Origin of the sequence: Saccharopolyspora ipomoeae, assembly GCF_029952525.1 — a bacterium.
Classification (GTDB): domain Bacteria; phylum Actinomycetota; class Actinomycetes; order Mycobacteriales; family Pseudonocardiaceae; genus Saccharopolyspora; species Saccharopolyspora ipomoeae.
Window position 1 is genome coordinate 56452 of the sequence record NZ_JASAOF010000016.1, and the last position, 86167, is coordinate 142618.

General features: G+C 70.3%; 74 protein-coding genes (1 of these 74 cut by a window edge). 36 read left to right on the forward strand and 38 right to left on the reverse strand.

Annotated elements, in window-relative coordinates:
• The 6 genes from QFW96_RS21810 to QFW96_RS21835 form a co-directional block, all read right to left on the reverse strand.
• Positions 1–216: the start of an amino acid ABC transporter permease gene (locus QFW96_RS21810; protein ID WP_281457627.1), read on the reverse strand. 582 nt of this gene lie to the left of the window's left edge; 216 of the gene's 798 nt are visible here — the first part of the coding sequence; it begins with the start codon at positions 214–216; its stop codon lies off the left edge, out of view.
• Positions 217–358: 142 nt separating this feature from the next.
• Positions 359–1144, reverse strand: a complete 786-nt coding sequence (locus QFW96_RS21815; protein ID WP_281457628.1) for a transporter substrate-binding domain-containing protein — start codon at positions 1142–1144, stop codon at positions 359–361.
• A 560-nt stretch (positions 1145–1704) separates the two neighbouring features.
• Positions 1705–3888, reverse strand: a complete 2184-nt coding sequence (locus QFW96_RS21820; protein WP_281457559.1) for a VanW family protein — start codon at positions 3886–3888, stop codon at positions 1705–1707.
• 73 nt (positions 3889–3961) lie between these two features.
• Entirely contained in the window at positions 3962–4282 is a 321-nt protein-coding gene (locus tag QFW96_RS21825) for a GroES family chaperonin (protein ID WP_093419732.1), read from the reverse strand.
• Between the two features lie 196 nt (positions 4283–4478).
• Complete coding sequence (locus QFW96_RS21830; protein WP_281457629.1) at positions 4479–6293, reverse strand: NHL domain-containing thioredoxin family protein; 1815 nt, start codon at positions 6291–6293, stop codon at positions 4479–4481.
• 173 nt (positions 6294–6466) lie between these two features.
• Positions 6467–7378, reverse strand: a complete 912-nt coding sequence (locus tag QFW96_RS21835) for a LysR family transcriptional regulator (protein WP_281457560.1) — start codon at positions 7376–7378, stop codon at positions 6467–6469.
• 73 nt (positions 7379–7451) lie between these two features.
• Between QFW96_RS21835 and QFW96_RS21840 the strand changes: the two genes are divergently transcribed.
• Together QFW96_RS21840 and QFW96_RS21845 are read left to right on the forward strand one after the other, a co-directional pair.
• Entirely contained in the window at positions 7452–8951 is a 1500-nt protein-coding gene (locus QFW96_RS21840) for an MFS transporter (RefSeq protein WP_343231398.1), read from the forward strand.
• Entirely contained in the window at positions 8890–9591 is a 702-nt protein-coding gene (locus tag QFW96_RS21845) for a phosphotransferase family protein (RefSeq protein WP_343231399.1), read from the forward strand. The genes QFW96_RS21840 and QFW96_RS21845 overlap by 62 nt, the downstream gene beginning before the upstream one ends.
• A gap of 604 nt (positions 9592–10195) precedes the next feature.
• On the opposite strand, the gene QFW96_RS21850 is transcribed toward QFW96_RS21845, so the two are convergent.
• Both QFW96_RS21850 and QFW96_RS21855 read right to left on the reverse strand, forming a co-directional pair.
• The gene (locus tag QFW96_RS21850) at positions 10196–11386 is read right to left on the reverse strand and encodes an AAA family ATPase (protein WP_281457562.1); all 1191 of its coding nucleotides are present in this window, start codon (positions 11384–11386) and stop codon (positions 10196–10198) included.
• 381 nt (positions 11387–11767) lie between these two features.
• The gene (locus QFW96_RS21855) at positions 11768–13045 is read right to left on the reverse strand and encodes an acetyl-CoA C-acetyltransferase (RefSeq protein WP_281457563.1); all 1278 of its coding nucleotides are present in this window, start codon (positions 13043–13045) and stop codon (positions 11768–11770) included.
• A gap of 126 nt (positions 13046–13171) precedes the next feature.
• Here QFW96_RS21855 and QFW96_RS21860 point away from each other — a divergent pair, with 126 nt between their 5' ends.
• A complete protein-coding gene (locus tag QFW96_RS21860; protein ID WP_281457564.1) occupies positions 13172–14503 on the forward strand; it encodes a 3-oxoacyl-ACP reductase in 1332 nt (443 codons plus the stop codon).
• A 14-nt stretch (positions 14504–14517) separates the two neighbouring features.
• Positions 14518–15354 (forward strand): MaoC/PaaZ C-terminal domain-containing protein, encoded by an 837-nt coding sequence (locus tag QFW96_RS21865; RefSeq protein WP_281457565.1) that lies wholly within the window; start codon positions 14518–14520, stop codon positions 15352–15354.
• A 65-nt stretch (positions 15355–15419) separates the two neighbouring features.
• Here the strand turns inward: QFW96_RS21865 and QFW96_RS21870 are convergent, their stop codons facing one another.
• Complete coding sequence (locus QFW96_RS21870) at positions 15420–16091, reverse strand: TetR/AcrR family transcriptional regulator (RefSeq protein WP_281457566.1); 672 nt, start codon at positions 16089–16091, stop codon at positions 15420–15422.
• A gap of 110 nt (positions 16092–16201) precedes the next feature.
• Here QFW96_RS21870 and QFW96_RS21875 point away from each other — a divergent pair, with 110 nt between their 5' ends.
• From QFW96_RS21875 to QFW96_RS21885, 3 genes are all read left to right on the forward strand, one after another.
• Entirely contained in the window at positions 16202–16765 is a 564-nt protein-coding gene (locus QFW96_RS21875) for an SCP2 sterol-binding domain-containing protein (protein WP_281457567.1), read from the forward strand.
• 472 nt (positions 16766–17237) lie between these two features.
• The gene (locus QFW96_RS21880; protein ID WP_406688381.1) at positions 17238–17522 is read left to right on the forward strand and encodes a hypothetical protein; all 285 of its coding nucleotides are present in this window, start codon (positions 17238–17240) and stop codon (positions 17520–17522) included.
• 94 nt (positions 17523–17616) lie between these two features.
• Positions 17617–18087 (forward strand): pyridoxamine 5'-phosphate oxidase family protein, encoded by a 471-nt coding sequence (locus QFW96_RS21885; RefSeq protein WP_281457569.1) that lies wholly within the window; start codon positions 17617–17619, stop codon positions 18085–18087.
• 43 nt (positions 18088–18130) lie between these two features.
• On the opposite strand, the gene QFW96_RS21890 is transcribed toward QFW96_RS21885, so the two are convergent.
• The 3 genes from QFW96_RS21890 to pdhA are packed head-to-tail and all read right to left on the reverse strand — an operon-like array spanning position 18131 to position 21754.
• Positions 18131–19498: a dihydrolipoamide acetyltransferase family protein gene (locus QFW96_RS21890; RefSeq protein ID WP_281457570.1), complete on the reverse strand. Its 1368-nt coding sequence runs from the start codon at positions 19496–19498 to the stop codon at positions 18131–18133.
• A gap of 13 nt (positions 19499–19511) precedes the next feature.
• Positions 19512–20528, reverse strand: coding sequence for an alpha-ketoacid dehydrogenase subunit beta (locus QFW96_RS21895; protein WP_281457571.1), 1017 nt, complete (start codon positions 20526–20528; stop codon positions 19512–19514).
• The gene (pdhA, locus tag QFW96_RS21900; RefSeq protein ID WP_281457572.1) at positions 20528–21754 is read right to left on the reverse strand and encodes a pyruvate dehydrogenase (acetyl-transferring) E1 component subunit alpha; all 1227 of its coding nucleotides are present in this window, start codon (positions 21752–21754) and stop codon (positions 20528–20530) included. The genes QFW96_RS21895 and pdhA overlap by 1 nt, the downstream gene beginning before the upstream one ends.
• 413 nt (positions 21755–22167) lie before the next feature.
• Here pdhA and QFW96_RS21905 point away from each other — a divergent pair, with 413 nt between their 5' ends.
• Together QFW96_RS21905 and QFW96_RS21910 are read left to right on the forward strand one after the other, a co-directional pair.
• On the forward strand, positions 22168–22809 hold the full coding sequence (locus tag QFW96_RS21905) for a GOLPH3/VPS74 family protein (RefSeq protein ID WP_281457573.1): 642 nt from the start codon (positions 22168–22170) through the stop codon (positions 22807–22809).
• A gap of 54 nt (positions 22810–22863) precedes the next feature.
• A complete protein-coding gene (locus tag QFW96_RS21910) occupies positions 22864–24279 on the forward strand; it encodes a M20/M25/M40 family metallo-hydrolase (protein ID WP_281457574.1) in 1416 nt (471 codons plus the stop codon).
• Positions 24280–24316: 37 nt separating this feature from the next.
• On the opposite strand, the gene QFW96_RS21915 is transcribed toward QFW96_RS21910, so the two are convergent.
• The 5 genes from QFW96_RS21915 to QFW96_RS21935 all read right to left on the reverse strand — a co-directional run bounded on the left by QFW96_RS21915 (position 24317) and on the right by QFW96_RS21935 (position 30548).
• Positions 24317–24514 (reverse strand): PspC domain-containing protein, encoded by a 198-nt coding sequence (locus QFW96_RS21915; RefSeq protein ID WP_281457575.1) that lies wholly within the window; start codon positions 24512–24514, stop codon positions 24317–24319.
• A 217-nt stretch (positions 24515–24731) separates the two neighbouring features.
• Positions 24732–25196: a hypothetical protein gene (locus QFW96_RS21920; RefSeq protein WP_281457576.1), complete on the reverse strand. Its 465-nt coding sequence runs from the start codon at positions 25194–25196 to the stop codon at positions 24732–24734.
• Positions 25197–25226: 30 nt separating this feature from the next.
• Positions 25227–26801, reverse strand: coding sequence for a glycosyltransferase family 87 protein (locus QFW96_RS21925; RefSeq protein ID WP_281457630.1), 1575 nt, complete (start codon positions 26799–26801; stop codon positions 25227–25229).
• Between the two features lie 174 nt (positions 26802–26975).
• Positions 26976–30041, reverse strand: a complete 3066-nt coding sequence (locus tag QFW96_RS21930; RefSeq protein WP_281457577.1) for a transglycosylase domain-containing protein — start codon at positions 30039–30041, stop codon at positions 26976–26978.
• A 102-nt stretch (positions 30042–30143) separates the two neighbouring features.
• The gene (locus tag QFW96_RS21935; protein WP_217649757.1) at positions 30144–30548 is read right to left on the reverse strand and encodes a DUF5318 domain-containing protein; all 405 of its coding nucleotides are present in this window, start codon (positions 30546–30548) and stop codon (positions 30144–30146) included.
• A 212-nt stretch (positions 30549–30760) separates the two neighbouring features.
• On the opposite strand from QFW96_RS21935, the gene QFW96_RS21940 reads away from it, so the two are divergent.
• Together QFW96_RS21940 and QFW96_RS21945 are read left to right on the forward strand one after the other, a co-directional pair.
• Positions 30761–31426 (forward strand): PadR family transcriptional regulator, encoded by a 666-nt coding sequence (locus QFW96_RS21940; RefSeq protein ID WP_281457578.1) that lies wholly within the window; start codon positions 30761–30763, stop codon positions 31424–31426.
• Positions 31423–32544 carry an inositol-3-phosphate synthase gene (locus tag QFW96_RS21945; RefSeq protein WP_406688371.1) on the forward strand — a complete coding sequence of 374 codons (1122 nt, stop codon included), beginning with the start codon at positions 31423–31425 and terminating at the stop codon, positions 32542–32544. Before QFW96_RS21940 ends, QFW96_RS21945 begins: the two co-directional genes overlap by 4 nt.
• 274 nt (positions 32545–32818) lie before the next feature.
• Here the strand turns inward: QFW96_RS21945 and QFW96_RS21950 are convergent, their stop codons facing one another.
• Entirely contained in the window at positions 32819–33676 is an 858-nt protein-coding gene (locus QFW96_RS21950) for a sensor domain-containing diguanylate cyclase (protein WP_281457579.1), read from the reverse strand.
• Positions 33677–34005: 329 nt separating this feature from the next.
• Between QFW96_RS21950 and QFW96_RS21955 the strand changes: the two genes are divergently transcribed.
• Positions 34006–35304, forward strand: a complete 1299-nt coding sequence (locus QFW96_RS21955) for a glycosyltransferase 87 family protein (protein WP_281457580.1) — start codon at positions 34006–34008, stop codon at positions 35302–35304.
• A gap of 50 nt (positions 35305–35354) precedes the next feature.
• Here the strand turns inward: QFW96_RS21955 and QFW96_RS21960 are convergent, their stop codons facing one another.
• Together QFW96_RS21960 and QFW96_RS21965 are read right to left on the reverse strand one after the other, a co-directional pair.
• Complete coding sequence (locus QFW96_RS21960) at positions 35355–36455, reverse strand: hypothetical protein (protein WP_281457581.1); 1101 nt, start codon at positions 36453–36455, stop codon at positions 35355–35357.
• A 161-nt stretch (positions 36456–36616) separates the two neighbouring features.
• Positions 36617–37387: a hypothetical protein gene (locus QFW96_RS21965; protein ID WP_281457582.1), complete on the reverse strand. Its 771-nt coding sequence runs from the start codon at positions 37385–37387 to the stop codon at positions 36617–36619.
• A gap of 353 nt (positions 37388–37740) precedes the next feature.
• Here QFW96_RS21965 and QFW96_RS21970 point away from each other — a divergent pair, with 353 nt between their 5' ends.
• On the forward strand, positions 37741–38916 hold the full coding sequence (locus QFW96_RS21970) for an AI-2E family transporter (protein WP_281457583.1): 1176 nt from the start codon (positions 37741–37743) through the stop codon (positions 38914–38916).
• Between the two features lie 203 nt (positions 38917–39119).
• Here the strand turns inward: QFW96_RS21970 and QFW96_RS21975 are convergent, their stop codons facing one another.
• Positions 39120–40316 carry a GGDEF domain-containing protein gene (locus QFW96_RS21975; RefSeq protein ID WP_281457584.1) on the reverse strand — a complete coding sequence of 399 codons (1197 nt, stop codon included), beginning with the start codon at positions 40314–40316 and terminating at the stop codon, positions 39120–39122.
• A gap of 208 nt (positions 40317–40524) precedes the next feature.
• Between QFW96_RS21975 and macS the strand changes: the two genes are divergently transcribed.
• The gene (macS, locus tag QFW96_RS21980) at positions 40525–41718 is read left to right on the forward strand and encodes a MacS family sensor histidine kinase (RefSeq protein WP_281457585.1); all 1194 of its coding nucleotides are present in this window, start codon (positions 40525–40527) and stop codon (positions 41716–41718) included.
• The gene (locus tag QFW96_RS21985; protein ID WP_281457586.1) at positions 41715–42395 is read left to right on the forward strand and encodes a response regulator; all 681 of its coding nucleotides are present in this window, start codon (positions 41715–41717) and stop codon (positions 42393–42395) included. The genes macS and QFW96_RS21985 overlap by 4 nt, the downstream gene beginning before the upstream one ends.
• A gap of 33 nt (positions 42396–42428) precedes the next feature.
• Here the strand turns inward: QFW96_RS21985 and ptsP are convergent, their stop codons facing one another.
• Positions 42429–44078: a phosphoenolpyruvate--protein phosphotransferase gene (ptsP, locus tag QFW96_RS21990; protein WP_281457587.1), complete on the reverse strand. Its 1650-nt coding sequence runs from the start codon at positions 44076–44078 to the stop codon at positions 42429–42431.
• 255 nt (positions 44079–44333) lie between these two features.
• On the opposite strand from ptsP, the gene QFW96_RS21995 reads away from it, so the two are divergent.
• Complete coding sequence (locus QFW96_RS21995; protein ID WP_281457588.1) at positions 44334–44639, forward strand: hypothetical protein; 306 nt, start codon at positions 44334–44336, stop codon at positions 44637–44639.
• A 271-nt stretch (positions 44640–44910) separates the two neighbouring features.
• Here QFW96_RS21995 and QFW96_RS22000 read toward each other — a convergent pair whose 3' ends face one another.
• Positions 44911–45177 carry a glutaredoxin domain-containing protein gene (locus QFW96_RS22000; RefSeq protein ID WP_281457589.1) on the reverse strand — a complete coding sequence of 89 codons (267 nt, stop codon included), beginning with the start codon at positions 45175–45177 and terminating at the stop codon, positions 44911–44913.
• 176 nt (positions 45178–45353) lie between these two features.
• Between QFW96_RS22000 and QFW96_RS22005 the strand changes: the two genes are divergently transcribed.
• Positions 45354–46073 (forward strand): TetR/AcrR family transcriptional regulator, encoded by a 720-nt coding sequence (locus QFW96_RS22005; protein WP_281457590.1) that lies wholly within the window; start codon positions 45354–45356, stop codon positions 46071–46073.
• 7 nt (positions 46074–46080) lie between these two features.
• On the opposite strand, the gene QFW96_RS22010 is transcribed toward QFW96_RS22005, so the two are convergent.
• Positions 46081–46458: a hypothetical protein gene (locus tag QFW96_RS22010; RefSeq protein WP_281457591.1), complete on the reverse strand. Its 378-nt coding sequence runs from the start codon at positions 46456–46458 to the stop codon at positions 46081–46083.
• Between the two features lie 680 nt (positions 46459–47138).
• Between QFW96_RS22010 and QFW96_RS22015 the strand changes: the two genes are divergently transcribed.
• The 4 genes from QFW96_RS22015 to QFW96_RS22030 are packed head-to-tail and all read left to right on the forward strand — an operon-like array spanning position 47139 to position 50373.
• On the forward strand, positions 47139–48338 hold the full coding sequence (locus QFW96_RS22015) for an ATP-binding protein (RefSeq protein ID WP_281457592.1): 1200 nt from the start codon (positions 47139–47141) through the stop codon (positions 48336–48338).
• Positions 48335–48736 carry a roadblock/LC7 domain-containing protein gene (locus QFW96_RS22020; RefSeq protein ID WP_281457593.1) on the forward strand — a complete coding sequence of 134 codons (402 nt, stop codon included), beginning with the start codon at positions 48335–48337 and terminating at the stop codon, positions 48734–48736. The genes QFW96_RS22015 and QFW96_RS22020 overlap by 4 nt, the downstream gene beginning before the upstream one ends.
• Entirely contained in the window at positions 48733–49083 is a 351-nt protein-coding gene (locus tag QFW96_RS22025) for a DUF742 domain-containing protein (RefSeq protein ID WP_281457594.1), read from the forward strand. The genes QFW96_RS22020 and QFW96_RS22025 overlap by 4 nt, the downstream gene beginning before the upstream one ends.
• Before the next feature lie 9 nt (positions 49084–49092).
• Positions 49093–50373: a cytochrome P450 gene (locus tag QFW96_RS22030; RefSeq protein WP_281457595.1), complete on the forward strand. Its 1281-nt coding sequence runs from the start codon at positions 49093–49095 to the stop codon at positions 50371–50373.
• Between the two features lies 1 nt (position 50374).
• On the opposite strand, the gene QFW96_RS22035 is transcribed toward QFW96_RS22030, so the two are convergent.
• The 3 genes from QFW96_RS22035 to leuS form a co-directional block, all read right to left on the reverse strand.
• The gene (locus tag QFW96_RS22035) at positions 50375–51322 is read right to left on the reverse strand and encodes a hypothetical protein (protein WP_281457596.1); all 948 of its coding nucleotides are present in this window, start codon (positions 51320–51322) and stop codon (positions 50375–50377) included.
• Positions 51323–51419: 97 nt separating this feature from the next.
• On the reverse strand, positions 51420–53393 hold the full coding sequence (locus QFW96_RS22040) for an acyl-CoA dehydrogenase family protein (protein WP_281457597.1): 1974 nt from the start codon (positions 53391–53393) through the stop codon (positions 51420–51422).
• Between the two features lie 293 nt (positions 53394–53686).
• A complete protein-coding gene (gene leuS / locus QFW96_RS22045) occupies positions 53687–56572 on the reverse strand; it encodes a leucine--tRNA ligase (RefSeq protein WP_281457598.1) in 2886 nt (961 codons plus the stop codon).
• A gap of 278 nt (positions 56573–56850) precedes the next feature.
• Between leuS and QFW96_RS22050 the strand changes: the two genes are divergently transcribed.
• Positions 56851–57252, forward strand: a complete 402-nt coding sequence (locus QFW96_RS22050) for an SdpI family protein (RefSeq protein ID WP_281457599.1) — start codon at positions 56851–56853, stop codon at positions 57250–57252.
• 265 nt (positions 57253–57517) lie between these two features.
• On the opposite strand, the gene QFW96_RS22055 is transcribed toward QFW96_RS22050, so the two are convergent.
• Both QFW96_RS22055 and QFW96_RS22060 read right to left on the reverse strand, forming a co-directional pair.
• Complete coding sequence (locus QFW96_RS22055) at positions 57518–58090, reverse strand: YqgE/AlgH family protein (protein ID WP_281457600.1); 573 nt, start codon at positions 58088–58090, stop codon at positions 57518–57520.
• Between the two features lie 181 nt (positions 58091–58271).
• Complete coding sequence (locus QFW96_RS22060; protein ID WP_281457601.1) at positions 58272–59756, reverse strand: CCA tRNA nucleotidyltransferase; 1485 nt, start codon at positions 59754–59756, stop codon at positions 58272–58274.
• A 114-nt stretch (positions 59757–59870) separates the two neighbouring features.
• Between QFW96_RS22060 and QFW96_RS22065 the strand changes: the two genes are divergently transcribed.
• The 9 genes from QFW96_RS22065 to QFW96_RS22105 all read left to right on the forward strand — a co-directional run bounded on the left by QFW96_RS22065 (position 59871) and on the right by QFW96_RS22105 (position 70776).
• Positions 59871–60449, forward strand: a complete 579-nt coding sequence (locus tag QFW96_RS22065; RefSeq protein WP_281457602.1) for an NUDIX hydrolase — start codon at positions 59871–59873, stop codon at positions 60447–60449.
• Positions 60446–62671, forward strand: coding sequence for a DUF6049 family protein (locus QFW96_RS22070; protein WP_281457603.1), 2226 nt, complete (start codon positions 60446–60448; stop codon positions 62669–62671). The genes QFW96_RS22065 and QFW96_RS22070 overlap by 4 nt, the downstream gene beginning before the upstream one ends.
• A gap of 60 nt (positions 62672–62731) precedes the next feature.
• Positions 62732–64549: a murein biosynthesis integral membrane protein MurJ gene (murJ, locus tag QFW96_RS22075; protein ID WP_281457604.1), complete on the forward strand. Its 1818-nt coding sequence runs from the start codon at positions 62732–62734 to the stop codon at positions 64547–64549.
• A gap of 84 nt (positions 64550–64633) precedes the next feature.
• Positions 64634–66196, forward strand: a complete 1563-nt coding sequence (locus tag QFW96_RS22080; RefSeq protein ID WP_281457605.1) for a protein kinase family protein — start codon at positions 64634–64636, stop codon at positions 66194–66196.
• Between the two features lie 133 nt (positions 66197–66329).
• The gene (gene sigM, locus QFW96_RS22085; RefSeq protein ID WP_281457606.1) at positions 66330–66935 is read left to right on the forward strand and encodes an RNA polymerase sigma factor SigM; all 606 of its coding nucleotides are present in this window, start codon (positions 66330–66332) and stop codon (positions 66933–66935) included.
• Positions 66932–67780 carry a hypothetical protein gene (locus QFW96_RS22090; protein ID WP_281457607.1) on the forward strand — a complete coding sequence of 283 codons (849 nt, stop codon included), beginning with the start codon at positions 66932–66934 and terminating at the stop codon, positions 67778–67780. The genes sigM and QFW96_RS22090 overlap by 4 nt, the downstream gene beginning before the upstream one ends.
• A gap of 172 nt (positions 67781–67952) precedes the next feature.
• Positions 67953–68933 (forward strand): thioredoxin-disulfide reductase, encoded by a 981-nt coding sequence (gene trxB / locus QFW96_RS22095; protein WP_281457608.1) that lies wholly within the window; start codon positions 67953–67955, stop codon positions 68931–68933.
• Positions 68934–68987: 54 nt separating this feature from the next.
• A complete protein-coding gene (gene trxA, locus QFW96_RS22100; RefSeq protein WP_281457609.1) occupies positions 68988–69314 on the forward strand; it encodes a thioredoxin in 327 nt (108 codons plus the stop codon).
• Between the two features lie 313 nt (positions 69315–69627).
• Positions 69628–70776 carry an N-acetylmuramoyl-L-alanine amidase gene (locus QFW96_RS22105; protein WP_281457610.1) on the forward strand — a complete coding sequence of 383 codons (1149 nt, stop codon included), beginning with the start codon at positions 69628–69630 and terminating at the stop codon, positions 70774–70776.
• A 128-nt stretch (positions 70777–70904) separates the two neighbouring features.
• Here the strand turns inward: QFW96_RS22105 and QFW96_RS22110 are convergent, their stop codons facing one another.
• Complete coding sequence (locus tag QFW96_RS22110) at positions 70905–71528, reverse strand: GNAT family N-acetyltransferase (protein WP_281457611.1); 624 nt, start codon at positions 71526–71528, stop codon at positions 70905–70907.
• A 334-nt stretch (positions 71529–71862) separates the two neighbouring features.
• Between QFW96_RS22110 and QFW96_RS22115 the strand changes: the two genes are divergently transcribed.
• Positions 71863–73200 (forward strand): aminotransferase-like domain-containing protein, encoded by a 1338-nt coding sequence (locus tag QFW96_RS22115; protein WP_281457612.1) that lies wholly within the window; start codon positions 71863–71865, stop codon positions 73198–73200.
• 78 nt (positions 73201–73278) lie between these two features.
• Positions 73279–74229, forward strand: coding sequence for a D-alanine--D-alanine ligase family protein (locus QFW96_RS22120; RefSeq protein ID WP_281457613.1), 951 nt, complete (start codon positions 73279–73281; stop codon positions 74227–74229).
• 136 nt (positions 74230–74365) lie between these two features.
• Here the strand turns inward: QFW96_RS22120 and QFW96_RS22125 are convergent, their stop codons facing one another.
• From QFW96_RS22125 to rpmH, 8 genes are all read right to left on the reverse strand, one after another.
• Positions 74366–75376 (reverse strand): ParB/RepB/Spo0J family partition protein, encoded by a 1011-nt coding sequence (locus tag QFW96_RS22125; protein WP_281457614.1) that lies wholly within the window; start codon positions 75374–75376, stop codon positions 74366–74368.
• On the reverse strand, positions 75373–76302 hold the full coding sequence (locus tag QFW96_RS22130; protein WP_281457632.1) for a ParA family protein: 930 nt from the start codon (positions 76300–76302) through the stop codon (positions 75373–75375). Before QFW96_RS22130 ends, QFW96_RS22125 begins: the two co-directional genes overlap by 4 nt.
• Before the next feature lie 62 nt (positions 76303–76364).
• Positions 76365–77060, reverse strand: a complete 696-nt coding sequence (gene rsmG, locus QFW96_RS22135; RefSeq protein ID WP_281457615.1) for a 16S rRNA (guanine(527)-N(7))-methyltransferase RsmG — start codon at positions 77058–77060, stop codon at positions 76365–76367.
• Positions 77061–77550: 490 nt separating this feature from the next.
• Positions 77551–78117: a Jag family protein gene (locus QFW96_RS22140; RefSeq protein WP_281457616.1), complete on the reverse strand. Its 567-nt coding sequence runs from the start codon at positions 78115–78117 to the stop codon at positions 77551–77553.
• A 33-nt stretch (positions 78118–78150) separates the two neighbouring features.
• On the reverse strand, positions 78151–79098 hold the full coding sequence (gene yidC, locus QFW96_RS22145) for a membrane protein insertase YidC (RefSeq protein ID WP_281457617.1): 948 nt from the start codon (positions 79096–79098) through the stop codon (positions 78151–78153).
• 5 nt (positions 79099–79103) lie between these two features.
• A complete protein-coding gene (gene yidD / locus QFW96_RS22150) occupies positions 79104–79433 on the reverse strand; it encodes a membrane protein insertion efficiency factor YidD (protein WP_281457618.1) in 330 nt (109 codons plus the stop codon).
• 17 nt (positions 79434–79450) lie between these two features.
• Entirely contained in the window at positions 79451–79879 is a 429-nt protein-coding gene (gene rnpA, locus QFW96_RS22155; protein WP_281457619.1) for a ribonuclease P protein component, read from the reverse strand.
• A 12-nt stretch (positions 79880–79891) separates the two neighbouring features.
• Entirely contained in the window at positions 79892–80035 is a 144-nt protein-coding gene (gene rpmH, locus QFW96_RS22160) for a 50S ribosomal protein L34 (protein ID WP_125092573.1), read from the reverse strand.
• A 663-nt stretch (positions 80036–80698) separates the two neighbouring features.
• On the opposite strand from rpmH, the gene dnaA reads away from it, so the two are divergent.
• The 3 genes from dnaA (at position 80699) to gnd (ending at position 86098) form a co-directional block, all read left to right on the forward strand.
• Entirely contained in the window at positions 80699–82612 is a 1914-nt protein-coding gene (gene dnaA / locus QFW96_RS22165; RefSeq protein WP_281457620.1) for a chromosomal replication initiator protein DnaA, read from the forward strand.
• 1283 nt (positions 82613–83895) lie between these two features.
• Positions 83896–85023: a DNA polymerase III subunit beta gene (gene dnaN / locus QFW96_RS22170; protein WP_281457621.1), complete on the forward strand. Its 1128-nt coding sequence runs from the start codon at positions 83896–83898 to the stop codon at positions 85021–85023.
• Positions 85024–85210: 187 nt separating this feature from the next.
• Positions 85211–86098: a phosphogluconate dehydrogenase (NAD(+)-dependent, decarboxylating) gene (gene gnd / locus QFW96_RS22175; RefSeq protein ID WP_281457622.1), complete on the forward strand. Its 888-nt coding sequence runs from the start codon at positions 85211–85213 to the stop codon at positions 86096–86098.
• Positions 86099–86167 lie beyond the last annotated feature (69 nt).

Genomic DNA, 86167 nt, shown 5'->3' on the forward strand with positions numbered 1-86167 from the left:
CGCGAGGCCGAACCCGAAGCCCACCGCGGTGTAGAGGACGGTGTTGAGCAGCGCGGTCGTGATCACGTCGGGGAACTGGGCCCGGGCGACCTCGACGTTGAAGAACGCCCGGCCGATCTGGCCCCAGTCCGCGACGAAGACCAGCGCCACGACGGCCACGATCAGCACCGCGTACTGGATGCCGAGGTTGAGCCGTGCCCGCTGTCGTCGGCCCATGCCTGCCTTGGGCCGCTCGATCTCGGTTGTCATCGACTTCTCTCCATGTATCCGGCGGGAACCGCGACGGTGTTCGCGGCCCCGAGCACCGCTCGGGGCCGGCGTGGTCGACGCCGGCCCCGATCAGGCACGAATCAGCGGGTCACTCCGGCTTCTTGCCGAACCACTTCTCGTAGATGCGGTCGTACTCACCGGACTGCTTGGCCTTGGCCAGCGACTCGTTGACCTTGGTCAGCAGCGCGGTGTTGCCCTTGCGGACGCCGATGCCGTACTTGTCGCCGGTCACGAACTCCTTGGTGACCTCGACGTCCTGGTTGTTCTTGGCGAAGCTGTAGAGCACGCCGTTGTCGTTGATCGCGGCGTCGACCCGGTTGATCTGAACCCCGTTCTGCTGCAGGGCCAGGTCGTCGAAGTCCACGACCTCGTAGCCGAACTCGGCCTTGTGCGCCTCGGCGTAGTCCTTGCCGGTGGTGCCGACCTGCACGCCCAGCTTCTTGCCGCGCAGCTGGGAGAGGTCGGTGATGCCGGAGCCCTTCTTGACCATCAGCGCCTGCTCGGCGTCGAAGTACGGGTCGGAGAAGTCGAGGTTCTGCTTGCGGGAGTCGGTGATCGTCATCGCGGCGGCCGCGACGTCGCACTGCCCGCTGTTGAGCGACTCACCCGACTGGATGCCCTCGTCGAAGGGCGCGTCGACGATGTTCTGCTTCACACCGAGGTCGCGCGCGACCAGGTCCACCAGGTCCACGTCGAAGCCGACGATCTTGCCGCCTTCGCCCGGGAACTGGAACGGCTCGTAGGGCAGGTGGGTGCAGGTGGTCAGCGAACCGGGAGCGATGAGGCTCAGTTCGCCGCCGCCCTGCCCTCCGCCGCTCGTCGTGGATTCGACACAACCTGTCACTGCCACAGCCAAGGTCAGCGCAGGCAGCATTGCCAGCGCACGGAGGGTTCTGCGACGCGCCACGATGTAACTCCTAGTAGGTGAGAACGCGGGTGCTCGAATGGTGCCACTCGATCGGACGTAAACCCAATAGCTCGTGTTGCGAATCCATCAAGTTCGTCGAAAACCGACATCAACCTCCCGGACATCGAACGGCAAACCTGACGCGCCCGCAGCCCCACCGCAACAGGATTTCCGGCCGCCACCCGCAGTCCACCCCAGAACCCACCGGTCAAACCCCCACATCCTGTGTCCACCACCACGCCCCCGGGACACCCACGCCCATCACCTGCAGTCACCAACCCGCTCCCACCGGCACCCGAACCCGGCCATCACCCGGGGTCACGATGCCGACGTCCGTCACCAGTGGACAGTTTTAGCCATAATTGTCCGGACAAAAAGGACATTGATCATGGGTGATCATGGCTAAAACTGTCGCCTGGGGACCATGTCGACAAAGCGCCACGCCCGCGATGTCGACATGCGCCCACAACGCGAGCAGGGCCCTCCCCGGAGACGGGAAGGGCCCTGCTGGAGGGTTTTTCAGCCGATCAGCGCGGCCCCTGGGGCGGGGGCGGGCAGTGGATGATCGGCTGCGGGTTGTACTTCACCTTCTGGTTCTCGGTGCGGACCTCGCCGGTCGTGATGTCCCGGATGGTGCGGGTGTCCACGACGGTGAAGCCGGGCGTGCCCTTGCTCGGGCTGCACGGACCGTTGGTCGGGCCGGGCTTCTCCACCGGCGGCGTCGGCTCGGTGCGCGGACCGGTCGACGACTGCACGTCGAACTGCTTGGTGCCCCACAGCTTCACCGTGATCGACGACGGCGTCCACTCCGTGGTGATCATGATGCCGCTCTTGGCGACGTTCTTGAACTTCACGTCGATGAGGCTCTGCCCGCTCGGCGACTGGAACACCGTCGCCTCGCGACCCGCCGGGTAGCGGCTGATGTAGTAGCTGTGCGCCTTGTGCTCGACGTCCTTCATGCCCGCGAAGTACGAGGCGTTGTACAGCGTGGTCGCGAACTGCGAGATGCCGCCGCCCACGGCCTTGCCCGGGTGACCGTCCTCGATGATCCCCGACTCGACGTAGCCCTGCGGCACACCGCGCGGACCCGTGTAGCCGTTGAGGCTGAACGTCTCGCCCGGGCGCAGGATCGCGCCGTTGACCTGCTCGGCGACCCGGCGGATGTTCACGCCCGAAGCCGGTTCGAAACCGCCGGTCTGGAACTCGCCCACGACCTCGCGGATGCCCAGCTGGTTGGCCTGATCGGTGGTGAACTGCGCCGGAGCCGGCATGTAGACCGCCTGCACCGAGCGCTGCTGCGGCTTCTGCACCGTCTCCAGCATCGGCGCCAGGCTCTTCTCCCAGTCCACGCCGACGCCGTCCTCGGACGGGTGCACGACCGGGGCGCCGTTCTCCAGCTTGATCTCGGCGTCCTTGCCGGGCTTCATCGTCTCGCGCAGCTGCGGTTCGAGGGCTCCGACCAGCGTCGGACCGTCGAGCTCGGCCTTGAGACCGCCCCGCCCGTCGGGGGTGAAGCGCAGCGCCTGGGCGATCGCCTCCGGCTCCAGCGTCGCGTCCTTGCCCTGACCGCGCACGGTCACCGGGCCGGACACGGCGGGCTCGGCGATCTCGTGCAGCGCCTTCTGCACGCCCTCGCGAGTGGTGCTCACCGGCAGCTGCGTGACCGGCAGCGGGATCGGACGTCCCTCGGCCCAGTGCGCCTGGATCTCGTTGGCCGCGTGCTGGACGTCGAGGTTCTGCCCCGGAACCGGGTTCACCGCGACGGGCGTGGTGCCCTCGAAGCGGATGTTGCCGTCGGTGGGCTCCAGCCCCAGCTGCGGGCTGACCTCCTGCAGCGCGGCGACCAGCTGCTCGCGGTCGCTGGTGCTGACCGGGGTGACGTCGTGGGTGCTGAACAGCGAGCCGATCCGGGTGAACGGGTTCAGCGGCTGCTCGTCGGCCTTCTTCACGGTCGCGGCCCAGTCCATCCGCAGGCCGACCTCGTCGGGCTTGACGGTGGCGCCGCGGTCGCCGACCTGCAGCCGCACCGGCTTGTCGAGACCGGGTTCGAGCGCGTCGCGGAGCTTGCTCTCGGCGGCGGCCGGTTCGAGCGTGCCGACGTCGACGCCGGCGACGACCGTGCCGCGCGGCAGCGATCCGCTGGTGAAAAGCAGGTCACCGACGTAGATCAGGGCTAACGCCGCGGCCGCGGCACCGGCGATCAACCCGCCCTTGAGCAGCTTCTGCCGCTTCTCGTCGACGGGCCGGGGCTCGTCGGAGGAGTTCCAGCCGAGGTCGGTGCCCGCGACACCACCGCCGCCGAACATCGCGGTCTGCGTCGCGGCCGGGGCCCCGTGCTGGACGGTCGGCTGCTGAGCAGCGGACTGCTGCTGGGCCGTCGGTTGGTGTTTTTGGTGAGCCGGGGGCTGGTGTGCACCGACGGCCGGGATCGTCTGGGTCTCGCCGATGGGGAACCCGCTGAAGTCGGCGGGCAGCGCCGCGATCTGCTGGGTCCGCTCGGCGTCGGACTCCTTGGGCGCCGACGCCTCCGGCTTCACGGACTCCGTCGGGGCCGACCCGGTCGACGCCGCCGCGTCCGGCGTTGCCTCGGGGTCCTGGACCGGCCAGGCCTGCGTGGTCTCGACGTCCGACGCGTTCTGCTGGTCCGGGTCGGTGCGCAGCCGTTCGGTCGACGGATCCGCACCACTGGACTTCTCGTGGTTTTCCGGCACCGCTTCCCCTTCTCCTGTCGGTCCTGCGGTGGGGGCGTTGTGAGGCGCGCGCCCGCGCTCGCCGGGGGTCCGGCTACAGGTACAGGCCCGTGCCCTGATCGGTCTGCTCGGTGGCCACCGCGTGCAGGTCCCGTTCCCGCATCACCAGGTAGGCCTGTCCCTGGACTTCGACCTCGAACTGCTCATCGGGGTTGAACAGCACCTGGTCGCCCACCTTGACGGTCCGCACGTGACTGCCCACGCCGAAGACCTCACCCCAGATCAGCCGCTTGGCCATCTGCGCGGTCGCCGGAATCACGATGCCGCCGCTGCTGCGGCGTTCGCCGGACTCGGCGGCGATGCGCACCATGACCCTGTCGTGCAGCATCTGGATTTCGAGCTTGGCATCGGTCACCCGAAAAGTTTACTTGCCCCCACCGGGTGACCCGGGCGCCAGGGGGCCCTCGAAACACCGCGTTGACCACGTGATTCGCGATGTCGCTGGGCAGCGCGCGACGACGGGGTCGGACCCAAGTGGGACCGGCCCCGTCCGCATCGTCACGACCTGGGCTTTTGCGCGATCGGTACCAGTACGGTCTCGATTCGCCGGATCAGGCGTCCAGACCGCCCATCACCAGCGGTAGCCGACCGGGGCCGGTCGCCGAGATCGTCACCGGCACGCCCCAGTCCTGCCTGGTCAAACGGCAGGCGGGGTGCTCGATCTCGTCGTCGTCATCGCAGCTGGCGGCCTGGGCGACCACGTGCAGGACGCCGTGCTCGACGCCCTCGGCCAGCACCAGGCGGCGGGTCAGGTCGGTGCCCACGCCCGCGCCCTCGACCAGCAGGTCCTCCGGCGTCGAGGTGATCTCCAGGCGGGTGGACGGCCCGTAGCGCTCGTCGAGCTTGGTGCCGGGCGGCGGCGTGAACACCACCGCGAGCTCCACCTCGCCCGATCCGATCTCCGTGGAGGGCCGCTTGACCTGCTGCGAGGCGCCCTCGATCAGCTTCGCCGCCAGCCCCGGCGGGACCGGGCGCTCCAGCCGGTGGGAGGCGGAGGCGACCACGACGAGCTCGCCGTCGACGACGGTCGCGCCCGAGGGTTCGGCGAGGTCGGTGGCCAGCGTGGACACCTCGCCGGTGCCGGGCTCGTAGCGGCGGATCGCGCCGTTGTAGGTATCGCAGACCGCGACCGAGCCGTCCGGCAGCACCGCCACGCCCAGCGGGTGCTGCAGCAGCGCCTTCTCGGCGGGGCCGTCGGCGTGGCCGAAGTCGAACAGGCCGGTGCCCACCGCTGTGAGCAGCGCGAACCCGTCGCCGTCGGCCTCGACCCAGCGCAGCGCGGAGGTCTCGGAGTCGGCCAGCCACAGGCGGTCGCCGCCGTCGGCGAGACCGGACGTCTGGGCGAAGAACGCCTGGTCGGCGGCACCGTCGCGGAGTCCTTCGACGGTGGTGCCCGCGAACCGGCGGACCTGGCCGGTGCGGGGGTCGAACAGGCCGAGCGTGTGGTTGCCGGCCATCGCGATCACCACGCCCCCGGCGGGTTCCCACCAGGCGACGTCCCACGGGCTGGTCAGCGGCGTTTCCAGCGCGGGCCCGCTGTCGGAGCCGTCGCGCCACTGCTCACCGGTTCCGGCCAGCGTGGTGACGTGCCCGTCGGCGAGCCGCAGGCCGCGCAGCAGGTGGTTGACGGTGTCGGCGACGACCACGTCGTAGCCGACCTCGGCGGCGAGCTCGGTGGGCAGCAGCGCGAGACCGGCGGGTTCGGCGAAGGTCGGTTCGGTGCCGTCGGCGCGACCGCGCTCACCGGTGCCGATGCGGCGCACCACGGTCTCGCCGTCGGGTTCGAACTCCACCAGCGAGTGGTTCGCCGAGTCCGAGACCAGCAGGTTCCCGTCGTCCAGCGCGACGACCTTGCCGGGGAACCGCAGCGTCGTCTCCGGCGCGGGCGGCGGAACGTAGGGACCGTCGCCGCGGTGCAGCGTGCCCTTGGCGTCGTGCTCGGCGATGACCTCGGTGATCACGCTGCGCAGCGCCTCGACGTGCCCCTCACCTGCGGCGACGTGCACGACGTAGCCCTCGGGGTCGACGACGACCAGCGTCGGCCAGGCCTTCACCGCGTAGTTCTGCCAGGTCGTCAGCTCCGGGTCGTCGAGGACCGGGTGGTGCACGGCGTAGCGCTCGACGGCCGCGATCAGCGCGTCCGGGTCGGCCTCGTGCTCGAACTTCGGCGAGTGCACGCCGACGGTCACGACCTCGTCCGCGAACTCGGCTTCCAGCGGCCGGAGCTCGTCGATCACGTGCAGGCAGTTGATGCAGCAGAAGGTCCAGAAGTCGAGGATCACGACCTTCCCGCGGAAGTCCTGGAGCCGGAGCTCCCTCCCCCCGGTGTTCAACCACTGCCGCCCCACGAGCTCGGCGGCCCGCACCCGACCTCGACGTTTCTGCTGCTCACTCACACGGGGAGTCAACAACACGCCACCATCCCGTGTTCCCGGAGGTGGTCGGGTTCATGACGTCGACCACCCGGCCCTCGGAGGCTCGCGATTTCAAGGGAAGTCGGGTCCCCGATTTCCATTGAGATCGGGAACCCCCGCACCGGTCACGGGGCCGGGAGGAGGGTCGCGGCCGTGGTGGTGAGGGTGGTGAGGGCTGTTTCGACGACCGGGTGCCGGGCGCCTCCGAGGCGGGTGGCGGCGAGGATGCGGCGGGCCGGGGCGGGTTCGCCGCGCAGCGGGATGCGCACGACCGGCCAGTCGTGGAGGCGGGCGAGGCGCGGGACCAGGATGATCCCGAAGTGGTGCGCGACCAGGGCCGTTCCGGTGTCCCACTCGTCGGCGTAGTGGGCGATGTTCGGGCTGAAGCCTGCTGACGTGCAGGCCGCGCGGACCAGCTCGTGGTACGTGCTGCCCGGGCGGCCGACGATCCACTGCTCGTCGGCGACGTCGGCGAGCGAGACGCGGGAGCGCTCGGCGAGCCGGTGCCCGGCGGGCACGACCAGGTCCAGCGGATCGTCGACGAGGTGTTGCTGGTCGAAGCGCTCATCCGCGGACGGCGGCAGGTCCGCGGTGTTGATCACCAGCGCCAGGTCGGCCTCACCCGCCAGCAGCAGGTCGAAGCAGCGAGCGGGTTCGGCTTCGATCACCCGGACCCGGACCTGCGGGTAGTGCTCGCGCAGCGCGGCCGCGGCGGGCGGGAGCAGGTGGGTGGCGGCGGTGGAGAAGCCGCACAGCGTGAACGGGCCGCTGGGCTCGTCCGCCGCGGCGGCGAGCTCGGCGTAGGCGCGCTCGACCTGGGCGTGCAGCAGCTCGGCGTGCCGCAGCACGGTCCGCGCTGCGGCGGTGAGCTTGACGCCGCGCCCGGACTGCGCGATCAGCTCGGTCCCGAGCTCGTCGGCGAGCTGGCGCAGCTGGTACGACACCGCCGACGGCGTGTAGTTCAGGGCCGCCGCGGCGGCGGTGACGGTGCCGTGGTGGGACACCATCTGCAGCACCTTGAGCCGAGGATCGATCATGCAACCATTTTGCACGATCTGATGAAGGAACGTCTGATTTTCTTCAGCGGTTTCCGTCGGCAACCTGGAGACCGTGATCCCCTCGGCGTCCCCCGCTAGCTCGGTCCGCACCGGCCTCTACGTCCTCGTCGTCCTCACCGTCGGCGCCTACCTCCCGAGCCCGCTGCTGCCCGGTTACCAGCACGACTTCGGGTTCAACGACCTGACCACGACCCTGATCTACGCCACGTTCGCCCTGGTCAGCGCGCCCGCACTGGTACTCCTGGGGCCGGTCACCGACGTCGTGGGCCCGCGTTCGGTGCTGCGCGCGAGCCTCGTCGCGGGCGCGGTGGCCTCGCTCTGCTTCGCCCTCGCCTCCGGCCCGCTGTGGCTGGTGGCCGGCCGAGCGGCCCAGGGCATCGCGCTCGGCTCGGCCACCGGCGCCGCAGGCGTGCTGATTAGCGATAACTCCCGCCGAGGCGCCTTCCTCGCCAGCACCGCCTTCGTCGCGGGCACCGCCGCGGGCCCCATCGCGGGCGGCGTCCTCGCCCAGCACGCCCCGGCCCCCTACGTCCTCCCGTACCTCCTCCACCTCGCCCTCCTCGGCTACGCCTGGCTCCGCGTCTCCGCCCTGACCGCTCCTCGCGTCGAGAACCGCGGTTCTCGCGCGGCGAATGCAGGGGTTCTCGACGCGAAGCTCCTGTCCGGCGTGGTGCGGTTGGGGCTTCCGGTGGGGGTGCGTCGAATCTTCTGGTTCTCGGCCGCGAGCGGGTTCTCGGCCTGGACCGCGGTGGGGTTGTTCCTCTCGTTGATCCCGGTGCTGCTCGACCGGGCCGGGAACACCGACCTGGCAGTGTCGGGCTGCGTGGTGGGGTCCGTGCTGATCTGCTCGGTCGCCGCTCAACCTCTGGTGCCGCGTCTCGGGGCGGTGCGGGCGCAGGGGCACGGGCTGGTCGCGCTGTTCGCGAGCCTCGTCCTGCTGGCCTTGACCAGCGGTGGGTCGATGGTGGTCACGACGATCGCGGCCGTCGCGGCCGGGATCGGGCACGGACTCGCCTACGGCGGTGCCGCCGGGGCCGTGGAATCCGCCGCCCCCGCGGGTCGGCGGGGTGCGATCACCGGGGCTCTCTACCTCGCCTTCTACCTCGGGGCCGGGTGCCCGGCGATCGCGGTCGGACTCATCACGCTCGGGTACCCGCTGGAGACCGCGATGTCGTGGGTGACGGCCGTGGCGGCCGCGTTCGTGCTGCTGACGGCGTTGTTCGGAAAATCGCTCGCCCCGGTCACCGCCACCCGGCACCATCAGCGGAATGCGAGCGGACGAATCGGATCGCACTTCACGAGCGCTGAACGCGGCGGTGGCCGCAGGCCGGGACCTCGGCCTCGACGTGAGCGGGGCGACGGTGCTGCACGACCTGTTCTCCGTCGTCGTCCACCTCGCACCGGCGCCGGTGGTCGTGCGGGTGCCGGTGGTGCTGCCCCGGAGCAGCGACGTCACCGCCCTGGCGGCGCGCCAGCGGACGGAGCTCGACGTGGTGGCGTGGCTGGCCGAGCAGGGGCATCCGGTGATCCCGCCGAGCCCGCTGGTGCCTAGGGAACCGGTTCTGCGCGACGGGTTCTCGATGACGTTCTGGCAGTTCACCGAGATCCTGGAGACCGTCGAACCCGACTACGCGCGCAACGCCGGCCTGGTCGCCGACATGCACCGCGCGTTGCGCGGGTATCCCGGCGAGCTGCCGTTCCTGTCGGCGGCCGAACCGCAGATGATCACCGATTCCCTGGAGGACCTCGGCGGCGAGGTGGATCCGGCCGATCTCGACCGCGCCCGTCGGGAGTGGGCTGTGCTGGAACCGCTGGTGCGCTCGCGCTCGGCGTTCCAGGCGGAGTTCGGCGTCGACCTGCAGCCGATCCACGGCGACGCCCCGCCGTTCAACATCGTGCCGACCCCGAACGGCGAGCTCTACGCGGACTTCGAGCTGGTAGCTCTGGGCCCGCCGGAATGGGACCTGGCGGCGTTCGGACCGGAGTGCGAAGCCTCCTACGACGCCCGCGCCCGCGCGCTCGGCCTGCGGGAGCTGGACGAACGGGTGCTGCGGTTCGTCAACGCCGTCGGCATGCTGCGGTCGCTGTCGTGCCTGGCACTGGTACCGCAGCTGCCGATGCTCGCCGACGCCCTGAAACCCGCGATCGAGCAGTGGCGGGAGATGCCGTTCGCCGGAGGACTGACCAGCTGAACCCGGCCGCCCGGTGGTCGCGCGGCGGTTCGGGGCAGAGCGAGCTGTTCGACGAGCTTCCCGCTCTGGGCGGAGCACCGGACCAGAACGATCCGGCGGAGGTCCGGCGCACCTGCTGGGACGACAGGGGCCTCGTGCTGGACGAGATGCAGGGCTGATCAGGCGCTGCGCGGCCTGGAGCTCAGGGCGGCCTGGAACTCGGGCGGCCTGGAACTCGGGCGGCCTGGAACTGCGGGAACGAGGCCCGGAAATTGGAAAGCCCCGCGATGCTGCCAGGTCGGGGGTCCGACAGCACCGCGGGGTCATCAGGAATATCGACACCCACCCAGCGTTCGTTACACACGTCCCGCAGTGTGTCTTAGGTCACTTCGAATCACCTGTACCGGCGACCCTTCGCGGCCGCACCCCCACGACCCGTGTCGATCTCACCGCCCCTGCCGACATCCCGCATCGCCCCGTATACCCGGTTCTAGATCTTGCGCTATACACCGGTAGAGAGCGGAATCGAGCGGTAGCGGGTCGGGGCAGTGGACAGTTTTAGCCATAATCACCCATGATCGATGTCCTTTTTGTCCGGACAATTATGGCTAAAACTGTCCCCGCCTCAGTCCTGGGTCAGCAGGTAGCGGCCGAAGTGGGGCACCGTGAACGCGATCTGGCCGCGTTCGCCGGAGTAGACGAGGCCCTTCTTGATCAGCGCGTCGCGGGCCGGTGAGAGCGAGGAGGGGCGGCGCTCCAGGTACTCGGCGATCTTGGCCGTGGGGGCGGGTTCGTCCTTGCCCTCCACCAGCTCGGCCATCGCGCGCAGGTACTCGCGCTCGGCCGGGGTGGCGCGCTCGTAGCGGGAGCCGAAGAACCCGACCGCCAGCTCCGACTCCGCCTCGGGCGCCGCGAGCCGGACGTCCTCCTCGGCGATCTCGGTGCGCACGGCCGCGTCCCAGGTCGCCTTGCCGTACGCCTGCACGAAGTACGGGTAGCCGCCGGAGACGGTGAACAGCGTGTCGAGCGCGTCCGGGGTGATCTCGGCTTCCTCCCGCTCGATCGGCGCGATCACCGCGCGGTCGGCGTCGGAGCGGTCCAGCCGGTCGATGCGGACGTAGCGGAACAGCCGCTCCGAGTAGGACTTGCTGGCCGACAGCACCGCGGGCACGTGCGGCAGGCCCGCGCCGACGACCACCAGCGGAGCGCCCGACTGGGACAGCTCGTGGCACGCCGCGCACAGCGCCGAGACGTCCTCGGCCTGCACGTCCTGCATCTCGTCGAGCAGCAGCGCGATGCCCGTGCCGACGTCGGCGGCCAGGTCCGCGACCTCGGTGAACAGCTCCACCAGGTCGATCTCGATGTCGCCGGAGTCCGCCCGGCCGACCGCCGCGGGCACGTCGATGCCGGGCTGCCAGCGGTCGCGCAGCTTCGCGTCGTTGGGGTTCGCCTTGAGCGCGAAGGCCTTGAGCACGGCCAGGACCTCCTCGACCCGGTCCGGCGCGCGGTGCCGGACGGCCAGGTCGCGGATCGCGCGGTGCAGGGCCGCGGACAGCGGACGCCGCAGTCCGGCCTCCGGACGGGCCTCGACCTTGCCCGCGCCCCAGCCGCGGCGGACCGCCATCGAGCGCAGCTCGCCGAGCAGCACCGTCTTGCCGACGCCGCGGAGTCCGGTGAGCACCAGGCTCCGCTCCGGACGACCTCGGGCGACGCGTTCCAGCACGACCTCGAAGGCGTCCAGCTCGCGGGTGCGTCCGGCCAGCTCCGGCGGTCGCTGTCCGGCGCCGGGGGCGAAGGGGTTGCGGACCGGGTCCATAACCCTCGGACTGTATCCGCGTCTCTAGCGCAGATTCGATACTTGACGAGATTCCGGTAGCCCGTGTTGGTCCCGGCCACCTCCCACCCGAACTCCGGACCTCTCCCTCAACACTCCGGTAGGACACCCACCCGGGTGGTTTGACCCGAATACGGCGGTAATCGGGTCCCCGATTACGGCGGTAATCCGTCCACGACACGGAATACCGCCGTATTCGGGTGCCGGATTACCGCCGTATTCGGGTCATCCTCGGGGAGTATCCGGGTGTATTGGGGATTTGCTAGAGAGGGGTATTCGGGGTGATGGAGGTGCGAAAGCCCCCGGTGACCTGGGGGGAGGTCTCCGGGGGCTTTCGCGGGGGTGGGGCTTCGGAAGAGCGGGTCAGCGCTCGATGATCGCGGTGAGGCCCTGGCCGCCTGCGGCGCAGATCGAGACCAGGCCCTTGCCCTCGCCCTTCTCGGCGAGGAGCTTGGCCAGGGTCGCGACGATGCGGCCGCCGGTGGCGGCGAACGGGTGGCCCGCGGCCAGCGAGGAGCCGTTGACGTTGAGCTTCGCCGTGTCGATGTCGCCGAGGACCTTGTCGCGGCCGAGCCGGTTCTTGCAGAACTCCGGGTCCTGCCAGGCCTTCAGCGTCGCCAGCACCTGCGAGGCGAACGCCTCGTGGATCTCGTAGAAGTCGAAGTCGCCCAGCTGCAGGCCGTTGCGGTCCAGCAGCTTCGGGACCGCGTAGGCCGGGGCCATCAGCAGACCCTCGTCGCCGCTGACGTGGTCGACGGCGGCCGGGGCGATGTCCGACAGGTAGGCCAGCACCGGGATGTTGTTGGCCTTGGCCCACTCCTCGCTGGCGAGCAGCACGGTGGACGCGCCGTCGGTCAGCGGGGTCGAGTTGCCCGCGGTCATGGTCGCGCCCTCGCCCTTGCCGAACACCGGCTTGAGCTTCGCGAGCTTCTCCACGGAGCTGTCCGCGCGCAGGTTCTGGTCCTTGGCCAGGCCCTGGAACGAAGTGATCAGGTCGTCGAAGAAGCCGCGGTCGTAGGCGGCGGCGAGCCGGTGGTGGCTGCGGGCGGCCAGCTCGTCCTGGGCCTCGCGGGTGATCTCCCAGGCCAGCGCGGTCTTGGCGGCGTGCTCACCCATGGACAGACCGGTGCGCGGCTCGGAGTTCTGCGGGATCTCCGGCACGACGTGCTGCGGCCGCGCCCCGGCCAGTGCCTTGATCTTGGCGCCGGTGGTCTTGGCGTGGTTGGCCTTGAGCAGCACCCGGCGGAAGTCGTCGTTGACGGCGATCGGTGCGTCGCTGGCGGAGTCGACGCCGCCGCCGATGCCGACCTCGATCTGGCCGAGCGCGATCTTGTTGGCGACCGAGACGACGGCCTCCAGGCCGGTCGCGCACGCCATCTGCACGTCGTGGGCGGGGGTGCGCGGGTCGAGCTGGGAGCCCAGCACGGTCTCCCGCGCGAGGTTGAAGTCGCGGCTGTGCTTGAGCACGGCGCCGGCGACGAACTCGTCGACGGTCTTGTCGGCCAGCCCGAAGCGGGCGACGAGCCCGTCGAGCGCGGCGGTGAGCATGTCCTGGTTGGAAGCGCGAGCGAAGGGACCGCCGGATCGCGCGAACGGGATCCGATTGCCGCCGAGGATCGCGACTCGCCGAACGGTGGCCATACCTACTCCCTCGTTGCTGGTTCGTTCCTGGCCAATCTAACCTACCCGCGGGTAAGTTAGCCGTCGAGTGACCGTGCGACTTCGTGTCCGAACCCTCATGAACCGCCTCCTCGGGAGTGTCCAGAGATGTCCGATCGATACCAGCAGTTCACCCAGTCCGCGTTCGGGCGCCAGCTCGTCAAGAAGCTGGGGCTGCCCGACCCGACGCCGCTGCGCCGCTTCACGCCGGGCGAGCCGCTGATCGCCGGGCCGGTGCTGCTCGGCGGTTCGGGCAGGCTCGCCGACTCGGTCAACGCGACGCTGCAGGACGTCGGCGCCGACGTGCGCAAGGAGCGCGCCGACGACGAGCGCTACGCCGCGCTGGTCTTCGACGCCACCGGCATCACCTCCAGCCAGGGCCTGCGCGAGCTGTACGACTTCTTCGGCCCCGCCATCCGCCAGATCGACCGCTGCGGCCGGCTGATCGTGCTCGGCACCCAGCCCGAGACCCTGTCCGACCCGCGCGCGGCCACCGCGCAGCGCGCGCTGGAGGGCTTCACCCGCACCGCGGGCAAGGAGCTCAAGCGCGGCGCCACCTCGCAGCTGGTCTACGTCGCCGAGGGCGCCGAGAAGGCCACCGACTCCACGCTGCGGTTCCTGCTGTCCGGCAAGTCCGCCTACGTGTCCGGCCAGGTCGTGCGCATCGGCCAGGCCGACGTGCCGGAGATCGCCCAGGACCGCCCGCTGCAGGACAAGATCGCGCTGGTCACCGGCGCCTCCCGGGGCATCGGCGCGGCCATCGCCGAGACCCTGGCCCGCGACGGCGCGCACGTGGTCTGCCTGGACGTGCCCGCCCAGGGCGGCGAGCTCGCCGAGGTCGCCAACCGCATCGGCGGCTCGACGCTGCAGCTCGACATCACCGCCGAGGACGCCCCCGCCAAGCTCGCCGAGCACTTCAGCGAGCGGTACGACGGCCTCGACGTCGTGGTGCACAACGCGGGCATCACCCGCGACAAGACGATCGGCCGGATGAGCGAGGCCCAGTGGGACTCGGTGCTCGCGGTGAACCTGACCTCGCAGGAGCGGATCGACGAGAAGCTGCTGAGCGAGGACTCGCCGCTGCGCGCGGGCGGCCGGATCATCTGCGTGTCGTCGATGAGCGGCATCGCCGGCAACGTCGGCCAGGGCAACTACGCCGCGTCCAAGGCGGGCGTGATCGGGCACGTGCAGTCCACCGCGCCGCTGGCCGCGAAGAAGGGCGCCACCATCAACGCCGTCGCGCCGGGCTTCATCGAGACCAAGATGACCGCCGCGATCCCGCTGTTCGTGCGGGAGGCCGGTCGCCGGATGAACAGCATGTCGCAGGGAGGCAAGCCGATCGACGTCGCCGAGACCATCGCCTGGTACGCCAACCCCGCCTCGGCCGGGGTGAACGGCAACGTGGTCCGGGTCTGCGGCCAGAGCCTGCTCGGCGCCTGAGGTCTGGAGGGACGATGCCGGAACTTTCCACCGCCCCCAGCCTGGGGCCGCTGTACCTCAAGGCCGCCGCGACCGGCCCGACCCGCCGCGGCGGCGAGCTGCCGGAGACCGAGTACGTGCGGCGCGGGATCACCGTCGACCCCGTGGAGCTGGCCGAGTACAACCGGGTCTGCGGGTTCAGGTTGCGCGACGAGCTGCCGATCACCTACCCGCACATCCTGTCGTTCCCCGCGTCGGTGCAGCTGATGACCGACAAGGGGTTCCCGTTCCCGCTGGTGGGGCTGGTGCACGTGGCCAACCGGATCCAGCAGGACCGGCCGGTGCTGGTGACCGACGAGCTGACCCAGGTGGTCAAGGTCGCCGACCTGCGACCGCACCCGAAGGGCAAGCAGTTCGACGTGGTCACCGAGACCAGCGTCGACGGCGAGGTGGTGTGGCGGGAGACCTCCACCTACCTGCGCGTGGGCAAGCGGGACGAGAGCGCGCCGCAGAAGCCGCGCCGGGAGATCGAGCCGGGCGCGGCTTCGGGAACGTGGCGGGTGCCCGCGGGTCTCGGCCGCGAGTACGCGGCGGTCTCCGGTGACCGGAACCCGATCCACCTGCACGCCCTGACGGCGAAGGCCTTCGGCTTCCCGAAGGCGATCGCCCACGGCATGTGGTCCAAGGCCCGCTGCCTCGCGGCCCTGGAAGGACGTCTGCCGGAGGCGTTCACCGTGGACGTCGACTTCGCCAAGCCGCTGCTGCTGCCGTCGAAGGCCGACTTCACGATGCGCCGGACCGCCGCGGGCTGGGACTTCGCCCTCCACTCCCGCTCCGGAAAACCCCACCTCACGGGCTCCGTCACGGCCTGACGACCTGTCCCACGTCGACGACCCCGGTTCTCATCGCGCGAGAACCGGGGTTCTTGACGGAGGGATCAGGAGGGGGTGGGGGTTTCGGAGGTGGGGAACCAGGAGCGGCCTTCGACGAGTTCTCCGAAGCCGAGCCAGAGCATGTTCATCAGGCGCATGGCCATGCCCTCGGCCGTGTAGTCGGGGTGCTGGAACCACCACTCGACCAGGGCCTCACCGGCGCCGACCAGGGCGGCGGCGAAGGGTTCGGTCTGCTCGGACTGCATCGGCTGGGGCGAGTCCGTGGTCGCCTCGGCCAGCAGAGCCGCGATCAGGTCGGTGGCGCGAGCGCGCCACTCGGAGAGCTCCTGGACGTAGGGCTCGCCGGGCACGTCGCCCTGGCGGTGCAGCAGCTGCCACCCGGCCTTGTTGATCTTCACGTAGTCGAAGAACATGTGCAGCCGGTGCCAGAGCTGATCGGCAGGGGTCGCGGTCTCGCCGATGTCGGCGCCGATGGCCTCGACGAGCTTCGCCGCCTCGCGCCGGACGCACGCGATGAACAGCTCGTCCTTGGCACCGAGGTAGGCGTAGAGCATCGGTTTCGAGATGCTCGCGGTCTCGGCGATCTCGTCCATCGACGCGTTGTGGAACCCGTGCTTGGCGAACACCTCCACGGCGGCGTCGAGAATCTGACGCTCCCGCACCTCCCTGGGCAGGCGCCGGGACCGGGGGCGCTCGCTGTCCCGATGTTCTTCCATCTCACCTCATACGCTGGTAATTCGCCTCAGGTTAGTGGAGCGACTCAAGTCTGTGCGGCTTGCCCGCCAACCTACTCGCACGTAGTCTTACTCCCCAGTAACCAATGGAGGTGGCAGCGTTGCCGCAATCCCCACCGGACCCGATCGCCACCCTCGGCAGCGTCGATCCCCGTTCGATCGACAAGGCCGAGCTGGTCCGCCTGCTGCGCGCCGCCTCCGAGACCGCCACCTCCGGCGGCCTCGACCTCAGCTCCCTCACCCCCGAGCAGTTCGCCCGGCTGATCTCCCGATCGTCGGTCGACCAGCTCAACGCCGTGCTCGCCGAACCCGCGCTGCGCGAGAGCATCCTCGACGAGATCTTCCGGCGCATGGGCGAGCACTACCAGCCCGAACACGCCAAGCGCAGCCACGCCGTCGTGAACTGGCGGATCGGCAAGGGCGACGACCTGCTGCACTTCGAGTGCGTGCTGGCCGACGGCCGCTGCCAGGTGACCAAGGGCGCCCAGCACGCCTCGCCCACGGTCACCATCACCATGACCCCGCTCGACTTCCTCCAGCTGACCTCGGGGAACACCACCGCGCCGAAGCTGGTCATGGCGCGACGGGTCCGACTCGCCGGGGACATCGGCTTCGCCGTCAACCTGCCCAAGCTGTTCCAGATCCCGAAGGCGTGAATCTCGCGCACCAGACACCGGGTCGCCGGAAAGCCCCCCACGACGACCCGGGCCCAAGCGGACGGGCCGCGCTCCCGAACCCCCAGCGGAGCCCGGTCCGTTCGCGCGTTCCCCGGTGATTGCCCTAGCAGATCAACTTGTTCGCAGGGTTAACCGCAGGTCAGTGGCATATGACACGGTGCGGAATTGCACAACCGGTACCGGTGTTGATTCGGTAGAGGGCAGTATGCAGCCTGGCCGCGTTGTGAGATCGGTTCATCTCGCTGGATCGTGATCGCTGATGCACCATGTGCGTGGACAGGTGCAACGGCATTCGTCCGATTGGATGAATCGCAGACCGATGCGTCAGGATGAGCACCGGTCCGCGTCCCACCGATGAGTGAAGGGCCGACGGCCCGGAGCGCATCGAACGAGTTCTGCGGGGAGAGCTCGGCTCGGCCAACGCTTCGATGACGAACGGGAGGGCGAAGCGGTGAAGAAGTTGAGTACGCCTGAGGCGGAGACTCCGATCTTCCGAGAGATCAACAAGGAGCTCGGCGAGCTGCCGGAGATCGACATCCACGACTTCGACAAGCACGCGTTCGATTTTCTCCGCGAGTACGACGAGCAGAAGTCCCAGGAGGCCGTGCAGGAGACCCCTGCTGAGGAGGCCGAACCCGTCGCCGTGTCGGCAGGCTCCACCACCTCGGAGTCCGGTTCCGCAGGCTCCGAGACGTCCGGAGGCCGCCGAGGCGGGCGCCGCCGCAAGGGCAACTGACCAGACTTGACCGACGGCCCGCGCCATCCGGGGGGATGGCGCGGGCCGTTCGGCTGTCCTGAGGTTGTCGGACACCCGTGCCAGCCTGGTCGGCGTGACCGGATGGCGGGAATTCACCGAACAAGCACCTGAGCTGGCCGAGGCCGCTCGGGCACGACTCGAATCCGCGCGGCACCACGTGCTGGCGACGCTGCGCGCGGACGGATCGCCGCGGGTCAGCGGCAGCGAGGTCGGCTGGTACCGGGACGAGCTCGTGCTCGGCTCGATGCCGGGCGCGCGCAAGGCCCGCGACCTGCAGCGCGACGGGCGGTTCGCGATCCACACCAATCCCGGCGACGGCACGATGACCGAGCCGGACGTCAAGATCTCCGGGCTGGCCACCGAGGTGACCGGCGACGACCAGGCCGCCTGGGTCGCCGAGGCCGGGCCGCCGCAGTCCGACGCGCACCTGTTCCGCTGCGCGATCACCGAGGTCGTCACCACCGCCGTCGCCGACGACCAGACCCACCTGGTGATCACCTCGTGGACCCCGGACCGGGGCGTTCGCGTCTTCGAGCGCGCGTGAGAAGGGCGCCCCCGGGAACTCCCGGAGGCGCCCTTCGCGCGGATCAGTAGGTGAAGGCCAGGCTCGGGTTGGCCAGCAGCGCGCCGACGTCGGCGAGGTACTGGGAACCCTGCTGACCGTCGACCACCCGGTGGTCGAAGCTCAGCGCGAGCTGGCAGATCTTGCGCGGCACCACCTGGCCGTCGACCACCCACGGCATGTCGCGGATCGCGCCGAAGGCGAGGATCGCGGACTCACCGGGGTTGATGATCGGCGTGCCGGTGTCGACGCCGAAGACGCCGACGTTGGTGATGGTGATCGTGCCGCCGACCATGTCGGCCGGGGCCGTCTTGCCGTCCCGGGCGGTGTTGGTCAGCTGCTCCAGGGACTCGGCGAGCTCGCGCAGCGACATCCCGTCGGCGTCGCGGACCTTGGGCACCACCAGGCCGCGCGGCGTGGCCGCGGCGACCCCGAGGTGCACGTAGTCCTTGTAGACGATCTCGCCGGCCGCCTCGTCCCACGTCGCGTTGACGTCCGGCGTCCGGCGGGCGGCCAGGCACATGGCCTTGGCCGCGAACGCCAGCGGCGTGATCTTCACGCCGCGGAACGCCGGGTCCGACTTGAGCTGCTCGCGCAGCTCCATCATCGGCGTGACGTCGACGGTCAGGAACTCGGTGACGTGCGGCGCGGTGAACGCGCTGTCCACCATCGCCTGCGCGGTCGCCTTCCGGACGCCCTTGATCGGCACCCGTCGCTCGCGCGCACCGGACGGGGTGGCCGCCGGTGCCGCGGGGGCGGCCGCGGTCTGGACGTCCTCGCGGGTGATCACGCCGCCCGTGCCGGACCCGGCCAGCGAGCGCAGGTCCACGCCGAGGTCCTTGGCCAGCTTGCGGACCGGTGGCTTGGCCAGCGGAACGGAGCCGCGCACCTCCTCGACCTGCGGAGCCCGCGGTTCCGGCGGCGCGGCGGTGGCCGTGCCGCGGGTGTCCGTGCCGGTGTCCGTGTTGGGGGTCGCCGTGCCGTGGGTCGCCGTGCCGTTGACCCGGTCCTTGCGGGGACGCCGCTTGGCCGACGAGGTCCGCGGGCCGTAGCCGACGAGCGTGGCGATCCGGCCGTTGGACTCCTCGCCGATCTTGCCGGAGGTCTCCTGCGGTTCCGGTTCCGGTTCCGGCTCGGGTTCGGGCTCGGCACCGGCCATCTCGATGCTGATGATCGGCGTGCCGACCTCCACGGTCTGGCCCGGCTCCACCAGCAGGTCGCGGATCGTGCCCGCCCACGGGCACGGCAGCTCCACCGAGGCCTTGGCGGTCTCGATCTCCACGATCACCTGGTTGACGGTGACGTTCTCGCCGGCCTGCACCTTCCAGCCGACGATCTCCGCCTCGGTCAGCCCCTCACCGACGTCGGGCAGGGGGAACTTCTTGAGCGCCATCGATGAACTCCCCTCAGTACGCCAGCGAACGGTCGACCACGTCCAGCACCCGGTCGAGGTCGGGCAGGAAGCCCTCCTCCAACTTCGACGGCGGGTAGGGCGTGTCGAACCCGGTCGCCCGCAGCACCGGGGCCTCCAGCGAGTAGAAGCACTCCTGCTGCACCCGGGTGGCGATCTCGGAGGTCACCGACGACTCCGCCGGGGCCTCGCTGACCAGCACCAACCGGCCGGTGCGGCGCACCGACTCGAACACCGGCCCCAGGTCCAGCGGGGACAGCGCGCGCAGGTCCACGACCTCCAGGTCCAGCCCGTCCTCGGACGCCGCGGCCGCGGCGTCCAGGCAGGTCCGCACCATCGGGCCGTAGGCCGCGACGGTGACGGCCGAGCCGGACCGCGCGACGCGGGAGCTCAGCAGCGGCAGCGGGTCGATCGAGGTGTCGAGCTCCGCCTTCTCGTAGTAGCGGCGCTTGGGCTCGAAGAACAGCACCGGGTCGTCGCACTCGATGGCCTGCTGCAGCATCCAGTAGGCGTCCACCGGGTTCGAGCAGGACACCACCTTGAGGCCGGCGATGTGCGCGAACAGCGATTCCGGCGACTCCGAGTGGTGCTCGACCGCACCGATGCCGCCGCCGTAGGGCACCCGGATCACGATCGGCATCTTGACCTTGCCCTGGCTGCGGTAGTGCAGCTTGGCGAGCTGGCTGATGATCTGGTCGAAGCCGGGGAAGATGAACCCGTCGAACTGGATCTCGCACACCGGCCGGTAGCCGCGGATGGCCAGGCCGATCGCGGTGCCGATGATCCCGGACTCGGCCAGCGGGGTGTCGAGCACGCGGTGCTCGCCGAAGTCCTTCTGCAGTCCGTCGGTGATCCGGAAGACGCCGCCGAGCTTGCCGACGTCCTCACCCATGATCAGCACCTTCGGGTCGCGCTCCAGCGACGCGCGCAGGCCCATGTTCAGCGCCTTGGCGATGGTGACCGTCTGGGTCCCCGACGGGGTGGTCGGGCGTTCGAGAGCGGGCGCGGCCATCAGCGAACACCTCCTGCCACGGTCTCGTCGGCGAATCCGGCCAGGTAGGACAGGTACTCCTCGCGCTGCGCGGCGAGCTGCGGGCTCTCCTCGGCGTAGACGTTCGAGAAGATCCGCTCCGGCGGCGGCTCCTGCATGGTGAAGCAGAACTCGCGGAAGCGCTCGGCGAGCTGGTCGGCTTCGGCGTCGACGGAGTCGAAGAACTCCTGGTCGGCGGCGTGCTCGCGGATCAGGTGCACACGCAGCCGCTCGATCGGGTCCTTGAGCTTCCAGGCCTCCTGCTCGTCGGTCATCCGGTAGCGGGTCGGGTCGTCGGAGGTGGTGTGGGCGTCCATCCGGTAGGTGAACGCCTCGATGAGCACCGGGCCGTTGCCGTTGCGGCACTCGTCCAGCGCCCACTTCGAGACGGCGAGGCTGGCCAGCACGTCGTTGCCGTCCACCCGGATGCCGGGGAAGCCGTAGCCGCTGGCGCGCTGGTAGAGCGGTACTCGGGTCTGCCGCTCCAGCGGCTCGGAGATCGCCCACTGGTTGTTCTGGCAGAAGAAGACCACCGGCGAGTCGTACACGGCCGACCACACCATCGCCTCGTGCACGTCGCCCTGGCTGGTGGCGCCGTCGCCGAAGAAGACCATGGTGGCCTCGCCGTCGGGATCGCCGACCTTGCCGTCGAAGCGCTGCCCCATCGCGTAGCCGGTGGCGTTGAGGCACTGGTTGCCGATGACGATCGTGTACAGGTGGAACCCGGTGCTCGTGGGGTCCCAGCTGCCGTGGTCGGTGCCGCGGAAGATGCCGAGCAGTTCGGTGGGGTCGATGCCCCGAGCCCAGGCCACGCCGTGCTCCCGGTAGCTCGGGAAGGCCATGTCCTGCGGTTTCAGCGCCCTGCCCGCCCCGATCTGGGCGGCTTCCTGGCCCAGCAGCGGCACCCAGATGCCGAGCTGGCCCTGGCGCTGCAGCGCGTTGCCCTCCCGGTCGGCGCGGCGGACCAGCACCATGTCCCGGTAGAGGTCGCGCAGCTGCTCGGGTGAGATGTCGATGTCGAAGTCCGGGTGCTGGACCCGCTGACCTTCCGGGGTGAGGAGCTGAACGAGGTCAGCCCCACCTTCACTCGTCGCGCGCAAACCGGCGATCACCTGCTCCCGTGTGGGCTTGGCTGCGGTTGCGGCAGGGAGGTCGGTGCGCTTCGCGGGCGGTTCGCCGGATGAGGACGTCCATTGCTCGGGGGACATGTGTGATCTCCTCGTGTCGCGCCGATGTCACCGCTTGTGGCGGTGCTGATCGGCTGCCCCGCCGGCCTGCCGGTGACCTGGTGGGTCACCCGGTCGGCCGAGCGGAGCGGTGGATCGCTCCTCGTCATCCTGGCACGAAAACCCCGTGATCCGTGAGCCCTGCCACAGGGAGTGGATCGGTACAGCGGCGAGCGATCAACTCCCGTGCGGTCACGTTAGTTCTTCTGAGGACAGTGCGAATTCGCAGGTCATCGAATTAATGGAGGACCGACTAACGAGTTCCGGACCATTGCGGTACCGATATTGGGTCCGCCCTCGCTCCCGTTGCGGGAATACGACAACCGCCCACCCCGGTGACCGTGACCCGAACAGAGCAGCCACCATCCCGGCACCCCCGGTGCCACACTGCGCTCATGACGCACCTGAGCCTGCCCGAGGAGTTCGTGCTGCTGCTGCACAAGCCCCGCGGCTCCTACTACGCCACCGCCGACCACACCGGCGCCGCCGAGCTGGGCGAGCTGGTGCTCACCGAGCGCTTCGCGCTCACCGACAAGAAGCTGACCGTGCTCGACCCGGCGCCCACCGGCACCGCCTGGATCGACGAGTCCGTCGATTTCGTGCAGCGCAAAGCGGGACCGAAGGGCAGGCCGCTGGCCGCGACGACGTTCATCCAGAGCCGCCGCAAAGCCCGCGAGCGGCACGCCGAAGCGCTCGTCGAGCGCGGGCTGATGCGCCGCGAGCGGCGGAAGGCGCTGTTCATCCCCTACGACCACTTCACCCCCGATCCGGGGACGCGGGACGCGCTGGCCGCCCGGATCCGGGCCGCCGCGCGCAACGAGGTCCAGCTCGACGAGCGCCTCGCGATGCTGGCCGCGCTGGTGCAGGCCACCGGGCTGCAGACGCACCTCGGCCTGGACAAGGCCGAGCGCAAGCGGCTCAAGGAGATCAGCAAGGGCGAGGAGCTGGGCGGTGCGGTCCGCGACGTCATCGCCCAGACCACGGCCGTGCTCACCGCCGTGACCGTCGCGGGCGGCGCGGCGGCGTCGGGCAGCTGACCGACTCGCGCCAGGTCCGGACGCGTCCCACCAGTTGGGCATAGGATCGCGCTCGTGGATCGAGCTGCTGTTGCCAAGACCGTTGACCAAGCCTGGGACCAGGCGATTCTGCCGAGCCTGTCCGAGCTGGTGAGGATTCCCGCGGTGTCGCCGTCGTTCGACGCCGAGTGGGAGACCACCGGGCACCTCGACGCCGCGATCGAGCACGTGCGGGCGTGGATCGACGGCCGGGGCATCGAGGGCGCGGCGATCGAGGTCGTCCGGCTGCCCGGCCGGACGCCGCTGCTGCTGGTGGACGTGCCCGGTTCGGCCGGGGCGCCGGACGAGTCCGCGCTGCTCTACGGCCACCTCGACAAGCAGCCGCCGGTCGGCGGCTGGTCGGAGGGCCTGGGCCCGTGGACGCCGGTGGTGCGCGACGGCAAGCTCTTCGGCCGGGGCGCCGCCGACGACGGCTACGCGGGCTACGCGGCGGTGACCGCGATCGAGGCGGTCCGCGCGCACGGCGGCGAGCACGCGCGCTGCGTGGTGCTGCTGGAGACCGGTGAGGAGTCCGGCAGCCCCGACCTGCCCGCCTACCTGGAGCACCTGCGCGACCGGCTCGGCGCCGTGTCGCTGGTCGTGTGCCTGGACTCGGGCGCGGGCGACTACGAGCGGATGTGGCTGACCAACTCGCTGCGCGGCATGGTGCAGCTGGAGGTCACCGTGCAGGTGCTCGACTCCGGCCTGCACTCCGGGATCGCCAGCGGCATCGCGCCCAGCTCGTTCCGGATCATGCGGCAGCTGCTGGACCGCTTGGAGGACTCCGCGACCGGCGAGATCCTGGTTCCGGAGCTCAACGTGGACATCCCGGCCAACCGGATCGACGAGGCCCGCTCGGCCGTCGAGGCCGTGCCCGGCATGATCCGCGACTCGGTGCCGTGGCCGGAGGGCGTGCGGCCGGTCGCCGATGACGAGGTCGAGCTGGCGCTGAACAACACCTGGCGACCGACGCTGTCGATCATCGGCGCGGACGGGCTGCCCAAGCCCGCCGACGCCGGCAACGTGCTGCGGCCGTCGACGACGCTGCAGCTGAGCTTCCGGGTGCCGCCGACCGCTGACCCGCAGGCCGCGCTGGACGCGGTGCGCGCGAAGCTGTCCGCCGACGTCCCCTACGGCGCTCGCGTGACCTTCGGCCACTCGGAGGCCGGACTGGGCTGGAACGCCCCCGACCCGGCCCCGTGGCTGTCGAGCGCGCTGGACGTCGCGAGCGAGGAGATCTTCGGCGCGGGCTGGCGGACGATGGGCCTGGGCGGTTCGATCCCGTTCATGGGACTGCTGCACGAGGCGTACCCGGACGCGCAGTTCGTGGTCACCGGCGCCCTCGGCCCGGACAGCAACGCCCACGTCCCGGACGAGAGCCTCGACCTGGCCTTCGCCACCAAGATCACCAGCGCCATCGCCTGCATCCTCGACGCCCACGCCACCCGGTGACGGGTCGGGGCAGTGCTGGTCAGGAAGCCCCGGGCGCTCAGGACTTGGGGATGAGGAGCCAGAGGACGAGGTAGACCACGAACTGGGGTCCGGGCAGCAGGCAGGAGACCAGGAAGAGGATCCGGACCGTCGTCGGTCGCATCCCGAAGCGGCGGGCGAGGCCCGCGCAGACCCCGGCGATCATCGCCTCGTCCTTCGGGCGGGACAGGGACTTGTTCTGGTGCATCGTCGTCATGCCCCCACGATGCGCCGCGCGCCGTCGCGGGACCTCAGGGACGAGCCCTGACCCCTCCCGGAGACGTCCCCGGCCGTGTGGGCAGTTTTAGCCATGATCAACCATGATCAATGCCCGTTTTGTCCGGACGAATATGGCTAGAACTGTCCAACAGCCGGGGACGGCACTCTCGGCGGAGGAGGACCTCAGCGGGAGTCGAGCCGGTGGTGGGGTGTGGTTAGCAAGCGGGGGTGTAGGTGCGGGTGGCGAGGAGCTGGTCCCCGGAGGTGACCTCGACCGTGCTGCGGGCGTTGTTCGGCAGCGGCGTGCTCGCCAGGACCAGGCCCTTGGCACCGACCGAGCCGGAGCCCTTGGTCTCGCCGTTGACCTTCACCGCGTAGGGCGTCGTCGGGGCGTCCGGGGCCGCGGTGATGCGGTACTCCACCGACGGCGTGTGCGCCGGGTCGGGGAACGCCGCCGCGAGCATCGGCATCGAACCGACCAGCGCCGACATGTCCTGGCACCGGGCGTCGCCGAGCTGGACCTGGACCGGGGCCGGGGCCGGAGCCGGAGCGGCCGAAGCGGTAGCCGCGAACGCGGCGGGAACCGCCACCGCCGCGGTGACGGGAACGGCTGCCGCCGCAGTGACGGGAACGGCTGCCGCCGCGGCAGCGAGAACGAAGGTCAGCGTGCGACCGGGCATCTGCGAAGCACCTCCACGAGAACGAGCGGATCAGCGCCTCGAAGCTAGAGCTCCCCGGGTCAGCGCGACCGTCCGTTGCCCCCAACGAGCGACACCGGGTAACACGAACCGGTCGCGAGCACCGTCGAGCACTCCCCCGCACGGGTCGTCGATGCCGCCGGCGTGCTCGCCCCGCGTCGCCAGGGCGGTGCGCACCTTGTCGCGAGCCGGGTCGAGGATCTCGCGGACGATCAGCGCGCACAGCAGCACGACCATCGCGTCCCGGACCAGCACCGCGCCCAGGAACCAGTCCTCCGGCAGCCCCTTGTTGGCCGTGCCCAGGTAGTAGTACATGCGCGGCGCCCACACCGCGGCGTCGATGATCATCCAGGACAGCAGCAGCCGCCAGCGCGGCAGCGCCAGCACCGCCAGCGGCACCAGCCACAACGAGTACTGCGGGCTCCACACCTTGTTCGTCAGCAGGAACGCCGCCACCACCAGGAAGCACAGCTGCGCCACCCGCGGCCGCGTCGGCGCGGCCATCGCCAGCCAGCCGACCGCCAGGCAGGCCACCAGGAACAGGCCGAGGCTCACCGCGTTGAGCACCACCGGCGTCGCACCCGGCGCCAGGTGACCGTCGAAGCCCTCCCAGGAGGTGAAGTACATCAGCGCGTTGTACAGCGAGTCCGGGTCGGCGGGACGCGAGCTGTTCAACCGGAAGAACTCGCCCCAGCCGTCCGGGTAGGCCAGCAGGATCGGCACGTTGATCGCCAGCCAGGACAGGGCGGCGGCCAGCACCGCCCGCATCGCGTCGGGCAGCTTGCCCGCCCGCCAGGCCAGGACCAGCAGCGGGCCGAGGAAGAACAGCGGGTAGAGCTTCGCCGCGCCGCCGACGCCGATGAGCACGCCCGCCAGCACCGGTCGTCGTCGCGCCCACGCGAGCAACCCGGCGGTGCCCAGCGCCGTGGCGAGGGTGTCGAAGTTGGTGAAGGCGTGCGCGAACACCAGCGGGGACACCGCTGCCAGCGCGACGTCCCAGACCCGCCTGCGGGCCAGGAGAACCAGCGCCCAGATCGTCACCAACCAGGCCGCCGCCAGCCAGAACGAGGTGATGTTGAAGTACAGGACGCTGAGCAGTCCGCCCGGCAACCAGCCGAAACCGGCCAGCGTCGCCCAGCCGTCGGCGGCCCGCGCGTTGACCCACTGGAAGATCCCGGTCAGCACCGGGTACTCCATGTACCGGGTCTTCTCCTGCGGCGTGCCCTGGTTCTCCACCCAGCCCGTCTTGTACGGGAACGCGTTGTCGGGCGCGAGATCGCCCATGCCGTAGCGCGGGATGATGTCGGTGTAGCACATGGCGGTGTACTGCTTGCTGTTCCGCCAGTCCAGCTGCGGCCCGCTGGTCGTGTCGTAGGTGACCTGGCAGGGAGCCTTGAACAGCCACGCCGCCGCCAGCGTCAGCACCGCCAGCAACAGGATCACCCGCAACGGCGTCCAGAACCACTGCCGCCCCACCTGCGCGTGCCTGCCCAGCGGCCCGCCGATGATCCGGCCGGCCTTGCGGCCGAGCGGTTCGGTCCACGTCGGGGAGACCCGGTCGGCTGGGGAGAGCGACGTCGAGTCCACCGCCGCCGCAAGAGCTTTGCCCGACGCTGCCGCCGCACGAGCGTTGCCCGATGGTGCCGCTGCTTCCGGATCGGCGGTTTCGTTGGTGGACACGCCCGGATGCTACTTGGCCCGGAAAAACCCGAGGGGCACCCGCCGGGTCGGCGGATGCCCCTCGGGACGAACGGGATCGGGCTAGCCGCCCCAACCCCCGTCGCGCGTGGGCGCGACGTCACCGGGCTGGTCCGGTTCGCTCGTGGACGACTCGCACGGCGGCTCGAAGAACCCGCCGCAATCACTGCCGCCCCCGCCCGGACGCGTCCGGGTGGCCGTCGGGTCCTGGCTCTCCGACTCGCTCGGCGGCGTCGTCGGGGGCATCGACGACGTCGGCGGCTCCGAGGACGTCGGAGGCGGCGGCAACGGGATGTCCTCGAACTGACCGATGGTGTCGGTCTTCTTGAACTGCTCGACCTTGAGGCCCTTGTGGTAGTTGTTCATGAACTGCTGCCACACCATGGCCGGGTACTTGCCGCCGTAGAAGCTGGTGCCCGAGTTGTCCTCCAGCGGCACGTTGCGGCCGTTCTCGCTGGCCAGCATCGACACCGAGGTGGACAGCTGCGGCGTCGCACCGATCATCCACGCGGTCGCGTTGTCCTTGGTGTCCAGGTACTGGTGGGTACCGGTCTTGGACATCACCGGCCGGCCGCCTTCGAGACCGCGCTTGGCGTGGTCGGCGACGTCGAACATCGACGCGATGGTGTTGTAGGCCAGCTTCGCGGCCTCCGAGTCCGACTCGTCGTAGAGGTTCTTGGTCGGCTCGTTGTGGATCTTGATCGCCGGGCCCTCGCGCGGCGTGATCTCCCGGACCATGTGCGGCACGTGCGACTTGCCCTGGTTGGCCAGCGTCGCGTAGGCGTTCGCCATGTCGATCGGCTTCACCGGGTACATGCCGAGCGCGATACCGGACTGGGTCTGGCCGTCGGCGTTCTGCAGGGTCTTGGTCTCGCCCTTGCCCGACTTGTAGGCCTCCGGGACGCCCGCGGCGTGCGCTGCCTCGGCCACCGCCGGCGGACCGACCCGGGCGGCGATGTTGACGAACACGGTGTTGACCGACTTCGTCATCGCCTCGCGGACGCCGCACCGGTTCGGGATGTCGCAGGCCACGCCCGGGGCGTTGGCGAAGTCCGTGCCCGCGATCTTCTGCGGGCTCGAACCGTCGTAGAACTCGCCGATGCCCAGGCCCTTGTGCAGACCGGCCAGCACCGCGAACGGCTTGAACGACGAACCGGGCTCGGTCGGCGCGACCGCCCAGTCGTAGCCGCCGACGTCACCGCCGCCGCCGTAGTAGGCCTTGACCTCGCCCGTCTTGGGCTCGACCGCCACCAGCGAGGTCTTGATGTTGTCCGGCAGCGTGTTCTCTGCCTGGCTCGTGGCGGCGTCGACCGCGGCCTTCTGGGCCTTCGGGTCGATCGTCGTCTTGATCTTGTATCCCTCGCGGGCCAGCGTGTCCTCGTCGTAGCCGGCCTCTTCCAGCTCGCGGAGCACCTGGTCCTTGATCTTGAACTGGTCCGGCGTCAACCGCTTGTCGATCCGCCAGTCGCTCTGCCCCCGGGTCTCCGGCGGCGTCGTCAGCGGCTCGCGCTCGGAGGCGGGCAGGAACCCGTTCTGGACCATCTGGTCGAGCACGTAGTTGAACCGCGAGGTCGCCTGCTCCATGTCCTCGCGCGGGTCGTTGCCCTTCGGGCGCTGGACCATGCCCGCCAGGACCGCGGCCTCGCCCGGCGTGATCTCGCTGGGCTTCTTGCCGAAGTAGGCGTTGGCCGCCGCCGTGATGCCGTTGGCGCCGCGGCCGTAGTAGGCGGTGTTGAGGTACGACAGCAGGATGTCGTCCTTGCTGCGCTCGTTGGTGATCTTGAACGCCAGCACGATCTCCTTGACCTTGCGAACGTAGTCGGGGTCCGACTTGTTCAGCTCCAGGTCGAGCTTGATGAACTGCTGGGTGATCGTGGAACCACCACCGACGCCGGAGCCGGTGAACATGAAGAACACCGACCGGGCGATGCCCTGGAAGTCGAATCCGGGGTTCGTGTAGAAGCTCGCGTCCTCAGCGGAGATCGTCGCGTCGCGCAGCGGCTTGGACACCTGGTTGAGGTCGCGCACGACCTCCCGGGACCCGTCCGAGCTCACCGTCGCCAGCGGCGAGTCGTCCGCGTAGGTGATCGTGATCGGCTGCTTCATGTTCAGCAGCTTCTGCTCGTCCGGCGCCTCCCAGAAGAGGTAGCCGTAGATGAACACGATCGTCGGGATGATCACTCCCGCGGCCGCGGCCACGTAGCAGGCCCTGCGGACGCGCCGCCATATGACGGCGCGCTTGGCTTGAGCGGCACTCATGTCGTCGTCCGGATCCTCGCTGTCATCCGTGCCTCGGCCGTCCCCGCCCCGGAAACCGGCGGCGCCGACGTCGGCGGCACCCCCGGCCCTGCGGTCGCCGAGCGAATCGTTGTCGCCGTACGGGTCGTCATCAAGATCGTCGGCGTAGTAGTTGTACGTCGCCTGATCGGAGTGCGTGAGCAGGTTCGGCTCGCGACCGACACCCGCACCAGCGCCGGCTGCTCCAGCAGCACCAGCGGCGGCAGCGGCTCCACCGGCGGCAGCCGCTCCACCGGCCGCCGCGCCGGACGCGCCGGAGCCTCCCCGGTCATCGCCCGGGGTCTGCGGGATGTTCTGGGTGGGCGCCTCACCGGGCGGCGGCGCGGGGCGGCCGGGGGGAGGCTGCTGGCCGGACGGGGGCTGGCCCGGACGTCCCGGCGGCGGAGGAGGAGGCGACGGCGAGTAGCTCGTCGCGTCGTCCTCCCCGTTTAACCTGCTGGTCAGCGGTGACGAGCCCGAACCGGGTGCGGAGTCGTCGTCGAACGACGGCGTCCACGCACCGGTCGTCTCCTCCGGCGCCTCGGCACCGGGTCCACCAGCGCCGGGTCCACCGGCGGGGGCTCCCTCGGCACCGGGCCACTGCGGCTGTCCGCCGGACGGCGCGCCGGGACGCCCCGGCGGGGGCGGCGGCTGCTGGCCGCCCGCTCCCGGACGGGGACCGGGCTGCTGCTCGCCGGGCCACGCGGGACCACCGCTCGGGGGCGGCGGAGGTCCGGACGGGCGCTGCGGCGGCTGGCCCGGGTTCTGCGGCGGGGGTGGCGCGGGGCGACCGTCGGGGTTCGGATGCCGGGAGTGGCGGCCCTTGGCGTGGTCGTCACGCTCGTCGTTCACGAGTTGGCCTCCAGGACAGGCGTCGGGGCGACGCCGGTGATGCGTTCACGTCGGGGGTGCGCCGCATCGGCGCATGCGGTCGTGCCGGGTGCACGAACGATCTCACTCCGCTGCAGTCTTGCGTCCCGAGCGACCGTCGTTCAAGCCGTCGGTCCCGAGAACGTAAGACAGCACCAGGTGGTTCCAGTTACATGTGCGGCACACCTCGACGACGTAGACGTTGAACTCCTCGAACAAGGTGGCCATCCGGTCCAGCTCCTCGGGCTTGCGCGCCGATCCGGACGCGTGCTTGAGGGCGTCGCCGAACACCCAGGAGACCTGGGTCAGCTCTTCCTTCCTGCACACCGGGCAGGTGGTGTCGCTGGGCTCACCGTGGAACTTCGCCGCCTGCAGCAGGTACGGGTCGGCGTCGCAGACCTCCATCACCCCGACGCGACCAGCGTGCAACTGCGCCAGCAGCGCTCGGCGCTGCAACGCGTAGTCGACCACTTGCCGTTGGGTCCGCACGACCACAGGGTACGTGCCGCCCCGACGCGCTCCATGCGCCGTTCAGGGCAGGCGGGCACCCCCGGCGTCACGTGCGGTGATGCCGAACACCCCCGGCACCGCTCGACCGCGTGGTCCGATATATCGGCGCGATATAATCCGCCGGGTGACCCGGTCGGCGTTGACAGTCCTTATTATTCGCGGCGCCTATTAGACGCTGGTGGGAGGTGCAGATGCTCGAACTCGCGGTGCTCGGGCTGCTGCACAACTCGTCCATGCACGGCTACGAGCTGCGGAAACAGCTCAACGACACGCTCGGCGTGTTCCGGGCGCTCTCCTGCGGATCGCTGTACCCGACGCTGCGCAGGCTGTGCCGCGCCGGGCTGATCGAGGAGGAGTCGGACGCCGACGAGTCCAAGGCCTGGGGCCGACGCGCCCGCCGCGTGTACCGCATCACCGCCACCGGCGAGCAGCGCTTCGCCGAGCTGGTCGCCGACAGCAGCTCCCGCGCCTGCGAGGACAACGCCTTCGGCGTGCACGTGGTGTTCTTCTCCCGCACCCCCGCCGACGCGCGGCTGCGCATCCTCCTCGCGCGGCGCCGCCGCGTGGAGGAGCGGCAGGAGGGCCTGCGCAGCGCGCTGGCCCGGTCCGGCGAATGCCTGGACCGCTACACGCGGGAGCTGCACCGGCTTCGGCTGGACCACAGCGAGCGCGAGGTTCGCTGGCTGGACGAGATCATCGAGACCGAACGAGCCGAGCAGGCCGCTGCCTCGGCGGCAGTGCCCGATTCGACCGGGCCCGATTCGACCGGGCCCAACTCGACCGGGCCCGAAACCGGTGGCTGCCCGCACGCGGGCGATCCGCCACCGGCGCAACTCAAGCAAGGACACGACAGATGACCAAGAAGGAGGGCCCTGCCATGGGCGGAGATCGTCCCGGTCGCTCGGTGCGAGTGGCGATCGTCGGCGTTGGGAACTGCGCTGCATCGCTGGTGCAGGGTGTGCACTACTACTCCGACGCCGAGCCGGACACCCGGGTGCCCGGTTTGATGCACGTCGCCTTCGGCGACTACCACGTCAGCGACGTGAAGTTCGTCGCCGCGTTCGACGTGGACGCCAAGAAGGTGGGTCGGGACCTCTCCGAGGCCATCGTCGCCAGCGAGAACAACACCATCAAGATCGCCGACGTGCCGCCGCTGGGCGTCACCGTGCAGCGCGGCCACACCCACGACGGTCTGGGCCGGTTCTACCGGGAGACCATCGAGGAGTCCGACGAGCAGCCGGTCGACGTGGTCCAGGCGCTGCGCGACGCCGAGGTCGACGTGCTGGTGTCCTACCTGCCGGTGGGCTCCGAGGACGCCGACAAGTTCTACGCGCAGTGCGCCATCGACGCGGGCGTGGCCTTCGTCAACGCGCTCCCGGTGTTCATCGCCTCCGACCCCGAGTGGGCCGCCAAGTTCACCGAGGCCGGCGTCCCGATCGTCGGTGACGACATCAAGTCGCAGGTCGGCGCCACCATCACGCACCGCGTGCTGGCCAAGCTCTTCGAGGACCGGGGCGTGCACCTGGACCGCACGATGCAGCTCAACGTCGGCGGCAACATGGACTTCCTGAACATGAAGGAACTGGAGCGCCTGGAGTCGAAGAAGACCTCCAAGACGCAGTCGGTGACCTCGCAGGTCGACCGCGACCTGGGCAAGCGCAACGTGCACATCGGCCCGTCGGACTACGTGCCGTGGCTGGACGACCGCAAGTGGGCCTACATCCGGCTGGAGGGGCGCGCCTTCGGCGACGTGCCGCTGAACCTGGAGTACAAGCTCGAGGTGTGGGACTCGCCGAACTCGGCGGGCATCATCATCGACGCGATCCGCGCCGCCAAGATCGCCAAGGACCGCGGCATCGGCGGCCCGATCCTGTCGGCCTCCTCGTACTTCATGAAGTCGCCGCCGGAGCAGTACTCCGACTCCGACGCCTACCAGGCCGTCGAGGACTTCATCGCGGGCGACGCCGAGCGCTGACCCGGACCGGAAGCCAGAAGCGGGGCACCCACCTCACCGTGGGTGCCCCGCCTCGTTCAGCAGGGGTTACATGACCCAAGGTGTACCTCCTTCCGGGTCGGCGACCAGGTCTTTTTCAGATTCCAATGGTCATCTTGCGTAGCGGTGCGGGTAGCGGAACCTCAGACGCCGCCTGGACTCCGTGCGCCGCTCCTGATGTATGCCACGCGGCGGTGCCAGCTGCGAGGGTGGGGTTCCACGCCTCGCGGCTCCGCCGCTTGCACTCACTCCTCATTCAGGACCGCACCTTCGAAGTCAGCTGGTGTTCGGCTCGGGCGAGGACCGAGTGGACCGAGGCGTGGCCGTCGGTGGTGACCCAGGAGACGCGCAGGCCGGGGCGGACGCGCTTGCGCCCGACGCGCATCGGCCAGCCGGCGACCTCGCGGGCCTGCGCGGCGATCCGCTCGCCGGTGCCGCTCGGGTGCTCGGCGACCACCGCGAACTCGTCGCCGCCGTAGCGGGCCACGGTGTGCTCGTCCTTGAGCCCCTCGCGCAGCCGTCCGGCCAGCGTGGACAGCATCTCGTCGCCGCGCTCGAAGCCGTGCGCGGCGTTGAAGTCGGCCAGCCGCTGCACGTCGATGAGGACCAAGGTGGACAGCGTGCCCCGGGAGCGGGAGCGGACCAGCGACTGCTCCAGGCGGTCCAGCAGCAGCACGCGCCCGGGCAGCCCGGTCAGCGGGTCGAGCAGGCCGGAGGAGTGCGACACGTCGGTGTGCACCGACTGCAGCAGCACCAGCACTCGCCTGCGACCGCCGACGGTGACCGCGTGGTAGTCCGCCCAGATGCGGCTCTGGGTGTGACCGCTGATGATGACGAGCGGGATGGACAGCGGGCAGCCCGCCCGCAGCACCTGCCCGGCCAGGTCGGCCCAGTCCGGCATGGGCGAGCCGGTGTCGTCGCGGACCTCCCAGTCGTGCGGGCGGGTGCCGGTGAGCATGTCGGCCTTGTCGAGCTGCATCAGCCCGGCGGCGACGTCGTTGGTGGCCAGCACCTGGCCGCGGTCGTCGGTCAGCAGCATCCCGACGTTGAGCCCGCTGACGAGTTCGTCCCACACCGGCGCCAGCTGGGCAGCAGCCACGTCGAGGACACTCATTCGGCCCCTCCCTCCCCACCAAACGGAGCAGTCCGTTCGAGCCTCCCCTTGTGACCGGGCGCTTTTCAAGAGCGAAGCGACCACCCGTAACGGTGGAATAACCGTCCGTCCAACACAGAGCGTCAAGGCTCTTGTCACACCTTCCCCACGCGTCACCTCGATCCTCGGAAATTGATCATTCGTGCAGGTGAAACACGATCGGGAAGACCTCGCCGAAACGCCCCGCGTCCACAAGCGATAGAGAGAGCGTCACAACCGGCCTCCGACCGTCGGAGACGACCGGACTCATCTCTACCCTGGGGCGGCAGTGGTAGCCGAGAGGATGGTGCATGTCCATGCCCGGAACCGCGGACCTGCGTCCGCTGGCCGAGCGACTGCGTGATCACAGGTCGTTGCTGGCCGTCATCGCGATCGCCGAGCTGATCGCCGTGGTGGTGGTCTCGACCGTCAACACCCACGACCACATCGACGGCGAGGTCTACCGGCAGGGCGCTCAGGCGCTGCTGGCGGGCCGCGATCTGTACCACGGCCTGCCCCCCACCGAGTCCGGGCTGCGGCTGCCGTTCATCTACCCGCCGTTCGCGGCGATCGTGTTCGCGCCGCTGGCGCTGGTGCCGAAGGCGATCTCCACCGCGGTGATCATGCTGGTCAGCCACCTCGCGCTGCTGACCACGCTGTACGTGGTGCTGCGCGAGTCGACGTTCCTGCAGGCGCACCGCGACAAGGTGCTGCTGGTGACCGCCGCCGTGCTGCCGATCGCCACGATCAGCGAGCCGATCATGGAGACGATCACCTACGCGCAGATCAACATCGTGCTGATGGCGCTGGTCGTCGTGGACTGCCTGTGGCGGGTCGAGGGCACCAAGAAGCTGCCCTACCCGCGCGGCCTGCTGATCGGCATCGCCGCCGGCATCAAGCTCACGCCGCTGGTGTTCCTGCTGCTGCCGCTGCTGCGCAAGGACTTCCGGATGATCGCCGTGTCGCTGCTGGGATTCGCGGGCACCGCGCTGCTCGGGCTGCTGGTCACCTTCGACAACGCCCGTCGCTTCTGGCTGCACGAGATGTTCGCGACCAGCAACGTCAACTTCGGGCCGAAGTTCACCGGCGACGCCTCGACCTACGCGGGCAACCAGTCGATGAAGTCGCTGCTGGCGAAGCTGAGCGTGCCGCACCTCGGCCTGCTGCTGGGCGTGCTCGTGGTGCTGGTGCTGGGCCTGGCCGTGCTGGGGATGCTCAACGCGATCCGGCAGCGCGACCTGCCGACCGCCGTGGTGATCAACGGCGTGCTCGGGCTGCTGCTCTCGCCGATCTCCTGGTCGCACCACTGGGTCTGGGCGATCCCCGGCCTGGTGCTGCTCGGCGGCGCGGCCGTCGTGCGCCGCGACTGGGCGATGCTGCTGATCACGACGATGATCGGCTGCTTCTTCATGATGGGCCCGCACTGGAAGATGCCCCAGGGCAAGGGCCTGGAGCTGACCTGGAACGTCTTCGAGCAGTTCGTCGGCAACTCGTACGTCTACTTCGGGCTCGCCTTCCTGATCTACAACGTCGTCCTGTGGTGGCGGGAGCGGGACCGGGAACCGGTGGACATCCCACGGGTGGAGAAACCGCCTGCTGTGACGCCCTGAGACGTGAAGAAGGCCCCCTCCACCGGAGGGGGCCTTCTTCGCTCTCGCCATCAGATGCGGTTCATGACCACGGTCTCGGCGTTGTCGAAGCGGTGCATCATCTCGGGGCTGACCGCCGGCATCGGCAGCGTGACGTCCGGGGCACCGGACAGCAGCGGCAGCTCGGAGCGGGAGGCGACCATCGTCCGCTGCGGCAGGACGGCGTCCTCCAGGGCAGCGGTGATCCGGTTCGGCGTCGGCGCCGAGGCCGAACCGTTCTGCAGCGCGTTGAGCTCGCCGAGGCCCGGCAGCGGCGCGGACAGGCCCGGGCCGCTGCGCTCGACGGTGCCCGGGACCTTGGACAGCTCCAGCAGCGACAGGCCGTCCAGCAGCGGCACCTCGGTGACCGGGGCCTGCCGCTCGCCCGGCACGTGCAGCGGCACGAATTCCGCGGGCGAGGCCGGGGGAGCGGGCGGTTCGGCCAGCGCCGCGGACAGCACCAGCGGCGGCACCGTGTGCAGGTCGCTGCGCAGCCCGCCCACGTCGGACGCGGTCAGGTCGACGGCGTCGGTGGCCAGCAGGCCGCCTTCCAGCAGACCGGCGGGCTCGGGCTGCTCGCGGGAGGCCAAGGCGCCCTCGTAGAGGTCCATGATCCCGTCGGCCTGGCCGAAGCCGTCGAAGTAGACGAGGTCGTCGTGCGGGATGACCAGCTCGGCGGTCTGCGGCCCGCTGTCGCCCGCGGGATCGCGGACGACGTCGCCGATCGAGGCGGACCAGCTCAGCGAGCGGTGGAAGCCCTCGGCCGGGGTGACAGGCGCGGGCCCCTGCGCCGCGCGGCGCAGGTCAAGCGGCTTGGCCTCGGCCGGGTCCGCGGCCCACCCCGCCAGCTGCAGCGGCGACTCCTGGAAGCGCAGCGCGGGGATCTCGCGGGTCAGCTCGTTGGCGGACTCATCGAGGTGGTCACGACGCTGCGCACCCTCTGCGAACAGGTCTCCGGCCAGGCAACGGCCCAGCGGCGCAGTGTCGTCGAGCGCGGGCGGGAACACCGACTCTCCCAACGGCATCGGACGCTGCTGACAGGCGTCCCCGGCGGAAGCGACCCCCGTTCCGACGGCCAGCATGCCACCAGTGACCAGCGCGGTCTGAACGCCGCGCTTCGCCCAAGTCTGCATGGATCTTCTCCTTCACCAGGCTCCCCGCGTTCGGGGGGAAAATCAACTTCGAGCGCCGCACCGCAATCAGAACTTGATCATGGTCGGGCGGCGGTGGACTCAGATCGCGAAGTGACCGGCGCGCGGCATCGCCACGCTGCGAGTCGCGGCCGGTCAGCGGGTCAGTCGGGAGTCGCGCCGGGCTGCGGGGCCGGGACGCCGCGCGGCAGCTCGTGCCGATCGCCGGCGCAGGCGTCCGGCCGGGCGGCGTCGGCCCTCGGGACCGCCGGGTGCCTGCCGAGCAGACCGGTGCCGTGCTGCTGCCCGTCCGCCGTCTTGGCGCACCCGGCGGGCGCGGGCAGCGCGGAGCCTCCCTCCGGGAGCTCCGGGTCGGGGGTGTCGGGAACGGGGTGTCCGCCCGTCCGGACCGGGTCGTCCGCCTGCACCGCGGACGCGGGCTCCGGAACGGGGGCGTCCGCGGCGGGCCGCGGGACGTCCGCCTGCCGGTCCGGCGCGGCGGCGGTGTTCGGGGTGGGTTCCGCCGGATCCGCGGGCCCAGCGGCCTGCGGGGATTCCGCGACCTCCGGCGGCTCGGCGGCGGTCTCCTCGTCGAGATCGCCGGTGAGCAGGTGCCCGACTGGTTCGGCGGGCACCAGGGAGAGCGGGTCGACGCGGTCGAGCGGGAACGAAGCCGGATCGGACACCCGCTCCACCGCCGCGGCCGGAACTCGCGCGACCTGATCGGTGAGCGCGGCCGCCCCGGACAGCGCCGGGGAGTCCGCCAGGGCGGGGGCGTCGGTGAGCGACTGCGCGGGCTCGTCCGACGCAGCCTCCGCGGGCTGGCCGATCAGCAGGGCCGCGGAGGTCCCGGCAGCCGCCGTTCCGGCCAGGACCAGGGCACGACCGAGCCACCGCCGTGCGGCGGTGAGCGTCGTGCGGTCGCGGACGGACATCGCGGTGCCAGAACCTCCTCGGCCTGCTGTGACTCCCCCACGGAGCTTCGTCCTCCCTCGCGTCCGGAACTCTGTCAAACCAAGGTCGACTTCCGTAAGCGCACGGAAGCCAGTTCGCTACATCGTGTTACACACCCCGACTTGCCGAACCCCCCCGAACCGGACGTCCCCGACGGGCGGGGTGTCCGGATTGCGCCGGTGTTCCGGGTCCCCGATCGCGGCCGCATTCCGCGTGCGACCCGGATTGCGGCCGTGTTCGGGTTCCGGAGAACCGCTGTGATCCGGTCGCCCAGGGCACGACGGGTGGCGGCGTTGGGGGGTTGCGGAATCAAGATCGGCGATACGGTGGCGGGGTGAGCGAGCCGAAGATCAGCGGGCCGGACGACGCCTCCACGTCGATCCCACGGGTGCTGCGGGTGTCCGCGGCGGTGAGCTGGCGGATGCTGGTGATCGCCGCCGCTCTCTACGTGATGGGCGTGATCATCACCCGGATCTACGTGGTCGTGATCCCGGTGGCCATCGCGCTGCTGCTGTCGGCGCTGCTGGCGCCCCTGGTGTCGTGGCTGGCCCGGCACAAGGTGCCCCGGTCGCTGGCGACGGTGATGGTGCTGGTCGGCGGCCTCGCCGTGGTCGGCGGAGTGCTGACCGGCGTCGTCAACGCCTTCATCAACGGCTTCCCCGACCTGCAGCGCCAGGTCGTGGCCAGCCTCGAAGCGATGCGGCAGTGGCTGGCCGTGTCGCCGCTGCACCTCAACGACGACCAGATCGCCAACTACATCCAGCAGGCGCGGGACTGGCTGCAGTCCAACCAGGCGATGCTCACCAGCGGCGCCCTGTCCACGGCGAGCACCTTCGGCAACCTGCTGACCGGGCTGGTGCTGGCGCTGTTCACCCTCATCTACTTCCTGTACGACGGCCGTCGGGTGTGGCTGTTCGTGATCCGGCTGGCCCCGCGCCACGTGCGCGACAAGGTCGACCGCGCCGGTATCGCCGGGTTCACCTCGCTGGTCGGGTTCGTGCGGGCCACCGCCCTGGTCGCGGTGGCCGACGCGCTCGGCATCGGTCTGGGCCTGGTGATCCTGGGCGTTCCGCTGGCGATCCCGCTGGCCGCGCTGGTGTTCCTCGGCGGTTTCGTGCCGATCGTCGGTGCGGTCGCCTCGGGCGCGGTCGCGGTCCTGGTGGCGCTGGTGACCGAGGGCTGGATCGTGGCGCTGATCGTGGTCGGCATCGTGCTGGCCGTGCAGCAGCTGGAGGGCAACGTCCTGCAGCCGCTGATCCTCGGGCGCGCGGTGCAGATCCACGCGCTGGGCGTGGTGCTGGCGATCAGCATCGGCGTCGTGATCAACGGCATCGTCGGCGCGCTGCTGGCGATCCCGATGGTCGCGGTGCTCAACGCCGCCATCCGCGCGCTCGTCGCCGTCGAGGAGGAGATCCCGGACACCACCGGCCTCCCGCTCGAACCGTCCGACGAGGAACCCGAGGACGAACCGGCCGACGAGACCGAGGACGACGAGAAGAAGAAGGACTAGGCGATTCCGCGGCATGCGGCGGAGCCGCGTTCTCTTCCACCACCCCGGCAACTGGCACCGGCGCCTTCGTGGCGAGCACGCCGGGACGCCGCGTGTTCGAAATGCTCGAGGAGCGGCGCGCGGAGTCCACGAAGGCGCGGCGCTGTCCCCATCGGGGGTTTCCGCCACCCGCACCGCTGAGCAACGCAAGTCCTCAACGGTTCCTAGGCCACCGTCACGGCGTTCCGGCCCGCTGCCTTCGCCGCGAGCATGGCGGCGTCGGCGGCGAGCAGGAGGTCGGTGAGCTCGTAGTCGAACCGGCCGGTGGCCGCGACGCCGATGCTCACCGTCAGGCCGGTGAGCTCGCGCTGCTCGCCCCGGATGTCGCGGACGGGCACCGACAGGGCGGTGGTGGCCGCGCGGATCCGGTCGGCCACCCGGTAGGCGGTCTCGCACTCGGTGCCCGGCAGCAGCACCACGAACTCCTCACCGCCGAAGCGCCCGGCCAGGTCCTCCCGGCGGACGTTGTTCCTGAGCATCCCGGCGAACCTGCCCAGCACGGTGTCGCCCGCCACGTGGCCGACCTCGTCGTTGACCCGCTTGAAGTGGTCGAGGTCCAGCAGCAGCACGGCGACCGGCTGCTGCCGCTGCCGGGCTCGCATCAGCTCCAACCGCGCGAGCCGGTCCCAGTGGGTGGCGTTGGCGAGCCCGGTCTTGCCATCGCTCTGCGCCGACCGCCGCCACTGCGGCAGCTGGCTGGCCAGGTCCAGCAGCACCATCGACGGACCGGCCAGCAGCGCGGCGAACGGCGCCCACTGCATCGCCACCGCCAGCAGACCGCCGAGGCTCGCCGCGACGATGCCCAGCAGCACGTCGATCGGCTCGCCCAGCACCGCGGTGCGGGTGGCTTCCGGCCTGCGCAACCGGATCCCGCCCGCGACCACCGAGGACCGCACGACCAGCAGCACGACGCCGGTGACGAAGAACCCCGGCGAGGTCCACACCGGCTCGTCCCAGCCCATCACCAGCCGCGCTGCGAACGTGGCGACGGTGGTGGCCGCGGTGGTGAACAACCAGCGGTGCGGTTCGGGCCGGTCGTGCAGAACCCCGTGCAGCGCGGGCCCGAGCAGCAGCAGGGCCAGGAGATTCGGTGGCAGCAGCAGGATTCCGGCCGCGAGGTAGACGATGTGCAGCGTCCAGGGGTTGCGCCGGATCTGCCGCCGGAGGTTGATCGACACTGAGGTGACCACGATGGTCGCGCCCGCCGTCACGGCCAGCGCCGCGAAGTGGGCGAGGTCGTCGGGATCGGGCCGCCGCCCGGTGACGAACACCAGCACGACGAGGGCCAGCGCGAGCGCTTGGACGAGCAGGACGTAGCCGATCGCAGCAGGGCGCATCCGCCACAGCGACCAATGCCCCATCTCTCACCTCCCGTCCGGAGCCTCGCACAGCGATTCGGCGGACCGAAGCACAACGTGAAAACGGTGAACGGCGTTTCGCGCCGAAGACCCCCGACCGGGCGTGACGGCTCGGCGGAACGGAGCAACGCGACGCGCGTCGCTTTCCCTCCCGCGCGATTCCGCCGCGGGCCGCGCGTGGGGCAGGATGGTCGGTCGGGAGGAGTTCGAGTTGACCGGTTCGCAAGCAGCGCCGACGCCACCTCAGGTGGCCGACGGGCGCACCCCGCTGTGGCGGGGGCACAACGTCTTTCGCGTCGTGACGTTCCTCTACGCCGCGTTCTGGTTCGGCATGAACTACAGCTCCTACGCGCGGCCTTGGCTGGCGGCCATCTGCATCAGCTGCATGGCGGTGTGGACGGTGTTCACGATCTGGCGCTACCGGACCCGGGCCGGGCGCACGAACCTCCTGGTGGCCACCGACGTGGTGGTGGTCAACGCGCTGTTCCTGCTCAACGAGTTCATCCTGACCGAGGCGCACATGAACACCTCGGACCCGTCGGTGGTGACGGTCTGGCACTCCACCGGCGTCACCGCGGCGGCGGTGCAGTGGGGGATGAAGGGCGGTGTCGTCGCGGGGATTCTCGCCGCGGGGGCGAACCTGCTGATCCGCGGCCGGATCGGCTCGGACATGGCGATGGACACGCTGCTGCTGGTCGGGGTCGGGCTGGTGATCGGTCTGAACTCGGACACCGCGCGCCGGTCGACCGAGCGGCTCGCGCGGGCGCTGCGCGCCGAAGCCGCCACGGCGGAGCGGGAACGGCTCGCCCGGTCCATCCACGACAGCGTGCTGCAGGTGCTGGCCCGGGTGCGCAGGCGCGGCGCCGAACTCGGCGGCGAGGCGGCGGAACTCGCGGAACTGGCGGGGGAGCAGGAGATCAAGCTGCGCTCGCTGATCGCCACCAAGCCGGAGTCCACTGAGGACGGTGAGACGGATCTGGCGGCCCGGCTCCAGGTGCTGCGCACCGCGCGGGTGCACGTGTCGGTGCCGGGAAACCCGGTTCGGCTGACGGAGCAGCTCAGCGCGGACCTCGCGGCGGTGGTCCGGGAGGCGCTGGCCAACGTCGACAAGCACGCGGGCGAGAAGGCCCAGGCGTGGGTGCTGCTGGAGGAGCTGCCGGACGAGATCGTGCTCAGCGTCCGCGACGACGGGCCGGGCATCCCCGACGGACGGTTGGACGAGGCCGCCGCCGAAGGGCGGATGGGAATTGCGAAATCCATCCGGGGTCGGGTCACCGCCCTGGGTGGGATGATCACCCTCGACACCGCGCCGGGCGAGGGAACCGAGTGGGAGGTGCGCGTCCCGCGCGCTCCCGAGACCCCCCGCGCCCCCAGGAATGCACGCCGCAGAGGAGGAGAGCGATGAGCGAACCGCCGGTCACCGTGATGGTCGTCGACGACCACCCGATGTGGCGGGATGGGGTCGCGCGCGATTTGGGCGAGCGCGGTTTCGAGGTCCGCGCGACCGCGGGCGACGCCGCGTCGGCGCTGCGCATCGCGCAGGCCGTGACGCCGGACGTGGTGCTGATGGACCTCAACCTGGGCGACACCTCGGGCGTGCAGGCGACGCTGCAGATCACCCAGGAGATCCCCGGGACGCGGGTGCTGGTGCTCTCGGCGAGCGGCGAGCACGCCGACGTCCTGGAGGCCGTCAAGGCCGGCGCCTCGGGCTACCTGGTCAAGTCCGCCTCGGCGGAGGAGCTGGTGGACGCGGTCCGCCGCACGGCCGCCGGCGACGCGGTGTTCACCGCGGGCCTGGCCGGCCTGGTCCTCGGCGAGTACCGCCGCATGGCCATCACCCCCGACTCGGAGCACCAGGCCCCGCAGCTCACCGAGCGCGAGACGGAGGTCCTGCGCCTGGTGGCCAAGGGCATGACGGCCCGCCAGATCGCGACGAAGCTGGTCATCTCCCACCGCACGGTCGAGAACCACGTCCAGTCGACGCTCCGCAAGCTCCAGCTGCACAACCGCGTGGAACTCGCTCGCTACGCGATCGAGCACGGCCTCGACCAAGACGGAGACCCCGACCCCGAGGACTCCTGACCCGGCGCCGCGTTGCCGCGTGCGGCGCCGAGGTCAGGCGAGGGTGGTCTTGGTGGTTTGCCGGGCTGCTGCTGCGCTGGGGGCTTCGAGGGCTGCTTCGGCGGCCTTGCGGAACGTGCCGAGGGGGTGTTGGGCGAGGGCTGCGCCTACCGCTCGGACGGCCGAGGCGTTCATCGAGAGGCTGGTGACGCCGAGACCCGCGAGAACGCCCGCCAGGTGCGGGTCGGAGGCGGCTTCGCCGCAGACACCTACCGATTTGTCGACATGTCGACCCGCCTGCCCGATCATCGCGATGAGCCGCAGCAGCGCGGGCTGCCAGGGGTCGTTGAGCCCGGCCAGTGCGCCGGCCATCCGGTCGGCGGCGAAGACGTACTGGGCCAGGTCGTTGGTGCCGATGCTGACGAAGTCGACGGCCTGCAGGATCTCCGCCGCCGACAGCGCGGCGGCCGGGACCTCGATCATCACGCCGACTCGATCGATTCCGCGGGCGCGAGCGCGCTCGGCGAACCACGCGGCCTCGTCCGCGGTGGCGACCATCGGCGCCATCACGGACACCTCGGCTCCGGAGTCCTGAGCCGCTCCGGCGATCGCCTCCAGCTGGGTGTCGACCAGGTCCGGCCGGTCGAAGGCGACCCGCAGGCCGCGCACGCCCAGCGCCGGGTTCGGCTCGACACCCATGTCCAGGAACGCCAGCGGCTTGTCCGCCCCGGCGTCGAGGGTGCGCACGACCACGGGCTTGCCCGCGAACGGCGCCAGCACCTCGGCGTAGGCGGCGCGCTGGGTGGCCACGTCGGGTTCGACGTCGGCGCCCAGGTAGCAGAACTCGGTGCGGAACAGCCCGACTCCCTGCGCACCGGCCTCGACGGCCGCGGTCGAGTCGGTGGCCGAGCCGACGTTGGCCAGCACCTTGACCGGCGCGCCGTCGGAGGTCTGCCCGACGCCGTCCCAGTCTGCGTGCTCGGGTCGCTCGGCGGCGCGGGCCGCGACCTCGACGTCCGAGAGCTCGACCGTCCCCTCGTCGCCGTCGACGGTGGCGCCGGAGGCCGGGACACCGGAGGCGGGGACACCGAGCACGCCGCGCACCGCGACGACCGCCGGAATCCCGAGCGCGCGCGCCAGGATCGCGGTGTGGCTGGTGGGCCCGCCCTCCTCGGTGACCAGCGCGAGCACCAGCTCGGGGTCGAGGTCGGCGGTGTCGGCGGGCGCGAGGTCGCGGGCGACCAGCACGCTCGGCGCGGTGATCTCGGGGACGCCGGGCGGGGTGACGCCCTCGATCACGGCGATGATCCGGTCCCGCACGTCGTGCACGTCGCGGGCGCGCTCGGCCATGTAGCCGCCGGCGGCGCGAAGCGCGTCGGCGAAGCCGTTGGCGGCCTCGAAGACGGCGCGGGCGGCGGGCAGCGACCGGGTCGACACGAGCTGCTCGGCCTGCGAGGTCAGGGCCGGGTCCATGGCCATCGCGGCGGTGGTCTCCAGCACGGCCTTGGCGTCGCCGCCGACCTTCGCAGCGCGCTGGAACAGCCCTTGGGCCACCGCGTCGGCGGCGGGGCTGATCCGGGCGGCCTCGGCGACGAGATCGGCCGGGGCGGGCGTGGCGGCGGGCTCGGGCAGCGGGTCGGCGACCCGGACGATCGGCCCGGCGGCACGGCCGGAGCTGACTCCGACACCAGTCAAACGCGACATGGTCTAGACCATACCTTTCCGAGTTGCTCAGCAGAAGCGCGCGGCGCGGATACGACACGCACCTCAACACCCCGCTGAAGACCAGCGTAGGGACGGTTTTCCCATTTGGCTTGATCGTGTGAGCCAGCGGGCGCCCGCGGGTCCGCCGCGGGTTCCTACGTCACCCGGATGCAGCAGCGGGTGGCGTTACTCATAGGTAACAACTGAGTAGCCGTACGGATCCGGCTCGCACCCCTGAAATCGCAGGCTGTGGGCATGACATTCACCGCGACGCTCACCGAGCCGAAACTGGACGCGCACCGCTTCACCGAGCGACTGGCCGCCCTCGTGACCTTCTTCGCGGCCCAACCCTCACCGTCCGACGACGACCCCGCGAGCCACCGCTTCCGCACCCAGGCCCCCCGTTCCCGTGCCGAGGAGGACCGGGCCGAAACCGCCCCTGGCGAGCCGGTCGACACGAGCCACCACGACGAATCCCAGTCCCCGGTCGCCTCGACCGGGGAACCCGGCGAACGCGAACAGCGGAAAGGCCGGAAAAGACCGGGAAGAAAACGCGAGTAACGCCCTCACCAGGGAAAACACCCTGAATGCAGAATTTGATGTGCTTTCGGACACAGCGGATTATTCCGCTTGTGATCCACCGTTCGAGCGAATTCCGCTGTCAAGGTGGATCTTTTCCCCGGGCGTTGCCGTCAAACTGAACGGGTTGTCGCTCGTCGGTAATCGCGCCATCGACGATCGCAACCTGCTGTGGGCCGGCCGCAACGCCCCCCGTGCGGTCGGCCCACGGTCTCAGCTCCCCGGGCCCGCTTCCCGGGTCAGGACGACCCGCTCAGGCGGGCAGCAGGTGCGGAGCGTGCTCGGCCACCGCGGCCAGGACCTGCCGGGTCGACGGGTTGACCGCCTGCCAGTCCCCGATCACCACGGTGGGCACGGTCTCGTTGCCGTCGGCGATGGAGCGCACGACGCCCGCCGCCTCCGGGTCCTGCCAGATGTCGACCTCCTCGAACGCCAGACCGGACCCCTGCAGGCCCGCGCGCAGCGACATGCAGAACGGGCACCCCGGCCTGCTGTAGACGGTGACGTGTTCCGCGGACATCCGACCTCCAGTTCGCCAAGCTCCTCTGCAAGCTTCAACGATCCCGGCGCCGAATTCATCCGCCGGGAGACGCAGCTCATGTCGTCCACACAGGACCCCTTCCAGCGCAGCGGTGACGCCCGTTACGGTCTGACCGTCCGGCCGAGGGGCCGGACCGGGACCGAGGGGTGGAGGACATGACGGAGCTGTCCCCGCGCGAGACGGAGCTGTCCCCGCGCGAGCGGGCGCGGGCGGCCACCGAGCAGGACATCCGGCACCACGCCCGGACGCTGCTCGTCGAGCACGGCAGCGACGCGGTGACGCTGCGCGCGATCGCGCGCGAGCTGGGCATCACCGCGCCCGCCCTCTACCGCTACTACGCCTCCCGCGAGGACCTGCTGCGGCAGCTCTGCGACGACGTCTGCGCCGACCTCTCCGAGGAGCTCTCGGCGGCGTTCGACCCGGTCACCGAGCACTTCCTGGACCGCACGTTCGCGGTCTGCCGCCGGTTCCGCTCCTGGGCGCTGGCGCACCCGAAGGAGTTCGCGCTGGTCTTCGCGACCCCGAAGGACCGCTCCCGGCAGCCGGACCGGTTCGCGGGCGTGTTCCTGAGCATCGTCGCCCCGATGATCTCGGAGAACCCGAACGCGCAGGAGAAGGTGAAGGCGTCGGTGGACCTGCCGGACCTGTCGGTGCAGCAGAAGTCGTTGGCCGACGCCTTCTCCCACGAGGGCATCGACATGCCCCCGGAAGCCCTGGACGCAGAGGCGGTGTACTTCCTTATGCGCTGGTGGGTGCGCCTGTACGGGCACATCGCGCTGGAGGTCTTCGGCCGCTTCCCGTTCGAGGTGATCCACGCCGATCAGCTCTTCGACGCGGCGCTGCAGGAGCTGGCCGAGGAGAGCGGCCTGATCTGAGCCTCACTCAGTGTGGTCGGATCAGCGCGGGCCCGAGCTCGACCTGCACGCGCGGGTGACAGACGTCCGCGTGGAACCTCTCGCGCAGGCGATGCGCCCCGATGTAGGGCGGTGGCTCCGTCCGCGCCCGCATCCGCGCCGTCCCCGGACGCCGGTCCGCCTCCAGCACGGCGATGAAATACCTTGCGAATTCGGAGAGTTCGCTCCGCTCGCGGATCGACTTCTGCAGCGCCCACACGGTCAGCGCGCCCGGCCCTGACCCCGCGTGCTGGCCGTTCCCACCGCGCAGCGGGAAGGTCAGCAGGACAACGGCCGTCACCAGGAGTGCACCCACCCCCACGAGCCACCCGGTTGAGAACACCTGAAGCGTGATTTCGCGAAACATGCTGTCATACCTCCATTTTCATCAGTCCGATGTGGAGAGACTAGCGACGCGCCCCCGAAACCCCGCAGCGGCTCCGGCGGCTCTCCGGCCGCGCGGCATCGTCCCGTCGTTCCCGGGTTGCGGAGGGGGACGGTTTTTCCTCGAATCACCCGTGATCAATGTCCGTTTCGCCCGGACAGTTCGAGGAAAAACCGTCCGCTGGAGAGGCGCGGCGCAGCGCGGAACCACCGCATGATCGTTTTCGGGTGATCGAAATTCGGGGGATTGTAGCCGTTCGGCAGGCTGTTCCGCGGAGGTTCATCAGATCGGGAAAACAGGGGCGATGGGGTTGTGTTCGCGGCGAGGAATTCGGTTGCGCCGGTTCGCGGATTTCCGTCGTTCGGCGGAGCGGGAGGGCACCTGGGCGGCGTTGTCACAGAGCGCATCCGAATGGCGATCGGGAACGCCTCCCAGATCACGCGAGTGTCGCAATGGCACGCTACCTAGGCCACATCTTCGCTGGTCATACCGCCCATCTCGTCACGATCAGTGTTTGATTGCGCGGTAAATCGCTTTCGATCGTCGCCCCAACAGCGTGGTAACTTCGTCGTTCCCGGTGCTTTCGAATTCATTCACGCACGCTAACGACGGAGCACTCCCCAGTGGACGTGGCATTGTGGGTTGCCCTCGCGGCAATCGTAGTGATTCTGCTCGCCTTCCTGGTTTCCCTGCAGCGCCTCAAGTTCCAGATCCGGCTGCGCGATGAGGAAGCGCACCACTTGGTCACGCGGCGACTCCCGGCGCTGATGGACGCCGAGCGCGGCCTGCCCATCGACGTGCCCGGGCCGCTGCGCCCCAACCTCGCCGACACCGCCTTCCAGCACGAGCTGCAGACCGTCATCGGCCAGTTCGCGGGCTTCGCCGACGAGACCCGGCAGCGCGCCGACCGCGCCGCCAAGGCCACGCTGATCTCCACCATGCGCGGCGTGCAGAGCCTCGCCAACGAGCAGCAGCTGGCCATCACCGAGATGCAGCACGAGCACGACGACCCGGGCGTGCTCGCCGGGCTGATGAAGATCGACCACGCCAACTCGCAGCTCGTGCGGCGCGCTCAGGCCACCGCCGTGCTGTGCGGAACGTGGCCCGGCCGGCAGCGCTCCGCCGCGCCGGTGCTCGACGTGGTGCGCGGGGCGACCTCCCGCATCCGCGACTACCTGCGGATCGAGGCGCACGCCGAGAGCGAGCTCGCCGTGTCCAGCCGCGCCGTCGAACCCGTCGTGCTCGCGCTCGCCGAGCTGCTCGACAACGCGGCCCGCTACTCGCAGCCCGCCACCCAGGTCCAGGTGCACTTCCAGCCCGCGCACAACGGGCTGTCCATCGTCGTCGACGACGCCGGTGTCGGCATGAGCCCCGAATCCCGGGAACGCGCGAAAGCGCTGCTCACCGGCCGGGAAGTCGTCGACATCAACAAGCTCGGCGACCCGCCGCAGATCGGGTTCGCGCTCGCCGGGGTGCTCGCCGCGCGGTACGGGTTCAAGGTCTTCGTGGAAGCCGCCTCGCCCTACGGGGGCATGCGCGCGGTGCTGTTCCTGCCCAACGAGCTGCTCACCAAGACCGAAACACCCGCTCCCGCAACGGCGATGAACGAACCGGCCGCGAACGAACCGGTCGGGCAGCAGGAGACCAGCAGCGGACTGCCCAAGCGGCAGCGCCGCAGCAGCACGACCGTGCCGACCCGGTCCCGTGACCAGGGGAACCGACCTGACCAGGGGAATTGGGCCGAGCAGGGGAACTGGGGAAGGGGCAAGCCATCGGTGATGGGGGCGTGGCAACGCGGCAGCCTCACCGGTCGCGGGTCCGAGGACAAACCGGCCGACGAAGAGGGAACGACCGCATCATGAACCGACAACACGACCTGGGGTGGATGCTCGACGAGGCGCTGCGGATCCCGGAGGCCAGGCACGCGATCCTGCTGTCCTCCGACGGGCTGCTCATGGCCCACTCCGCGGACATCACCTCCGACGAAGCCGAGCGGCACGCCGCGGCCATGTCCGGCCTGCAGTCGCTGGCCCGCGCCAACGCCGCGTTCTGCGGCTCGACCGAGAAGTCGTGGCAGCAGACCATCACCGAGTACGACCACGGCTTCGTCTTCCTCGTCGCCGCGGGCCCGCGCGCCTACGTCGCCGCCTCCGCAGGTCACGGCGTGGACGTGGAGAGCATGACCCACCGGTTGATGGAGCTCGTCCAGCGGCTCGGGAAGGAACTCAGCGCCGGTCAGCGCGTCGGTGAGTTCGCGTGAAGCGCCGCGAGAGCGCGTTGGTCCGACCGCACGTCGTCACCGGCGGCCGAGCCCGACCGTCGCGCAACACCTTCGAGATGGACACCCAGATCTTCGCGGTCCGCCAGGCCTCGCCCGGCACCGCCGGACCCGAGATGCGGCGCGTGCTGGGGCTGTGCCGGGAGCGGCCGATGTCGGTCGCCGAGCTGTCCGCGCACCTCGCGCTACCGCTCAGCGTGACGAAGGTGCTGCTCGGAGACCTGCTGGACGGCGGCCACATCGTGACGCGCAGCGCCCAGCGCGACCTCGAAGCACCGCGGCTGGAACTGCTGCAGGGCGTCCTCGACGGGCTCCGCGCCGGCCTGTAGGGAGCACTCGTGACCGACGACCGAACCCGGCTGCACGCACCGGAATTCGCCGCCGACCCGCAGACCGCCTACCGGCGGCTGCGGGAGGCGGGGCCGACCGCACCGGTGGAGATCGCGCCGGACGTGCCCGCGACGCTGGTGCTCGGCTACGCCGAAGCCCTGCAGGTGCTGCGCGATCCGGCGAACTTCCCGAAGGACCCGAGGTCCTGGCAGCGCACCGTGCCGCAGAGCTGCCCGGTGCTGCCGCTGATGACCTACCGGCCGAACTGCCTGTTCACCGACGGTGCCACGCACACCCGGTTGCGCGGCGCCGTGACCGACGCGCTCGCCCGCGTCGACACCCGGGAACTGCGCACCAACCTGGAGGAGACGGCCGACGCGCTCATCGACCGGTTCGCCGCCGACGGCAGGGCCGACCTCGTCGAGCAGTACGCACGGGTGCTGCCGCTGCTGATGGTGACCCGCATCTGCGGGGCACCGCCGGTGATCTCGGAGAAGATCGTCTCCGGCGCGCTGGCGCTTTTCGACGGGGTGGACAGCGGGCGGGGGATCGGTGAGGCGGTCGCCGAGCTCGTCGCCGCGAAGCGGGGCAAACCCGGCCCCGACGTGGTGTCCTGGCTGCTCGCGCACCAGGCCGGGCTCTCCGACGAGGAGGCGGTGCACCAGGTGGCGCTGCTGTGCGGGGTGGGCAGCGAACCGCTGCAGAACCTGATCGCGAACACGCTGCGGCTGCTGCTGGTCGACGAGCGGTTCGCCGGTGATCTCTCCGGTGGGAGCCTGCCGGTGGGCGACGCGCTCGACGAGGTGCTGTGGACCGATCCGCCGATCGCCAACCACGGCGCCGTCTTCCCGCCCCGGGAGGTGCAGGTCGGCGGCAACCCGGTGCCCGCGGACCAGCCGCTGCTGATCAGCTTCGCGGGCGCGAACACCGATCCCGCGGTGGATTCCCCCGGGAGAGCGGGGAATCGGGCGCACGTCGCGTTCGGCGCGGGCAGGCACGCGTGCCCGACACCCGCGCAGCGCATCGCGCGGATGACGGGCACCGCGGCCGTCGAACGCGTCCTGGACCGGTTGCCGGACCTGGAACCTGCGGTGCCCGCCGACGGGCTGGAGTGGAAACCCGGCCCGTTCCACCGGTCCCTGACCTCGCTTCCGGTGACGTTCCCGCCACCGCCCCAGCAGATCCGGCCGTGGCTCGGCTCGCCGACACCGGTCGTGCGACGGGAACCGGGCCCCTACCAACCCGCGGGGCGCTGGGGAGCGTTCGTCCGCTGGCTGCGCGGGGGCTGACCTACAGCGAGCCGACCTTCGCCTGGTGCAGCTTCTTCACGACGTTGAGCGCGTCCGGGTACTGCCCGGAGCCGGATTCGTGCAGCACGTAGGCGGTTCCGCCGAGGTCGTCGATGCCCTCGGACATGCTCGGCGAGCGGAAGCAGTGCGTCGCCGGGATGTCGATGTCGGTGGCGCCCTTGGTGGTGACGTAGAGGTTGCTGCGCACGTCGCGGGACAGCGAGGTGCTGTAGACGAACTTGTCGCCGGTGACCATCAGGCCCTGGGTGCCCTTCGGGACCTCGTAGGACTTGCCGGTGGTGAGGTCTCCGTTCTCGGCGACGCTGTAGGCGTACATCTTCTCGCGGCCCTCGCGGCTGTACTTGCCCGCGTAGACGGTGTTCCCGTCGCCGGCCAGGAACGACGCGCCGTAGACCTCGCGGGCCTCGCCGGTCTGCTTGAGGTACGGGCTGCCCTCGGCCTTCAGCGCGTCGGCGATCCGGGAGAGCTCGTACTTGCGGATCGTGTAGTGGCCCTCGGAGTTGTTGCGGCCGGTCACGAACGCCCAGCCGCGGGCGATCGCGATGCCGCTGGCGTGGGTCTCGGCGATCTCGACGTCGCCGACGGTCTTGCCGGTGGCCGGGTCGACGCCGTAGATCTTGGCGTTCGAACCGTCCTTCCCGTACGCGGTGACCAGCAGCAGGCCGTGGCCCGCGCCGTCCCAGTCGTTCCAGGCGGCCAGGCCCTGCGGCGTGTGCTCGGGGATGCCCGGGATGTCCGGGCCCGCGCTGAACTTCTCGTCGTAGGTGTAGCCCGCCGAAGGCCCGCCGTAGAAGGAGGCGTCCTCGCCGCTGGAGTCGGAATCGCAGGTGATCGCCGCGCTCTCGGCGGCCGACCCCGTCACCGGAACCCCCAGCAGCAAGGCACCGCTCACCGCGGCCACGACGCTCTTCCGGACCAGCGCTCTCATCGTTTCTCCCTCAGTGGTGCTCAACGCGGACACGGTTGAGACGCAGCGGATCCGATTCGGTTCCCTCCGCTTCGAACACCACCGGGGAAAAATCGCGTCAGGGGAGCGGGTTCGCCCTGTCGTGGGCGATCTGCGCGCCCTGGCGTGCGGATTCGGCCCCGGTCGCGATGGGGGCCGTGAGCCACTGGCGGGGCATGCCGAAGGCCTCGACGAGGTCGACCGCGTGCGGGCGGAGTTCGCCGCAGAGCGTGTTGATCGCCTGGGTGATGGCCTTGGCGCGGCGCGGGCTGATGCGCTCGTGCTCCAGGAACCAGGCCTTGTCCTCCTCGACGATCGACAGCGCGTAGAGGTCGCAGAGCTTGTCGAGGAGTTCGGCGTTGCGCGGGTCCCGGCACCGGTCGACGGCGGCGACGAACGCGTCCAGCACCAGCCGGTCGATGTGCACCCGCGCGGCGCGCAGCACGTGGTCCTGGGCGTTGTTGAACACGTCGAAGGCGTTGTCCTTGTTGGCCTTCCGCAGCCGGCGGCCGAGACCGTCGAGCACGTGCTCCTCGCGGTCCTGGAACGCCTTGAGCTGCCAGCCGCGGTCGAGGATGTCGTCCTTGTTCGAGGCGTCGATGATCCGCTGCACGATCGAGTGCGCGGCGGAGCGCTCGATGACCGCGCCGACGAACTGGTCGGCGACGAACTTCGCCAGGCCCAGCGTGCCGATCCCGTCGAACTGGTCCTTGTAGTTGGTCAGCAGGCCCTTGGCGACCAGCTGCAGCAGGACCGTGTTGTCGCCCTCGAACGTGGTGAACACGTCGGTGTCGGCCTTCAGCCCCGCCAGCTGGTTCTCGGTGAGGTAGCCCGCTCCGCCGCAGGCCTCGCGGCAGGTCTGGATGGTGTGCGTGGCGTGCCAGGTGGTGACCGCCTTGAGCCCGGCGGCGCGGGACTCCAGCTCGCGCTGGGCCCGCTCGTCACCGCCGCGCTGCACCTCGTCGAGGGCCTGCACCAGCTCCTCCTGGGCGAAGTGCAGGGCGAACGACTTCGCCAGCGCGGGGAGGAGTTTCCGCTGGTGCGCCAGGTAGTCGAGGACCACGACCTCCTCGTCGCCGCCCGGCCGGTCGAACTGGCGGCGCGCGTCGGCGTACCGCAGCGCGATCTCCAGGGCCAGCTTGGCCGCGGAGCCCGCGGTGCCCGCCACCGAGATCCGGCCGCGGATCAGCGTGCCGAGCATCGTGAAGAACCGCTTGCCCTCGCTGTCGATCGGGCTGCTGTAGGTGCCGTCCTCGGCGACGTCGCCGTAGCGGTTGAGCAGGTTCTCCCGCGGCACCCGCACCCGGTCGAAGTAGAGGCGGCCGTTGTCGACGCCGTTGAGCCCGGCCTTGCGCCCGCAGTCCTCGATCCGCACGCCCTCGCAGGGGTTCCCGGCCTCGTCCCGGATCGGGACCAGCAGCGCGTGCACGCCGTGGCTCTTGGCCCCGGTGTTGCCATTGCCGCCGGTGATGAGCTGGGCGAACACCACCGCCATCCGGCCGTCGCGGGCGGCGTTGCCGATGTACTCCTTGCGCGCCGCCTCGTGCGGGGTGTGGACGGCGAACTCCTGGGTCGTCTCGTCGTAGGTGGCGGTGGTGCGCAGCCGCTGCACGTCGGAACCGTGACCGGTCTCGGTCATCGCGAAGCAGCCCGGCAGCTCGACGCTCATGATGTCGCGCAGGTAGCGCTCGTGGTGGCGCTCGGTGCCGAGCGCGACGACGGCGCCGCCGAACAGACCCCACTGCACGCCGGACTTGACCATCAGCGACAGGTTCCCGGCCAGCAGCTCCAGCGAGACGACCGATCCGCCCTGGTCACCGCCGCCGCCCTGGGCGACGGGGAACCCGAGCTCGGGGACGCCGGACTTGGCCAGCAGCCGCAGCTGCTCCAGCGTCCGCGCCCGGTGGCTCTCGGTGTCGAGGTCGTCGGCGTTGGCGAGGTCGTTCTCGCGCAGCGACGCGCGGACCTTCTCGCGCACCGACGCCCACCGCCCGTCCAGCAGGGCGCGCAGCTCAGCGGCGTCGAAAGCGGGCCCCGCCGCGGCGGAACCCACGTCAGCGGACCTCGTTTCAGCGGGCCTCGTGTCAGCAGGCTGGGTCATCTCGCGGCCTCCAGGTTCTCCGTCCGACGCCGCCCACCGTAGTTACCGACGGGTAACCCCGCCATGCGACGAACCTCACCACGCACCGTAATACCGGACACCCCGCACCGGACCCGGCACACGCCCGAGGCCGAACACCGCAGTTCCCAGCCGCGTCGTTCGACCCGAGGACGTCCGGAACGCCGAGAACCCCGGTTCTCGTGCGACGAGAGCCGGGGTTCTGGACGTGCGGGGTGCCGGGTGGGTCAGGCGACGATGTTGACCAGGCGGTTGGGGACGACGATGACCTTGCGGGGATCCTTGCCGTCCAGGGCCGCGGCGATCTTGTCGTCGGCCAGGGCCGCGGACTTGACCGCGTCCTGGTCGGCGGACGCCGGGACCTGGATGCGGGAGCGGACCTTGCCGTTGACCTGGATCGGGTACTCGATCGAGTCCTCCACCAGGTACTGCTCGTCGGCGACCGGGAACGGGCCGTGGGCCAGGCTCTCGGCGTGGCCCAGGCGGGTCCACAGCTCCTCCGCCAGGTGCGGCGTCAGCGGAGCCACCATCAGCACCAGCGGTTCCACCACCGAGCGCGGCGTGCCCGCGGCCGCCGAGTAGACCTTGGTGATCCGGTTGTTGAACTCGATCAGCTTCGCCACCGCGGTGTTGAACCGCAGCTCCGCGAAGTCCTCCCGGACGCCCGCGATCGTCTTGTGCAGGGCGCGCAGCATCTCGGTGTCCGGCTCGTCGTCGGTCACCCGCAGCTCACCGGTGCTCTCGTCGACGACGTTGCGCCACAACCGCTGCAGGAACCGGTGCGAGCCGACGACGTCCTTGGTCACCCATGGGCGCGAGGCCTCCAGCGGGCCCATCGACATCTCGTACAGCCGCAGCGTGTCCACGCCGTAGGCGTCGGCCATCTCGTCCGGCGACACCGAGTTCTTCAGGCTCTTGCCCATCTTCCCGTACTCGCGGGAGACCTCTTCGCCCTGGTAGAAGAACTTCCCGTCCTTCTCGTCGACCTCTTCGGCCGGGACGTAGACGCCGCGCGCGTCGGTGAAGGCGTACGCCTGGATGTAGCCCTGGTTGTACAGCCGCCGGTACGGCTCCTCCGAGGACACGAAACCCAGGTCGAACAGGATCTTGTGCCAGAACCGCGAGTACAGCAGGTGCAGCACCGCGTGCTCCACGCCGCCGACGTACAGGTCCACGCCGCCCGGGTCGTTGCCGCCGTGCACCTGCGGGTTCTTGCCCATCCAGTACTGCTCGTTGGCCGGGTCGACGAACCGCTCGGAGTTGTCCGGGTCGATGTAGCGCAGCTGGTACCAGCAGGAACCCGCCCACTGCGGCATGACGTTGGTGTCGCGCTCGTAGTGCTTGAGCCCGTCGCCCAGGTCCAGCTCGACGTTGCGCCACGCCTCGGCCTTCGCCAGCGGCGGCTCCGGGCGGGAGTCGGCGTCCTCCGGGTCGAAGGTGCGCGGCGAGTAGTCCTCGACCTCCGGCAGCTCGACCGGCAGCCGGTCCTCCGGCACGCCGCGCGGCACGCCGTCGTCGCCGTAGACGATCGGGAACGGCTCGCCCCAGTAGCGCTGGCGGGCGAACAGCCAGTCGCGCAGCTTGTACTGGACCGTGCCGCGGCCGTGGCCGTGCTCCTCCAGCCAGGCGATGACGGTCTTCTTGGCGTCGGCGATGTCCAGGCCGTTCAGGCTCAGGCCGGTGGACTCGGACGCGGAGTTGATGGCCGGTCCGTCACCGGTGTAGGCGTCGCCGTCGAACCCGTCGGCCGGCTGCACCGTCCGGATGATCGGCAGCCCCAGCACGGTGGCGAAGTCCCAGTCGCGCTGGTCCTGGCCGGGGACGGCCATGATCGCGCCGGTGCCGTAGCCCATCAGCACGTAGTCGGCGATGAAGATCGGGATGCGGGCGCCGTTGACCGGGTTGGTCGCGTGCGCGCCGGTGAAGACGCCGGTCTTCTCCTTGTTCTCCTGCCGGTCCAGGTCGGACTTCATCGAGGCGGCCCGCCGGTAGGCGGCCACGGCGTCCGCCGGGGTGGCCGCGCCACCGGTCCAGCGCTCGTCCGCGTCGTCCGGCCAGGAGGCGGTGACCAGCTCGTCGACCAGCGGGTGCTCCGGCGCCAGGACCATGTAGGTCGCGCCGAACAGGGTGTCCGGACGGGTCGTGAAGACCTCGACGGAACGGCCGGAGTCGCCGACCGGGAACACCACGTTGGCGCCCTGCGAGCGGCCGATCCAGTTCCGCTGCATCGTCTTGACCTTGTCCGGCCAGTCCAACCGGTCCAGGTCGTCGACCAGGCGGTCCGCGTAGGCGGTGATCCGCATCATCCACTGCTTCAGGTTGCGGCGGAACACCGGGAAGTTGCCGCGCTCGGTCAGCCCGTCCGCGGTCACCTCCTCGTTGGCCACCACGGTGCCCAGGCCCGGCGCCCAGTTGACCGGCGCCTCGGACAAGTAGGCCAGCCGGTACGGGTCGACGATCTCGCGGCGCTCGGCCTCGGACAGCTCCGCCCACGGGCGGCCGTCCGGGGTGGCGCGGTCACCGGAGGCGAACTCGGCCTCCAGCTCGCTGATCCGCCGCGCGCGGCCCCGGCCGCCGTCGGCGTCCGGGTCGTACCAGGCGTTGAAGATCTGCAGGAAGATCCACTGCGTCCACCGGTAGAACTCGATGTCGGTGGTGGCGATGCGGCGGCGCTCGTCGTGCCCCAGGCCCAGCCGGCGGATCTGGCCCAGGAAGCGCTCGATGTTGGCCTCGGTCGTGGTGCGCGGGTGCGTGCCCGTCTGCACCGCGTACTGCTCGGCGGGCAGGCCGAACGAGTCGAAGCCCATCGTGTGCAGCACGTTGCGGCCCTGCATCCGGTGGTAGCGGGCGTAGACGTCGCTGCCGATGTAGCCCAGCGGGTGACCGACGTGCAGACCGGAACCGGACGGGTACGGGAACATGTCCTGGACGAACAGCTTGTCCGCGGGCACCTCGCCATCGGCCAGCGAGCCCGCGGGGTTCGGCGCGTGGAACGTGCCGCGCTCGGTCCACTCCCGCTGCCAGCGCTGCTCGATCTCGGTCGCGGTGCCCGCCGTGTAGCGGTGCGCCGGCACCTCTTCGGTCGAAGTGGCCTCGTTGGGCTGGCCAGTCATGTCGTTTGCGTCCTTCCCTGCTCCGCCGGAACGCGCGCGTTCGTGCGCCCTAGTGTGCCGCCCCCGGAAAACGGAAAACCCCCCAGCCCTGCTCGGGCATGAGGGGTCGCCGCGCTGAACCGTCTCATCGGCTCAACGCGGCCTCGCAAGAAGCAGCTGCGCGTTCATGGGTCCAGAGTAGCGGACCAGGCAAAACGGTTTCCGCTCGGCGTGTGGGACAGCGCACCCGGAGCCGGTGTCCGGCCGATCTCCGCCGGGCGGAGGTTTAGGCTGCGGGGGTGCTCGCTGTTCAGGTGATCCTTTGCGCGGTTCTGATCCTCGGCGGAGCGGCCCTGCTGCTGCTCGGGTTCCGGGGCCTTCGGGGTTCGCTGCCCCTCAACACCTACGTCGGCGTGCGGACACCCGCCGCGATGCGCAGCGAGGAGGCCTTCGAGCTCGCCAACCGGGCCGCCGGTCCGGCGCTGCTGGCCGGCGGCGGGATCGCCGTGCTGGCCGGGGCGTCGCTGCCCGCGCTGGCGAGCGGCTTCAGCGTCGGGATGGTCGCGGTGCTCGGCCTCGTCGGCGCCTTCGCCCTGATGACCGTCGGCGGGGTTGTGGGCAACCGGGCCGCGGAGACGGTCCCGGCACCCGCTCCGGCCGGTGGCTGTGGAGGCTGCGCGGGCGGCTGCTGCAGCGCCTGACCAGCGCGAACGCACTTCTCCCCAAGTTCTCCACAGGCAGTTCTCCACAGGCTGTGGAGAACTAGAGGCGCGTCAACCATGCGGCGGAGCCGCATTCTCTTCCACCACCCAAGGCACTGGCACCGCCGCGGGTTCTGAGCGCCTTCGTGGCGAGTACGCCGTGACGCCGCGTATTGGCATACATCAGGAGCGGCGCACGGAGTCCACGAAGGCGCTCAGGTTCCGCCACCCGCACCGCCAAGCAACGCAACCACTGGAACCAGTCTCAGTTGAGCTTGACGTCGCCCGGGTGCGTGGCGAGGAACGCGAGCGGTGGGCCCTGCCTGCGAAGGACTCTCGACCAGAGCTCGTCGTCGGGGTCGGCGATGACGTCGTCGGGCAGCGCCGGGACGACCAGCCAGTCGCCGCGCTCGATCTCCCCGGCCAGCTGGCCCGCGTCCCACCCCGAGTAGCCGGCGAAGAACCGCAGCCCGCGCGCCCGGGGCGCCAGCGCCTCCGGGTCGCCGTCCAGGTCGACCATCCCGACGGGTCCGCGCACGCCGACCACGCCGTCGACCGCCGCGACGTCCTCGCCCGCGCGCAACGTCGCCAGGCAGATCGCGGTGCGCTGCTCGACCGGTCCGCCCACGAACAGCGACTGGGGGAGCGTCGCGTGATCGCCCCACTTCGGGAGCACGTCGTGCACGGCGACCTCGCTGGGCCGGTTGAGCACGACCCCGAGGGTGCCCTCCGAGCGGTGGTGGATGACGTAGACGACGGTTCGCCGGAAGTTCTTGTCCATCAGCTGCGGAGCAGCGACCAGCAGCGTCCCCGGCTCCACCCCAGCATCTGGGCTCACAGCGTCTGGGCCCACAGCGTCTGATCCCACCTCCGCATGATCTCACCGGATCACCGGAGCTGACCCCGTCCTCGCGCAACAAGATGGGCGGAAAACCGGGAGAAGATACGAATGAGTGGTGACCAGTGAGCATTACTCCTCACCAATCACCACTCAGTAGTAATAGCGAACTTGCTCCAGGTCACTGACCTGCGTTTTCGATGCCCTGCTCGCGGGCCCAGCGGTGCAGTTCCGCGATCGCTTCCTCGCGCGACATGGGTCCGCGGTCCAGCCGGAGCTCCTTGAGGTGCTTCCACGCCCGCCCCACGACCGGCCCCGGATCGACGCCGAGCAGCTGCATGATCTCGTTGCCGTCGAGGTCCGGGCGGACCTTCGCCAGGTCCTCCTCGGCCGCGATCCGGTCGATCCGCTCCTCCAGGTCGTCGTAGGCGCGCTGCAGCGCGTTGGCCTTGCGCTTGTTGCGGGTCGTGCAGTCGGCGCGCACCAGCTTGTGCAGCCGGGTCAGCAGCGGGCCCGCGTCGTTGACGTAGCGGCGCACCGCCGAGTCCGTCCACTGCCCGTCGCTGTAGCCGTGGAACCGCAGGTGCAGGAACACCAGGTCCGAGACCTGGTTGATGACGTCCTTCGGGTAGCGCAGCGCGCGCAGCCGCTTGCGGGTCATCTTCGCCCCGACCACCTCGTGGTGGTGGAAGCTCACCCCGCCGCCGGGCTCGAAGCGCCGGGTCGCGGGCTTGCCGATGTCGTGCAGCAGCGCGGCCAGCCGCAGCACCAGGTCCGGCTCGGCGTCCGGATCGGCGGCCCGCTCCAGGTCGATGGCCTGGTCCAGCACCGTCAGCGAGTGGCTGTAGACGTCCTTGTGCTGGTGGTGCTCGTCGATCTCCAGCTTCATCGCGGGCACCTCGGGCAGCACGTGCTCGGCCAGCCCGGAGTCCACCAGCAGCTCCACGCCCCGCCGCGGGAACTCGCCGCACAGCAGCTTCGACAGCTCCACCTGCACGCGCTCCGGCGTGATCCGGGCGATCTCGGCGGACATGGCGGTCATCGCCTCGACCACGCGGTCGCTGGGGGTGAAGCCGAGCTGGGCGACGAAGCGGGCCGCGCGCAGCATCCGCAGCGGGTCGTCGGCGAAGGAGTCCTCCGGCGCGGCCGGGGTGTCCAGCCGCCGCTCGACCAGGTCGGTCATGCCGCCGTGCAGGTCGACGAAGGTGCGCGCGGGCAGCTCGATGGCCATCGCGTTGACGGTGAAGTCGCGGCGCACCAGGTCGCCGGAGATGGAGTCGCCGAAGGCCACCTCGGGGTTGCGCCCGACGCGGTCGTAGCTGTCGGCGCGGAAGGTGGTGATCTCCACCGTCGTGCCGTGCCGGAAGGCGCCGAGCGTGCCGAACTGGATGCCGGTGTCCCAGATCGTCTCCGCCCACCCGGTCAGCAGCTCGCGGACCCGCTCGGGGTGGGCGTCGGTGGTGAAGTCCAGGTCCGTGCCCAGGCGTCCCAGCAGCGCGTCCCGCACGCTGCCGCCCACCAGGTAGAGCCGGTGACCGGCGGCGGCGAAGCGCTCACCCAGCTCCTCGGCGACCGGTGCGACCTTGATCAGCTCGACGACCGCGTTGCGCTGGGCGTCGAGCTCGGAGGAGGTCTGAGGGGTACCGGGTTGCTGCTTGGTGGACACGATTCACCAGGGTATCGGCCGGGTGAGACCACCCACGACGCGCGCCCGAGGTTCCACCGGCCGGGGCCCGTGCGAGACGACCACGCGATCCGACCAAGCACTACCATCGGGGCCATGCCCCCGTCGCCCGGCCGCTCCGGCGGTTCCCAGCCGGGGCGTCGGAACCGGCGCCGGCGGCGTCGGCTGCGGACGGTCGACGAGACCTCGGCCGGCGGACTGGTGATCGACGGCGATCACGGGCTGGCTGCGATCATCGGGAGGCTGGATCGCAGGGGGCGGCTGTTGTGGTCGTTGCCGAAGGGGCACATCGAGCCTGGTGAGACGCCGGAGCAGACCGCGGTGCGCGAGGTCGCCGAGGAGACCGGCATCATCGGCCGCGTGGTGACCGCGATCGGCACCATCGATTACTGGTTCGTCGCAGGGAATCGGCGAATCCACAAGACCGTTCACCACTTCCTGCTGGACGCGGTGGGCGGAGAGCTGTCCGACGAGGACGTGGAGGTCACCGAGGTGGCGTGGGTGCCGCTCGGTGAGCTGGACGAGGTGTTGGCCTACGCCGACGAACGCCGGCTGGTGCGCCGGGCCCTGAGCCTGCGCGACCGCGGCGAGCGCGACGGCGGCGCGGACGGTCTCGCGGGAGGCGAGCGCCTCGGGGCACGACCGACGAGAGGGAGCGGGACGGAGCAGACGTGAGGTTTCTGCTGGCCGCGCTGTGCGCGGTGCTGTTGTTCGCGATGCTGCCGGTCACCCAGGCGACCGCGCAGAGCGGCAACTCAGCCGACTTCGACGTGACCAAGGTCACGCCATCGGTGGTGGGTGGCGGATCTCCGGGAGAGGTCGTCGTCAGCGGCACGCTGACCAACCGCAGCGGCCGCGCGCTCACCGGGATCCAGGCCCACGTCGAGCGCGGCGCACCGCCCACCAGCGAACCCGCCGTGCAGCGCGCCATCCGCGAGGGCTCCAACGGCATCAGCGAGCCCGCCTCCACCCCGATCGCCGACCGGCTCGAACCCGGCCAGTCGACCCCCGTCCAGATCCGCGTCCCGCTGACCGGCGCGAACTCGCTGCAGCTCAGCCAGCCCGGCGTCTACCCGCTGCTGGTCGAGATCCAGGCCGGGCGCACCAGCGTCGCCGAGACCCAGTTCCTGCTGCCGGTCACCGCGGTTCCCGGCCAGCCGCCGATGCGGCCCGCGCAGGCCACCCCGACGAGCCTGATCGTGCCGATCGTCGACACCCCGCGCCTGGAGCGCGAGGCGCTGCCCGGCGGTCGCGCGGTGCTCGTCGACGACCAGCTGTCCACCTCGCTCGCGCCCGGCGGGCGGCTCTACGACCTCGTGCAAGCCATCAGCGACAGCGCCCCCGCCGGGTCCTCGCTGGGCAACGCGCTGTGCTTCGCCATCGACCCGGACCTGCTCATCACCGCCAAGGCGATGCAGGGCGGCTACCAGGTCCGCCAGCCCAACGGCAGCCTCGTCGAGGGCATCGGCCGCTCCGCCGCCGACCTGTGGCTGACCAAGCTCCGCCAGGCCACCACCGGCCGCTGCGTCATCCCGCTGCCCTACGCCGACGCCGACGTCGTCGCGCTCGGCCGCGCCGGGCTGCCCGACCTGGTCAACGGCGCGATGGACGGTTCCCAGCTGCTCAGCGCGCCGGACGGGCTCGGCGTCGACCCCCGCGACGTGCTGTGGCCGATCGAGGGCGCGATCGCCGACCCGAAGGCCGGCGACCTGCCGTCGACGATGCTGCTCGACACGCGCGCGATGAACATCCCGGTCGGCTCGCTGACCCCGGTCAAGCTGCGCGGCAGCAACACCACCGCCATCCCGATCGACCCGCTGATGGCCTCCGCGCTGGACCCGAACCGCGACACCCAGCAGGAGGTCACCCAGCCCTCGCCGCCCGGCGGCGGGTCGCTGACCTCGCAGAACGCGCTCGGCGCGCTCGCGTTCCGGGCCACCGGCGGCTACATCCCCAACGCCACCTCGGTGCTGGCGCCGCCGCGCCGCTGGAACATGCGCGCCGACGACCTGCGCGGCCTGCTCACCGGGCTGTCCAAGCTCGACGCCGACGGCCTGATCCGGCTCACCGCGCTGCCCGAGCCGAACCCCGCGACGCTCTCCGAGGCCGACCTGACCTACCCGGTGCAGGCCGGCGGCTCGGAGATCCCGCGCGAGGTGATCGACCAGCTCGCCGCGCAGAACTTCAAGGTCGGCGACCTGGCCCGATCCTCGGAGTCGGACCGCGCCCAGACCGTCGAACCCGGCCGGGTCACGACCCCGCTGCGCAACGGTCTGCTGCACGGCGTCTCCAGCGCCTGGCGCGGGAACTCCGGCGCGGCCGAGGACTGGGTGCGCCGCGCGAGCTCGCCGATCAGGGACATGCTCGGCAAGGTCCGCATCGAGGAGTACCCGGGCACCACCAACCGGCTGTCCTCGGACAGCCCGATCCCGGTCACCGTGGTCAACGACCTGCCGTTCACCGTCGGCATCCGGTTCAAGATCCCGAACGTGCCCGGCGTCGAGGTGCAGCACGACTTCGGCGGCGGCCTGGCCACCGTGCCCGCCAACGGGCGGCGGCAGTTCATGCTGGAGGCCTCCGCGCAGCGCGCCGGCCGGTTCATGGTCGACATCAGCGTCACCGCCGGCGCGGGCACCCCGCTGGGCGCCTCCAAGCGGATGCCGATGGAGTCCACCGAGTACGGCGCGCTGATCCCGTGGCTGACCGGCATCGCCGGGGCCGTGCTGGTGCTGCTGTCGGTGCGCCGGATCCTGAACAAGGCCAGGGCCCGCCGCGAGCGCAAGACCGCAGCTCAGCAGGCGGCCGACGCGGCTCAGACGCAGCCGCTCGCGCACGCCGTCACCGGCACCCCCGCCGCGCAGCGGCCCACCACCGAAGGCGACCGCGACCGGGGCTGAGATCCTGGTGCGCACGTCCCGGAACGCCGGGCGGCGCAGGCGCGGGTAAGGATTGAGGTAGTGAACCGACACGATCCCAGGGGGTCCGGCGGGCAGCACGACAGCCCGACGATGCCGATCAACCGCAACCCGCGGCAGGGGCAGGCGGGCCCGAACGAGCGGCACGGCTGGCACGTCGCCGAGACGCAGCCGATCTCCGCCATCCCCGCCGAGCCCGGACCGGACCAGGCCTTCGAGCAGTCCGCCGAGCAGACCCAGGTCATCCGGCCGGTGTCGCCGGGCAAGCCGTCGCTGCTCAAGGCCAGCGGTTCGATGGCCATCGCCACCCTGATCAGCCGGATCACCGGCTTCCTCTGGAAGCTGCTGCTGGCGTTCGCGGTCGGCTTCGGCGTCGTCAACGACTCGTTCAACGTCTCCAACACGCTGCCCAACAGCATCTTCGAGCTGCTCATCGGTGGCGTGCTGACCAGCGTCGTGGTGCCGGTGCTGGTGCGCTCGCAGAAGGCCGACGCCGACGGCGGCCAGCGGTTCGTGCAGCAGATGATGACGCTGGCCGTGGTGGTGCTGGGCATCGGCACGCTCATCGCCGTCGTCGCCGCGCCGCTGCTGACCTGGATCTTCGTCACCGAGTCGGACACCTCGAACACCGAGCTGGTCAACGTCCTGGCCTACCTGCTGCTGCCGCAGATCTTCTTCTACGGCCTGTCCGCGCTGGCCGGCGCGATCCTGCAGTCCAAGCAGATCTTCAGCCCGCCGGCCTGGGCGCCGGTGGTCAACAACCTGGTCGTGATCGTCACGATCGGCGTGTACATGCTGCTGCCGGGCCAGATGTCGCTGAACCCCGTGTCGATGACCGACGCGCACGTGCTGGTGCTCGGCATCGGCGTCACGCTCGGCGTCGTCAGCCAGGCCGCGATCCAGATCCCGGCGCTGCGCTCGACCGGTTTCACCTTCCGCTGGCGCTGGGGCTGGGACTCGCGGCTGTCGGAGTTCGGCGGACTGGCGCTGTGGATGCTGGCCTACGTCGCGATCAGCCAGGTCGGCCTGGTCGCGCTGAGCCGCGTGGCCTTCACCGGTGACGAGGGCGGCTGGTCGACCTACAACTACGTCTGGATGCTGCTGCAGCTGCCCTACGGCGTCATCGGCTTCTCGATCATGACCGCGATCCTGCCGCGGATGTCGGCGGCAGCTGCGGACGAGGACTACGCCAAGGTGATCGACGACCTGTCGCTGGGCAACCGGCTGTCGACGGTGACCCTGATGCCGGTCAGCGCGGTCATGACGGCGCTGGGCGTGCCGCTGGCGCTGTCCCTGTTCGCGCTGCGCGGCGAGACCGGCTCGGCCACGACGCTCGGTGTGGCGCTGGCGATTTCGGCCTTCGGCGTGCTGCCGTACGCGTTGACGATGATGCAGATGCGGACGTTCAACGCGCTCAGCGACGCCCGCACCCCGACGCTGATCATGGTCGTGATGACCGCGGCGAAGGTGCTGCTGGCGATCCTCGTCGCGGCGATCCTGCCGTCCGATCAGATCGTCTACGGCCTGACCTTCGTCAACTCCTTCACGTTCATCGTCGGGTGGTTGGTCGGCGAGGCCTGGCTGCGGCACCGGCTCGGACCGCTCGGCAGCGGCCGATTCCTGGCCACAGCGGGGAAATCGCTGGTCGCCTCGGTGATCGGCGGACTCGCCGCGTGGGGTGTCGCCGTCGGCGTCGACGCGCTGATCCCGGGTGCGGCCGGGGCGGGGACCGGGTGGCTGCAGCTGCTGATCGGCAGCGCCGTCGGGTTCGCGGTGATCTTCGGGTTGATGTCCATGCTTCGAGTGGCGGAACTTCAGCCTGCGATCGGGCGCCTCACCGGTTTGCTACGTCGTCGCTGACTTTCACGTCACGTACCCTCGTCTACGAAGTCTCCTTCCGTGAGGGCAACCCGTAGGCGGACCGGAAGGAGCGGGAGAGGGAAGGTGACCAGCAAACCCACCGAGCGGATCGCGGCGGACAGCGACGACGAACCGGGAGCCGATGCTCCGGCGGAGCAGCTCACACCGGGCCGGGTCTTGGACCACGGCCGGTATCGGCTGCTCTCCCAAGTCGGCTCGGACGAACGCTGCAACGCAGAACTGTGGCGTGCCAAGGACGGAGTCCTCGGCCGCGACGTCGCGCTGACGATCCTGGTCGGGGATCGCGCGGACGCCGAGGCCGCCACCAACGCGCGACGCACCCTGGAACGCGCGATGCACGCCAGCACCTTCAACCACGTCGGCGTCGCGCGGGTGCTCGACGTCGTCACCTCGTCCGCAGGCGACCCGCCCGGAGTCCTCGGTCTGGTCATCGCCGAGTGGACCCACGGCACCGATCTGCTGGACCTGGTCGCCGAGGGCCCGCTGCCGCCCGGAACCGCCGCCCGGCTGATGCAGCCGCTGGCCGCGGCCGTCGAGGCGGCGCACCACGCCGGTCTCGTCCTCGGGGCCGATCACCCGCAGCGCATCCGGGTCACGCCGGAGGGCGAAGTGCGGATGGCGTTCCCGGGTCCGCTGGCGCACGCCACCTCCAGCGACGACGTGCGGGGGCTCGGCGCCGCGCTGTACCTGCTGCTCACCGGGCGCTGGGCGCTGGGCGACGCGCCCGAGGGACTGCCGGCGGCACCGACCGGACCGGACGGGAACCTCGTCGCGCCGCGCACGCTGCGCCCGACCGTGCCGATGGAGCTGTCCACCGTCGCGGTCCGCGCGCTCGGCAACCCGGACTCGACCGGCACCACCGGGGGAGTCCGCACCGGTGCCGCCGTGCTGCGGGTGCTGGAGCAGTACGCGACCTACGAGCCGACCAACACCCTGTCCAACGGCGCCCCGCCCGCCGAGTCCAACGAGGTGTGGCGGCGCGAGGACCCGAAGCCGGACAAGACGCGGAACAAGAAGCTCGCGGTCAGCGTCGGCGTGCTCGCGGTGGCGACGATCCTGGTGATCGGCTGGATCGCGGTCGGCGTGATCGGCATCTTCACCGAGTCGAACCAGTCCAGCGGCACGGGCACGGTGATCAGCGGCAACAACCCGGGGACCTCCGCCCAGCAACCGTCCCCGCAGGCGGCACCGGTGCGGATCTCGGAGGGCACGTCGTTCACGGCGCAGGGCAATCCGGACGCGCCCGCGCGGATCAACAACCTCTTCGACGGCGACCCGAGCACCTACTGGTCGACCTTCGGCTACTTCCAGCAGCTGGGCCCCGGCGGCATCAACACCGCCACCGGTGCCGTGCTGACCCTGGAGCGCCCTGCGGTGCTGCAGCAGGTCGTCATCAACTCGCCGAGCGCCGGTTCCAAGGTGGAGATCCGCCAGGTCGACGGCTCGCCGAGCATGAACTCCAAGCTGCTGGGCAGCGCGACCCTCAACTCCGGTGACACGCCGATCAAGCTGGAGGCGGTCGCCCCGAGCAGCAAGATCATGGTGGTGCTCACCCAGCTCGCGCAGGACGGCGGCGAGTACAGCTCCAAGATCAACGAGATCACGGTCTCCGGAAGCGCCGCCTGACCGGGAGAACCCGACGAAGCGGATGTGATCGCAGTCACGATCACATCCGCTTTCTCGTTGCCGACCAGCGGAATTCGGTCACAATTCCGCACGCCGCCCTGGCGCCGACTCACGGTCAGTATTGTCTTGAGCCGTGTCTGTCCCTGCCCCTTCCGACGCCGAGCTCATCGCGGCGCACACACACGGGGATCCACATGCGTTCTCCGAGCTCTTCCGACGACATCGGGATCGGCTGTGGGCCGTGGCCCTGCGGACCATGCGCGACCCCGACGAAGCGGCGGACGCGCTGCAGGACGCGATGATCTCGGCCTTCCGCAACGCCGCGTCGTTCCGCGCCGAGTCCCAGGTCACCACGTGGCTGCACCGGATCGTCGTGAACGCCTGCCTGGACCGGATCCGCCGCCGTCAGGCGCGGCCCACGGTCCCGCTGCCGGAGACCGGACCCGAACCGGCGGTCCCGCGCGACGCGATCGCCGATCAGGACACCAGAATGGCCGTGCAAGACGCGCTGGCCCAGCTCCCGGAGGACCAGCGCGCCGCGATCGTCCTGGTCGATGTGGAGGGGTATTCGGTGGCCGAAACCGCCGCGATGCTCGGGGTCGCCGACGGCACCATCAAGAGCCGGTGCGCGCGCGGTCGAGCCAGGCTCGCGAAACTTCTGGGGCACCTGCGGAACCCAAGTGCAGATGCGAACGTCCCAGATGACGCGATGGCAATGCGTCGACGGGAGGGACGATGAGTGGGGAGAGCGGGCGCGCGGGGGCGCCGCAGGGACCTCCTTGGTCCCTGGACCTGCTGGCCGATCTGCACGCGGGAGTGCTGGACGGCCCGACCGCCGACGAGCTGCGCCGCCAGGTCGAGGCCGACCCGGAGGCACGGGAGATCCTGGCCGCGCTGGACGCCACCAGCGCCGACCTCTCCGACCTGCCCCCGCTGACCATCCCGGACGACGTCTCGGCCCGGATCGACGCGGCGCTGCAGGACGAGGTCCGCGCCTGGACCGCCGAGCAGGAGCCGACCCGGCCGGTGCCAACGATGTCGACCCCGGTGACCAGCCCGGCAGGCGACTCCAGCCCGGCAGCTGCGACCGGCGGCTCGGCGCAGGTCGTCGACTTCGCCGCGGCCAAGGCCCGCCGTCGCCGCCGGATGACGCTCGGCGCCGGGCTCGTGGGCGTCGCGGCGGCCGCGGCGGCGGTGATCTTCGCTGTCCTGCCCGGCACCGGGAGCGACAGCCACACCGCGCAGCCACCGGCCCCGTCGCACCAGCACGGGAACCAGGGCGCACCGCTGGCCCTCTCCGGCGACCAGGTGCACCTCGACGGGCAGCAGTTCTCGCAGGTCATGTCCTCGGAGCAGTACGTGTCCGCGCTCGCCGACCCGCAGCAGCTGATCGGCTGCCTGCGGGCCAACGGCGTGCAGGGCGGCACACCGATGGGCGCCCGCGAGATCACCCTCAACGGCAAGCCCGCGCAGCTGCTGATCCTGCCGGGCGGTGGCCTCGGCAAGTTCCGCCTCTTAGCGGTCGGCCCCGACTGCGCCAGCGGCAACCCCTCGACCATCTCCGACAGCACGTTCGGCGGCTAGGTCGCGGCGTCCGCGACGCGCCCGGTTTCTCCCGCATCGTGGGAGGAGCCGGGCGCGTTGTGCGCTGCAGCACCGGGTCCCGGAGATCGGGAACATCGCCGAATAGGATCGCGTTGATGCCAATACGGTCGCGCTCCTTGCGCGGCGCAGACGCGACGAGGGAAGGGGCACGGTGACCAGCGACGTCCGCAACGTGATCATCGTTGGTTCCGGTCCGGCCGGCTACACCGCTGCGGTGTACGCGGCCCGGGCAGAGCTGGAGCCGGTGATCTTCGAGGGAACCCAGTTCGGTGGCGCCTTGATGACCACCACCGAGGTGGAGAACTACCCGGGGTTCAAGGACGGGATCATGGGTCCCGACCTCATGGAGCAGATGCGCTCCCAGGCCGAGCGCTTCGGTGCCGAGCTGCGCACCGAGGACGTCGAGCGCATCGACCTCGCCGGTGACGTCAAGACCGTCGTCGCCAACGGGGTCGAGTACCGGGCCCGCGCGGTCATCCTCGCGATGGGCGCCGCGGCGCGCTACCTGGGCGTCCCGGGCGAGGAGACGCTGCTCGGCCGCGGTGTGTCCGCCTGCGCGACCTGCGACGGGTTCTTCTTCCGCGACCAGGACATCGCCGTCATCGGCGGCGGTGACTCCGCGATGGAGGAGGCCACCTTCCTGACCCGCTTCGCGAAGTCGGTGACGATCATCCACCGCCGCGAGGAGTTCCGCGCCTCCAAGATCATGCTGGAGCGCGCGCGGGCCAACGAGAAGATCAAGTGGCTGACCAACAAGGCCGTCGACGAGGTGCAGGGCGAGGGCAAGGTCGCCTCGCTGAAGCTGCGCGACACCGTCACCGACGAGACCTCCGAGCTGGCCGTGAGCGGCATGTTCGTGGCCATCGGCCACGACCCGCGCAGCGAGCTGGTGCGCGGTCAGGTCACCCTCGACGACGAGGGCTACGTGCAGGTGCAGCAGCCCAGCACGCACACCGGCATCCCCGGCGTGTTCGCCTGCGGTGACCTGGTGGACCACACCTACCGGCAGGCCATCACCGCCGCCGGTTCCGGTTGCTCCGCCGCGATCGACGCGGAGCGCTGGCTCGCCGAGAACGAGACCCCGCAGGCCGAGATCGCCTCCGAGCTGGTCGGCGGCGGCTACGGGGCCTGAGGCCCGCCGTCCCGACACCCAGACCACCCCACTTTCAACACAAGGGAGATGAGCATGGCCGGCAACACCGTGACCGTGGACGCCGATTCCTTCAAGAGCACCGTTCTCGACAGCGACAAGCCCGTGCTGGTCGACTTCTGGGCCACCTGGTGCGGTCCGTGCAAGATGGTCGCCCCGGTGCTGGAGGAGATCGCCGACGAGCACGCCGACAAGATCACCGTCGCCAAGCTCGACATCGACCAGAACCCCACCGTTTCCCGCGACTACCAGGTGATGTCGGTCCCGACCCTGCTGGTCTTCAAGAACGGCGAGCCGGTCAAGCAGATCGTCGGTGCCAAGCCGAAGGCCGCGCTGCTGTCGGACCTCGAGGACTACCTCTGATCGCGAACCTGTGATTTCGCTGTGAAATCAGCCTCGTTTCGAGGCAACCGAATAACGCGGACCCGCCGTCTTGTCGATAGGACAGTGACGGCGGGTTCGTGTTTTCACCGCCGTGCGGGATCAGTCGTGTACGGTCCGTCGTCGCACGTCCGACCCGCTGCCCCTGGGCCGCAGCGCCGGGGTGCGCAGCACAAGGCACAATGACCCGACGGGTCCGCCGGCAGCGGGCCCGCTCCGCAAACGCAGAACTCGGGGCAACCCGATCATCCTCCGCGTCGGTGTCGCGCCGACGCCTGAATCGAGCGAGGAGTGCATGCAGCTGCTCCACCGCGGTGACGTCGGTCCGGCCGTTGCCGAGATCAAGAACACCCTTGCGTCGCTGGGACTGCTGCCGGCCAACGGTCGGCCGGGGTCCGCGATCTTCGACGAAGCGGTGGAACAAGCGGTACGCGGATTCCAGCAGCAGCGCGGCCTGATCACCGACGGCGTCGTCGGCCCGGCCACCTACCGCGCTCTCACCGACGCCCGCTGGCGCCTCGGCGACCGCTCGCTCGCCTTCCTGGTGTCCAAGCCGGTCAGCGGCGACGACGTGTTCGCCCTGCAGGAGCGGCTCCTGGAGCTGGGCTACGACGCGGGACGACCGGACGGCATCTTCAGCGCCGAGACGGAGCAGGCGCTGCGCAGCTTCCAGCGCGACTACGGGCTCACCCCGGACGGCATCTGCGGCCCCGGCACCCTGCGCGCCCTCAAGCAGCTCGCCCCCAAGGTCCGCGGCGGCCGCCCGGTGTTCCTGCGCGAGCAGGAGAAGGTCCGCCGGGCCGGTCCGCGGCTGCGCGGCAAGCGCATCGTGATCGACCCGGGTCACGGCGGTTCGGACCGCGGTGTGACCGTCGGCGACGTCTCCGAGGCCGACCTGACCTGGGACCTGGCCCGCCGGCTGGAGGGCCGGATGGTGGCCACCGGCATGGAAGCGCTGATCACGCGCGGCCCGAACGCCTGCCCGCCCGACGCCGACCGCGCCGCGTTCGCCAACGAGGCGGGTGCCGACATGTTCCTGTCGCTGCACCTGGACGCCAACCCGTCGCCGCTGGCCGACGGCGTCGCGAGCTTCCACTTCGGCACCGGCAACGGCACCACCTCGACGGTGGGGGAGGCGCTGGCCGGGTTCCTGCAGCGCGAGATCGTGGCCCGCACCGGCATGCGCGACTGCCGGTCCCACCCGAAGACCTGGGACGTCCTCCGGCTGACCCGCATGCCCGCGGTCCGGATGGAGCTCGGCTACCTGACCAACGAGGCCGACCGCAGCCGCCTGCTCGACCCGTCGTTCCGCGACGTGGTGGCCGAGGGCCTGCTGGTCGCGGTCAAGCGGCTCTACCTGCTCGGCAAGGACGATCAGCCCACGGGCACGTTCACCTTCGACGACCTGCTGCGCCACGAGCTGGCGCGCGCTGAGGGCGCCTGAGAGCTTCCGAACCGCTCTTCAGGGAAACCACCCGCCGCCGCGGGTTCTGAGCGGCTCTCCGGTGAGGACAGCCGCAGCGCCGTGCATCGGCGATACACCGGTCTCGGCTCCCGGAGTCGGCGAACCGATCACCCTCCGACGGCGGGTTCCGCCGTCTTGATGGTGACCGACGTCAGGAGGCGCTCCAGGGCCGCTTCGACGTCTTCCTTCCAGCTGATGGCGGTCCGCAGCTCCAGCCGCATCCGCGGCCACTTCGGGTGCTGGCGGACCGTCTTGAAGCCCACCTGCTGCAGGAAACCGGCCGGGATCACGCAGCTCTCGGCCTCGCCGGTCAGATCGCCGAACGCCTCGACCGCCTTCACGCCGCGCCGGGTCAGGTCCTTGGCGACGTTCTGCACCAGGACGCGGCCCAGGCCGCCGTCCTCGAACTCGGGCGTGACCTTCAGAGCCGTGAGCAGCACGGCATCAGCGCTCACCGGGGCGGTCGGGAAGGACGCGGCGCGCGGCACGGCGGCGGGAGGCGCGTAGATCGCGTACCCGGCCGGGACGCCGTCGACGTAGATGAGACGGCCGCAGGAGCCCCACTCCAGCAGCACGCTGGAGACCCAGGCCTCCTTCTCCAGCTCGGTCTCGCCGAACTCCTCCGCCTGCTCCCTGATGTGCGGCGCCAGCTCCCAGTAGACGCACCGGCGGCACTTCGGGGGCAGGTGGTCGAGGTTGTCCAGCGTGACGCCGACCACGCGTCGCGACACCTGACCTCCTGGCAAGCCGCACCAACCCGCGCTCTGCTCGGCGGGAGTACCGCCAGAATAGGCCGCTCACCTGCCCGACGGGAAGCACCGCTACGCACCCGGAACTTCTCGATGGGGTGAGATCCCTAACCGCAACCGAAACATGATCCACGGGCGGACGAGCGCGACCGGGACCAACCTGATGTTCCACGTGAAACGACGACAGCACAGCCCGCGGCCGCCAGGCGGCCGACCAGCGCCGACGAGAGGCCTGTTACACAGGCGATACCGCACGACGATAGGGCCTATAGAATCGCCCGAATCTTGGTGCGCCTAACCGAAACGGGAGCGCGATATGTCGGATCAAGGAAGCCAACCGGACCAGCCTGACCAGTCGCTGGACAAGGCCGCCCGCAACCTGGACGCCTACCGAGCTCGCTACGCCGAGCGCACGGCCGGGATGACCGCCTCCGAGATCCGAGCTCTCTTCGCCGTCGCCAGCCGCCCCGAGGTGGTCTCGTTGGCGGGCGGCATGCCCAACCTCGCCGCCCTCCCGCTGGACTCGCTGGCCACCGAGGTCGCCCGCCTGGTGTCCGAGGACGGGCAGGTCGCGCTGCAGTACGGCTCCGCGCACGGCGTGCCGGAGCTGCGCGAGCAGATCTGCGAGGTGATGGCCCTCGAAGGGATCAGCGCGCACCCGGACGACGTGGTGGTGACCGCCGGTTCCCAGATGGGCCTGGACATGGTCACCCGCATCTTCTGCGACCCGGGCGACGTGATCCTGGCCGAGGGCCCGTCGTACGTCGGCGCGCTGGGTTCCTTCGGGGCCTACCAGGCCGAGGTCGTCCACGTGGCGATGGACGACGACGGGCTGCAGCCGGAGGCGCTGCGCCAGGCGATCGACGAGGTCGGCAAGCAGGGCAAGCGGATCAAGTTCCTGTACACGATCCCGAACTTCCACAACCCGGGCGGCATCACGCTGGCGGTGAACCGGCGGGCGGAGATCCTGGAGATCTGCCGCCAAGCCGACATCCTCGTGGTCGAGGACAACCCGTACGGCCTGCTCGGCTTCGACGGCAAGCCCTACCCGGCGCTGCGGAGCATGGACCCGGACAACGTGGTGTACCTGGGGTCGTTCTCGAAGACCTTCGCCTCGGGCCTCCGCGTGGGCTGGGTGCTCGCCCCGCTGGCCATCCGGGAGAAGCTGGTGCTGACCGCCGAGTCCGCCACGCTGTGCCCGCCCACGTTGAACCAGATGATCGTCTCCCGGTACCTGTCGACGCACGACTGGCAGGGCCAGATCAAGATCTTCCAGGAGCAGTACCGGGAACGCCGGGACGCGATGATGGCCGCGCTGGAGCAGTACATGCCTGCCGGGTGCACGTGGACCAAACCCGAGGGCGGCTTCTTCGTCTGGTTGACCGTGCCGGAGGGCGTGGACACCAAGGCGATGCTGCCGCGGGCGGTGACCCAGCGGGTCGCCTACGTGTCGGGCACCGGCTTCTACCGCGACGGCTTCGGCAGCAGGCAGATGCGGCTGTCCTACTGCTACCCGACGCCGGAGCGGATCCGCGAGGGCGTGCGCCGGCTCGCCAACACGCTGTCCGAGGAGATGGAGCTGGTCCGCACCTTCGGTACCGTGCCGCCCAGGAGCGTGCCGGGCCCGCAGGCGCCGTCGCCCGACACCGCGTGAGTTTTCCCCATCCACACGACCGGTCCACTGCGCCTCTCCGGGTGCGGTGGACCGCTACTTTTCCGAGGTGCTTGAAGAGTGTCTGATCGCTGGGTTGCCGTGCTCGCCGGTGGGCTTTCGCACGAGCGCGACGTGTCGCTGCGTTCCGGCCGCCGGCTGTCCGCCGCGCTGCGCTCGGTCGGCATGACCGTGGCGGAGTGGGACGCGGACGCGCGCCTGCTGTCACGTCTCACCGAGGAGCGCCCGGACGCCGTGGTCATCGCGCTGCACGGAGGGGAGGGGGAGAACGGCTCCGTGCAGGCCGTGCTGGACATGCTCGGCATCCCCTACGTCGGCACCGGGCCGCACGCCTCGCGTCGCGCCTGGGACAAGCCCACTGCCAAGGCTGAGTTGGCCCGTGCGGGCCTGACGACGCCGGACTGGGTGGCTCTCCCGCACGCGACCTTCCGCGAGCTGGGGGCCCAGCACGTGCTCGACGCGCTCGTCGGCAAGCTCGGCCTCCCGCTGATGCTCAAGCCGGACCAGGGCGGCTCGGGTCTGGGCGCCCAGGTGGTGCGGGACGCCGAGGGCCTGCCGTCCGCGATGGTCGGCGCGCTGTCCTACGGCGACGCGGTGCTCGTCGAGCGCTTCATCGAGGGGACCGAGGTCGCGATCACCGTCGTCGAGGGCCCGGACGGGCCGGAGGCGCTGCCGGCCGTCGAGATCGAGGCCGCCGACGGCGTCTACGACTACACGGCTCGCTACACGGCCGGGCTCACCAACTACCGGGCTCCGGCCGACATCTCCGCCGACACGGCGGCGGCCGCGGGGGAGCTCGCGATCGCGGCGCACAAGCTGCTCGGGCTCCGCGACATCTCCCGGACGGACGCGATCATCGACACCGACGGCGTCCCGCACTTCCTCGACGCGAAGGTGTCGCCGGGCCTGACCGAGACCTCGCTGCTGCCGATGGCGGTCGAGGCGGCCGGTCGGTCGCTCGGGGAGACCTACGCCGGACTCGTCGAGCGGGCGATCAAGCGCGGCGCGTGACTCGCGCCTGTTTCACGTGAAACAAAAGCGGCGGACTCCGTGGAGTCCGCCGCTTTTTCGTCGGTAGCCGATCGTCACCGATATCGGCCCATGTGATGACGGAACGTCATCGTCACCGTGACGTAAAGCCCTGGTGTCATTCCTCGCTGATTCCGCGGGCCTCTTGACCCAAGATCATCTCCGCGATGCGCTCAAGATCATCGACCGACCCGTACTCGATGGTGATCTTGCCCTTCCGGGTCCCGCGGGTCACCTTCACCTTGGTGTCGAAGTGGTTCGCGAGCCGATCCGCGAGCCGATCGAAGCCGGGGGCCTGGATCGGCTTCTTCGCGGCGGCCTTCTCCTTCGCCGGGCCCTCGGACTTCTTCAGCGTCACCTGCTCCTCGGTCGCGCGGACCGACAGCCCCTCCGCGACGATCCGCTTCGCGAGGTCCTCCTGGTGCCCGACGTCCTCCAGGCTCAGCAACGCGCGGGCGTGACCGGCCGAGAGCACCCCGACCGCCACCCGGCGCTGCACCTCCAGGGGGAGACGCAGCAGCCGGATCGTGTTGGTGATGACCGGGCGGCTCCGCCCGATCCGATCGGCGAGTTCGTCGTGGGTGACGCCGAACTCGTCGAGCAGCTGCTGGTAGGCGGCCGCTTCCTCCAGCGGGTTGAGCTGCACGCGGTGGATGTTCTCCAGCAGCGCGTCCCGGAGCAGCGCGTCGTCCTTGGTCTCGCGGACGATCGCGGGGATCTCCTCCAGACCCGCCAGCTGCGAAGCGCGCCACCGGCGCTCGCCCATGATCAGCTCGTACTGATCGTCCTCGATCTCGCGCACCACGATGGGCTGCATGAGCCCGAACTCGCGGATCGAGTGCTCCAACTCGTTGAGCGCTTCCTCGTCGAAGACCTGACGAGGCTGCTTCGGGTTGGGAGTGATCGACGCGATGGGGATCTCTTTGTACACGGCACCGGCCACGGATCCCTGCACCGTCTCCTCGGTTTCACGTGAAACAGGGGAGCTCTGCTCGGGAGTTCCGTACGCCGGCCCACCGCGAACCCCGGACGTCACCCCGCCCAGCGTGGCGCCATCGGCACCCGCCGGGGGAGCGCTCGGGATCAGCGCGGCGATACCGCGTCCCAGACCACCTCGTCGCTCGGTCATGCTGTCTTCCTTTCGGCACCCCGCTCCGCGATCTCTCGCGCCGCGTCCAGGTAGCTCATCGAGCCTCGTGATCCCGGATCGTAGGTCAGAACCGTCTGACCGAAGCCCGGAGCTTCAGAAATCTTCACGCTACGCGGGATCACGGTTCTCAGGGTGAGATCACCGAAGTGACCTCGCACCTCGGCGGTGACCTGATCCGCGAGCTTGGTGCGACCGTCGTACATGGTCAGCAGGATCGTCGAGACCCACAGCGCCGGGTTCAGGTGCGACTGCACCAGCTCGATGTTGCGGAGCAGCTGGCCCAGGCCCTCCAGCGCGTAGTACTCGCACTGGATCGGGATCAGCACCTCGTGCGCCGCGACCAACGCGTTCACCGTGAGCAGGCCGAGCGACGGCGGGCAGTCCACGAAGACGTAGTCGAAGTCCAACGCCTCGACCGCCTCGGCGTTCAGCGCCTCCTTGAGGCGGCCCTCGCGGGCGACCATCGTGACGAGCTCGATCTCCGAACCCGCGAGGTCGATCGTCGCGGGCACGCAGAACAGGTTGTCGGACTGCGTGCTCTTGGCCGCCGCGTCCGCCACGCTGATCTCGCCGAGCAGCACCTCGTAGACCGACGGGACGCCACCGCGGTGCTCGACGCCCAGCGCCGTGCTCGCGTTGCCCTGAGGGTCGAGGTCGATCACGAGTACCTTGAGCCCGTGCAGCGCGAGACCGGCCGCGAGGTTCACCGTGGACGTCGTCTTGCCGACGCCGCCCTTCTGGTTGGCCACCGTGATGATCCGCCGGTTCTTGGGCCGGGGGAGGTCCAGCTCGTCGGGGTGGAGGACGCGCGTCGCGCGCTGCGCCTCCTCCATGATGGGAGTCCAGCCGATGTCGTCCCGGCCGAAGCTCATGGCGTTGCTCTCCGGGCCGGAGGGGAATCGCATGGCGCCCATCGCGCGCCCCCTTGTTTCACGTGAAACCCGACCCGCTCCGTTTTCCTCCGGATTCACCGTCCACGTTCCTTTCTCGCTCGACGTGCGTCACGACGCCGACCGGACGAGGTTCGGGCCGCCGCGACCCGCTCCACCACGACAACGGTCGTCGGCACCTCCAGTGCGCCGACACCGCATGATTTGACTTCGCCACGACCGCCACCGGCCGCAGCGATCGCCGCCGCATCCCGTTCGAGTTCCTCGGCCGCGCTTTCGCCCTTCATGGCGAGGAGGAGGCCGTTCTGTCGCAGCAGCGGGAGAGACCACTTCGCGAGCCGTTCCATCGGCGCCACGGCGCGCGCGGTCACGACGTCCTGATCGGCCAGTCGTTCGCGCACCGGACCCTCCTCGGCACGACCACGCACCACCTCAACGGTGAGTGCCAGCTCGGTGATGACTTCCTGCAACCACGTCACCCGCCGAGCCATCGGCTCCAGCAAGGTGAGGGTGAGATCCGGGCGAGCGATCGCCAACGGGATGCCCGGCAACCCCGCCCCTGAGCCTACGTCGACAACCCGGCTTTCAGGGGGGAGCAACTCCGCAATCACAGCAGAGTTCAGCAGATGTCTTTCCCAGAGTCGATCCAACTCGCGGGGACCGATCAATCCGCGGCGGATTCCGTGCTCCTGGAGTAACTCGGCGAACCTCTCCGCCAGCTCCACCCGCTCACCGAAAACGACCCGCGCCGCCTCGGGCACCCCTGCGGTCAAGACACTCACCCCGCTGTTTCACGTGAAACCGAAGACTTCGCGTCTAGCCTGCCGGATCCACATCCAGCGTCATGCACCAACCCGCAGTTTCACGTGAAACACGCCGAACGAGTCCAGCGAACGCACCAACCATTCAGCCAGACCAGAGTTGCAAAACCATCGCGCCAAGACCCCAGGACCGCAACCAACCCAACCGCCGAAGGTGGTTTCTCAGTACCACGCAACCGGCGAAGCCGATTTCTCCTTACCCCACCTGAGCAGCCGACACCGCCGCGGGTTCTGACACGTCTTCTGGGGAGGACAGCCGACGTGCCGTGTATTGGCATACACAAGCCTCGGATCCCGGAGCCAGAAGGCGTGTCAGGTTCCGCTTCTGGCACCGCCGAGCAAAGAGACCACTGAGTTCTTGATCAGTAAACCGGACCAGGACACAAAGGTGCCCCCACCGGACCAGTCCGGCAGGGGCACCAAACAGGGGAGTGAAAGATCCCTAGCTCTTGAAGATGACGACCTTGCGGCTGGGTTCTTCTCCTTCGGACTCCGAGTGCACCCCATCGATCGCCGCCACGGCATCGTGGATGATCTTCCGCTCGAACGGCGTCATGGGCCGGAGCCGGGCGGCCTGCCCGGTCTTGAGGACCTCCTCGGCCGAGGACCGGCCCATCTCCGACAGCTCCTCGCGCCGACCGGCCCGCCAGCCGGCGACGTCGAGCATGAGGCGGGACCGCACGCCGGTGTCCTGCTGGACGGCGAGGCGGGTGAGTTCCTGCAGCGCTTCCAGCACCTGGCCGCGGCCGCCGACGAGCTTCTCCAGGTCGGATCCGCCGTCGATGCTCACCACCGCGCGGCCGGCCTCGACGTCGAGGTCGATGTCGCCGTCGTAGTCGAGCAGGTCGAGGAGCCGTTCGAGGTAGTCGCCGGCGATGTCGCCCTCCTGCACCAGCAGGGCCTCGGTGTTGGACACCTCGGCCGAAGCCGCCTCGGGGGAGGACTCGTCGGTGGCGGGGGAGTCGGTGGCCTCGGCGACGGCCGGGCTCTCCTGCACAGTTTCAGACACTGGGTGTCTCCTCTCCAGGGGTTCGTGATGCGGTCAGCGGGTCTCGCCCGGCTTGTCCGCATCGCGAGCGCGGTCTTCGATCACCCCGGGGATCTCACCGGGTTGGTCAGCGGACGCCTTCTCAGCGGTGGTGTCGCCGGTCGTCGACTCGACGGTCGACTCCACGGCGGCGGATTCGACGACCGCGGGCGCGTCAGCGGACGCAGCCTCCTCGCGATCGATCCGGCGGTACACCACTCGTTGCTGTCCCAGCGTCCAGAAGTTGTTGGCGAGCCAGTAAATCAGAATGGCCAGCGGCAGGAACGGACCACCGACGATAGCGAACATCGGGAAGATCCACAGCATCAGCTTGTTGGTCATCGCCGCCTGCGGGTTGGCGGCCGCGTCGGCGCTCTGGCGCTGCAGCGAGTGCCGGGCGGTGAAGTGGGTGGCGATCGCGGCGGCGATCATCAGCGGGACGCCCACGGTCATCATGGCCACGCGGTCGGTGCCGAAGGTGGCGAGCACCTCGGGCGCCTGGCTGATGGTGTTGGAAAGCTTCGCGCCGAACAGGTCGGCCTCGACGAAGGAGGCGACGTCGGCCGCGTTGAAGACGAAGTTGCCGGGGGCGCCGGGCTTGAACCCGTTGAGGACGTGGAAGAGGCCGATGAACACCGGGATCTGCACGAGCATCGGCAGGCAGCCGGACAGCGGGTTGAAGCCCTGCTCGGTCTGGAGCTTCTGCATCTCCGCGGCGAGCTTCTGCTTGTCGTCGCCGTGCTTCTCCTGCAGTTCCCGGACGAGGGGAGCGAACTCCTGCATCTTCTTCATCGACCGCACCTGGTGCACGAACGGCTTGAACAGCAGCGCGCGCAGCGTGAAGACGAGGAAGATCACCGAGAGCGCCCAGGCGAACCCGCTCGACGGTTCGAGCACGTACCCGAAGACCTTGTGCCAGAACCAGAGGATGGCCGACACGGGGTAGTAGATGAAGTCCAGCACGCGGGCTACTCCTCGGCGGGTTGGTCGGGAAGGCGAATGCCGGCTCGCCGCTCACGGGGTGGTGGGACCGGGTCCAGTCCTCCGGGGTGCCAGGGTCCGCAGCGCAGGAGCCTGCGGAGGGTGAGCCATCCGCCGCGGAACAGCCCGTGCGTGGTCAGCGCCTCGACGGCGTAGGCGCTGCAGCTGGGGTAGAACCGGCACATCGGCGGCAGCAGCGGGGAGATGACCTTGCGGTAGGCGTGGACGGGGCCGAGCAGGAGCCACGCGGGCGCACCGGCCTTCCGACCCGCAGGACTTTCGTCATGCGTATCGTCATGCCGACTTTCCGGTGCCATCTCCTACAACCCCGCCATCAACCGCTGTCCGGGCCCTCCAGGTATCGAACGCGGAGCTTCTTCAGCGCCGCGTCGATGTCCGATCCCAGCTCTCGGCTGGACGCGTCCGCTGCCGGGGGCAGCGCCCGGACCACCACCAGTGTGCCAGCGGGCAGGTCGGGGAGGCGGTCTCGCATCAGGTGCCGCAGACGGCGGGCGACGCGGTGGCGGACCACCGCCACGCCCACGGCCTTGCTTACGACAAAACCCACCCGGGTCGAAGCAGTCGAGTCCCGGGTGGGTGCCGTATTAGCTTGAGCCTCCGGCCGGGCCTCACTCACTCGAGCCCGGTGCTGGTCCGGGCGCAGGACGTGAACCACCAGTCGGGGACGTCCGGCCCGACGACCACGACGGACCACCAGGCGGAAGTCCTGGTTCCTGGTCAGCCGGGCTGCCGTGGGAAGCACGGCCGGACGCGATCAGGCAGACAGCTGCGCGCGGCCCCGGCGACGGCGCGCGGCCACGATGGCCCGGCCGGCGCGAGTGCGCATGCGCAGCCGGAACCCGTGCTTCCTGGCACGGCGGCGGTTGTTCGGCTGGAAAGTGCGCTTGCCCTTGCTCACGGTCGGATCTCCCGGTTACTACAGGCACCGATGGTCGCTTGTGAACCACGGTTCGGTCTTGGTGTCCCCGGTTCTTCAACCCGCAGGTCCGCAGGTGCGGACCGAGAGCCGCAAGGCCGGGCGTGATGTCGGCGCGCCGACATGCCCGCTGCACAAGCGGGGGACTGTAAGAGGGTACGTCAGAGCCAACAGCGGGTGCACAGCCGGGGTGGCTTCCAGCGGTCTCGGCGCCATAACGAAGGCCACCGGTCCCGGCGAAGCGAGGTCGCCGGGTGAAGATCCAGGTCAGCGCAGGTGATCGGATCACCGCTCGTCGACGAACAACAGCCTGCCACATCACGATCACCGGGAGGCCCCCGGGATCTGCTTGTGGCGGCGCCCGCCGCTTGTTAGCGTGCCTCCCTGCGATGGCGCGGCCGGTGGGTGGGAGCATCGGTCGGCAGTCAGGGGGACTGACCTCGATCGCAGTGGGTACTACGGCCCCAGGGGGAGACACCGGAGCGGCCTGCCGTACCTTCATACACACGTTGTGGACAACTCTGTGGACACGTGTGTCCATCGAGTCGCCCACCTGTCCCGTGGTACCCGCTGCCCGTGCAACTGTGAGGGCTGGGGACCCGGGTCGCAACCGGGGAGCATCAAGCGAGGGGAGGGGAGCAGGCGGTGTCCGACCACCAAGCCGATCTCGGTCGAGTTTGGGAAGAGGTGGTGCAGGAGCTGTCCTCCGGCACGCTCTCGCCGCAGCAACGCGCGTGGATGCGGGTCACCCGCCCCATCGGCCTGCTCGACGGGACCGCGCTGCTGGCCGCTCCGAGCGACTTCGCGAAGGAAGCCATCGAGCGCGCGCTGCGCGACCCGATCACCGATGCCCTGTCCCGCCGCCTCGGCCGCGACGTCTCGCTGGCCGTCAAGGTCGACACCGCGGTGCCCGCGCCGACCCGTCCGGTCGCCGCGCCCGCGCCCGAGACCTGGAGCCCGCGCGGAGGGGACGAGCAGTCCCCGGCCGGCTACATCTCGGTGCCCGGCTTCGGCGGCGACAGCTCCTACGGTCACACCGCCCACACGGGCTCGATCGGGCACACGGGCTCGATCCCGATCGTGCCCAGCACGCCGGACACCCGGAACACCCCGGAGCGAGCGCCGGAAACGCGCAGCTCGGAGGGGCAGGGCAAGCACGCCGCGCCGGAACCGCACCCGGCTCCGGCCGCCAACATCGACTTCCCGACGGCCGAGTTCAAGTGGCCCAACGGGGAGATCCCCAAGCCGCCCGCGGCCAAGCCGGAACCCGAGGTGCAAGCCGAGGCGGACGCGGTTCCCGAGGAGGAGCCCGCCGAGCAGGAGGCTCCCGAACCCGCCGAGCAGGCCGCCGACGAGGGCGTGTGGCCGACCTTCGGCCGAGGTCAGGGGGCCCAGAGCGGTCCCGGCGGCCAGAACGGCCCGGGTGCCCAGAGCACCCCGGGCGTGCAGACCTCGCAGACGATCCCGTCGGCCGAGCCGCAGCAGGGCCAGCCGTTCACGGCGCCCAAGCACGCGCCGCCGACGTCGCAGACCAGGCTCAACGCCAAGTACACCTTCGACACCTTCGTGATCGGTTCGTCGAACCGGTTCGCGCACGCAGCCGCGGTCGCCGCGGCCGAGGCGCCCGCCCGGGCGTACAACCCGCTGTTCATCTGGGGCGAGTCGGGTCTCGGCAAGACGCACCTGCTGCACGCGGTCGGGCACTACACGCAGCGGTTGTTCCCGGGGATGCGGGTCCGCTACGTCTCGACCGAGGAGTTCACCAACGACTTCATCAACTCGCTGCGCGACGACCGGCAGGTGGCGTTCCAGCGCCGCTACCGCGACGTCGACGTGCTGCTGGTCGACGACATCCAGTTCCTGGAGGGCAAGGAAGGTACTCAGGAGGAGTTCTTCCACACCTTCAACACGCTGCACAACTCGAACAAGCAGATCGTGGTGTCGTCCGACCGGCCGCCGAAGGGGCTGCGCACGCTGGAGGACCGGCTGCGCACCCGCTTCGAGTGGGGCCTGATCACCGACATCCAGCCGCCCGAGCTGGAGACGCGGATCGCGATCCTCCGCAAGAAGGCGGCCCAGGACCGGATGAACGCGCCGGCCGACGTGCTGGAGTTCATCGCTTCCCGCATCGAGCGCAACATCCGCGAGCTGGAAGGCGCGCTGATCCGGGTCACGGCGTTCGCGTCGCTGAACCGGCAGCCGGTCGACCTGCAGCTGGCCGAGATCGTGCTGCGCGATCTGATCCCGGACTCGCAGACCCCGGAGATCACCGCGCCGACGATCATGGCGGTGACCGCGGATTACTTCGGCGTGACCATCGACGACCTGTGCGGACCGGGCAAGACGAAGGCGCTGGCCCAGGCTCGGCAGATCGCGATGTACCTGTGCCGGGAGCTGACGGACTCGTCGCTGCCGAAGATCGGCCAGTACTTCGGCAGCCGTGACCACACCACCGTCATGTACGCCGACAAGAAGATCCGCAAGGAGATGGCCGAGCGCCGGCGCGTGTACGAGCACGTCCAGGAGCTCACCGCCCGCATCAAGCAGCAGTCCCGCTGAACCACCGAACCTCGCCGAGGGCAACCGCCGTCCGAGTCGTCCTGCGTCCGCTTCCGCGCTGCAGGCCCGCTCCGAGGCGTTCAAGCCGACTCTCTGACCTGCACTTTTACACCGTCAGCCGCTCATTTGGCCGCTGACGGCATTTTTCGGGTCCCCCGGTGTGATTCCCTGGCCCGCGCGCGCTCGAACTTTCTGGTAGCGCGGCCTGCTCCGAGCCACCCGCTCCAGCAGTAAAGTTCCGCCGCCACGACGCGCCCCCACCCCCGCGCCCGACACCCGCCCGGAGGCGCCGGCGTCGAAGAACGGGGTTTTCGCGCGTCGAAAACCCCGGTTTTCGACGCGCGAATGTTGCGGTTTTCGTCCCCGGGAGGGGAGTCGCGGGGTTTCTGATCGGCTGGTGAGGTCCGGCCGGAGGGGTGGAGCAGAAAGAATCGCGCTCCTGCGGGGGCTCCCGGACGCCCGTGCGCAAGGGTTGGGCGCCAACTTCACCACTTCCAGTGTTCATCCGAACGCGGTGCGTGGGACCGGGAACATTCACAGCCAGAACTTTTCTGCCGGGGCCCGTGGGCTTCGCCTCACCCCGGCGGCAGAAAACCGGCCGGAACCGCCGGCTGTCCACAGAAAAACGATCCCCAGGGTTGACCAGCCCTTTTCCCCACCCCATCCACAAGCTGTGCACAGGCTGCCCACATGGTTCGGACCGGTTGCCAACAGAGTTCCCACAACTCTGCCCACAACCCGACGGGTGGAGAAGGCTCGATCCACCCGGGGATGGGTACAACCGGGGGTCCGACTGTGGATGGGGGTGTGGACAACTGGGGATGGTTGTGGAGGAACTCGATGCGGCCAGAAGTTGTCCACCACCCGGCTGTCGCAGTCCCCGGTTACTTCCAGTGGCCATCCACACCGGCGCAGGCCACTCGACCAGCCCAAACGACGGTTGTCCCCACAACTCACAGGCCTTACTACTACTGCGGACATTTCTTCTCTTTGAAGAAAAAAGAAAAAGAGAACTAGGGGCGGTGGATAAGTGGACAACTCGCGGCCTCTCGGCTCGATCCGGCTCGGACCGAGTGCCCCGACCCGGATGCGGAGATCCGTGAGCACGCTCTACGGTGGAACTCCCGCAGCGAGAAGCCCCTGCCCGAACTCCTCGCGAAGTTCAGGCCGTTCTCGATGCGGGTCGCTTCGCCCCCGATGCGGAGCACACCGAACCTTCCAGCCGCGCACGGCTCGACACAGTTCTCGGCAGCCGAGCCACGGCTGAAACCGAAAGGACACCCATGAAGATCCGCGTGGAGCGTGACGGTCTTGCCGACGCCGTCGCCTGGGTCGCGCGCAGCCTGCCGTCGCGGCCACCGGTTCCGGTGCTGGGCGGGGTGCTGCTCGATGCGAGTACCGGGGAAGCGCTGACCATTTCCGGCTTCGACTACGAGGTTTCGGCTCAGGTCACCATCGACGCCTCGATCGACGCCAGCGGCAAGACCCTGGTCTCCGGGCGCCTGCTGGCCGACATCACCAAGGCGCTGCCGGCGCGCCCGGTCGAGCTGACCGTCGACGGTTCCCGGGTGACGATCACCTGCGGCAGCTCGCGGTTCAGCCTGCCGACCATGCCGGTCGAGGACTACCCGGCGCTGCCGGAGATGCCCGAGCACGTCGGCTCGGTGCCCACCGACCTGTTCAGCGAGGCGGTCGGCCAGGTCGCCATCGCCGCCGGCAAGGACGACACCCTGCCGATGCTGACCGGCATCCGGATGGAGATCGACGCGGACAAGCTCACGATGGTGGCCACGGACCGGTTCCGGCTGGCCATGCGCGAGATCACCTGGGAGCCGGGCACCAGCATCGAGCCCACCCAGGTCCTGGTCCCGGCCAAGACGCTCGCGGACTCGGCCAAGACGCTGGGCGCCGGTGCGAGCAAGGTCGAGATCTCGCTGGCCTCCGGCGACGGACTGCTCGGCCTGTCCGGCACGAGCCGGCGGAACACCAGCCGCCTGCTGGACGCGGAATTCCCCAAGTACCGCCAGCTGCTGCCCTCCGAGACCGCGCTGACCGCGAACATCGACGTCGCGCCGCTGGCCGAGGCGATCAAGCGCGTGTCGCTGGTCGCCGAGCGCGGCACGCAGGTCCGGCTCGAGTTCTCCGACCGCCTGCTGCGGCTGTCCGCCGGCGGTGACGACGAAGGCAGCGCCGAGGAAGAGCTGCCGATCGAGCTCGACGGCGGCGAGGAGCTGACCATCGCGTTCAACCCGGCGTACCTGCAGGACGGGCTCAGCGCACTGAAGTCGGAGCGCGCCCAGCTGCAGTTCACCACCGCCAACCGACCGGCGTTGATCAAGCCGATCGGTGACGACGGCCAGGTCCAGGAGGGCTACCTGTACCTGTTGATGCCGGTCCGGCTGCCCGGCTGACGTCCGCCCCGATCGCGGCGGTCCGCCTCGGGGTGGTGCGCGGCTCACATCCGGCGCACCACCCGGGCGGCCGTCCGGGGCCGCGGTCGTAGGCTCCGGCCAGATCGATTCAGCGGGTTCGCCCGCAGCGCGGCCGGCCACGCGCCGACCTCCACAAGTCGACACACAGTTCGGATAGGGAGTTCCAGTGCAACTCGGGCTTGTCGGCCTCGGCCGAATGGGTTTCAACATGCGCGAGCGGCTGCGGGCCGCCGGTCACGAGGTCGTGGGGTACGACCGCAACCCGGACGTCAGCGACGCGGCGTCCGTGGCGGAGATGGTCGAGAAGCTGTCCGGTCCGCGGATCGTGTGGATCATGGTTCCGCACGGCGACCCGACCCGGCAGACCGTCGAGGAGCTGTCCGGGCTGCTGTCCGCCGGTGACCTGGTGATCGAGGGCGGCAACTCGAAGTTCACCGATGACCAGGCCAACGCCGCGCTGCTCGCCGAGAACGGCATCAAGTACGTCGACGTCGGTGTGTCCGGCGGCGTGTGGGGTGCGCGGAACGGCTACGGCCTGATGGCCGGTGGCGATGCCGAGGACGTCGAGCGCGCGATGCCGATCTTCGACGCGCTGCGCCCGGAGGGGCCGCGCGACCAGGGCTTCGCGCACTCCGGTCCGGTCGGGGCCGGTCACTACGCGAAGATGGTCCACAACGGCATCGAGTACGGCCTGATGCAGGCCTACGCCGAGGGCTTCGAGCTGCTCGCCGCCTCCGACGTGGTCACCGACGTGCCGGCCACGATCAAGGCCTGGAGCCAGGGCACCGTCGTGCGCTCCTGGCTGCTCGACCTGCTGGTCCGCGCCCTCGACGAGGACCCGGAGCTGGCCGAGCTGCGCGGCTACGTGCAGGACTCGGGCGAGGGCCGGTGGACCATCGAGGAAGCGATCAACAACGCGGTCCCGGCCCCGGTCATGACCGCCGCGCTCTACGCCCGGTTCGCCTCGCGCCAGGAGGACTCGCCCGCCATGAAGGCGGTCGCGGCGCTGCGCAACCAGTTCGGCGGGCACGCGGTCCAGAAGTCCGAGGGCTGACCTCCCGGCCTCGGGGGGGGGGGGGAGGTGTTATTTATAAGTGCCCCCCCCCCACGGGGCGGGGCCGCG

What these genes read in the sequence shown, in the direction of transcription:
- QFW96_RS21815 (WP_281457628.1), bottom strand. Translation starts at nt 1,144, where the DNA reads ATGCTGCCTGCGCTGACCTTGGCTGTGGCAGTGACAGGTTGTGTCGAA.
- QFW96_RS21835 (WP_281457560.1), bottom strand. Translation starts at nt 7,378, where the DNA reads ATGATCGATCCTCGGCTCAAGGTGCTGCAGATGGTGTCCCACCACGGC.
- QFW96_RS21850 (WP_281457562.1), bottom strand. Translation starts at nt 11,386, where the DNA reads ATGGACCCGGTCCGCAACCCCTTCGCCCCCGGCGCCGGACAGCGACCG.
- QFW96_RS21855 (WP_281457563.1), bottom strand. Translation starts at nt 13,045, where the DNA reads ATGGCCACCGTTCGGCGAGTCGCGATCCTCGGCGGCAATCGGATCCCG.
- QFW96_RS21860 (WP_281457564.1), top strand. Translation starts at nt 13,172, where the DNA reads ATGTCCGATCGATACCAGCAGTTCACCCAGTCCGCGTTCGGGCGCCAG.
- QFW96_RS21865 (WP_281457565.1), top strand. Translation starts at nt 14,518, where the DNA reads ATGCCGGAACTTTCCACCGCCCCCAGCCTGGGGCCGCTGTACCTCAAG.
- QFW96_RS21870 (WP_281457566.1), bottom strand. Translation starts at nt 16,091, where the DNA reads ATGGAAGAACATCGGGACAGCGAGCGCCCCCGGTCCCGGCGCCTGCCC.
- QFW96_RS21890 (WP_281457570.1), bottom strand. Translation starts at nt 19,498, where the DNA reads ATGGCGCTCAAGAAGTTCCCCCTGCCCGACGTCGGTGAGGGGCTGACC.
- QFW96_RS21895 (WP_281457571.1), bottom strand. Translation starts at nt 20,528, where the DNA reads ATGGCCGCGCCCGCTCTCGAACGCCCGACCACCCCGTCGGGGACCCAG.
- pdhA (WP_281457572.1), bottom strand. Translation starts at nt 21,754, where the DNA reads ATGTCCCCCGAGCAATGGACGTCCTCATCCGGCGAACCGCCCGCGAAG.
- QFW96_RS21905 (WP_281457573.1), top strand. Translation starts at nt 22,168, where the DNA reads ATGACGCACCTGAGCCTGCCCGAGGAGTTCGTGCTGCTGCTGCACAAG.
- QFW96_RS21915 (WP_281457575.1), bottom strand. Translation starts at nt 24,514, where the DNA reads ATGACGACGATGCACCAGAACAAGTCCCTGTCCCGCCCGAAGGACGAG.
- QFW96_RS21920 (WP_281457576.1), bottom strand. Translation starts at nt 25,196, where the DNA reads ATGCCCGGTCGCACGCTGACCTTCGTTCTCGCTGCCGCGGCGGCAGCC.
- QFW96_RS21940 (WP_281457578.1), top strand. Translation starts at nt 30,761, where the DNA reads ATGCTCGAACTCGCGGTGCTCGGGCTGCTGCACAACTCGTCCATGCAC.
- QFW96_RS21945 (WP_406688371.1), top strand. Translation starts at nt 31,423, where the DNA reads ATGACCAAGAAGGAGGGCCCTGCCATGGGCGGAGATCGTCCCGGTCGC.
- QFW96_RS21950 (WP_281457579.1), bottom strand. Translation starts at nt 33,676, where the DNA reads ATGAGTGTCCTCGACGTGGCTGCTGCCCAGCTGGCGCCGGTGTGGGAC.
- QFW96_RS21955 (WP_281457580.1), top strand. Translation starts at nt 34,006, where the DNA reads ATGTCCATGCCCGGAACCGCGGACCTGCGTCCGCTGGCCGAGCGACTG.
- QFW96_RS21960 (WP_281457581.1), bottom strand. Translation starts at nt 36,455, where the DNA reads ATGCAGACTTGGGCGAAGCGCGGCGTTCAGACCGCGCTGGTCACTGGT.
- QFW96_RS21965 (WP_281457582.1), bottom strand. Translation starts at nt 37,387, where the DNA reads ATGTCCGTCCGCGACCGCACGACGCTCACCGCCGCACGGCGGTGGCTC.
- QFW96_RS21975 (WP_281457584.1), bottom strand. Translation starts at nt 40,316, where the DNA reads ATGGGGCATTGGTCGCTGTGGCGGATGCGCCCTGCTGCGATCGGCTAC.
- QFW96_RS21985 (WP_281457586.1), top strand. Translation starts at nt 41,715, where the DNA reads ATGAGCGAACCGCCGGTCACCGTGATGGTCGTCGACGACCACCCGATG.
- ptsP (WP_281457587.1), bottom strand. Translation starts at nt 44,078, where the DNA reads ATGTCGCGTTTGACTGGTGTCGGAGTCAGCTCCGGCCGTGCCGCCGGG.
- QFW96_RS21995 (WP_281457588.1), top strand. Translation starts at nt 44,334, where the DNA reads ATGACATTCACCGCGACGCTCACCGAGCCGAAACTGGACGCGCACCGC.
- QFW96_RS22000 (WP_281457589.1), bottom strand. Translation starts at nt 45,177, where the DNA reads ATGTCCGCGGAACACGTCACCGTCTACAGCAGGCCGGGGTGCCCGTTC.
- QFW96_RS22005 (WP_281457590.1), top strand. Translation starts at nt 45,354, where the DNA reads ATGACGGAGCTGTCCCCGCGCGAGACGGAGCTGTCCCCGCGCGAGCGG.
- QFW96_RS22010 (WP_281457591.1), bottom strand. Translation starts at nt 46,458, where the DNA reads ATGTTTCGCGAAATCACGCTTCAGGTGTTCTCAACCGGGTGGCTCGTG.
- QFW96_RS22020 (WP_281457593.1), top strand. Translation starts at nt 48,335, where the DNA reads ATGAACCGACAACACGACCTGGGGTGGATGCTCGACGAGGCGCTGCGG.
- QFW96_RS22035 (WP_281457596.1), bottom strand. Translation starts at nt 51,322, where the DNA reads ATGAGAGCGCTGGTCCGGAAGAGCGTCGTGGCCGCGGTGAGCGGTGCC.
- leuS (WP_281457598.1), bottom strand. Translation starts at nt 56,572, where the DNA reads ATGACTGGCCAGCCCAACGAGGCCACTTCGACCGAAGAGGTGCCGGCG.
- QFW96_RS22065 (WP_281457602.1), top strand. Translation starts at nt 59,871, where the DNA reads ATGCCCCCGTCGCCCGGCCGCTCCGGCGGTTCCCAGCCGGGGCGTCGG.
- QFW96_RS22090 (WP_281457607.1), top strand. Translation starts at nt 66,932, where the DNA reads ATGAGTGGGGAGAGCGGGCGCGCGGGGGCGCCGCAGGGACCTCCTTGG.
- trxA (WP_281457609.1), top strand. Translation starts at nt 68,988, where the DNA reads ATGGCCGGCAACACCGTGACCGTGGACGCCGATTCCTTCAAGAGCACC.
- QFW96_RS22105 (WP_281457610.1), top strand. Translation starts at nt 69,628, where the DNA reads ATGCAGCTGCTCCACCGCGGTGACGTCGGTCCGGCCGTTGCCGAGATC.
- QFW96_RS22115 (WP_281457612.1), top strand. Translation starts at nt 71,863, where the DNA reads ATGTCGGATCAAGGAAGCCAACCGGACCAGCCTGACCAGTCGCTGGAC.
- QFW96_RS22125 (WP_281457614.1), bottom strand. Translation starts at nt 75,376, where the DNA reads ATGACCGAGCGACGAGGTGGTCTGGGACGCGGTATCGCCGCGCTGATC.
- QFW96_RS22130 (WP_281457632.1), bottom strand. Translation starts at nt 76,302, where the DNA reads ATGCGATTCCCCTCCGGCCCGGAGAGCAACGCCATGAGCTTCGGCCGG.
- yidD (WP_281457618.1), bottom strand. Translation starts at nt 79,433, where the DNA reads ATGGCACCGGAAAGTCGGCATGACGATACGCATGACGAAAGTCCTGCG.
- dnaN (WP_281457621.1), top strand. Translation starts at nt 83,896, where the DNA reads ATGAAGATCCGCGTGGAGCGTGACGGTCTTGCCGACGCCGTCGCCTGG.